Origin of the sequence: Azohydromonas australica DSM 1124, from assembly GCF_000430725.1 — a bacterium.
Lineage (GTDB): Bacteria > Pseudomonadota > Gammaproteobacteria > Burkholderiales > Burkholderiaceae_C > Azohydromonas > Azohydromonas australica.
In genome coordinates, this window is sequence record NZ_KE387204.1 from 112,340 (window position 1) to 193,230 (window position 80,891).

At 70.0% G+C, this 80,891-nt stretch carries 76 protein-coding genes and 5 pseudogenes (1 of these 81 cut by a window edge); 23 read left to right on the forward strand and 58 right to left on the reverse strand.

Annotated features, from left to right (window positions below; all coding sequences use genetic code 11):
* On the forward strand, nucleotides 1-1,530 hold the 3' portion of the coding sequence (locus H537_RS56565; protein WP_051243104.1) for a methyl-accepting chemotaxis protein. It extends 57 nt beyond the left edge of the window; the window shows 1,530 of its 1,587 coding nt (coding positions 58-1,587); the start codon falls outside the window, past its left edge; it ends in the stop codon at nucleotides 1,528-1,530.
* Between the two features lie 66 nt (nucleotides 1,531-1,596).
* Here the strand turns inward: H537_RS56565 and H537_RS0122370 are convergent, their stop codons facing one another.
* Nucleotides 1,597-2,499, reverse strand: a complete 903-nt coding sequence (locus H537_RS0122370) for a LysR substrate-binding domain-containing protein (RefSeq protein WP_156901887.1) — start codon at nucleotides 2,497-2,499, stop codon at nucleotides 1,597-1,599.
* A 125-nt stretch (nucleotides 2,500-2,624) separates the two neighbouring features.
* Between H537_RS0122370 and H537_RS0122375 the strand changes: the two genes are divergently transcribed.
* On the forward strand, nucleotides 2,625-3,878 hold the full coding sequence (locus H537_RS0122375; RefSeq protein ID WP_028999626.1) for an aromatic ring-hydroxylating dioxygenase subunit alpha: 1,254 nt from the start codon (nucleotides 2,625-2,627) through the stop codon (nucleotides 3,876-3,878).
* Complete coding sequence (locus H537_RS0122380) at nucleotides 3,868-4,956, forward strand: FAD-binding oxidoreductase (protein ID WP_051243105.1); 1,089 nt, start codon at nucleotides 3,868-3,870, stop codon at nucleotides 4,954-4,956. Before H537_RS0122375 ends, H537_RS0122380 begins: the two co-directional genes overlap by 11 nt.
* 49 nt (nucleotides 4,957-5,005) lie before the next feature.
* Here H537_RS0122380 and H537_RS0122385 read toward each other — a convergent pair whose 3' ends face one another.
* From H537_RS0122385 to H537_RS0122455, 15 genes and pseudogenes are all read right to left on the reverse strand, one after another.
* Nucleotides 5,006-5,401 (reverse strand): VOC family protein, encoded by a 396-nt coding sequence (locus tag H537_RS0122385; RefSeq protein ID WP_028999628.1) that lies wholly within the window; start codon nucleotides 5,399-5,401, stop codon nucleotides 5,006-5,008.
* Between the two features lie 19 nt (nucleotides 5,402-5,420).
* On the reverse strand, nucleotides 5,421-5,759 hold the full coding sequence (locus tag H537_RS0122390) for a ribbon-helix-helix domain-containing protein (RefSeq protein ID WP_028999629.1): 339 nt from the start codon (nucleotides 5,757-5,759) through the stop codon (nucleotides 5,421-5,423).
* 23 nt (nucleotides 5,760-5,782) lie between these two features.
* Nucleotides 5,783-7,351: a GMC family oxidoreductase gene (locus H537_RS0122395; RefSeq protein WP_028999630.1), complete on the reverse strand. Its 1,569-nt coding sequence runs from the start codon at nucleotides 7,349-7,351 to the stop codon at nucleotides 5,783-5,785.
* 70 nt (nucleotides 7,352-7,421) lie between these two features.
* On the reverse strand, nucleotides 7,422-8,042 hold the full coding sequence (locus H537_RS0122400) for a twin-arginine translocation signal domain-containing protein (protein WP_028999631.1): 621 nt from the start codon (nucleotides 8,040-8,042) through the stop codon (nucleotides 7,422-7,424).
* Nucleotides 8,043-8,361: 319 nt separating this feature from the next.
* On the reverse strand, nucleotides 8,362-9,246 hold the full coding sequence (locus tag H537_RS0122405) for a glycine betaine ABC transporter substrate-binding protein (RefSeq protein ID WP_028999632.1): 885 nt from the start codon (nucleotides 9,244-9,246) through the stop codon (nucleotides 8,362-8,364).
* Between the two features lie 42 nt (nucleotides 9,247-9,288).
* A complete protein-coding gene (locus H537_RS0122410) occupies nucleotides 9,289-10,185 on the reverse strand; it encodes an ABC transporter permease (protein ID WP_028999633.1) in 897 nt (298 codons plus the stop codon).
* Nucleotides 10,182-11,472 (reverse strand): annotated as a pseudogene (locus H537_RS44820) (quaternary amine ABC transporter ATP-binding protein). Before H537_RS44820 ends, H537_RS0122410 begins: the two are co-directional and overlap by 4 nt.
* Nucleotides 11,473-11,579: 107 nt before the next feature.
* Nucleotides 11,580-13,079: an aldehyde dehydrogenase gene (locus H537_RS0122420; protein WP_028999634.1), complete on the reverse strand. Its 1,500-nt coding sequence runs from the start codon at nucleotides 13,077-13,079 to the stop codon at nucleotides 11,580-11,582.
* Between the two features lie 1,029 nt (nucleotides 13,080-14,108).
* Nucleotides 14,109-15,077 carry a porin gene (locus H537_RS0122425; RefSeq protein ID WP_028999635.1) on the reverse strand — a complete coding sequence of 323 codons (969 nt, stop codon included), beginning with the start codon at nucleotides 15,075-15,077 and terminating at the stop codon, nucleotides 14,109-14,111.
* A gap of 351 nt (nucleotides 15,078-15,428) precedes the next feature.
* Nucleotides 15,429-16,688, reverse strand: a complete 1,260-nt coding sequence (glyA, locus tag H537_RS0122430; protein ID WP_028999636.1) for a serine hydroxymethyltransferase — start codon at nucleotides 16,686-16,688, stop codon at nucleotides 15,429-15,431.
* A gap of 123 nt (nucleotides 16,689-16,811) precedes the next feature.
* Nucleotides 16,812-17,810, reverse strand: a complete 999-nt coding sequence (locus tag H537_RS0122435; protein ID WP_043459638.1) for a GlxA family transcriptional regulator — start codon at nucleotides 17,808-17,810, stop codon at nucleotides 16,812-16,814.
* A gap of 43 nt (nucleotides 17,811-17,853) precedes the next feature.
* Nucleotides 17,854-18,756 (reverse strand): dihydrodipicolinate synthase family protein, encoded by a 903-nt coding sequence (locus H537_RS0122440; RefSeq protein WP_028999638.1) that lies wholly within the window; start codon nucleotides 18,754-18,756, stop codon nucleotides 17,854-17,856.
* Nucleotides 18,757-18,832: 76 nt separating this feature from the next.
* Complete coding sequence (locus H537_RS0122445; RefSeq protein WP_028999639.1) at nucleotides 18,833-20,152, reverse strand: NAD(P)/FAD-dependent oxidoreductase; 1,320 nt, start codon at nucleotides 20,150-20,152, stop codon at nucleotides 18,833-18,835.
* A gap of 52 nt (nucleotides 20,153-20,204) precedes the next feature.
* A complete protein-coding gene (locus tag H537_RS0122450) occupies nucleotides 20,205-20,939 on the reverse strand; it encodes a GntR family transcriptional regulator (RefSeq protein ID WP_028999640.1) in 735 nt (244 codons plus the stop codon).
* A 453-nt stretch (nucleotides 20,940-21,392) separates the two neighbouring features.
* A complete protein-coding gene (locus H537_RS0122455; RefSeq protein ID WP_043459640.1) occupies nucleotides 21,393-22,139 on the reverse strand; it encodes a GntR family transcriptional regulator in 747 nt (248 codons plus the stop codon).
* A gap of 139 nt (nucleotides 22,140-22,278) precedes the next feature.
* Between H537_RS0122455 and H537_RS0122460 the strand changes: the two genes are divergently transcribed.
* The 4 genes from H537_RS0122460 to H537_RS0122475 are packed head-to-tail and all read left to right on the forward strand — an operon-like array spanning nucleotide 22,279 to nucleotide 26,503.
* Nucleotides 22,279-23,655, forward strand: a complete 1,377-nt coding sequence (locus H537_RS0122460) for an ethanolamine ammonia-lyase subunit EutB (RefSeq protein WP_043459773.1) — start codon at nucleotides 22,279-22,281, stop codon at nucleotides 23,653-23,655.
* A 13-nt stretch (nucleotides 23,656-23,668) separates the two neighbouring features.
* On the forward strand, nucleotides 23,669-24,523 hold the full coding sequence (gene eutC / locus H537_RS44825) for an ethanolamine ammonia-lyase subunit EutC (protein WP_084150876.1): 855 nt from the start codon (nucleotides 23,669-23,671) through the stop codon (nucleotides 24,521-24,523).
* 40 nt (nucleotides 24,524-24,563) lie between these two features.
* Nucleotides 24,564-25,826, forward strand: coding sequence for a cytochrome P450 (locus H537_RS0122470; protein ID WP_028999643.1), 1,263 nt, complete (start codon nucleotides 24,564-24,566; stop codon nucleotides 25,824-25,826).
* 38 nt (nucleotides 25,827-25,864) lie between these two features.
* Entirely contained in the window at nucleotides 25,865-26,503 is a 639-nt protein-coding gene (locus H537_RS0122475) for an HAD family hydrolase (protein WP_028999644.1), read from the forward strand.
* A gap of 19 nt (nucleotides 26,504-26,522) precedes the next feature.
* On the opposite strand, the gene H537_RS0122480 is transcribed toward H537_RS0122475, so the two are convergent.
* The 5 genes from H537_RS0122480 to H537_RS44835 all read right to left on the reverse strand — a co-directional run bounded on the left by H537_RS0122480 (nucleotide 26,523) and on the right by H537_RS44835 (nucleotide 31,083).
* Entirely contained in the window at nucleotides 26,523-27,722 is a 1,200-nt protein-coding gene (locus tag H537_RS0122480) for a CaiB/BaiF CoA transferase family protein (protein WP_028999645.1), read from the reverse strand.
* A 13-nt stretch (nucleotides 27,723-27,735) separates the two neighbouring features.
* Complete coding sequence (locus H537_RS0122485) at nucleotides 27,736-28,386, reverse strand: ABC-type transport auxiliary lipoprotein family protein (protein ID WP_028999646.1); 651 nt, start codon at nucleotides 28,384-28,386, stop codon at nucleotides 27,736-27,738.
* 131 nt (nucleotides 28,387-28,517) lie between these two features.
* A complete protein-coding gene (locus H537_RS49595) occupies nucleotides 28,518-29,510 on the reverse strand; it encodes an MlaD family protein (RefSeq protein ID WP_051243106.1) in 993 nt (330 codons plus the stop codon).
* Complete coding sequence (locus tag H537_RS0122495) at nucleotides 29,507-30,304, reverse strand: ABC transporter ATP-binding protein (RefSeq protein WP_043459642.1); 798 nt, start codon at nucleotides 30,302-30,304, stop codon at nucleotides 29,507-29,509. The genes H537_RS49595 and H537_RS0122495 overlap by 4 nt, the downstream gene beginning before the upstream one ends.
* 5 nt (nucleotides 30,305-30,309) lie before the next feature.
* Complete coding sequence (locus H537_RS44835) at nucleotides 30,310-31,083, reverse strand: MlaE family ABC transporter permease (protein WP_051243107.1); 774 nt, start codon at nucleotides 31,081-31,083, stop codon at nucleotides 30,310-30,312.
* A gap of 313 nt (nucleotides 31,084-31,396) precedes the next feature.
* On the opposite strand from H537_RS44835, the gene H537_RS44840 reads away from it, so the two are divergent.
* From H537_RS44840 to H537_RS0122515, 3 genes are read left to right on the forward strand one after another with little or no spacing between them, the layout of a single operon-like run.
* Nucleotides 31,397-32,029 (forward strand): patatin-like phospholipase domain-containing protein, encoded by a 633-nt coding sequence (locus H537_RS44840; RefSeq protein ID WP_051243108.1) that lies wholly within the window; start codon nucleotides 31,397-31,399, stop codon nucleotides 32,027-32,029.
* A gap of 30 nt (nucleotides 32,030-32,059) precedes the next feature.
* Nucleotides 32,060-32,869 (forward strand): tetratricopeptide repeat-containing protein, encoded by an 810-nt coding sequence (locus H537_RS0122510; RefSeq protein WP_028999648.1) that lies wholly within the window; start codon nucleotides 32,060-32,062, stop codon nucleotides 32,867-32,869.
* Nucleotides 32,870-32,872: 3 nt separating this feature from the next.
* The gene (locus tag H537_RS0122515; RefSeq protein ID WP_028999649.1) at nucleotides 32,873-33,895 is read left to right on the forward strand and encodes a hypothetical protein; all 1,023 of its coding nucleotides are present in this window, start codon (nucleotides 32,873-32,875) and stop codon (nucleotides 33,893-33,895) included.
* A 12-nt stretch (nucleotides 33,896-33,907) separates the two neighbouring features.
* On the opposite strand, the gene H537_RS0122520 is transcribed toward H537_RS0122515, so the two are convergent.
* Both H537_RS0122520 and H537_RS0122525 read right to left on the reverse strand, forming a co-directional pair.
* Entirely contained in the window at nucleotides 33,908-34,744 is an 837-nt protein-coding gene (locus H537_RS0122520) for a hypothetical protein (protein WP_028999650.1), read from the reverse strand.
* 13 nt (nucleotides 34,745-34,757) lie between these two features.
* On the reverse strand, nucleotides 34,758-35,768 hold the full coding sequence (locus H537_RS0122525) for a tRNA dihydrouridine synthase (protein ID WP_028999651.1): 1,011 nt from the start codon (nucleotides 35,766-35,768) through the stop codon (nucleotides 34,758-34,760).
* Between the two features lie 108 nt (nucleotides 35,769-35,876).
* Here H537_RS0122525 and H537_RS0122530 point away from each other — a divergent pair, with 108 nt between their 5' ends.
* From H537_RS0122530 to H537_RS0122540, 3 genes are all read left to right on the forward strand, one after another.
* Nucleotides 35,877-37,115 carry an MFS transporter gene (locus tag H537_RS0122530; RefSeq protein ID WP_051243109.1) on the forward strand — a complete coding sequence of 413 codons (1,239 nt, stop codon included), beginning with the start codon at nucleotides 35,877-35,879 and terminating at the stop codon, nucleotides 37,113-37,115.
* 21 nt (nucleotides 37,116-37,136) lie between these two features.
* Nucleotides 37,137-37,772: a LysE family transporter gene (locus tag H537_RS0122535; RefSeq protein ID WP_028999653.1), complete on the forward strand. Its 636-nt coding sequence runs from the start codon at nucleotides 37,137-37,139 to the stop codon at nucleotides 37,770-37,772.
* Between the two features lie 118 nt (nucleotides 37,773-37,890).
* A complete protein-coding gene (locus H537_RS0122540) occupies nucleotides 37,891-38,577 on the forward strand; it encodes a type 1 glutamine amidotransferase domain-containing protein (RefSeq protein ID WP_028999654.1) in 687 nt (228 codons plus the stop codon).
* A gap of 9 nt (nucleotides 38,578-38,586) precedes the next feature.
* Here H537_RS0122540 and putA read toward each other — a convergent pair whose 3' ends face one another.
* Nucleotides 38,587-42,336: a trifunctional transcriptional regulator/proline dehydrogenase/L-glutamate gamma-semialdehyde dehydrogenase gene (putA, locus tag H537_RS44845; protein ID WP_051243110.1), complete on the reverse strand. Its 3,750-nt coding sequence runs from the start codon at nucleotides 42,334-42,336 to the stop codon at nucleotides 38,587-38,589.
* Nucleotides 42,337-42,469: 133 nt separating this feature from the next.
* Here putA and H537_RS0122550 point away from each other — a divergent pair, with 133 nt between their 5' ends.
* Nucleotides 42,470-43,063 (forward strand): MarC family protein, encoded by a 594-nt coding sequence (locus H537_RS0122550; protein ID WP_028999655.1) that lies wholly within the window; start codon nucleotides 42,470-42,472, stop codon nucleotides 43,061-43,063.
* A 30-nt stretch (nucleotides 43,064-43,093) separates the two neighbouring features.
* Complete coding sequence (locus H537_RS0122555; RefSeq protein ID WP_028999656.1) at nucleotides 43,094-43,786, forward strand: extensin-like domain-containing protein; 693 nt, start codon at nucleotides 43,094-43,096, stop codon at nucleotides 43,784-43,786.
* A 104-nt stretch (nucleotides 43,787-43,890) separates the two neighbouring features.
* On the opposite strand, the gene H537_RS0122560 is transcribed toward H537_RS0122555, so the two are convergent.
* The 14 genes from H537_RS0122560 to H537_RS0122625 form a co-directional block, all read right to left on the reverse strand.
* Nucleotides 43,891-45,012: a porin gene (locus tag H537_RS0122560; protein ID WP_051243111.1), complete on the reverse strand. Its 1,122-nt coding sequence runs from the start codon at nucleotides 45,010-45,012 to the stop codon at nucleotides 43,891-43,893.
* A gap of 454 nt (nucleotides 45,013-45,466) precedes the next feature.
* The gene (locus H537_RS44850) at nucleotides 45,467-46,327 is read right to left on the reverse strand and encodes an MBL fold metallo-hydrolase (RefSeq protein ID WP_051243112.1); all 861 of its coding nucleotides are present in this window, start codon (nucleotides 46,325-46,327) and stop codon (nucleotides 45,467-45,469) included.
* 217 nt (nucleotides 46,328-46,544) lie between these two features.
* Nucleotides 46,545-47,369, reverse strand: coding sequence for a quinoprotein dehydrogenase-associated SoxYZ-like carrier (locus H537_RS0122570; RefSeq protein WP_156901888.1), 825 nt, complete (start codon nucleotides 47,367-47,369; stop codon nucleotides 46,545-46,547).
* Nucleotides 47,370-47,398: 29 nt separating this feature from the next.
* Nucleotides 47,399-48,388, reverse strand: coding sequence for a quinoprotein relay system zinc metallohydrolase 2 (locus H537_RS44855; RefSeq protein ID WP_084150879.1), 990 nt, complete (start codon nucleotides 48,386-48,388; stop codon nucleotides 47,399-47,401).
* A 4-nt stretch (nucleotides 48,389-48,392) separates the two neighbouring features.
* Nucleotides 48,393-48,929 (reverse strand): SRPBCC family protein, encoded by a 537-nt coding sequence (locus tag H537_RS0122580; RefSeq protein ID WP_028999659.1) that lies wholly within the window; start codon nucleotides 48,927-48,929, stop codon nucleotides 48,393-48,395.
* A 38-nt stretch (nucleotides 48,930-48,967) separates the two neighbouring features.
* A complete protein-coding gene (locus tag H537_RS0122585) occupies nucleotides 48,968-49,936 on the reverse strand; it encodes a YncE family protein (RefSeq protein WP_051243114.1) in 969 nt (322 codons plus the stop codon).
* Entirely contained in the window at nucleotides 49,923-50,603 is a 681-nt protein-coding gene (locus H537_RS0122590) for an HAD family hydrolase (protein ID WP_028999661.1), read from the reverse strand. The genes H537_RS0122585 and H537_RS0122590 overlap by 14 nt, the downstream gene beginning before the upstream one ends.
* 4 nt (nucleotides 50,604-50,607) lie before the next feature.
* Nucleotides 50,608-50,997, reverse strand: a complete 390-nt coding sequence (locus H537_RS0122595) for a 4a-hydroxytetrahydrobiopterin dehydratase (protein ID WP_028999662.1) — start codon at nucleotides 50,995-50,997, stop codon at nucleotides 50,608-50,610.
* Between the two features lie 130 nt (nucleotides 50,998-51,127).
* Nucleotides 51,128-51,661, reverse strand: coding sequence for a formaldehyde-activating enzyme (fae, locus tag H537_RS0122600; protein ID WP_028999663.1), 534 nt, complete (start codon nucleotides 51,659-51,661; stop codon nucleotides 51,128-51,130).
* Between the two features lie 40 nt (nucleotides 51,662-51,701).
* Nucleotides 51,702-52,514 (reverse strand): formylmethanofuran dehydrogenase subunit C, encoded by an 813-nt coding sequence (locus tag H537_RS0122605; protein WP_028999664.1) that lies wholly within the window; start codon nucleotides 52,512-52,514, stop codon nucleotides 51,702-51,704.
* Nucleotides 52,511-53,431: a formylmethanofuran--tetrahydromethanopterin N-formyltransferase gene (gene fhcD / locus H537_RS0122610; protein ID WP_028999665.1), complete on the reverse strand. Its 921-nt coding sequence runs from the start codon at nucleotides 53,429-53,431 to the stop codon at nucleotides 52,511-52,513. The genes H537_RS0122605 and fhcD overlap by 4 nt, the downstream gene beginning before the upstream one ends.
* On the reverse strand, nucleotides 53,428-55,119 hold the full coding sequence (locus H537_RS0122615) for a formylmethanofuran dehydrogenase subunit A (protein WP_028999666.1): 1,692 nt from the start codon (nucleotides 55,117-55,119) through the stop codon (nucleotides 53,428-53,430). Before H537_RS0122615 ends, fhcD begins: the two co-directional genes overlap by 4 nt.
* A 46-nt stretch (nucleotides 55,120-55,165) precedes the next feature.
* Entirely contained in the window at nucleotides 55,166-56,440 is a 1,275-nt protein-coding gene (locus H537_RS44860) for a molybdopterin-binding domain-containing protein (protein WP_051243115.1), read from the reverse strand.
* A gap of 279 nt (nucleotides 56,441-56,719) precedes the next feature.
* A complete protein-coding gene (locus H537_RS0122625) occupies nucleotides 56,720-57,460 on the reverse strand; it encodes a HisA/HisF-related TIM barrel protein (protein WP_043459645.1) in 741 nt (246 codons plus the stop codon).
* Between H537_RS0122625 and H537_RS44865 the strand changes: the two genes are divergently transcribed.
* The 4 genes from H537_RS44865 to H537_RS0122645 all read left to right on the forward strand — a co-directional run bounded on the left by H537_RS44865 (nucleotide 57,459) and on the right by H537_RS0122645 (nucleotide 61,634).
* A complete protein-coding gene (locus H537_RS44865; protein WP_043459647.1) occupies nucleotides 57,459-58,427 on the forward strand; it encodes an ATP-grasp domain-containing protein in 969 nt (322 codons plus the stop codon). The two genes, H537_RS0122625 and H537_RS44865, sit on opposite strands and share 2 nt — an antisense overlap.
* Nucleotides 58,417-59,478, forward strand: a complete 1,062-nt coding sequence (locus tag H537_RS0122635; protein WP_028999667.1) for a hydantoinase/oxoprolinase family protein — start codon at nucleotides 58,417-58,419, stop codon at nucleotides 59,476-59,478. Before H537_RS44865 ends, H537_RS0122635 begins: the two co-directional genes overlap by 11 nt.
* A 1-nt stretch (nucleotide 59,479) precedes the next feature.
* Nucleotides 59,480-60,082: an amino acid kinase family protein gene (locus tag H537_RS0122640; RefSeq protein ID WP_028999668.1), complete on the forward strand. Its 603-nt coding sequence runs from the start codon at nucleotides 59,480-59,482 to the stop codon at nucleotides 60,080-60,082.
* A gap of 175 nt (nucleotides 60,083-60,257) precedes the next feature.
* Nucleotides 60,258-61,634 (forward strand): hypothetical protein, encoded by a 1,377-nt coding sequence (locus tag H537_RS0122645; RefSeq protein ID WP_028999669.1) that lies wholly within the window; start codon nucleotides 60,258-60,260, stop codon nucleotides 61,632-61,634.
* 27 nt (nucleotides 61,635-61,661) lie between these two features.
* Here H537_RS0122645 and H537_RS0122650 read toward each other — a convergent pair whose 3' ends face one another.
* On the reverse strand, nucleotides 61,662-62,834 hold the full coding sequence (locus H537_RS0122650) for a YbfB/YjiJ family MFS transporter (protein WP_028999670.1): 1,173 nt from the start codon (nucleotides 62,832-62,834) through the stop codon (nucleotides 61,662-61,664).
* A gap of 122 nt (nucleotides 62,835-62,956) precedes the next feature.
* Here H537_RS0122650 and H537_RS44870 point away from each other — a divergent pair, with 122 nt between their 5' ends.
* The 3 genes from H537_RS44870 to H537_RS49600 all read left to right on the forward strand — a co-directional run bounded on the left by H537_RS44870 (nucleotide 62,957) and on the right by H537_RS49600 (nucleotide 64,988).
* Nucleotides 62,957-63,868 carry a LysR family transcriptional regulator gene (locus H537_RS44870; protein WP_043459649.1) on the forward strand — a complete coding sequence of 304 codons (912 nt, stop codon included), beginning with the start codon at nucleotides 62,957-62,959 and terminating at the stop codon, nucleotides 63,866-63,868.
* A gap of 253 nt (nucleotides 63,869-64,121) precedes the next feature.
* Nucleotides 64,122-64,310: a hypothetical protein gene (locus tag H537_RS53320; RefSeq protein WP_156901889.1), complete on the forward strand. Its 189-nt coding sequence runs from the start codon at nucleotides 64,122-64,124 to the stop codon at nucleotides 64,308-64,310.
* A 9-nt stretch (nucleotides 64,311-64,319) separates the two neighbouring features.
* Nucleotides 64,320-64,988, forward strand: coding sequence for an arsenate reductase/protein-tyrosine-phosphatase family protein (locus H537_RS49600; RefSeq protein WP_084150882.1), 669 nt, complete (start codon nucleotides 64,320-64,322; stop codon nucleotides 64,986-64,988).
* 55 nt (nucleotides 64,989-65,043) lie between these two features.
* Here the strand turns inward: H537_RS49600 and H537_RS0122670 are convergent, their stop codons facing one another.
* From H537_RS0122670 to H537_RS0122695, 6 genes are all read right to left on the reverse strand, one after another.
* Nucleotides 65,044-65,517 (reverse strand): hypothetical protein, encoded by a 474-nt coding sequence (locus H537_RS0122670; RefSeq protein ID WP_156901890.1) that lies wholly within the window; start codon nucleotides 65,515-65,517, stop codon nucleotides 65,044-65,046.
* A gap of 237 nt (nucleotides 65,518-65,754) precedes the next feature.
* Nucleotides 65,755-66,567, reverse strand: a complete 813-nt coding sequence (locus H537_RS0122675; RefSeq protein ID WP_238446762.1) for a (5-formylfuran-3-yl)methyl phosphate synthase — start codon at nucleotides 66,565-66,567, stop codon at nucleotides 65,755-65,757.
* Nucleotides 66,564-67,136 (reverse strand): DUF447 domain-containing protein, encoded by a 573-nt coding sequence (locus H537_RS0122680; protein ID WP_028999673.1) that lies wholly within the window; start codon nucleotides 67,134-67,136, stop codon nucleotides 66,564-66,566. The genes H537_RS0122675 and H537_RS0122680 overlap by 4 nt, the downstream gene beginning before the upstream one ends.
* Complete coding sequence (locus tag H537_RS0122685) at nucleotides 67,133-68,554, reverse strand: DUF6513 domain-containing protein (RefSeq protein ID WP_028999674.1); 1,422 nt, start codon at nucleotides 68,552-68,554, stop codon at nucleotides 67,133-67,135. Before H537_RS0122685 ends, H537_RS0122680 begins: the two co-directional genes overlap by 4 nt.
* Nucleotides 68,533-69,171: a flavoprotein gene (locus tag H537_RS0122690; protein WP_238446763.1), complete on the reverse strand. Its 639-nt coding sequence runs from the start codon at nucleotides 69,169-69,171 to the stop codon at nucleotides 68,533-68,535. Before H537_RS0122690 ends, H537_RS0122685 begins: the two co-directional genes overlap by 22 nt.
* On the reverse strand, nucleotides 69,149-71,170 hold the full coding sequence (locus H537_RS0122695; protein WP_028999676.1) for a sigma-54-dependent Fis family transcriptional regulator: 2,022 nt from the start codon (nucleotides 71,168-71,170) through the stop codon (nucleotides 69,149-69,151). The genes H537_RS0122690 and H537_RS0122695 overlap by 23 nt, the downstream gene beginning before the upstream one ends.
* 231 nt (nucleotides 71,171-71,401) lie before the next feature.
* Here H537_RS0122695 and H537_RS0122700 point away from each other — a divergent pair, with 231 nt between their 5' ends.
* Nucleotides 71,402-71,896, forward strand: a complete 495-nt coding sequence (locus H537_RS0122700; protein WP_084150885.1) for a dihydroneopterin aldolase — start codon at nucleotides 71,402-71,404, stop codon at nucleotides 71,894-71,896.
* Nucleotides 71,897-72,026: 130 nt separating this feature from the next.
* On the opposite strand, the pseudogene H537_RS55875 reads toward H537_RS0122700, so the two are convergent.
* The 13 genes and pseudogenes from H537_RS55875 to H537_RS44895 all read right to left on the reverse strand — a co-directional run.
* Nucleotides 72,027-72,182 (reverse strand): annotated as a pseudogene (locus tag H537_RS55875) (formaldehyde-activating enzyme); the annotation flags it as partial.
* A gap of 16 nt (nucleotides 72,183-72,198) precedes the next feature.
* A pseudogene (tnpC, locus tag H537_RS51460) lies at nucleotides 72,199-73,620 on the reverse strand (IS66 family transposase); the annotation flags it as partial.
* Between the two features lie 77 nt (nucleotides 73,621-73,697).
* The gene (gene tnpB / locus H537_RS0122720; RefSeq protein WP_084150887.1) at nucleotides 73,698-74,057 is read right to left on the reverse strand and encodes an IS66 family insertion sequence element accessory protein TnpB; all 360 of its coding nucleotides are present in this window, start codon (nucleotides 74,055-74,057) and stop codon (nucleotides 73,698-73,700) included.
* Complete coding sequence (gene tnpA, locus H537_RS0122725; RefSeq protein WP_028999682.1) at nucleotides 74,033-74,455, reverse strand: IS66-like element accessory protein TnpA; 423 nt, start codon at nucleotides 74,453-74,455, stop codon at nucleotides 74,033-74,035. The genes tnpB and tnpA overlap by 25 nt, the downstream gene beginning before the upstream one ends.
* A gap of 55 nt (nucleotides 74,456-74,510) precedes the next feature.
* A complete protein-coding gene (locus tag H537_RS44880; RefSeq protein ID WP_051243118.1) occupies nucleotides 74,511-74,849 on the reverse strand; it encodes a DUF447 domain-containing protein in 339 nt (112 codons plus the stop codon).
* Nucleotides 74,846-75,451 (reverse strand): DUF6513 domain-containing protein, encoded by a 606-nt coding sequence (locus H537_RS0122735; protein WP_028999683.1) that lies wholly within the window; start codon nucleotides 75,449-75,451, stop codon nucleotides 74,846-74,848. Before H537_RS0122735 ends, H537_RS44880 begins: the two co-directional genes overlap by 4 nt.
* Entirely contained in the window at nucleotides 75,448-75,684 is a 237-nt protein-coding gene (locus tag H537_RS55880; RefSeq protein ID WP_238446764.1) for a hypothetical protein, read from the reverse strand. The genes H537_RS0122735 and H537_RS55880 overlap by 4 nt, the downstream gene beginning before the upstream one ends.
* 287 nt (nucleotides 75,685-75,971) lie before the next feature.
* Nucleotides 75,972-77,927: a sigma-54-dependent Fis family transcriptional regulator gene (locus H537_RS0122745; RefSeq protein WP_028999684.1), complete on the reverse strand. Its 1,956-nt coding sequence runs from the start codon at nucleotides 77,925-77,927 to the stop codon at nucleotides 75,972-75,974.
* A 344-nt stretch (nucleotides 77,928-78,271) separates the two neighbouring features.
* Nucleotides 78,272-78,787: pseudogene (locus H537_RS50385) on the reverse strand (NAD(P)(+) transhydrogenase (Re/Si-specific) subunit beta); the annotation flags it as partial.
* Between the two features lie 21 nt (nucleotides 78,788-78,808).
* A pseudogene (locus H537_RS44890) lies at nucleotides 78,809-79,828 on the reverse strand (NAD(P)(+) transhydrogenase (Re/Si-specific) subunit beta); the annotation flags it as partial.
* Nucleotides 79,825-80,028: a hypothetical protein gene (locus H537_RS0122755; protein WP_028999685.1), complete on the reverse strand. Its 204-nt coding sequence runs from the start codon at nucleotides 80,026-80,028 to the stop codon at nucleotides 79,825-79,827. The gene H537_RS0122755 and the pseudogene H537_RS44890, both read right to left, overlap by 4 nt.
* On the reverse strand, nucleotides 80,025-80,378 hold the full coding sequence (locus tag H537_RS0122760) for an NAD(P) transhydrogenase subunit alpha part 2 (protein ID WP_028999686.1): 354 nt from the start codon (nucleotides 80,376-80,378) through the stop codon (nucleotides 80,025-80,027). The genes H537_RS0122755 and H537_RS0122760 overlap by 4 nt, the downstream gene beginning before the upstream one ends.
* 3 nt (nucleotides 80,379-80,381) lie before the next feature.
* A partial coding sequence (locus H537_RS44895; protein WP_502527948.1) for a Rossmann-fold NAD(P)-binding domain-containing protein occupies nucleotides 80,382-80,891 on the reverse strand: 510 nt, incomplete at its 5' end.

Genomic DNA, 80,891 nt, shown 5'->3' on the forward strand with positions numbered 1-80,891 from the left:
TCGGCGCGCCTGTACGTGGGCTTCGGCGTCGCGCTCGCGCTGTTGGCGGCGGTGGGCACCCTGAACTGGTTTCAAACCAGCCTGCTGTCCGAACGCACGCGGATATTGGTCGAGGAGGACGCGCGCCGCGCCTCGCTCGCCAACGACATGCAGATCGCGGTGCAGGACATGGTGATCGTGCTGGGCAAGCTCGTCCTGATCGAGAACCTGGACGAGATCGAAAACCTGCGTGGCAGCTTCAAGGCCACGGTGGAACGCTACTTCCAGGTCAAGGACGCGCTGGCGAAGCTGCCGGTGCGCAGCGAGAGCGGCGGCTGGCAGGAGGCGTTCGAGACCATGACCTCCTTCGAGGAAAGCGCGCTGCCGCTGTTCAAGCAGGTGGCCGACATGGCCGGGGACACCAAGCCCGGCCTGCTGCAGTACGTCTACTCCTCCCAGGTGTCGAACCCGCAGAAGAACTGGATGGAGAGCCTGGGTGACCTCCGCAAGCTGATGGGCGAGACGATGGCCGCGGCCTCGGCGCAGTCCCGGGAGGACGCGCGGCAATCGCAGTGGCTGACCGCAGGCATCGTCGTGATCGCGCTGGCCGGCGGCCTGCTGTCGGCATTGCTCATCTCGCACAGCATCACCCGCCCGCTGCACCGCGCGGTAGACGTGGCGAAGACGGTCGCGCAGGGTGACCTGTCGGCCAATGTCCGGACCGGGCAGCGGGACGAGATCGGCCTGCTGCTGAACTCGTTGGCCGAGATGCAGGACGCCCTGCGCCACGTGGTGGGCGACATTCGCCTGTGCGCCGACAGCATCCAGGTCGCCAGCAGCGAGGTCGCCTCGGGCAAGGCCGACCTGTCCCAGCGCACCGAGATCACGGCCGGCAACCTGCAGCAGACCGCGTCGTCGCTGGAGGAGCTGACGGGCGCGGTGCGGCAGAGCGCGGACTCGGCGGCGACCGCGAACCAGCTCGCGCTGTCGGCGTCCCAGGCGGCGCAGCGCGGCGGCGAGGTCGTGCAGCAGGTCATCGCCAACATGGCCGACATCTCGACCTCCAGCCGCCGCATCGGCGACATCATCGGCGTCATCGACGGCATCGCGTTCCAGACCAACCTGCTGGCGCTGAACGCCGCGGTCGAGGCGGCGCGCGCCGGCGAGCAGGGCCGCGGCTTCGCGGTGGTGGCCGGCGAGGTGCGCAACCTCGCGCAGCGCGCCGCGTCGGCGGCCCGCGAGATCAAGTCGCTGATCGGCGAAAGCGTACAACGCGTCGAGTCCGGCACGAAGCTGGTCCAGGAAGCCGGCGGCACGATGCAGGACATGATGTCGGCGGTGCAGCGGGTCGCCGACGTGATCGACGAGATCTCGACCGCCACGGTCGAGCAGAGCCAGGGCATCGAGCAGGTGAACGGCGCGGTGGTGGAGCTGGACCGGATGACGCAGCAGAACGCGGCGCTGGTCGAGCAGAGCACGGCCTCCGCGGAACTGCTGAGCGAGCAGGCCGGCCGCCTCAACAAGCTGGTCAGCGCCTTCCACCTCGGCTGAAGCGGCGGCGTCCATTGCCGGCCCTTGCGGTCCGCCTGGCCCGGCCGGGCGGGACCGCCGCCGCCCTCACTTGCACAGGCTCCCCGCCAGCCACTCGACGAAGATGTCCCGCAGGGGATGCGGCTTGCGCCGCGTGGGCACCACCACGTTGTACCGGCCCTCGGCGGTGATGACGGCGTCGCCCAGGCGCACCAGCGAGCCGTCCTCCAGGTAGCTCTGCACGAGCACGCCCCAGCCGAGCGCAACACCATGCCCGGCCCGCGCCGCTTGCAGCACTTCGGTGTAGTGGCTGAAGCGCAGCTTGGGCTGCGGGCTGGCCGCGGCGATGCCCGCGCGGCCGAGCCAGTCCTGCCACGAGTACCAGGAGCGGTCCGGCACGTCCTGCTCGATCAGCTCGAGCTCGCCGTCGCGGAACATCGTCCCGGGCTCGCCCACCCGCAACGCATGCTCGGCCGAGCACACGGGAAACACCTCGTCGGCACGCGAGGCGACGACCTCGCCGTCGTCGAAGGGCGGCACGCCGAAGCGCACGAGCACGTCCACCTCGCCGCTGTTGAGATTGATGCGCGAGTCCTGTGACACCAGCCGGATCTGCGCCGCGGGATAACGCTTGCGGAACTCCCCCATGCGCGGCAGCAGCCAGAACGTGGTGAACGCCAGCGTCGCCCCGATCGTGACCGTCTCCTGGCGCTTGGTGGACCGCACCATCTCCACGCTTTGAGCGATGTTCGCGAAGCTCATCGCCAGCGATGAAGCCAGCAGCTCGCACGGGGGCGTCGGCTCGATGCTGCGGTGCTTGCGCGCGAACAGCGGGGTGTCCAGCTCTTCCTCCAGCAGTGCGACCTGGCGGCTCACCGCCGCCTGCGTGACGCCCAGCTCCACGGCCGCCGCGGTGAAGCTGCGATGGCGCGCGGCAGCCTCCAGCACGAGCAGGGCGTTCAGCGACGGAAAGTTCTTGCGAATGGGCACCGGACCTCCTCAATGGTCATCCTTGCATTACCAAAAGTCATCCTGGACATAAATCAAAATGGCGTTGAACAAGGATATAGCGGCTTCTATCATGACTTCAGATTAGTCAAAAGGAGCATACGCCCATGTCCATTCCCGCCCTCCCGTCCATCGCCTCGCTGCTGTCCTCGCGCCGCCCGCACCATTCGCTGCCCGCGGGGCTCTACACGCGCCAGGACGTGTTCGAGGCCGACCTGAAGGTCTTCTTCCAGAGCCACTGGATCCTGGCCGGCCTGGAGTGCGAGATTCCCGAGCCGGGCGACACGCAGGTGCTGGACATCGGGACGTCGAGCGTCATCCTCCTGCGCGACGACGACATGCAGGTGCGCGCCTTCCACAACGTCTGCCGCCACCGCGGCGCGCGCATCCTGAACGCGGGGCAGGGCGTGGTTTCCAAGCTCGTGTGCCCCTACCACCAGTGGACCTACGAGACCTCGGGCCAGCTGATCCACGCGCCGCACATGGGCGTGGACTTCGACAAGTCCTGCCGCAGCCTCAAACCGGTGGCGCTGCGCTCGGTCGGTGGACTCCTCTACGTCTGCCTTTCCGACAACCCGCCCAAGGACATCGCGTTCCTGCAGGACGTGATGGAGGAGCGGCTGGCGCCCTACGGCCTGCGTAACGCCAAGGTGGCGCACCAGGTGGACGTGATCGAGAAAAGCAACTGGAAGCTCACGCTGGAGAACAACCGGGAGTGCTACCACTGCGTGGGCAGCCATCCGGAGCTGTGCGTCACCTTCATCGACCTGGACTTCGGCTTCGACCTCGAATCCATGAGCGAAGAGGACCGCGAGCGCGCCGCGCAACACATGGCCGAGCACAGCGCCCGCGAGCGCCGTTGGGAGGCCGAAGGCTTCAAGTCCTCCACCGTGGAGCGCGTGACCGACTGCGAAACCAACTTCCGCACGCAGCGCCTGGCCATTGCCGGCGGCGGCGAGTCGCAAACTCCGGACGGCACGGCGGCATGCGCCAAGCTGCTGGGCAGCATGACCCGCAAGGACCTGGGCGACACGCACCTGTGGGGCCACAACTGCTGGAACCACTTCATGGGCGACCACGCGATGTCGGCCATGGTCATCCCGCTCAGCGCGGACACCACGCTGGTGCGCACCAAGTGGCTGGTGCACAAGGACGCCGTGGAGGGCAAGGACTACGACCTGGACAAGCTCACCAGCGTGTGGATCGCCACCACCGACCAGGACGCCGACCTGGTGGCGCGCTCGCACGCCGGCGTGCAGGACCCGAGCTACGAGCCGGGCCCGTACTCGAAGTTCACCGAGAAGCAGCTCGACAACTTCGCCTCCTGGTATGTCAAGCGGATGCAGGCCCATGGCTACTGAGCTCACGCTGCCGATGTCCTGCGACGAGGGCGTCTACTGGAACCGCGAGGCTGACCAGGAACTGGTGTGCATCGACGTCCGCCAGGAGACGCACGACGTCAAGACCTTCACCTTCCGCGCCCGGGACGACCGCTACTTCAGCTTCGACGCGGGCCAGTACTTCCTGTTCGAGCTGGAGATCGACGGGGAGATGGTGAGCCGCTGCTACAGCCTCGCGTCGTCGGCGCTGACGCCGCGCTCGATCTCCATCACCGTCAAGCGGGTGGAGGGCGGCAAGGTCTCGAACTGGCTGCACGACCACCTCAAGCCGGGCAGCGCGGTGCGGGGCACCGGCCCCTCGGGTACCTTCACGCTGCCCGGGCCGGCCGAAGGACCCTACCTGCTGGTGTCGGGCGGGTCGGGCATCACGCCGGTGATGTCGATGGTGCGCGCCCTGGCCGACGCGCGGCGCCATCCGGACATCGTGTTCCTGCACGCGGCGCGCACCCCGGCGGACCTCGTGTTCCGGGACGAGCTGCTATACCGCGCCAAGGTCACGCCGAACTTCCGGCTGCTGTTCCTGCCCGAGAGGGCGGGCGGCGAGCCGGGGTACGCCGGCGTCACCGGGCGCGTCAGCGAGGCCTTCCTGAAGGTCGCGGTGCCCGACCTGGCCGAGAGGACGGTGATGTGCTGCGGCCCCGCGCCGTTCATGGGCGCGGTGCGCCAGCTGTCCCTGGCGCTGGGCGTGAAGCCGGAGCGCTACTTCGAGGAAAGCTTCGACGCCGCCGTGATCGACGAGGACGACGTGCCGCTGCCGCCCGCCGCGGAGGCCGCGAGCACCTTCAAAGTCAAGTTCGCCAAGCAGGACAAGGTGATCGAGGTGGGCGCCGAGCAGTCCGTGCTCGCCGCCGCGCGCAAGTCCGGCGTGCGGCTGCCCTCGTCGTGCAGCAACGGCCTGTGCGGCACCTGCAAGTCGAAGCTGGTCTCCGGCTCGGTGGACATGAAGCACAACGGCGGCATCCGGCAGCGCGAGGTGGATGCGGGCTTCTTCCTGCCCTGCTGCTCCAAGCCGCTCAGCGACCTGGTGGTCGATCGCTGAACCCGCCCGGGCGCCGCAAGCTCATGCGCGGCGCCCGGGCGGCAAGGCGTCAGCGGTAATGCCCGTGGCGCTCCAGCACCTCGATCTTGTAGCCGTCGGGGTCCTGGATGAAGAAGAAGCGGGCCAGCAATTCATCGCCGACTTTGAATTCCTTGATGGGCAGCGGCGAGAAACCCGCCTTCACCAGCTCGGCATGCTTTTGCGCCACGCTGTCCACGGCCACGGCGACGTGGCCGTAACCGTCGCCGTGGGAATACGCTTCCTCGCAGCCCTTGTTGTAGGTCAGCTCGATTTCGAAATCATTCTCGGCATTGCGCAGGTACACCAGCGAGAATTCCGGAAAATCCAGCCGGTGCGCGGGCTCCAGCTTGAGCACCTGACGGTAGAAATCGAGCGACGCGTCCAGGTCGCGCACGCGGATCATGGTGTGGATGAGTTTGGCCATATCAGGTTGGAGCCTTGTTTCAGTGCGTGTTCCGCAGGGCAGGACGGCTGGGTGTGGGCGGGCTGCTGCCTTCGAGTTTCTCGCCTTCCACCTGGTCCAGCTTGCGTCGAAGGTAGCGCAGGCAGGTCACCCGCAGGAAGGACGAGAAATTCAGCACGTCGCCGCGATGGCGCATGATTTCATCGTGAAATTGCACGATGAGCGCATTGGTGGTGATGCCTTCTTCCGCAGCCAGCGCCGCCAGCGTGTCCCACATGAAGTTTTCCATGCGTATGCTGGTCGATACGCCATGGATGCGCACCGTGCGGGTACGGGATTCGTAAAGAATCGGGTCGGCCGCAACGAAGAATTCGCACATTCTTGTCTCCAGGATAATTTGTTTTACAGCGCGCGCTGCGACATTTGCGACGCAATATATTCTGCCTGCCGGATGGCCAGCGTCACGATGGTGAGGGTCGGATTTTCCGCACCGCCGGTGGTGAACTGGCTGCCGTCGCTGATGAAAAGGTTCTGCACGTCGTGCGTCTGGCCCCACTTGTTGCACACGCCGTCGGTGGGGCGCGCGCTCATGCGGCAGGTGCCCAGGTTGTGGGTGGACGGGTAGGGCGGCGTGCGGAAGGTGCGTATTGCGCCGGCGGCCTGGTAGATGCGCTCGCCCTGCGTGAAGGCATGGTTGCGCATGGCGACGTCGTTCGGGTGGTCGTCGTAGTGCACGTTGGGCACCGGGTTGCCCCACTTGTCTTTCACGCTGGTGTTGAGCGTCACGCGGTTGGTGTCGCGCGGCATGTCCTCGCCCACCAGCCACATGCCGGCGAGCTGGGTGTAGCGCTCCATCCACCAGGCGAACTCCGGTCCCCAGCCGCCCGGGTTCAGGAAGGCTGCCATGAAGGGCAGGCCCAGCGAGAGCGTTTCCATTTCATAGCCGCCCGCGAAGCCGCGGCGCGTGTCGTGGCCCGCCTCGTCGCGCACGATGCCCGCCATCGTAGTGCCGCGGAACATGTGCACCGGGTCCTTGAAGGCGGCGTACACCGAGCCCGTCATGTGCCGCATGTAGTTGCGGCCGACCTGGCCGGAGGAGTTGGCCAGCCCGTCGGGGAACTTGTTCGAGGCCGACAGCAGCAGCAGGCGCGGCGTCTCGATGGAGTTGCCCGCCACGCAGACCACGCGGGCCTTCTGGCGCTGCTCCTTGCCGGCCTTGTCGAAATACACCACGCCGGTGACCTTGCCGGCCGCGTCGTGCTCGATGCGGGTGACGTGGGACTCGGGGCGCAGCTCGAAGTTGCCCGTCGCCTCGGCCTTGGGAATCTCGGTGTACAGCGTGGACCACTTGGCGCCGCTCTTGCAGCCCTGGAAGCAGAAGCCCAGCTGCATGCAGCGTCCGCGGACGTCGCGCGGCTGGCTGTTGATGGCCATGTTCCCGGTGTGCACCTCCTTGTAGCCCAGCCGGGTAGCGCCGTTGTAGAGCACCTTGAAGTTGTTGTTGCCCGGCAGGCCCGGGATGCCGTGGGTGCGCGTCACGCCCATCTTGTCCTCGGCGCGCGTGTAGTACGGCTCCAGCTCCTTGAGCGTGAGGGGCCAGTCCAGCAGGTTGGCGTCCTTGATGCCGCCGTACTCGCTGCGGACGCGGAACTCGTGCTCCTGGAAGCGCAAGGACGCGCCGGCCCAGTGCGTGGTGGTGCCGCCGACGGTCTTGCAGATCCAGGCCGGCAGGCCCGCGAAGTCCTTGGCGACGCGCCAGCTGCCGGAGGTGGTGCGCGGGTCCAGCCAAGCCAGCTGGCTGAAGGACTTCCACTCGTCGTTGATGAAGCTGGCGTTCGACTGCTGGGCGCCGGCCTCCAGCACGACCACCTTGATGCCCTTCTGGCACAGCTCGTTGGCCAGGGTGCCGCCACCGGCGCCCGAGCCGATGACGACGACCACCGAGTCGTCCGCGAGATCGAATACAGCCATGAATGTCTCCAGACCAGGCGTGCCGTGGCCGCCTGTGTGTGTTTTCGAACAGCGACCGCCGCCTGCGCGCTCAGCCCATGTAGGGCTTGGGGCTGGCTTCAAGCGGGGGGGCGGGCAGCCACTTCAGGTCCTGGAAGCCGCGGGTGATGTAGCCGCCCTTCTCCCACGCCGAGCCCGGATAGCCGAAGGCGGCGAAGGCCATGTCGTTGTCGTAGAGGGAGGTGACGCACTTGCCGCGCACCGTGTTGAAGAAGGCCTGGCCCTCCATGGCCTTGACGGCCTCGGTACGCCGCGCCACGGAGGCCTTGGCGAAGCTGCCGCCTGCCAAGTGGTCCAGGGTGGCGGTGCCGTCGCTCAACAGCTTGGCCAGCGCCGGGTCGTCGCCGGCCATGGCATCCAGGTCCTTGGCCAGCAGGGCATAGACGGCGTCGGGCAGCTTCGCATGCGGATACAGCACGCGCCCCATCAGCAGCAGCGTGCGGCCCTGCGCCTCGCTCAACGTCTTGAGCTCCACGGCCCAGGACGTGGACGGGGCAAGCAAGGCCAGCGGGCTGCCCGCAGCCAGGGTGCCCATCAGGATGCCGGAGCCCTTGAGCAGGCTGCGTCGCGTCAGGGGCAGGGGCAGCCTGGGGACCTCGCCGCTGGGCTCGTCACAGCCGCCGGACAAGGGTGCGATGGGAACGACCTTCATGAGCGCGTCTCCTTCGAGGCGGCTCTGCGTGCCGCCTTTCGTCGTTGGTGCCCGCACTGTAGGAACCGGCCCACCGCGCCGGGGCATAGCCCTCTACCTACAGGGAAAGCACTGAGAAACGCCCGGCCCGGCGCCTGCGTGCTGGCTGTAGCCCGCGGCAAAGGCATTCCAACGTTCCGACGGCGTGCCCGTTAGAGGCCGGCTCGAATTCAATTTCTGTCGCAGTCCAAATGAAAAAGCGCGCCGAAGCGCGCCTTTACACAAGCTGTTCAAGATCCACGGCGTCAGGCGTTCCTGGGCGCTGCGGCGGAAACACAGCTCACTGCGGCAACCAGGCCTTCAGCTTCTCCGGATGCGCCTCCACGAACTTCTTGGCCGCCGTCTCGTAGTTGTTCGTGCTGTAGCCCTCATGCTCGATGGCTTCGACGTCCGCCAGGTCCAGCTTGAAATTCTTGATGAAGGCATGCACTTGCGGGAACTTGGTCGCGAACTGCTTGGAGCCGAAGGCATGAATTTGCTCCTCGCCACCCATGCTGCCCTTGGGATCCTTCAGGTAGCGCATGTTCCATTTCTGGAACATCCAGTGCGGGCTCCAGACCGTGGCGACAAACCACTGCTTGCCCGGATAGGCTCGGGAAACCGTGGCCAGCATGCCGGCCTCGCTGGCCGACTGGAGCTTGTAGCCCGCCGCATCGAGCTTGTATTCCTTGACCGTCTTCTCGGCCGCCCGCATCACGCCGCTGCCGGGCTCGATACCCTGGATCGTCCCATTCATCTTGCTTTTCACCTCGGGCTTGGCCAGGTCGGCAATCGACGACACCTCGGACTCGGGAATATAGGAGGGCACGGCCCAGCCGTTCTTGCCGCCCGAGTAAATGATGCCGATATCGTCCAGGTCGCTCTTGTGCTTCTGGTAATAGGCGTCATGGGTCACCGGCAGCCAGCCGCCCAGCAGCACATCCAGGTTGCCGCGGGCCACGCCCTGGAACTGGATGGCAATGTCGGCATTGACCAGTTGCACCGGCTGCTTGAGCTTGGTTTCCAGCACGTATTTGGCGACATTGGCCACGGCCATCACGTCCGCCCAGTTGTTGTAGCCCATTTTCAAGGGCTCAGCGGCCATGGCGCTGCCGGTGGCGGCACCCAATGCAAATACCGACAAGGTCAGTCCGGCGATGCGCGACTTGAAAAACTTGCTGTTCATGGAAACCTCTCCTTCAGTTGGCGAGCTGCAAAAGCCCGTGGTTCAAGTCCGGAATGCGCGGCTCAGGCCGCTCTTGGCTTTGGACGCCGTGGAATTGCCGTTGGCCTTGGACTTCTTGGGCTTCTTCACCCCGAAGCTCTCGGTCAGCCGGTCGAGGACGATGGCCAGCAGCACCACGCCCAGGCCGCCTTCGAAACCGATGCCCACATCCAGCCGCTGAATACCGCTGATCACATATTCACCCAGCCCGCCGGCGCCAATCATCGACGCGACCACGACCATGGAGAGCGCCATCATGATGGTCTGGTTCACGCCGGCCATGATGGAGGGCAGGGCGTTGGGCAGCTGGATTTTCCAGAGCAGTTGAAGGTCCGTGCTGCCAAACGAGCGGCCGGCTTCCATCAATTCTGGACGAACCTGGGCGATACCCAGCGTCGTGAGGCGCACGACGGGCGGCATGGCGAACACGATGGTGGCCAGCACCGCCGGCACCCGGCCCAGGCCGAAGAGAATCACCGCCGGAATCAGGTAGACGAAGGCGGGCATCGTCTGCATGAAATCCAGCAGTGACCGCAGGACCAGGCCAACGCGTTCACTTCTCGCACCCCAAATACCCAGCGGAACACCGACGGCGAGGCTGAGCACGGTGGCCGCAATCACCAGCGCCAGCGTGGAAACGGTCTGGGTCCACAGGCCCATGTAATTGATGGTACCCAGGGCCAGGCCCACGAAAATGGCAAAACCCACACCGCGCCGCCATACCGCCAGGCCCACGAAAAGCACCAGCATGGCAACGAAGGGAACGGCGGTCAGCCCGTCTTCGAGCAGCTTGACCACGGTATCGAGCGCGGCCGAGAAAGCATTGAACGCGCCGCTGAATTCTGAGAACAGCAGGTTGACCAGCTGTTCCGCGGATTGTCCGATGATTGAGGAGTTCATGCCATTCTCCGTTCCATGACCTGCTTGAGAATCGTGCGACAGGACACCACGCCCGCGAGCCGCCCGGTGGCGTCCGTCACGGGAACGTCGTGTTCCTGGTTCAAGGCGATTTCGGCGAGCTGGTGCAAATCAGCCTCCAGCGAAACCGCGGTGGTATTGCGCAGGAACGCGTCCTGAATCGAAGCGTGCCCGGCCTTGTGGATCGATGCCCGGGAAACGCAGCCTTGATAATGGCCCGTCTCATCGCAGACATAAGCGTATTCCACACCCTTGTCGATGAGCTGATTCAAATAACGCTCGGCGGATGCCCCCGGGTTGCAGGTGATCAGGTTTGCATCAGCCCCCGTCAGCATGCTCGATGCCTTGAGAAAACGGGACACATCGACGTTGCGGAAGAAATCCCGCACGAATTCGTCTGCCGGCGATTGAATCAGCTCGGCTGGCGTGCCGACCTGGATCAGGCAACCGTCCTTCATGATCCCGATCCGCCCGCCAATCTTGATCGCCTCGTCGATGTCGTGCGAAATGAAGACGATGGTGCGCTGCTCTTCCTTTTGCAGCCTCAGCAGCTCGTTCTGCATTTCGGAGCGAATCAGCGGGTCCAGCGCCGAGAAAGCCTCGTCCATCAGCAAGACCGCCGGGTTCACGGCCAGCGCCCGCGCCAGCCCCACGCGCTGCTGCATGCCGCCCGAGAGCTCGCTGGGGTGCAGCTTGGCGTAAGGAGCCGAGGCCCACGCGCGCCAGGGCAGCTTGGGCCACGCCGTAGCGCTCCGCCTTCTTGACGCCGGCGACTTCCAAGCCGTAGGCCACGTTGTCCAGCAGGTTGCGGTTCGGCAGCAGCGCAAACGACTGGAACACCATCGCCATTTTCTGGCGGCGCACGGCCTGCAATTCCGACGCTGACATCGGCGCGATATCCCGGCCCTCCAGGACCACCTGGCCGGCAGTCGGCTCGATCAGCCGGTTCAAAAGCCGGACCAGGGTCGATTTACCGGAACCGGACAGCCCCATGACGACGAAAATCTCGCCCGCCTTGACGGACAGGCTCACGTCCTGGACCGCGACCATGTTGCCGGTCTGCTGGAAAATATCGTCGCGGCCAAGTCCCTGCTTCATCAACTGCAGCGCACGCTCGGGTTTGGGCCCGAAGATTTTCGACAGGTTCCTGACCTGCAGCAGCTCCGTACCGGTGGCCGCGACGGCCCGGGCTGCGGTTGACGTGGCCGCTGCCTTGAGTGCACCCGGATGTACCGCGGCGTCTTGAGTGAATGTCAGCGTCGTAGTCATTACCAAACCTCAACTTCCAAGTCTTTGGCTGCCGTTTTGAATTGCAGCCCGGAGCCGGCGAAGGCGCAGGAATCGGGCTTGCGCCTTCGCCCCACCTGTATGGCGAATCAGATGTCGCCTGCCTCGCTGTCGCTGAGATCCAGCCAGATGGTCTTCAACTGGGTGTACTGGTCGTGCGCGTGCACCGACTTGTCCCGGCCGCCGAAACCCGATTGCTTGTAGCCGCCAAACGGGGTGGTGGAATCGCCTTCGCCGAAGGAATTCACGGTGACCGTGCCGGCCTTGATCGCGCGCGCCGCCCGCAAGGCACGTGTGCCGTTGGCGGTGAATACCGAGGCGGTGAGACCATATTCAGTGTCGTTGGCCATGGCTACGGCCTGCTGCAGGCTGTCCACTGTCAGCACGGACAGAATCGGCCCGAAAATCTCCTCGCGCGCATGCCGCACGCCGTTGTGCTCCACTTCGACGATGGTCGGGTGCACGTAGCGCTCGTCACTGGTCACGCCGCCGTAGAGCACCTTTTCGCCCTGGTCCAGGAACGATTTGACCTTGGAGAAATGCGCGGGGGAAACCAGCGGCCCAATACGGTGCGCAGGGTCCATCGGATCACCCACGCGCCAGGCATCGGCCAGCTGGAAAACCTTTTTCAGCAGCGGTTCCTTGATGACCTTGTGGACGATGAGCCGCGAAATGGCGGAGCAGTTCTGCCCCATGTTCCAGAAGGCGCCGTTCACGATATGGGTAGCCACGGCATCGAGATCGGCCACGTCGTCCATCACGATGCAAGGGTTCTTGCCGCCCAGCTCCAGCACCACTTCCTTGAGATTGCTCTCCGCGGCGTATTTCAGGAAGCGACGCCCTGTCACGGTGGAGCCGGTGAACGACACGGCGTCAATATCCATGTGGCGGCCGATGGGCTCGCCGACGCCGGAACCGGAGCCGGTCAGCACGTTGAGAATGCCGGGCGGCACGCCTGCTTCCAGCGCCAACTCCGCCACCCGCAGCGCGGTCAGGGAGGTTTCCGCCGCGGGCTTGATCACCAGCGCATTACCGGCCGCCAGCGCCGGGCCGATTTTCCAGGCCAGCATCAGCAGCGGGAAATTCCAGGGCAGCACCAGGCCCACCACGCCCATGGGCTCCCGCACGATCATGGCCATGTGGCTGTCCGACGCCGGGGCCACCTGGTCGTAAATCTTGTCGATGGCCTCGGCGTGCCAGCGCAGGCAGTGGATGGTTTCAGGAACGTCCACCGTCTGACAGTCGAAAATGGTCTTGCCGCTATCCAGGCTTTCCATCACCGCCAGTTCCTGGACATTCGCTTCGAGCAGGTCGGCCAAGCGCAGCAGCACTTTCTTGCGGCTGGCCGGATGCAGCTTGGACCAGCGGCCGTCTTCCAGGGCGGCGCGCGCATGCGAGACGGCAATATCCACGTCCTCCGCTGAGCAGGCCGGCAGATTCGCCAGCACTTCGCCCGTGGCCGGGTTGGTGGTCGAAAAGGTCGCCCCGGATGCCGCGGCATAAGGCTCGCCATTGACGATGGCCTTGCTCGGCAGCCTTAACTGCTTGGCCAGCTGTTGGTACTCGGTTTTGCTCAGCAATTCAGACATGTCAATTTTCCTGTTGCGTCAGATAAGGAAAGCAAGGGGCGCCTCGACGGCGTCTTGCAAATAGGGTCACTTCGCATTCCCCGGACCTCGGCCCGAAGGGCTACGGCAGCGGGGCCGCAGGCCGGGCTCGTTCGTTCGCGCTGGCCGGCTCCATGGCGTGCCCCGCTTCTGCCTGCGCCTGCGGTTCGACATTTGCACTACTGACTGTCTACAAATAGTAGACGAGAGGGCAAATTTTTTTACTGGGGTTTGTCCTAGGCGCATCGCCGGCGGACGGGGAATGCTGCTATCGCACGAGGCTGGCGTCGCAGGGACGGTGCCGGCAAGGACCCGGCAACAACGATAGGCGAGGCGCCGTCGCCCGTGATGTCGCCTGCGACACGCCCGAAGCGGATTGCGACAGCGTGCGCGGCCTTGCGGCCCAGGCCCCGCGCGCACTTGGCAGCGGGAAGGGCGGCGGCCACGAGCGGCTGGACGCAGTGTGGAGACATGGGCTGCGTTCTCGTTTGAAAGATGCCCGGCGTTCGCAAGCACCGTGCCAGTCCTGCCTTGGCGCGCCATTGACGCGTCATCGACGCCCAACGGATGGGCCTTCCAGCGCTGCATCACGTCCAACGGTGGCTCCACCGCGCCCGAACTGTCCCAAGCCGGCACGGGCATGCCGTGTCGGCATGCAATTCATGTTGCTTTATCAACCACCATGCGATTGGTGCCCGTCCACAGGCCATCGTCTGAGCCTGCACATCGCCAACCCAAGTGGCGAACCGGACCGCGCCGAAGTCTCAATCAAGTGCATGCGGCCCTTTATTGGGGCCTGACGCGAGCGCCGTGCGCCGCCAAGGTGCACGGCCGGCCACGGGTCGATGCGGCCCTGCCGCGCGCTGAGTTTCGGGCCGGTGGAGGGACCATGCAAACGCGCACGCTAGGCAGTGCCTAGCGTGCGCGTACAAGTTGACCGTGTAACGGTCCCGGCTTCTGCGCGGGTCGCTGCTGCCCCGGCCGCGGGCCGGGGCGAAGGCCGCTTCGGACTCAGAAGGTGTGGGTGATGCCCACGCCGTAGGTGTTGGCCGAGTCGCTCACGAACTTCTTGTGCGCCACGTCGCCGTAGACTGTCGTGCGCTTCGACAGCGCGTAGTAGGCGCCGCCGCCCAGCACCTTCACGGCCTTGACGCCGTCGACGTCGACCTGGCCCCAGCCACCCTTGAACGTGGCGGCACCCAGGGTGTACTGGACGCCGGCCGTCAGCGCCTTCGCCTTGGAAGCGCCCGCCTTGCTGACGTTGTAGGCGGCCATCACGGCCACGGAAGAAACGGTGACCTTGGCGCCCACGAAATTGTCGGTATCGCCCGCGCTGTTGCGGCTGTGCGCCCCGATGGCGGCCAGGTTTTCGCTGTTGTAGGTCACGGCCGTGCCCAGCGGCCGGCGCACGTCGCCTACTGCCTTTTCAGGCGATCCGCTCAAATGCAGCGCAAAACCGCCGAACGTAGGCGAATCGTAAAAGATGCCGTTGTTCAGGCGGCCATATTCCGGCGTGCCGCTGTTGCCGCGCGGATCGGAAGAAAAGTTGTAGTGCCAGGTATCCCAAGCCGGCGAAGCGACCCGGTTGAAGTTGTACCAGGGGTCGAATTGCCAATCCAGGCTGTTGATGGCGTCCAGGCGGCGGCCGAATTTGACCGTGCCGAAGCGGCCTTTCAAACCCACCGTCGATTCGTCGTGCCAGAACGGCTTCGTGGCGCTCTCCAGCGCGCCCGTGCCGGTGTCGAAGCGGGTGCTGAGCCTGAAGATGGCGGACAGCCCGTCGCCCAGGTCTTCCGCGCCGCTGAAGGCGACGAAGCTGCGCTGGATGGGGCCCACGTTCCACACGTGGCTGGTGTCCCGGTAGACGCCCACGTCCAGGAATCCCGAGATCTTGACCTCGGACTGGGCCTGGGCGGCCGGTACGCCCAGCACCAGAGCGGCCGAGGCGAGCAACAGGCTGCCGCGCGTATTTGTTTTCATGAGGTACTTCCCTTCAGGCAGGTTTTGGCGGACGGCATGTCCGCCGGTTGGAGAAACCGGAAAATCTCGGGTCGCCACGATTTGCGCACGCATCGACATCCGCCCACGGCAGCATTCATCCGGCTCCGGGAAAAGCTGCCCGAAAGGTGGCTTATCAGTTATTCAATGAATGGAAGCCCAATGCCGTCTGACCCTGGAATATCAAGGGGCCAGCACGGCAGGATTTAGCCAATCTTTCTGATCAAAGCGGGAAAAGTCTCTCGTCATGCCTGTGAGGGCGGGCGTGACGAGGTTTGTTTCAGTCGCGACGCCACAGCGGAATCAGTGTTCAAGCACCTGGCGTGACACGCTTCAGCCGTACACCGGGAAGTCGCGCGTCAGGTTGCCGACCTGGGCCCGCACGTCGGCCAGCGTGGCGGGGTCGTTCGGACGGTCCAGCAGGTCCGCGATCAGGTGGCCCACCTTGCGCGCTTCCTCTTCCTTGAAGCCGCGGGTCGTCATGGCGGGCGAGCCCAGGCGGATGCCGCTGGTGACCATCGGCTTCTCCGGATCGTTCGGGATGGCGTTCTTGTTGACGGTGATGTGCGCCTCGCCCAGCAGCGCCTCGGCCGCCTTGCCTGTGAAGCCCTTGGCGCGCAGGTCCACCAGCATCACGTGGCTCTCGGTGCGGCCGCTCACGATGCGCAGCCCACGCTCGACCAGCGTCTCGGCCAGCGCCGCCGCGTTCTTCACGACCTGCCGCTGGTAGCGCTGGAACTCGGGCTCCAGCGCCTCCTTGAAGGCCACCGCCTTGGCGGCGATGACGTGCATCAGCGGCCCGCCCTGCAGCCCCGGGAACACGGCGCTGTTGATGGCCTTCTCGTGCTCCGGGCGCATCAGGATGATGCCGCCGCGCGGCCCGCGCAGGCTCTTGTGCGTGGTGCTGGTGACGATGTCGGCGTGCGGGATCGGGTTCGGGTACTCGCCCGCGGCGATCAGGCCCGCATAGTGCGCCATGTCCACCATCAGCAGCGCGCCCACGTCCTTGGCGACGCGCGCGAAGCGCTCGAAGTCGATGCGCAACGCATACGCCGAGGCGCCGGCGATGATGATCTTCGGGCGGCTCTCGTGCGCCTTGCGCTCCATGGCGTCGTAGTCGATCTCTTCCTGCTCATCGAGGCCGTAGCTCACCACGTTGAACCACTTGCCGCTCATGTTCAGCGCCATGCCGTGGCTGAGGTGCCCGCCCTCGGCGAGGTTCATGCCCATGAAGGTGTCGCCCGGCTTCATGAGCGCCATGAACACGGCCTCGTTGGCCTGGGCGCCGGAATGGGGCTGCACGTTGGCCGCCCAGCCATGCTGGTCGGCGCCGAAGAGCAGCTTGACCCGCTCCAGCGCGAGCTGCTCGGCCAAGTCCACGTACTCGCAGCCGCCGTAGTAGCGGCGGCCCGGATAGCCCTCGGCATACTTGTTCGTGAGCTGGCTGCCCTGCGCCGCCATCACGGCCGGCGAGGTGTAGTTCTCGCTGGCGATCAGCTCGATGTGCTGCTCCTGGCGCTGGTGCTCCTGCTGGACGACGGTCCACAGATCCGGGTCGACGGCTTTGAGGGTCTGCTTGCTGTAGCTGAACATGGAGAAATCCAGAGGTCGGTTGCGGAAGAGCCCATCTTCCCGGCACGAGGTTCAGAGTGCGGCGCGGACTGCGTCGCCCGCCATGCGATTCATGACATCGCCTCAATCGAGGCAGAAAAGGGTTCAGCGCGCGACCACGCGCCCCACCTGGCGGACTTCGCGCGGGCTCATGCCAAGCTCCTTGCGCACGAAGCGCGAGAAGCTGGCCCCGTCGTGGAAGCCGCATTCGAACGAGACCTCGGTGACTTCGAGGTCCGTGTTCTGCAGCAGCCAGCGCGCGCGCTCCAGGCGCAGTCGGGTGCGGTACTCCGCGGGGCTCAGGCCCACGTCGCGCTGGAAGCGGCGCTCCAGCTGCCGGCGGCCGATGCCCAGCGGCTCGCACAGCTCGTCGATGGGCGCGGGCGACTGCAGTTGTTGCTCCAGCAACAACATGGCCTTATGCACCATCGTGTCCGTGGAGCGCACGGACATCACTTCCTCGGGCTGCAGCGTGCGCGAGGGCAGCGGCTGCTCCTCGATCATGATGCGCAGCGCCTTGACGGCGCTGGCGCGCCCGATGGAGCGCTCGATGAGGTGCGCCGCCAGGTGCACGACGCTGGTGCCGCCGGCGCAGGTGAGGCGGTCCCGGTCGGCGACGAACATCTGGTTCGACACGATGCGGCACTCCGGGAACTCGGCCACGAATTCCTCGCGGTGGAACCAGCTCACGCTGGCCAGGTAGCCGTCGAGCAGGCCGGCACGCGCCAGCACGAACGAGCCGGTGCACAGGCCGACCAGCTTCACCCCCGCTGCCGCGGCCTCGCGCAGGAAGGCCGTGAGGCGGGGCTGCACCCGCTGGCCGCCATGCAGCAGGCCGCCCACCACGACCAGGTAGTCGTAGTCCTGGGGCGACTCCAGCGGTGCATTGGGCACCACGCTGGCGCCGCAGCTGGACGTGATGGGGCCGTCCGAGGTGTCCAGGATCGTCCAGCGGGCGAGCAGCTGGCGGCTCCGGTCACCCTCATCGGCGGCGAGCCGCAGGGCATCGACGAAGCCCGCGAACGCCGTCAAGGTGAAGCGGGGCGCAAGCAGGAAGCCGACGCGCAGCTTCGGTTCGGTTTTTTCTCGTGCGTGCGATTTCATGAGGGACAGCTCCCATGCCCAGCCACCCGGCCGGAATACTGGCTCAGACGCCCTTGGCGATGTGTGCCACGTTGCGCTTCAGGGTGGCGACGATCTGCTGAAGCTCATTCTTTTCCGCCTCGTCCAGTCCCTGCAGCGGCGCACGCACGCCACCGGGCCGCAGGCCGCTCAGCGCGCAGCCGTGCTTGATGGACTGCACGAATTTGCCGCCTTCGAGGAAATCCATCAGCGGCATCATTTCGGACATGATGCGGCGGCCCTTGTCGAAATTCTTCTCGACCACGCAGGCCTCGTACAGCGCGACGTGCTCGTGCGGAATGAAATTCGAACCCGCGCACACCCAGCTGCGCGCGCCCCAGGCGAAGAATTCCAGCGCCTGGTCGTCCCAGCCGCAGGACAGCGCGATGTGCGGGTAATGGCGCGCCAGCTTGTGCACGCGCCCCATGTCGCCCGAGCTTTCCTTGATGGCCACGAAATTCTTCGAGCCGGCGATGGCGGCGAAGAATTCATCGCCCATGCTCACGCCCATGCGGGCGGGGTAGTTGTAAAGCATGATGGGCAGATTGGCCGCGCGATCGACGGCCAGGGCGTGGGCCGCATTTTCACGCTCGGTCGGCAGCGCGTAGGGCGGGGAACCCACGAGCAGCGCATCGGCCTGGATTTCCTTGGCCGCCTTGGCATATTCGACCGAATCCTCGGTGCGGACGGCGCCGGTGCCGACGATCAGCGGCAGGCGGCCGTTGATGACGTCCTTGGCGTGGGCCGCGAGCTCGAATCGCTCCTGCGCGGTGTGCGCATAGTATTCGCCCGTCGATCCGCCGATGATGATGCCGTGGACCTTGGCCTCGATCAGGTATTCGAGCACTTCGGCGAATGCCGCCTTGTCGATGCTCCCATCGTCGCGCAGGGGCGTGATGGCTGGGGTGTAGATGCCTTCAAACTTCATCATGATTTCTCCATCGGTACGGGAACGGTATTCCCAGGCAAATGAGGCGGGCCTGTTCAGCTTTTTCCAGCCGTTTTCAGCTTTCCTTGCCGGCGCGGTGCTGTCCCCACATCAGGTTCAGGTTCACCCCGAGCGAGAGCAAGGGTTCCGGGGGATTCCGGTTGGGGCCGGGCGAGGACAAGAGAAACTCGATCAGATCGTTGCGCTCGCCTGCCAGCCAGTCCGCCAGCAACGTGCCGGTGACCGTGCCGCGCGTGACACCCAACCCGTTGCAGCACAGCGCGCCATAGACGTTGGGCGCCAGCAGTCCAAACTGGGACAGGTGATTGCGCGCCAAGCTCAGCGCGCCGCCCCAGGTGTATTCGAAATCCACGCCCTGCAGCATCGGGAAGCGGCGCTCGAACGATTCGCGGTGCCGCTTCACGAAACGCTCCAAATACTTCGGCTGGCTGCGGCCGTCCGGATTGAAGCTGAAGCTGTTGCGCACCAGGATGCGGTTGTCCACCGTGCGGCGCAGCGTGGTGCCGAACGGGTCCGCGGGAATGACGCCCCAATAAGGCTTGCCGCCGAGGCGGGCCTGTTCGTCCGCGGTCAGCGGCCGGGTCAGGCTGGCATAGGTGAATACCGGCAGCATGCTGCCCTTGAGAAAACCGAAGCTCATGCCGAAGGCGTTGTTGGTCAACACCAGCTTGTCGGCAATGATTTTTCCGTTGCGATGGCCGAGCACGGTCTTGTCGCCATATTCGACCTCGGTGATGGGCGTGCGCTCGTAAAGCGTCACGTTCTTGGGCAGACTGTCGGCCAGGCCTTTCACGAGCGCGGCGGGCTGGATCAGCAGGGTGCCCGGCGTGAACAGGGCCTTCTTGTAGAAATGCGTGCCGATGTGCTCGGGGAGCTGCTTTTCCTCGACCATCTCGTAAGCTTGGCCGAGCTTGTCCAGGCCTCGCCGGTAAGCGTCGAGCACGGCGACGCCCCGCTCCTCGATGGCCGCCTGGTATTTGCCGGCAGGCCGCATCTGGCAGTCGATGCGGTGCTGCTCGACCAAGTCCTTCAATATCCCCTGGCCCGTCAAGTTCAGCTTCAGGCTGGTCTTGGCGGTGGCAATGTCCCCGATGTAATCATCGGCGCCGATGTCGTGGGGAAGGTCGATCGCGAAACCGGCATTCCGGCCTGACGAACCGTAGCCAACCTGCTGTGCCTCGATGAGCACGATTTCCTCATCGGGGAAATTCAGCGCCAGTTGCCGGGCCGCGGCCAGGCCGGTGAAACCCGCGCCGACCACCACCCAGCGGGCCTTACGGGTGCCGGAATGGGAAGGCCGTGGCTGCCGCGCCGGGCTCAAATGGAACCAGCCGCAGGAAGCGTCGTCGGCGGGGAGGGAGCTTACTTTGGTCATTTTGGCAACCCGAATCTGCAGCGCGGTTGAAGCGAAAATCTGAGGGCGACCGTCAATAGGCGATCTGCACATGGACGCCTTCCGGCGTGGAATACTCGGCCAATCGATGCCGCGACAGCTCGAAATGCGTGCGCACCGCCTCGCCCGCCGCGTCCGAATCGTGGCGCTCGATGGCCTCGATGATGCGGTCATGCTGCTCCACCGCCAATTCCAGGTCCTGCTGCATGTCGGGCGTGGTCGGGTGGCGGTAGAAAATCTTGCCGAGCCGAGCATGGTCCAGCTGCAAGCGGCGCAGGCTCGCCATCAAATAGGCGTTGTGCGCCATCTTCCCGATTTCGTGGTGGAAGCTGTCGTTGTAGAGCACGCGCTGGGCAACGTCGTTGTTCTCGATCGCGGCGCGAAAGCGTGCCTGAATGCGCTTCAATTCCCTGATCTCGGAAAGCGTGGCATTGGCGGCCGCCAGCTGCGTCGTGGCGATGTAGATGAGCGGCGCCGCCAGGAAAAAGCTCCTCAGCGACTGGAAATTCATCGAGGAAACCCGGGCGGCCCGGTTCGCCTCCAGCTCGATATAGCCCTCGGCCGCCATCTGCCGCAGAAGCTCGCGCACCGGCGGCCTCGAAAGACCGAATTCCTCACCCAGGGACTGCTCGTCCACCACGGCGCCCGGCGCCAACTCCATGCTCGTGATGCGCTGCCGCAGCGTCTCGCCCAGCAGCGTCTTCCGATCCACGGGAACGGCCACGCTCAGCGAAGCGTCGCCCACAGCCTGTACCTTCATGGAACCCATGTCCGACGGCATCACGATTTCCAATGTCTACGATTTGTAGACACAGTGTAGGTCACTCGTAGACGGGCTGTCCATAGGGTTTGCATGGACGGTGGTTGGAGGTGAGCCGCGGCCGGGACAGGCGACCAGTCGCCGAGCGCATCGGGCGCGGCCGTGGTGGCCGCAAGGCGGACTCCGCCCGCAGAACTCAGGTGGAGAGGAGCAAAGAGAGAGGAGAAGGCTCAGCGCCGCGCGCGGGGCCAGGCACCAGGGCAATGGCCGCGTACGGTCTCAGCCGTGCGGCGCCGGTCGCAGGGCGATGAGCTGTGCCCCTGGAGAGGGAGTCAGGTCAGGAAACCGGACCTCGCGCCTGCCTTGGACGCGAGACGCGGAATGAGGGCGCGCAACGCATGCATGCGCGCGTTGCGCCGGCCAAGCCGCCTCCCGGCGGCGCCCAGGCCGGCGGCCTTCAGCTCAGAAGCTCAGCGGAACCTCGACCCCTTCAGGAGCGGCGTATTCGGCCATGCGGTGCCGCGACAGCTCGAAATGCGCGCGCACCAGGCGCCCGGCGGCTTCGGCATCGTGGCGCTCGATGGCCTCGATGATCTGGTCGTGCTGCTCCACCGCCTTGTCCAGGTTCTCCGCCATGTCCTGGGTGGTGGGATGGCGGTAGAAGATTTTTCCGAGCCGGGCATGGTCGATCAGCAGGCGGCGCAAGCTGGGCATCAAATAGGCGTTCTGCGCCATTTTCCCGATCTGCAGATGAAACTCGTCGTTGTAGATCACACGGCCTTCGACGTCGTTTTGCTCGATCGCGGCACGGAAACGCTTCTGGATCAATTTCAATTCGTTGATCTCGGTGCGCGACGCGTTCGCCGCCGCCAGTTGCGTCGTGGCAATGTAGATCAGCGGCGCCGCCAGGAAAAAGCTCCGCAGCGACTGGAAATTCATGGAGGACACGCGCGCCGCCCGGTTGGCCTCCAGCTCGATGTACCCCTCGGCCGCCAACTGCCGCAGCAGCTCACGCACCGGCGGCCTCGAAAGGCCGAATTCCTCGCTCAGCGCCATTTCGTCCACCACGGCACCGGGCGCCATTTCCATGCTGACGATCCGCCGCCGCAGCGTTTCTCCCAAAACCGTTTTACGGTCGCTGGGCACCTCGGCAAAGGCTTGCGAGGTATTTTCCTTTTCCGCTTTCGTTTGAGCCGTGGATGCGGGCATGGCAATCGGTCCTTTCTGCAGCTTTTAGAACTGTAGTTTATTCTTAGACAATATGTCTATCAAGGTTTAACTGGCTATCGCCTTGCGGGGGCGGCGCCTGCAAATCCACATCTTCGCATCGGCGCCCATACTGGCGCGCATGGCCTACTACCAGCGCATCGCCACCGAAAGCTTCACCTTCCCCGACCTGCGCACGCTGCTGGCGCGCGCCAGCCCCGAGCGCTCCGGCGACCGCCTCGCCGGCGTGGCGGCGGCCTCGGCGCGCGAGCGGGTGGCGGCGCAGATGGCGCTGGCCGAGGTGCCGCTCACGCGCTTCCTGGAGGAAGCCGTGGTGCCCTACGAGCAGGACGAGGTCACGCGGCTGATCCTCGACACCCACGACGACGCCGCCTTCGCCCCGGTGCGCCACCTCAGCGTCGGCGGCCTGCGCGACTGGCTGCTCTCCGACGAGGCCACGCCCGAAGTCCTGGCCGCCCTGGCGCCCGGGCTGACGCCGGAGATGGCGGCAGGCGTGTCCAAGCTCATGCGCAACCAGGACCTGGTCCTGGTCGCGCGCAAGTGCCGCGTGGTCACGCGCTTTCGCGGCACGCTGGGCCTGCCGGGCCGGCTGGCGACGCGGCTGCAGCCGAACCACCCCACGGACGACCCGGCCGGCATCGCCGCCGCCATCCTCGACGGGCTGCTGCTGGGCAGCGGCGACGCCGTCATCGGCATCAACCCCGCCGGCGACGACGTGGAGCAGGTCACGGCGCTGCTGCGGCTGCTCGACGCGGTGATCGACCGCCACCAGATTCCCACCCAGTCCTGCGTGCTCACGCACGTGAGCAACACGCTGCAGGCCATCGGGCGCGGCGCGCCGGTGGACCTGGTGTTCCAGTCCATCGGCGGCACCGAGGGCACCAACCGCGCCTTCGGCATCGACCTGGCGCTGCTGGCCGAGGCGCAGGCCGCGGCGCTGGCGCTGGGCCGCGGCCACGGGCAGGTGATGTACTTCGAGACCGGCCAGGGCAGCGCGCTCTCGGCCGGCGCGCACCACGGCTGCGACCAGCAGACGCTGGAGGCTCGCGCTTACGCCGTGGCGCGGCGCTTCGACCCGCTGCTGGTCAACACCGTCGTGGGCTTCATCGGGCCGGAATACCTGTTCGATGCCAAGCAGATCCAGCGCGCGGGGCTGGAGGACCACTGCTGCGGCAAGCTGCTGGGCCTGCCCATGGGCTGCGACGTCTGCTACACGAACCACGCCGAGGCCGACCAGGACGACGCCGACACGCTGCTGACGCTGCTGGGCGTGGCCGGCGTGAACTACGTGATGGGCGTGCCCGGCGCCGACGACGTGATGCTGGGCTACCAGAGCACCTCCTTCCACGACGCGCTGTACCTGCGCCGCGCCCTGGGCCTGCGCCCCGCGCCGGAGTTCGAGGCCTGGCTGCAGCGCATGGGTTTTGCCGATGAGCAGGGCCGGCCCGCCGGGCAGATCCCGGCCGGCTTCGCGCAGGCGCTGCTGCCCCAGCTCTGAACAGGAGAACGCCATGGCGCAGGACGACGCTCCCGACTCCGCCCCGCCGCCGGCCGCTGGCGCCGCGCTCCCGACCACCGCCGATGCCGGCGCCACCGGGCTCTGGACCCGGCTGCGCCGCCATACGCCCGCGCGCATCGGCCTGCCACGCAGCGGCGTGAGCCAGTCCACCGCGGCGCAGCTGCAGTTCCAGCTCGCGCACGCCCAGGCGCGCGACGCGGTGCACCAGGCGCTGGACCTCGCCGCGCTGGCGCAAGCACTGCAGCCGCGGGGCCTGCCCCACGTCGCGCTGCACAGCGCCGCGCCCGACCGGGCCACCTACCTGCAGCGGCCAGACCTGGGCCGGCAGCTGGATGCCGACTCGCGCGAACGGCTGCAGGCGCTGGCGCAGACGACCGGCCCGGCCGCGTCCCCGCGCTTCGACCTCGCGCTGGTGCTGGCCGACGGCCTGTCCGCCCAGGCCGTGCAGGCCCATGCCCCGGCGCTGCTGGCGGAGCTGCTGCCGCGGCTGCGCGACGACGCCCAGCCCTGGCGCCTGGCACCGCTCACGCTGGTCGCGCAGGGCCGCGTGGCGCTGGGCGACGAGGTGGGCGAGCGGCTGGACGCCGCGTTGGTGGCGGTGCTCATTGGCGAGCGCCCAGGCCTGAGTGCCCCGGACAGCCTGGGCATCTATCTCACCTGGGCGCCGCGCGTGGGCTGCGTGGACGCGCAGCGCAACTGCATCTCCAACGTGCGCCCGCAGGGCCTCTCGTATGCGCTGGCGGCGCGGCGCCTGGCCTGGCTGCTGCGCGAGGCCCGCGCACGCGGCACCAGTGGCGTGGCGTTGAAAGACGAAAGCGGGACGCAGCAGTTGCAACTGCAGCGCTGAAGGCACCGGCGTCGGAATACGGCTTGCCCCTGCGCCGGCCATGCGACCGATACCCCACGTGGGCAGCCTGGACAGCAGCCTGGCGTTCCTGGCCGATCCCTACCGCTTCATCGGGCGGCATTGCCGTGAGCAGCACACGGAGGTGGTGCAGGCCCGGCTGATGTTGCGCTCCACGTTGTGCTTCACCGGCCCGCGCGCGGCGGAGCTTTTCTACAACGAGGGCCTGTTCCTGCGCGGCGGCGCCGCGCCCGAGCCGCTGCGTGCCACGCTGTTCGGCAAGGGCGGCGTGCAGACGCTCGACGGCTTGCGGCACCGGCGGCGCAAGGCCTACTTCATGCAGGCGCTGGCGCCGGAGCGCGTAGCGGCGCTGGTGCGGCAGGTGGCACACGAGTGGGAGCACGAGCTCGGCCGCTGGGCGCAGCAGGAGCAGGTGCAGCTCTACGCCGCCCTGCACCCCATGCTCACGCGCGCCGTGTGCCACTGGGCCGGCGTGCCGCTGCCGCCCGCACAGGTGTCGCTGCGCACGGCGGAGCTGGCGGCGCTGTTCGACCACGCGGTGGGACCGCCGTTGCGTCACCTGCACGCGCGCGTGGCGCGAGCGGCGCTGGAGTCCTGGCTCGCGCACCTGCTGGCCGAGGCCCGCGCCGGGCGCGTCGAGCTGGCCGAAGACAGCGCGGCGGCGCAGATCGCGCTGCACCGCGACGAGGAGGGCAACGTGCTGCGCCCGCGCATCGCGGCGGTGGAGCTGATCAACCTGCTGCGGCCGGTGGTGGCGGTGTCGGTGTTCATCACCCAGTCCGCGCACGCGCTGCACATGCACCCCGAGTGCCGCGAGCCGCTGAGCGAGAGCCTGCTCGGCGGCGACATGCGCTGGGCGCAGGCTTTCGTGCAGGAGGTGCGGCGCTGGTATCCGTTCTTCCCGGCCATCGCCGCGCGCGTGCGCCACGACTTCGAATGGCAGGGCTACCACTTCACGCGCGGGCGCATGGCGCTGCTGGACCTGTACGGCACCAACCACGATCCGCGCAGCTGGGAGGCGCCCGACGAGTTCCGCCCGCAGCGCTTCCTCACCCGCAAGCCCGGCGCCTACGACTTCGTGCCGCAGGGCGGCGCCGAGCCCCATGCGCACCACCGCTGCCCGGGCGAGGGCGTGGCCATCGCGCTGATGATGCTGTCGCTGGACTGGCTGCTGCACCGCATGCGCTACGAGGTTCCGCCGCAGGACCTGGGCCTGGACATGGGGCGGCTGCCCGCGTTGCCGCGCAGCGGTTTCGTGATCCAGGGCGTGCAGGCGCTGCCGTGAGCGACCCGGCAAACAACACGGCAAGGAGGCCTTGCGCCATGACATCTTTCGATGCGGTCATCTTCGACTGCGACGGCACGCTGGTGGACAGCGAGCCCATCCTGCTGGCCGCCGTCGAGGAGCAGGCGCTGGCGCTGGGCGTCGCGCCCGCGCTGCTGGCGGACCTGCACGACATGAAGGGCCAGAGCATGGCGCTGACGCTGGCCACCATCGGCCAGCGCCGCGGCCGGCCGCTGCCCGAGGACTTCGAGGCCACGGTGCGGGCGCGCATGGCCGAGACCTTCAAGGAGCGGCTGCAGCCCATGCCCGGGGCGCAGGCACTGCTGCGGCGGCTGGCGCTGCCCTTCTGCGTCGCGACCAATGGCCCGCGCGCCAAGACCGAGCTGACGCTGTCGATCACCGGGTTGCTGCCGCTGCTGCGCCCCGACCGCATCTTCAGCGCCTACGACGTGGGCGTCTTCAAGCCCGACCCGGCCCTGTTCCTGCACGCGGCGCGCGCGCTGGGCGTGGCGCCCGAGCGCTGCGCGGTGGTGGAGGACAGCACTTCGGGCGTGCGCGCCGGGCTGGCGGCGGGGATGCAGGTGCACGTGCTGCGCTCGGCCCAGCCGCTGCCGACGGAGCTGCACGCGCAGGTGCGGCACCTGGAGGCGCTGGAGGAGCTGCTGGACGCGAGTTGAGCCGCGGCCGGCTCGGCCTTCAGGCCACCAGCCCCTCGCTGCGCAGCGCCTCGACCTGTTCGGCGGTGTAGCCCAGCCCCTGCAGCAACTCGCCGGTGTGCGCGCCCAGCGCCGGCGGATGCAGCCGCACCGGCAGGCGCTGGCCGTCCAGCGTGAACGGGCACAGCGTGGTCTTCACCGTCTGCCCGGCCTTCTCGCCGTCGGGCACCACCACGTCGGCCAGGCCGCCGGTGGCTTGCAGGTGCAGGTCCTCGTACAGGTCTTCCGGGCGGCGGATCGGCGCGAAGGGCAGCCCGGCCTGCTCGAACAGCGCGGCCAGCTCCGCCGCCGAGCGGTGCGCCAGGCGCTCGCGCAACGTGGCCAACAGCTGGGGCCGCAGCTTCACCCGGTCGTTGTTGGTCGCCAGCGCCGGATCGGCCTTGAGGTCGCCCAGGCCCAGGGCGTCGCACATCAGGCCCCACTGCGCGTCGCTCACCGCGGCCAGGAAGACCTGCTCGCCGTCCTTCACCGTGAACACGTCGTACACCGCCCAGGGGCTTTCGCGCGCAGGCATGGGCCGCGGGGGCCGGCCGCTCAGGGCGTACTGCAGCATGTGCTGGCCCATGAGGAAGACGTTGTTCTCGAACAGCGCCGACTGCACCTCCATGCCGCGTCCGGTGATGCCGCGCTGGATCAGCGCGCCCATCACCCCGATGGCGCCGAACAGGCCGCCCATGATGTCGTTGACGCTGGTGCCCGCGCGCAGCGGGTCGCCGGGCCGGCCGGTCATGTAGGCCAAGCCGCCCATCATCTGCACCACCTCGTCCAGCGCGGTGCGATGCTCGTAGGGGCCGGGCAGGAAGCCCTTGTGGCTGGCGTAGATCAGCCGGTCGTTGGCGGCCGACAGGCTCGCGTAGTCCAGCCCGTACTTCTTCAGCGCCCCGGGCTTGAAGTTCTCCACCACCACGTCGGCGCCCGCGGCCAGGCGGCGCGCCACCTCGGCGCCCTCGGGGCGGCGCAGGTCGATGCCGATGCTCTTCTTGTTGCGGTTGAACAGCGGGAAGAAGCCCGCGCCGGCGCCCAGCAGGCGCCGCGTGCCTTCTCCCTCCACCGGCTCGACCTTGATCACCTCCGCGCCCAGGTCGGCCAGCACCAGGCCGCAGGCCGGGCCCATCACCATGTGCGTCAGCTCGACGACGCGCAGGCCCCTCAGGGGCAGGGGGGCGTTGGCGTCGTCCATGCCGCTGCCGTCTTCACCGCCCCGCCGCCACCGGCGTGCCACCGCCGGCCGCCACCACCGGCGCCACGTCCCCCGCCACCCGCCGCAGCAGCTCGCCCAGCACCGCGGCATGGGCCTGCGGCGTGTCGGCGCTGGCCTGCAGGGTGTAGCGGCGCTCGGTGCGCTGGCGCAGCGTGCCGTTGGCGTCCTGCAGCACGGCGCGCACCTCGGTGAAGAGCTCGCGGCGGTCGCGGCGGTAGTCCAGCGGCGCGAACTCCAGCCGCAGCGTTTGCGCCCGCGGCTCCACGCCGCCGGCGGTGCACTCGCCTTCGCACAGCGTCCAGCCCGGCAACTGCGCACGCAGCGCGGCGGTCAGCTCGCGCGTGAGCGCCACCTCGATGCGCTCGGCCCAGAACACGCCCGGCCAGTCGTCCACCACCGTCTCGCCCACACGGAAGCGCACGCGCCGCGCCAGCAGGTACTCCGGCAGCACCGGGCGGCGAACGACCAGCACCGGGGCCGCGCTCGCCGCCGCGTCAGGCGGCACGGCCGCCACGCTGGCGCCCGCCGTGCCGGCCGCTCCCGGCGCGCCCAAGCTCGGCAGCACCAGCAGCGTGGCGGAGGGCGGGGCGCTGGCGCAGCCGGCGAGCAGGCCACTCAGGAGGAGGGCGGCGGTGGCGGCCATCGAGGGCCAGCGGGTTTGGCGTGCCTCGACCCTTGCCCTTGCCCCTCTCCCGCTTTGCGGGCAAGGGGAGGCTGACGGGTTGGGCGCTTCGCGGCTCACGGCGTCGTGGCTCTGGGCGTGAAGCTCGGTGTTCATTGGCGGCGGCGGCCGAAGATGACCGCGTTGGGTTGTTCCTCGATCAGCTCGCTGAACTCGCGCAGCCCGCGCGCGGCCTGCGACAGGTCGCGCACCGCGGCGTCGAGGTCGCTGCGCAGCGGGGCGCCCGGCTCGGCCAGCTCGCTGACACGGCCCATCGCCTGCTGCGCCGCCTCGGCTGCGGCGCGCGCGCCGGCCAGCGTGGCCTTCAGCTCGGGCTGCGCGGCGTCCACCGTCTGGCGGCTGGCTTCGAGCAGCTTGTTGACGTTGGCCAGGCTCGTGGCGGCCCCCACGCGCAGCTCCTCCATCGCCGCGGTGGCCGCGCCCAGCGTGCGCTGGCCCTCGCCGGCCAGGCCGTTGACCTGCTTGGTCACGCTGTCCAGCGCCTGGCGCGCGCTCACCACCGTGTCGCGCGTCTCGGCCAGCGTGTCGTTGAGCGTGTTGAGCGTGCTGCGCACGTCCTCGATCGTCTCGCGCAACGGCAGCTGCGCCACCTGGTCGAACAGCGCGTCGAAGCGGTCGCGCACGGCCGGGATCTCCGGGTAGCGGCCGCCGCTGGCCTGCGGCGGCGGCGGGGCCTCCTCCACGAAGTCCAGGTCCACCAGCTTCTGGCCGGTGACGAAGCTCTGCGCCACCAGCCGCGCGCGCAGGCCCCGCTGCACCAGCGTGGGCAGCGGCGGCGCGGCGGCGGCGCCGTCCGCGTTGCCGAAGCGCACGCTGTCCGGGTTGAGCCGGATGCGCACCGGGATGCGCGCCTCCAGCGAGCGGTCGTTGACCTCGATGCCGATGTCCTCCACCTGGCCCACGGGCACGCCGCGGAAGGTCACGGGCGCGCCCACGTACAAGCCGGCCACGCCGCCCTGGAAATGGATCAGGGCCAGCGTCTGCTTGCGGAAGAGGCTGTTGCCGCTGAGCCAGAGCACCGTGGTGACGACCAGCGCCAGCGCACCCAGCGCGAAGGCGCCGACGAGCAAGGCGTGTTTCTTCATGGGTTCATGTCCCGTTGGGGAGGTTCCTCGCGGCGCAGGAAGGCGCGCACGGTCGGATGGGTGGCGGCGTCGTCGCGCAGCGCACGCGGGCTGCCATGCGCGATGGGCTGGCGGCTCTCGTCGTCCAGGTAGATGCCGTCGTCGGCGATGGCCAGCAGGCTGGGCAACTCGTGGCTGACCATCACCACCGCCGCGCCGGTGCGCTCGCGGATGTCCAGCACCAGGTCGTCCAGGCGCCGCGCGCTGATCGGGTCCAGGCCCGCCGAGGGCTCGTCCAGGAACAGCAGCGGCGGCTCCGCGGCGATGGCGCGCGCCAGGCCCGCGCGCTTCTTCATGCCGCCCGACAGCCGCTCGGGCAGGAAGGCGGCGGAGCTGTCCAGGCCCACCCAGCCCAGCACCTCCATCGCGCGCTCGCGCCGCGCAGCGGGGTCCAGCTCGGTGAGCTGCTCCAGCGGCAGCATCACGTTCTCCAGCACCGTCATCGAGCTCCACAGCGCCGCGCTCTGGAACAGCATCCCGCAGCGCGCGCGCAGCCGGGCCCGCGTGGCGGGGTCGCTGGCCCAGTAGTCCTGGCCCTGGTGCAGCACCCGGCCGGAAGCCGGCGGCAGCAGGCCGATCATGTGGCGCAGCAGCGTGCTCTTGCCCACACCCGAGCCGCCCATGACGGCGAAGATGGTGCGCGGCGCCACCGTGAAGCTGATGCCGCGCTGGATCAGCCGGGTGCCGAAGCGCATCTCCAGGTCCTGCACCTCCACCACCGGCTGCGGCTGTTGCGAATGCGGTTGCTGCGCCATCGTGCTCACAGCCCCAGCGCGTTGGCGAGGATCGCGAAGAGCGAGTCCACCACGATCACGCCCACGATGCTGGCCACCACGGCCTGCGTGGTGGCCTGGCCCACGCCGGCGGCGTTGCGCTTGGCGTGCAGCCCGTAGTAGCAGCCCACGATGCCGATGAGCGCACCGAAGGCCACCGACTTCACCAGGCCCAGCCCCAGGTGGTTCCAGCCCAGCACGATGGCAGTGCGGTCCAGGTAAGCCTGCGGCGCGAGCTGCAGCATGCCCCCGCCCACCATCACCCCGCCCAGCAGCCCGGCCAGGCAGCCGTAGATGTAGAGCAGCGGCAGCAGGATCAGCAGCGACAGCACCCGCGGCAGCACCAGGTAGGGCACCGGGTCGATGCCCAGCACCTCGTAGGCGTCGATCTCCTCGTTGGCCTGCATGGTCGCGAGCTCGGCGGCGAAGGCCGCGCCGGTGCGCCCGCACATCACCACCGCGGTGATCACGGCCGCCATCTCGCGCGCCACGGCAATGCCCACCAGGTCCGCCACGTAGATGCCCGCGCCGAACTTCACCAGCTGCACCGCGCCCACGAAGGCCAGGATCGAGCCCACCAGCAGGTTCACCACCGTGACGATGGGCAGCGCCCGCGCGCTGCTGTCGGTGGACACGCGCGCCAAGTCGCGTGCGCTCAGCCGGGTGCGCCCGCGCACCAGCGCGACGGCGGCCAGCAGCACCTGGCCCAGGAACGTGACGGGGCGAAGCAGGCTGGCAAGGGAAAGGTGGGGAAGGTGCATCGGGGCCGGCGCGGCACGACAGCGGCCGCGCGGGGCATGTTACAGACAACTACAAGCGGGTCTTCGCGCCTCCGCGCCCATGAAACCGGCGCAGGCATGAGCGGGACGCATGGCAAATGGCTTGCCCGGATGGCCGCTTCACTTTCCGGGCTGCGCGGCGGCCCGGAGCTGCTCACCGGGCTGCTGGTGGTGATCCAAGCGGCTGGGCACCGGCAGCCCCTGGCCCATCGGCAACAACCCGCGCTGGCGCTACTTCGAGAGCGATGCGGGCACGGGCCGCCTGGCCAACACGGACTACCCGCTGTGGAAAGTCGTGCGCGCCTCCACCGCGGCGCCCTCGTTCTTCGATCCGGAATCGCTGGAGATCCTGGCGCCCAAGGACGGCAAGGCCGTGGGCGGCGAGTTCGTGGACGGCGGCGTGAGCCCCTTCAACAACCCCTCGCCGCAGACGCTGATGTACGCCACGCTCAACGTCTACCGCGTGGACTGGCCCACCGGCGCGGACCGTCTGCTGCTGGTGTCGGTGGGCACCGGCGCGGCCGACCCGGCGGTGGCCGCGCCCAAGCTGGCCGCGGAGAACGCCATCAAGTCGCTGCTGTCGCTGATGCAGGACTGCGCCGACCTGCAGCAGACGCTGCTGCAGTGGATGTCGGCCAGCCCCACCGCGCGCGTCATCGACCGCGAGGTCGGCAACCTGCAGCACGACATCCTCGGCGGCACGCCGCTCATCAGCTACCTGCGCTACGACGTGGACCTGCGCGCTGCGGCGGTGCAGGCGCTGGACCCCGCGCTCACCGACGTCCGGGCCATCACCTCGCTCAGCGAGATGGACGCGCCCGACAACATGGACCTGCTGCACCGCCTGGGCCGCCTGGGCCGCCTGGCCGGCGAGCGCGACCTGCGGGCGGAGGACTTCCCCTCCGTGTTCGACCTGGCGCGGGCCTGAGGCCCAGGGCTCGGGGAGGAGGGCAGCGCCATGCGCTATTTCGTCATCCGGGGCTTTGGCCGCAAGAAGGACTCGCAGGGCCGCGAGATCGACTTCGACCGCGTGGACCGCGAGCTGATCAGGCCCGCGCTGGCGCTGTGCAACTTCGAGGGCGGCACCACGCAGACCGAGGACGGCGCGGGCAACATCCGCGCCGACATGTTCGCCCTCATCCTGGAGGCGGACGTGGTGGTGTGCGACATCACGGTGCACAACGCCAACGTTTTCTACGAGCTGGGCGTGCGCCACGCGCTGCGCAAGAAGCACACGGTGCTGATCAAGGGCAGCCCCTCGGCCGACACCACTCCCTTCGACCTCTCCACCGACCGCTACCGGAGCTACACGGTGGACGACCCGAAGCAGGCGCTGCAGGCGCTGGTGCGCGCGGTCCAGGCCGGGCAGCTCGCCGGGCGCGAGACCGACAGCTTCCCCGGCGCGCGTGACACCTGGGAGCGGGTGCGCGAGGGCCTGCCGCAGGAGCTGGAAGCCAACCTGGCGCTGGCCAACGTCTACGAGCGGCTGTACCGCCAGCAGCGGAAGCCGGCGCTGCTGGAGTCATCGAACCAGGCGGTGCAGCGCACGCTGGGCTGTCCGGACCTGCGCGCGGGCGAGCGCGCGGAGGCCACGGCACTGCGGGCGCGCAACCTCAAAACGCTGTGGCGGCGCCAGTTCGAGGGCCTGCCCACGCTGCAGCAGCGGCGCGCGGCAGCGCTGAGCGTCCATGCCCGCGACGCCTACGCGGCCTACCTGGAAGCGTTCCAGCTCGACCTCAACAGCTTCTTCCCCGGCGTGGCGACCTAACAGATGGGCCACGTGCTGCTGGAGCTCTCGGACAGCCCGCGCTTTGCCAGCTTGTCCCTGGGGCTGCACCGCGAGACCAACACGCGGCGATTCGTGGAGGACCTGCAGCGCGACCTGCCGTTGCTGGAGCGGGTGGCGGGCGTGTCCGTCGAGCGCGAGGTCGCGGTACGGGGCAGGGACCTGGCGTGGGCGCGCATCAGCCAAGCCGACATGCTGTTCCTTACGCACGACGAGCAGGCGCTGGCGGCGGACCCGCAGATCGCGGTGGACGCCTACCGCGGCGTGCTGGCGGACCGCGAGGGCTTCTACTGGGAGGCCGCGCGCGGGCAGCTGGCGCTGTTCGAGCAGCTGGGCATCCGCGCCGAGGCGGCGCGCGCGGTGATGCAGGCCTTCGATGCCGACGGCGAGAAGCCCGAAGGCAAGCCGCTGCGCCTGGTGCTCTTCGCCGGCCACGTGGTGGACGCGCCCGATGCGCCCACGCCGCGCTTTCCGGCCACGGCGGCGGCCGAGCAGCGCGCGCGGGAGCTGGTCGAGGCGCAGCTCCAGGCGCTGCAGTCCGGGGATGCGCGGCGGCTGGTGCTGTGCTCGGCCGCGCCGGGCGCGGACATCCTGGCGCTAAAGGCCTGCGCGCGGCTGGACATCGAGACGCGGCTGTGCCTGCCCATGGACGCCAGGGCTCTGCTGGCGCAGGCCGAGGCCTTCGCGCGCCATCCCGCGTGGCGCGAGCGCCTGCTGGCACAGGTGAAGGCGCACGGCAACGGCCGCCTGCTGGTGCTGCAGCACGAGGCCGAGCTGCCGACGTGGCTGCGGTTGCACAGCCGCCAGCACAGCTGGGAGCGTGGCAACCGCTGGATGCTCAACCTGGCGCAGTGCTGGGGCGCACAGCAGGTGACGCTGCTGGCGCTGTGGGACGGCAACGCGCAGGACCCTTCCACCGGCGGCACCGCGCAGCTGGTGCGCATGGCGCGGCAGTCGGACGCGATAGCGACGCAGGTGATCGACTGCGGAGAGCTCGCAGCGGGCTGAGCCCCGCCGCGCTCAGCCCAGCAAGCCCTGCGCGTCGTCCTCATCGGCCGCCAGCGGCGTGGCGCGCGCCAACGCCATCCACAGGTCGAAGCGCATGCGGCCCGCGCGCGGCGGGGCTGGGCGCGCGCATTCCAGCCCGGCGGCGGTGGCGATCAGCACACCGCACTCGGCCGGCACGTCCTCCGGCCCGCCGATGCCCTCGGCCAGCACGTACCAGCACTCCGACGCCATGCCCAGGTAGGCGGCGCGCTTCTCGGGCTTGCGCAGGTCGGACAGCAGGTCGCCGCGCCGCACCTTGATCTCGTGCACCAGCGGCTGCAGGTAGGCCTCCACGCTCGTGTAGCGGATGGAGAACACGTCCGGCCGCGCCTGCACCCAGCGTTGCCGCCCGGGCGCCGCCGCGCCTTCGGGCGGCTCGTCGCCGAAGCCCAGCCCCGGCGGCAGCGCTTCGGTGGAGGGCAGCAGCGCTGCGGCGCCCTCCGGCCCGGACGGCGCCACTGCCACGGCCTGCGTAGGCGAGACCATCGCCACCTGCGCCCGCAGCTTGAGCTCCGTGTAGACGATGCGCCCGCTGCGCTGCAGGTGCCGCGCCACGCGCTGCACCAGCGCCTCGTGCGCGTCGAAGGCGTGGCGGTTGCGCTGCCGGCCCGCCGCCAGCGCGGCCACGCCGGCGTCCGTGACGCGCAGCCGCTCGCGCCCGTCCTCCGCCAGCCGCTCCAGCAGCCCCAGCGCCAGCAGCTCCACCTCCAGCAGGTCCTGGCACGGCCAGCCCGCCGAGCGCCACAGCGCGTGCAGGCGGCGCAGGTGGAAGCGCGTCAGCGCGATGTCCGGCGGCGTGGAAGCGTCCATGGGCAGCACGGGCTCAGGCCGGAACCTCGTCCGACGGTTGCAGCGCCTGGGCCCAGGCGCGGCGCGCCGGCTTCGGCAGGTCTAGGCGCGCGGCCTCCTCGCCGAACACGGCCGCCGCCACGGCACGCGGGTCGTTGAGCGTGCGCACCACGTCGTAGGTGGACTGCGCCTCGGGGTAGGTGCGGCGCAGGTAGTTCAGCCACTGCTTGAGCCGCCCGGCGCGGTGGCGCGGCTCCACGCGGCGCGAGACGTGCAGCCAGAAATCCAGCATCAGCGGCAGCAGCGCGCTCCAGGCAATGCCGGCACCGCCGCGGATCGCCAGCGCCAGCCCGGGGTCGCTGACCATGCCGCGGCCCAGCATCAGCGACTCGCAGCCCGAGGCCTGGCGGCAGCGGCGGGCGTCCTCCACGGTCCAGATCTCGCCGTTGGCGACCATGGGCAGCCGCACCGCGGCGCGCAGGTCCGCCACCCGCTCCCAGTAGGCCGGCGGCTTGTAGCCGTGCACCTTGGTGCGCGCATGCACCACCAGTTCGTCAGCGCCGGCGGCCTCGATGGCCCGGGCGCAGTCCTCGGCCAGGCGGTCGTCGTTGAAGCCCAGCCGCATCTTGGCCGACACCGGCATGCCTGCCGGCACCGCGCGGCGCACGGCTGAGACGATGCGGAACACGCTCTCGGGCTCCTGCAGCAGCATCGCGCCGCCGCCGTGGCGGTTGACGACCTTGGCCGGGCAGCCGAAGTTCAGGTCGATGCCCGCCGGCCCCAGCGAGGCCAGCCGCGCGGCGTTCTCCGCCAGGCACACCTCGTCGGAGCCCAGCAGCTGCGCCCGCACCGGCGTGCCCGCCCGCGTGCGCCCGCCCTGCAGCAGCTCGGGCACCACGCGCGTGAAGGCGCGCTCGGGCAGCAGCGTGCCGGTGACGCGGATGAATTCGGAGACGCAGCGGTCGATGCCGCCCACGCGCGTGAGCGTCTCGCGCAGGGGATGGTCCAGGAGCCCCTCCATGGGGGCGAGAAGCAGCAGGCTCATGAGGGGGCGCATGGTAAGGGCGCGCCGTCCCACCCTGTGGCAGGCCGGGCGATTGCCGCCGGCCCTGGCAGCCATGCCGGCATGCCTTCCGCGCAATCCTCACGCCCCATGTCGTCCCCGCCCTCGAACGCCGTGCCGCGCCCCGGCGCCGCTGCCGCCGCTCCCTCTGTTTCCACGCTCTCCATCGCCACGCTGGCCCTGGCCGCCTTCGGCAGCGGCGTGTCGCTGCGCGTCAACGACGCGCTGCTGCCGCGCCTGTCGGGCGAGTTCAACGTCACGCTGGCGCAGGCGGCGCAGGTGGTGAGCTTCTTCGCCATCGCCTACGGCTTCGCACAGCTCTTCTTCGGCCCGATGGGCGAGCGCCACGGCAAGTACCGCGTGGTCGGCTGGGGCTGCGCCGGCTGCGCGCTGGCCTCGGCGCTGTGCGGCGTGGCGCCGGACTTCACCTGGCTGCGCGCGCTGCGGGCGCTGGCCGGGATCACGGCAGCGGCGATCATCCCGCTGTCCATGGCCTGGATCGGCGACGTGGTGCCCTACGAGAAGCGCCAGCCGGTGCTGGCGCGCTTCCTGATCGGGCAGATCCTGGGCCTCTCGGCCGGCGTGTGGCTGGGCGGCTTCGCGGCGGACCACCTCGGCTGGCGCGTGCCGTACTTCATCCTGGCGCTGCTGTTCGGCACCGTGGCCGCGGTGCTGTTCATCGTCGAGCGCGGCCTGCCCGAGCAGGCGCGCACCCGGCGCGCGGGCGATGGCGGATCGGCGCTGGCGCGCATCGTGGACGACTTCCGCCACGTGCTGTCGCAGCGCTGGGCCCGGGTGATCCTGGCCAGCGTCTTCCTGGAGGCGCTCACGCTGTACGGGCCCTTCGCCTTCATCCCCGCGCACCTGCACGAGCGCTTCGGCCTGAGCCTGTCGGCCGCGGGCTCGGTGCTGATGCTGTTCGGCTTCGGCGGCTTCGGCTTCGCGCTGGCTTCGGGGCGGCTGGTGCAGCGGCTGGGCGAGGTGGGGCTGGCGCGCTGGGGCGGCAGCGTGATGGCGGCCTCGATGGCGCTGGTGGCCTTCACGCCGCACTGGGCACTGGCGCTGCCGGGCTGCCTGGGCATGGGGCTGGGCTTCTACATGCTGCACAACACGCTGCAGGTCAACGCCACGCAGATGGCACCGCAGCGCCGCGGCCCGGCGGTGTCGGCCTTCGCGTCGCTGTTCTTCCTGGGCCAGTCCGCCGGCGTGGTGGCCGCGGGCGCGGCCATCGCGCAATGGGGTTCCACGGCCACCATCGCGCTCGGGGCGGCGGGGGTGCTGGTGGTGGCGCTGGGGTTCGGAAGGCTGAGGGCGCGGCGGGAGGCTTGACAGAGCCTCTACCATTTCGAAATGGATCTATCAGTTTGGATTGCTTTTTTCGCCGCCTCCTGGGCCATCAGCATCTCGCCGGGCGCGGGGGCGGTGGCCGCGATGAGCGCGGGGCTGACGCACGGCTTCCGGCGCGGCTACGTCATGACGCTGGGCCTGGTGCTCGGGATCTGGACGCAGGTGCTCGTGGTCGGCCTGGGGTTGGGCGCGCTGATCGCCACCTCGGCGCTGGCCTTCGCGGTCGTGAAGTGGGCGGGCGTGGCCTACCTGATGTGGCTGGGCCTGCGCCAGTGGCGCGCGCCGGCCACGGCGCTGGTGGGCGAGGACGCGCAGGCGGCCGCGGCGGCCGTGCCCTGGCACCAGCTGGTGCTGCGCGGCTGGATGGTCAACGCGGTCAATCCCAAGGGCACCGTGTTCCTGCTGGCCGTGGTGCCGCAGTTCCTGGACCTGGCCCGGCCGCTGCCCGGCCAGTACCTGGTGATCGCCGCCACGCTGGCCTTCACGGACCTGGTGGTCATGGGCTGCTACACGGCGCTGGCGTCACGGCTGCTGCGCCTGCTGCGCTCGGCGCGCCAGATGCAGGCGCTCAACCGCGTCTTCGGCGCGCTGTTCATGTTCGTCGCCATGCTGCTGGCGACGTTCAAGCGGGCGGGCTGATAGAACGACTCGGGACGCCGGTTGTCCCGGCCGCGACGCCAGCCTGACGCACGGCACACCCGTTGCCATCCCGGTCTCCACCGCCGCCCCGGCGGCGCACACATACGGAGACCCTGGCATGCGCATCCTGATCGTCCTCACCTCCCACGACCGCCTCGGTGACACCGGCAAGAAGACCGGCTTCTGGTTGGAAGAATTCGCCGCCCCGTACTACGTGTTCAAGGACGCCGGCGCCCAGCTCACGCTGGCCTCGCCCCAGGGCGGCCAGCCGCCGCTGGACCCCAAGAGCGACGAGGCCGACGCCCAGACGCCGGCCACCGAGCGGTTCAAGCAGGACCCCGAAGGGCAGGCCGCGCTGGCCAGCACGAGGAAGCTGGCCGAGGTGTCGGCGCAGGACTTCGACGCCGTGTTCTATCCCGGCGGTCACGGCCCGCTGTGGGACCTGGCCGAGAGCCGCGACTCCGCAGCGCTGATCGAAGCCTTCCTGGCCGCCGGCAAGCCGGTGGCCGCCGTCTGCCACGCGCCGGGCGTGCTGCGCCACGTGCGCAACCCGGACGGCAGCCCGCTGGTGAAGGACAAGCGCGTCACGGGCTTCACCAACAGCGAGGAGGAGGCCGTCGGCCTGACCCAGGTGGTGCCCTTCCTGGTGGAGGACATGCTCAAGCAGGCCGGCGGGCGCTTCTCCAAGGGTGCGGACTGGCAGTCCAACGTGGAGGTGGACGGGCTGCTCGTCACGGGGCAGAACCCGGCGTCGTCGGAAGAGGGGGCGCGCGAGCTGCTGGAGCTGCTGAAGGCCAAGGGTTGAGACCCCGCCTCACCCCATGGCCATCAACCCCGCATTCCCTCCCGCCGCCGCCGTGTTGACGCACAGGCTGCGCTCCACCATCAGCCGCTCCGGCGGCAGCAGCGCGGGGTCGCGCTCGCCTTTGGCGCAGGCCACCAGCGGCACGATCGGCCCGTCGCGCTGCGACAGCGCCAGGCTCAGCTCCAGCACCCGGCCCGGCGCGTCCTGCGCCGCGGCAAGGTCGATGTCTTCCCCTAGCGGGTTGGCTGAGAGCTTCACGCGCTCGCGCACCACCGCCGGCAGCGCAGCGTGCAGCGCGCGCGCCGCGGCCGAATCGGCCCACAGCACCCGGCCTCCGGTCGCCAGCACCAGCGCCAGCAGGAACAGCAAATCGCCCCGGTCGCCCGCCTGGCACAGCACGCGCCGGCGCGGCAGCAGCGCGTAGCGGTTGCGCTCGCCCGTGGGCCCGGGCAGCAGCACGTCCAGGCCGGCCGGGCTCTGCGCGAGCAGCGCGTCACAGGCGGCCACCAGCGCGGCGTCTTCCGGCAGCGCCTCCTGCAGCCAGCCGCGCAGGACGCGCAGCGCCGGCAGGCGGGGCTCCCCGCCACCGTTGCCGGACGGCGCCACCGCCGCCACGGGCGTCCCGATCGCCAGCAGCGCCGGCGCATGCCGCTCACACAGGCGGCGCACCAGCAGCGGCCCGCCGGCCTTGGGGCCGGTGCCCGACAGGCCCTCGCCGCCGAAGGGCTGCACGCCTACCACCGCGCCGATCATGTTGCGGTTGACGTACTGGTTGCCCGCCCGGGCGCGCGCCGTGACCAGCGCGATGGTCTCGTCGATGCGCGTGTGCAGCCCCAGCGTCAGCGCGTAGCCCGTGGCCTCGATGCGCTGCAGCAGCCCGTCGAGCTCCCCGCGCCGCCAGCGCAGCACATGCAGCACCGGCCCGAAGACTTCTCCCGGCAACTGCGACAGCGACTCCAGCTCCACCACCGTCGGCGCCACGAAGCTGCCGTGCTCCCGCAGTTCCTCGGACAAGGGCTGCCGCGTCACGCGCAGCCCCAGGGCCTGCATGTGCAGCACGTGCTTCTCGACGGTGTCGCGCGCCGTGTCGTCGATGACCGGGCCCACGTCGGTGGCCAGCGCATCGGGCCGGCCCACGCACAGCTCGGCCAGCGCGCCCTGCAGCATGCGCAGCACCGGCTCGGCGATCTCCTGCTGCAGGCACAGCACGCGCAGCGCCGAACAGCGCTGCCCGGCGCTGTCGAAGGCGCTGGCAAGCACGTCGGGGACGAGCTGCTCGGCCAGCGCGGAGGAGTCGGCGATCAGCGCATTGAGCCCGCCCGTCTCGGCCACCAGCAGCGGCGGCACGCCCCGCGCATCCAGGCGCAACGCCAGCTCGGCCTGCAGCCGCCGCGCCACGGCCGTCGAGCCGGTGAAGAGCACGCCACGCACGCGTGCGTCGCGCGCCAGCCGCAGGCCCACCGACTCGCCCGGCCCGGGCAGCAGCTGCAGCACCGCGCCGGGCACGCCCGCGGCGTGCAGCAGCCGCACCGCCTCGGCCGCCACCAGCGGCGTCTGCCGCGCCGGCTTGGCGACCACGGCGTTGCCCGCGGCCAGCGCCGCCGCGAGCTGGCCGGTGAAGATGGCCAGCGGGAAATTCCACGGGCTGATGCAGGCCACCGGGCCCAGCGGCCGGCTGCCTGCATCCAAGGCGGTGCGCGCCTGCAGCGCGGCGTAGCGCAGCGCGTCCACCGCCTCGCGCACCTCGCCCACCGCCGCGGGCACCGTCTTGCCGGCCTCGCGCACGATCAGGCCGACGAGGGTCTGCAGCTGGTCCTCCAGCGCATCGGCGCCGCGCTCCAGCAGCGCGGCGCGCTCGGCCGGCGGCGTGGCGCCCCAGGCCGGCTGCACCGCGGCGGCGGCGGACAGGGCGTCCTCCATCTCGTCCGCCCGTGCCTCGCGCACGGTGCCCACGCGGTCGGACCGGTCGGCCGGGTTGAGCACCGGCTGCGGGAGGTCACCCGGGCGCGGCAGGCCCGCCACCAGCGGCACGGCCGTCCACGCCTGCCGCGCGCCGTGCAGCAGCGCCGCTGACAGCGAAGCCAGCCGGTGCTCATTGGCCAGGTCGATGCCCGCGGAGTTGGGGCGCAGTGCGCCGAACAGCGCGCGCGGAAGCGGGATGGCCGGATGCGGCAACCCCAGCGTGCCCTCGGCCCGCGCCGCGCGCTCCACCTGCGCCACCGGGTCTTCCACCAGCGCCTCGACCGGGATCGAGGCATCGGCGATGCGGTTGACGAAGCTGGTGTTGGCGCCGTTCTCCAGCAGCCGCCGCACCAGGTAGGCCAGCAGCGTCTCGTGCGTACCCACGGGCGCATAGATGCGGCAGGGCAGTCCCAGGCCGCCCTCAATGGGCGGCGCCACCACCATCTCGTACAGCGGCTCGCCCATGCCGTGCAGGCACTGGAACTCGTAGCGCCCGGGCGTCCAGGCGCCGGCCAGGTGCTGGATGGCGGCCACCGTGTGCGCGTTGTGGGTGGCGAACTGCGGATAGACGGCATCGGGCGCCGCCAGCAGCCGGCGCGCGCAGGCGAGGTAGGCCACGTCGGTGTGCGCCTTGCGGGTGTAGACGGCGTAGTCCTCCAGGCCGTCGATCTGTGCGCGCTTGATCTCGCTGTCCCAGTACGCGCCCTTGACCAGCCGCAGCATCAGGCGGCGCCGGCTGCGGCGCGCGAGGTCGATGCAGAAGTCCAGCACGTGCGGGCAGCGCTTCTGGTAGGCCTGCACTGCCAGGCCGAGGCCGCTCCAGCCCGCGAGCATGTGCTCGCCGCACAGCCGCTGCAGCAGGTCCAGCGACAGCTCCAGCCGGTCCGCCTCCTCGGCGTCGATGCTCAGCCCGATGCCGTGGTGCCGCGCCAGCAGCGCCAGCTGCAGCAGCCGCGGGTACAGCTCGGCCATCACCCGGCCGTGCTGCGAGCGCGTGTAGCGCGGGTGCAGCGCCGACAGCTTGATGGAGATGCCCGGCCCCGCGTGCAGGTCGCGCCCGGCCAGCGCGATGCCCAGGGCGTGGATGGCGTGCTCGTAGGCCGAGAGGTAGCGCTGCGCGTCCTCCGCCGTCAGTGCGGCCTCGCCCAGCATGTCGAAGGAATACGTGAAACCCTGGGACTCGCGCTTGCGGGCGCGGGCGAGGGCCTCGCCGATGGTCTGGCCGCAGACGAACTGCTCGCCCAGCAGCCGCATCGCCAAGTCCACGCCCTTGCGCAGCAGCGGCTCGCCGCTGCGCGCGAGCACGCGCGAGAGGGCGCTGCCCAGCCCGGCCTCGGCCTGCTGCGTGGCCGCCATGCGCCCGCCCAGCAGCAGTCCCCAGGTGGCGGCGTTGACGAACAGCGAGCCGCTGCGCCCCAGGTGCGCGCCCCAGTCGCCGTCGCCGAGCTTGTCGCGGATGAGCGCGTCGCGCGTGGCGTCGTCGGGGATGCGCAGCAGCGCCTCGGCCAGGCACATCAGCGCCACGCCCTCCTGGGAGGCCAGAGAGAACTCGCGCATGAGCCCCTGCACCAGGCCCTCGCGCCCGGCGGTGAGCCCGGCGCCGCGCTCGCGCAGCCGCCGCGCCAGCGAGGCGGCCAGCGCCAGCACCGACACGGCCTGCCCCGGCGGCAGCCGGGCGGATTCGAGCAGCATCGCCACGGCCTCGGGCTCCGGCCGGCGGCACGCGGCCGTGATGGCCGAGCGCAGCACCGACTGCGGCAGCAGCTCACCGGCAAAGTCCAGGAATGGCAGCGTCATGGCGAGACTCCTTGCCGCGCAGCACACCAGGGCGGCGGGCGGGCCATCGTAGGATGCGCGCCCCGCGGCCGGGTTCCGGCGGGGCCTTTGCCGCGCCGGGCTGCGGCTACCCAACCTTTCAAAGACTTAAGCCTTGGAACACACCTTCGTTTCCGCCCTGGTCCTGCTGCTGCTGGTGCTGGACCCGCTGGGCAGCCTGCCGGTGTTCATCAGCGTGATGCGCGGCGTGGACCCGCGCCGGCGCACGCGCGTGGTGCTGCGCGAGTCGGCCATCGCCTTCGGCGTGCTGCTGGGCTTCATGTTCAGCGGCCAGGCCTTCCTGCGGCTGATGCACCTGTCGGAGCGCTCGCTGGAGGTGGCCGGCGGCGTGATCCTGCTGGTGATCGCGATGCGCATGATCTTCGCGTCGGCCCAGCACCTGTACGCCGGCGAGGCGCGCGAGCCCTTCATCTTCCCGCTGGCGGTGCCGCTGATGGCCGGCCCCTCGGCCATGGCGACGGTGCTGCTGCTGGCCTCGCGCGCGCCGGACCGCATGCCCGACTGGGTGGGCGCGCTCACGGTGGCGATGGCGGTGTGCGCGCTGGTGCTGTGGGCCAGCGAACGGCTGCGTCGGCTGCTGGGCGACTCGGTGGTCACGGCGCTAGAAAAGCTCATGGGGCTGGTGCTCACCGCCATCGCCGTGGAAATGATCCTGGCCGGGCTCAAGCGCTACTTCCTCGACACCTGAGCCGGCACCGGCCTTGCCGTGCCGCGCGGCATGGCCGCCTTCTTCCGCGCTGCGGCGCTGCTCGTGCTGCTGCTGATCGTGCCCACGCCGCCCGACCGCGGCGGCATCCCGCCGCGCTGGAATCCCTGGGCGCCCCTGCGCATCGCCGACGCGCCCAACGTGCTCACGCCGCTGAAGCTCGCCCGCCTCGGGCGCGACGGCGCGCTGTGCCGCGCGGTGCTGGCCCAGGCACCGCTGCAGTCCACGCCGGTACCGGACCGCGAGGTCGGCCCGGGCTGCCGCCTGGCCGACGCGGTGCGCATCACCCGCACCCGCTTCGCCGTGGACTCGCCCTTCCTGCTCACCTGCCGCGCCGCCGTCTCGCTGGCGCTGTGGGAGCGGCACACCGTGCAGCCGGCTGCGCTGCAGCTGCTGGGCGCGCCGGTGTTGCGGCTGCAGCACCTGGGCAGCCTGGCCTGCCGCGACATCGCCGCGCGCCCCGGGCGGCGCAGCCGCCATGCCCAGGCCGATGCGCTGGACGTGGCGGGCTTCACGCTGGGCGACGGCCGCCGCGTCACGGTGCTGCGCGACTGGGGCGACGCCGAGGCCCCGGCCGGGCGCTTCCTGCGCACGCTGCACCGCGGCGCCTGCCGCAGCTTCGACGGCGTGCTGGGCCCCGACTACAACGCCGCGCACCGCGACCACCTGCACCTGGAACTCGGCGGCGGGCGCTACTGCCGCTGAAGGGCGCAGGGCCACCGACGCCCGGGCCACCGCGCGCGGCCATGAAAAAAGGCGGCACCTTGCGGTGCCGCCCCAACTGGAGATTCTTCGAAACGGGAGGCGGATCAGAAGTCGTGCTTGACGCCGACGCCGAAGACCGCGGTCTTCTCGTTCTGAACCAGCCCACGCAGGCCCGGCGTGACCATGATGTTGGTCAGGTTGGTGGCGCCGGCTTCGGTATCGGCATACGCGATCTGTGCGTACAGCGTCGTGCGCTTGGACAGGGCGTAGTCGTTGCTCAGCACCAGAGTCTTGGTCTTGTCCGCGCTGAAGTTCTTGTCCTTGGCCAGGTAGTAAGCCAGGGTCGTGGTGTTGGCACCCCACGAGAAATCGCCGCCCACGCCCCAGGCATCAACTTCGGTCGTGGGCCGGAGGGCACCCAGGTTCAGCACGTTGCCATCGCTCTTGTTCTTCAGGTAGAGCGCCTTGATCTTGAAGGCACCCAACGGCACCGCGCCGCCCAGGCCGTACTGCTTGGTCTCGCCAGCACCGCTGTTGGCTTTGATCTGCTGGTACGAAGCCGACACCGTGACCGGGCCCGTGTAGGAGCCGCCGATTACCACGGTGCTGCCGTCGCTCTTGCTGGTGGTCTGCTCGCCGAAGGCGTAGGCGACACCCACGTTCACCGGGCCGAAGCTGCCGGTGTAGGAAATCGCGTTGCCCAGGAACACGCCCAGGTCATTGGCGCCAGCACCGCCGCCGGCAGGGGCCCCATTGGGGTTCTGGTTGAAGGCATACGGGTAGAGCATGCTGAATTGCTCCTTGAACCCGCGCGGGTCGGTGCCCAGGTGCGCCAGGATGGCCGGCGAGTACTGGCGGCCCAGGGCCACCGCACCCCAGCTGCCCTTGAGGCCGACGTTGGCTTGGCGACGGAAGAGGCCGCCCGTGGTGGTGCCGTTGTCGGCGTTGATGTGGCTTTCCAGGTTGAAGAAGCCGCTCAGGCCGTTGCCCAGGTCTTCAGTGCCGCGCAGACCCCAGATGCTGGGCAGGATGCCGCCGTTGTAGAGCTCGGTGAGGCTGCCGGCGTTGGCCGTGGCGGGCCCGGCGACAGGCACGGTCTTGGTGCTGTGCTGCACACCCAGGTCCACACGGCCGTACAGCGTCACGTTCGATTGGGCCTGCGCCACGGGGGCCAGTACGGCGATGGCGGCGCCAATCAGGCTGAGCTTCAGGACGGTCTTTTTCATGGAGGGTCTCCTCGTAGTGGAATGCATGGGCGCGGCCGGCCGCTGCGCCGCGGCCGCACCGGCACCGGGCACGCCACGCAGCTTGCGTGTGCCGGCCCGGCGTCTCGGCGAGAGGCAGTGTCGGCGGCGCCCTGTTCCTCCGCCGTCCAGGGTTTCCACCGGCTTGGCGCGCGCACAGTTGCTTCAGCTTGAAGCGATGTGGCGGCTGGTAGCAGCACTCCGGGCCCGCGGCGGCCCGCACGGTGCCGGGCCGCGGGCTCATGCCGTCGCTTGCGCCCTCAACCACGCCGGCGCCGGCCGCCGCATCAGGGTTGGCACGTAGGCACGCCCACGCCGACCCAGACCACCGGTTGCGGAAAGCGCACGTTCAACCCAGTAAATCACAGGGACAATTTGTGGTTGCCAGCCAACACCGGCCGCCCCGCCAGACCCAGTACACGGGACGCCGCCCGGCTCAGCGCGGCGCGGCGGGCTCCGCGGCGCCCAGCCAGCGCAGCTCGGCCGCCAGGTACTGGCGCTGCACGTTGCGCCGGTGGAACGCGTCGTAGCGCGCCCAGTGCCGCCAGGCCGGCAGCTCGACGCGGCGCTGCACCTCCAGCAGGTCGGCGCCGGCGTCCAGCAGCGCCTGCACCTCGGTGTCCAGCGCCGCGAGGTAGGCGCCGGCCGCCTCGATCAGCGCCGGCGCCGCGCCGGCTTCGCCGTAGCCGGGCACCAGCGTGCGCAGCCCTTCGTGCCGCGCCAGCTGCCGCAGCGCGGCGCGCCAGGGCGCGGCCTCGCGCCCGGGGTCCAGCTCGGGAATGCGCCCGGCGGGCACCAGCGCGCCGGCGAAGCCCGCGCCGCTGCGCGCGTCCAGCACCACCAGGTCGCCCGCAGTGTGGCCGGGGCGGTGCAGCAGCTCGATGCGGCGCCCGCCCAGCTCCAGCGCCAGGTCGCCGCTGATGCGCCGCTGCGGCAGCACCAGCCGCGTGCCGCGCATCACGGCCTCGCCCAGGTCGGCGCGCAGCCGGCGCAGGCACTCGTTGCAGCGCTGAGCCATGAGCTCGGCCGTGGCGGCGTGCGCCAGCACCGGGACGCCGGCTTCCTCGAAGGCGGTGCCGCCCATCAGGAACTCCGGCCGCGCCTGCGTGACGATGGCCAGCACCGGCCGGCGGCCGGTGAGCCGCCGTGCCTGGTCCAGCGCCCAGCGCGCCAGCCGGTACGAGCCGCCGGTCTGCACCATCACCGGCCCGGCGGGCGTGGCGATGAGGCCGAGGTTGCCCACCGCGTCCTGGTTCGTCGGCTCGGGGCCTTCCAGGCTGCCCGGCAGCACGAACACGCCCGGCGCCACTTCGCGCGGCGCCCCGTAGCGCGCGGGCGGCGGACGGGAGATGGAAGCGGCGGAGGCAGTGGCAGCGCCATCGTCGGCCGCCGCCCGCGCCGCGCCGGGCAGCGCCAGCGCGGCCAGTGCAAGGAAGCGACGGCGGCGGCCGCGCTCGGGTTCGCGCGCGGCGAGATCCAGGGAGGAGGTCGAGAGAACCAGGATCGCGCTCCCTTCAGGCCGCGAGCTGCAGCCGCTGCTCGAAGTGGCGGCCCTCGGTGTCGTCCACGCGCGCCAGCAGCTCGCCGCCTCGCGGCTCGGCCCGGAGCCAGAAGCGCAGGTGCGGGTTCTCGCTGAGCGAGAAGTCCACCTGCGCCGACAGCAACCGCTGTCCGGCGTAGGCCAGCTCGATGTTCCGCACGTACTGCGCCTTGGTGAAGAGTCGCGTGGCCTGGTCCATCACCAGCCCGGAGTCGTTGGGGTGGCTGACCATGAGCTGCGCGCGCAGCGGCTGCCCGGGCGGCGCGTCCTCCTGCACCGCCAGCCGCATGCGGCCCAGCGCGGCGCGCGCGGCCTCGGCGTCCTTGCCCGGCGGCGCTGAGCAGCCGCCGGAGGCCTTGACGAAGCGCTTGCTCATCACGAGGCGCCCGTCGTCGAGCTCGGCGATGGCGCGCACGAAGCCGTACTCGTCGATGCGCACCCGCGTCTCCAGGTCGGCGCGTCCGCTGGCGGGGCCGAAATCCACCATCGCCGCCAGCGGCGAGGGGTTGTTGTCGATGACCAGCACCAGGCGGCGCACGCGGGCGCCCTGGCCCTGGGCGAAGCCCGCGCGCACGCCGATGGGCACCACGGCGGCGTCCTCGGCGCGCACGGGCGCCTGCAGCGACAGCAGCGCCTCGTCCTCGACGATGGGGCGGCGCGCGAACAGCGCCTCGCGCTGCTGCAGCCAGCGCGGGTTGTTCTCCAGCTCCTCGGCCGAGCGCAACTGCGCCCGCGTGGCGGCCGGCGCGGCCAGCAGCAGGCCCAGCACGTGGCGCCGGTGTAGGGATGACAGCTTCATGGCGACCTCCTGGGAGGTTGGGGGCCTCGTCAGCGCGCCCACTCCAGCTCGGCGTAGGCGGTGGTGAGGTTGCGGCGGTGGAAGTCCTCCGCCAGTTGCCATTGTCCGGGCAAGCGGGTGGCCTCCAGAGTTTCGGTCAAGCTCAGGCCTTTTCCCAGCGCGGCCTCGACCTCGCGGCGCAGGTCCGCCAGGTAGCCGGCCGTGGGCGCCAGGCCGGCCGGCCAGTCGTCCATGACCCGGCCGTGGCCCGGCACGGCGCGGCGCACGCCGCCCTCGCGGGCGAGCGCTTGGAGCACCTGCTGCCAGCCGACGAGCTTGCCGTCGAGCACGGGCAGGTGGCCGTCGAAGGCCAGGTCGCCCAGCCACAGCGTGCCGGAAGCGGTGTCCAGCACGGTCAAGTCCGCGTCGGTGTGGGCGGTGGGCCAGGCGCGCAGCGCCAGGGTGCGTCCGCCCAGGTCCAGCTCCATCTGGTCGGCCACCGCCATCGTGGGCGGCGGGATGCGCTGCGGCACTTCGGCCGCCCCCTCGCGCTCCAGCGCGCGCAGGTAGTAGGGCCCGCGCGCGGCCAGCGCCGACGCGAGCTTCAGGTGTCCCACGATCTGCGGCGGCCGGCCGCCGTTGGCGGTGGCGAAGGCGCCGTTGCCCATGACGTGGTCCGGGTGCACGTGGGTATTGACCAGGAAGCACACCGGCAGCGCGCTCACCGAGCGCAGCGCCGCCAGCAGCTCGCGCCCGTGCTGCAGGCTGCCGCCGCTGTCGATCACCGCCGCGCAGCGGCTGCCGAGCACGAAGCCGGTGTTGGCCACCTGGGCGTGCGCCGCGTCCCAGACGGCGTGGCGGCCGAGGAGGAGGTAGACGCCAGGAGCGAGGGTTTGCAGGGCGCTCGCCGGCGCCGCAGCCCCCGCTGCAGCCGTGGCAGGCGCCGCGCCGGAGCCGGTGGCGCCGGGCAGCGGCGCGCAGGCTGCCGTCAGCAGCGCGGCACCCGCAGCCACCCAGCCGGCGAGCAGGCGCGCGCGCATGGCCTCAGCGCCCTTCCGCCATCTTCTTGAGGTTGGCCAGCCCCGACTGGTACACGCCCGTGACGGCCTTGAGCGCCGCCTCGTCGTTTTTGTCCGCCGGGGGATCGTTGCCGGGGAAGGCGCGGTAGAAGGCGCCGCGCCACTCCACCACCGACTTGCTGTCGCCCTCGGGGCTGACCTGGATCGTGGAGGTGTAGTTGCTCACCGGCAGCGCGCCGCCGTCCTTGGCGCGGTAGCTGTACTTGCGGCCTTCGTCGCTGTAGCTCTCCAGCGTCTCGACGATCTCGCCGCCGCCCTTGAGCGCGATGGTGCGCACCGAGCCCACCGTGTTGCCCTGCGACGCCGGGCTGGCCGCCACGGCCGGGTGCCACTGCTGCAGCGCGTCGAAGTTCTTCAGCTTGTCCCACACCGCCGCGGCCGGGGCCTCGATGGTGACTTTCTCGACGACCTTCTGCCGCGTCGGGCCGTGGGCCTGGGCGCCGCCGGCCAGGGCCGCGGCCAGGCCCAGGGCGAGCAGGGGTCGGAACGATCTGTGGTGCACGGGCATGTCTCCTTGTGTGTGCGTCGTTGGTTTGGGAATCAGGGCCCCGTCGCCACGAAGGCGCCGAAGCCGCGGGGATTCGATCCGGTGCGGATGCGCGCGCGCTCCTTGCCGCTGGCCACGTCCAGTATCGAGAGCTCGTCGTCCATCCAGTTGACGACCAGCAGCTCCTCGCCCTGCACCGCCACGCCCTCGGGATGGCCGAAGCCCTCCAGGCGCAGCTGCAGTTCGTAGCTCTGCGCGTCCAGCACGCTCACCGTGTCCTCGTGCTGGTTGGTGACGAACAGCCGCGCGCCGTCGGCCGAGAGCGCCGCGCCGTAGGGGGCGCGGCCCAGCGGCACGCGCTTGGTCTCGCGCAGCGCCGCCAGGTCCACCACGCTCATGTCGTCGCCCTGCACGTTGAGCGCCAGCAGCCGCCCGCGCGGCTCGTCCAGCAGCAGCGCGAAGGGGTGCTTGCCCACGACCACGCGCGCCTTCACGCGCCGCGCGGGCAGGTCCACCACGGCCACCACGTCGTCGTCGCGCTCGGCGACGTAGGCGGTGGCGCCGTCGGCCGACACCGCCACGCCCGACGGGGTGCGCCCGAGGGCGATCTCGCCCACGCGCTCCAGGCTGCGGGTGTCGAAGCCGATGAGCCGCTGCCCCTGCCAGTCGGCCACCCAGACCTGGCGCCCGTCCGGCGCCGCGGCGATGCCCAGCGGCTGCTCGCCCGCCGCACGCGTGCCCAGCATCCGCGTGCTGCCCAGCTCGATCACCGCCAGCTCGCGGCTGTCGGGGTTGGTGATGAAGACGCGGTCCCCGGCCACCGCCACGCCCGCGGGCGAGCGCCCCACCGGCACCGTGGCCACCACGCGGCGCTGCGCGATGTCCACCACGCTCACGTCGTGGCTGCCCTGGTTGGTGATGTAGGCGAAGGCGGAGGCGGCCTGCGCGGCGTGGGCGCACAGGAGCAGCGCCGTGGCCGCTGCGGCACGGCCCAGCAGCGCGATGGGCTCAGAACGCCACATCCGCCGTCCCCAGCACCGGCCAGCCGCGCTCGCGCGCCACGGCGCGCAGGCGGTCGTCGGGGCGTACCGCCACCGGATCGGTCACCGCCTCCAGCAGCGGCAGGTCGCCCGCGGCGTCGGAGTAGAACCAGCTGCGCTCGAAGTCCTGCAGCGCCAGCCCTTCGGCCGCCAGCCAGCGCCGCACGTGCGTGAGCTTGTGCTCGCGGTGGCAGGGCTCGCCTTCGATGTCGCCGGTGAGCCAGCCGCCCACGCGGCGCGCCTCGGTGGCCAGCACGTGCGGCACGCCGAACAGCCGCGCGAAGGGCTCGGCCACCAGCCGCGTGGTGGCGGTGACGATGGCACAGCGGTCGCCGGCCTCGCGGTGCCGCGCCACCAGCGCCAGCGTGCCGCGCGGCACGCGCCGCGCCACGTGCTCCTCGAACTCGCGGCCCCAGCGCGCGAGCTGCGCCTCGGCCACGGTGCTCACCGGCGCGACCACCGCGCGATGCAGCGCTTCGAGCCCGGCGCGGCCGGCCAGGTAGCTGCGGCAGGACTCCAGGTAGCGCCGCTCGGCGGCGGCCTCCAGGGCCCCGCGCTCCACCAGGAACAGCAGCCACTCGCGCCCGCTGTCGAAGGGGATGAGCGTGTGGTCCAGATCGAACAGCGCCAGGCGCCGGGAAGCTGCCATGGCGTCAGTCGTACTTGAGGTGCTTGAAGCGCGGGTCATCGGGCGTGCCGTCCAGCGGCGACTCCTCGTCCTTGCCCGGCTGCCACATCAGCACCTCCTCGATCTTGTGCGCCAGGGCGAAGTCCTTGTCCGTCACGCCCTTGGCGGCATGGTTCATGAGCTTCACGGTCACGAAGGCGTAGGACACGGTGAGGTCCGGGTGGTGCCAGGCGGCCTCGGCGAGCTGCCCCACCGTGTTGACCACCATCAGCGTGGACTTCCAGCCGCTGGTCTTGTACTTGCGGCGGATCCAGCCGTCCTCGTAGTACCAGGCGGGCAGCTCCTCCTTGAGCCGCGCCTCGATCTCCTCGGGGCTGTAGACCGTGTCGGCCGTGGACTTGCGCCATTTCGTCATCAGATCCCTCCTCGCGCCGCGGCATGGAGCGGGAATCGCACCGTGGACCGCCGCCGCAGCGCGCAGTCTTGCGCCGCGCGCTGCAGACTGCCCAGCCCGGGCATGAACCCCTGTCGCGCGCGTGCCGCACTCAGCTCCAGTCGTCCATGTCGTGCTTGACGGTGTGGCGGTTTGCGATCAGCTCCTGCACCGTGGGCTCGTTGTTGAGCGCGCGCCGGATGGCCAGCTTGGTGGCCTCGTAGTTGGTGCGGTACATGTCCTTCTTGTCGAGCTGCGCGTGCGTGGCGCAGCGCGGGTCGATCCACACCAGGGAGATGATGCAGAGGTCGTTGGCAAGGTCCTTCGGGATCACGCCCTCGATGAGGCAGTCCACCACCGCGTCGGCCGTGGCCGACTGCACCACGCCGCCGAAGAGGTCGATGTTGGCCATGTCCTTGAGCGTGACCTTCGGCACCAGCATCGTGGCCGGGCGCACGAGCTGGTTGCAGGCGCGGATGGCGAACATCGCGGTGTGGCCCTTGCTCTGGGCCATCATGTTGGCGAAGGCCTGTCCCACCGGGCCGTCGGTGCGGCCGATGAGGATCTCCGGCATCGCGTCCGTGTACTGGCCCTCGGCCGCCAGCACCGTGGCTTCGCCGGCGTGGAAGAGGTAGTTCTTGCTCATGGTCCGTTCCCGTCTTCGTTGACTGTTTGCTGAATTCGCTTCACTGCGGCAGCAGGATCTCGCCCCGCCCGCCGGTCGCCACGTCGCCCGCCAGCCGCTGTACGCGCCGCGCAGGCAGCCCGTCGAAGGCGCCGCCGTAGCCGGCCAGCGAGCGCGCCAGCAGCTGCCAGATCACCCCGACCTCATGCCGCGTGGGCACGAAGCTCGGCGTCGCCGCCACGCCGCCGCCCGCGCACAGCAGCGTGCCGCGGCGCATGTGGAAGCCGGGGTGCAAACCCGCGGTGCCGCCCACCGCCACCGTGCCCGCCACCAGGCGCGAGGCGGCGAAGTCGCCCGCGTCGCCGTGCACCAGTACCAGGCCGCGGCGCATGCGGTCGGCCAGCCGCGCGCCGGCGCAGCCGTGCACCAGCAGCACGCCGCCTCGCACGCCCTCCATGCTCCCGGGCAGCGGCGCGGCGGCGAAGTCGCCCACGTCGCCCAGCACCGTGAGCCGGCCGCCCTGCATCTCGCAGCCCGCCAGCAGCCCGGCATGCCCGTCCACCAGGATCTCGCCGCCGCTCATGCCGGTGCCCACCAGGTCGCCCACGCTGCCGCGCACCTCGATGCGCCCGGCCGCGAGCTGCCAGCCGATGCGGTCGCAACGCGCCAGGTCGCCTTCCAGCACCAGCAGGTCCTCGGGGCCGTCGCCGCGCCCGACCTGGAAGAACTCCGCCAGCGGCAGCGACTGCCGGCCCTGCCACAGCGGCAGCGTCTCCACCGCCGCCACGGAGCGGCCCGCCAGCGCCGCCGGCAGCAGGGCGCGCAGGTCCAGGCGCAGGGCGGGCGGCTGCTTGAGGGTGAGGGTCCAGGTCATGCCGCCGCCTCCAGCAGCTTGTGCAGGTGGAAGTGGAACGGGCCCAGCTTGCCGCCGTAGTTGCCCGCCGAGATGCGCAGCAGCCCGCTGCCGGTACCGCGCGCCGTGGCGGCCTGCAGCCCGGCGCGCATGGCAGCGGCCACGTCGGCCTCCGACAGGCCGTCGATGACGATCTCCATCACGCAGTCCTGTCCCGGCTGCAGCTGGCTGCGCGGCGACAGCCCGATCAGCGACGGGCAGAAGGCATCGTTGGTGGAGGCCGACAGCGCCGGGTACTTGCTGCCCACCTTGGAGCCCGAGCGCACCACGCCGCCGGGGAAGGGCATGATCACGTTGGGCACCCGCCGCATCGCCGCCACCGCGGCCTCGGCCGCGCCCAGCGCCGACGGTACGTCGCGCGCGACCAGCAGCAGGTTGCCGCCGCCCACGCCCTTGATCACCGCCGTCGTCTCCTGCGCGACGAACTCGCCGTCCATCACCGGCACGCGCCAGTAGCGCCGGCCGTCGATGACCTTGCTCACCTGCCAGCCGTCGCCGAAGAAGCGCAGGTTCTTGCCCAGCGCGATGGCCTCGCCTTCGTCCAGACCGGCAAAGATGGCCGTGGTGGGGCAGGTCAGCACGCACTGGCCGACACGGCGCTCCACCTGCTTGGCCAGCTCCTTGCCGGACATGGAGAAGATCAGCACCGACACGCCCGGCCGCCCGTCGGGCGTCTCCCCGGCCGCCAGCTCGCGCTCGATGGCCGCCTCGCAGCCGCAGGCGATGACCGAGGTCGCGAAGCCCGTGGCCGCGACGGCCGCGTGCCGGGCCCACTCGGCGTTGTGCGCGGTGATCACCAGCCGCGTGCCCTTCATCGGGAAGGCCTCGGCGAACTCGTCGTCCACCAGCACGCCGTTGACTTCGATGGCCGCCGTCATGCCCCGGCCTCCTCGGCGGCGGTGAAACACGCCGCCGGCAGCAGCCGTCCGCCGTTGCAGCAGGCACACAGCTCGTCGCGGCCGATGGACGCGTGGTCCGGATGGATGCTGCCGTGGTGCCGTGACCAGTTGCGCAGCAGCTTGGTGATGGAGCGGTCGTACTCCGGCGTCACGAAGTGCGTGCCGCCGGTGGGCACGGCCGTGATGCGCCCGGCCTGCGCCACCAGCATCCCGTCCTTGAACACCAGTTCCGGCGTGGTGAACATGGCCTGCGCATCGGGCTGGCGCCGGTACACGGCGACGTCCGCCGCCGCGCCCGCCGCCAGCCGCCCGCGGTCGCGCAGGCCCAGCAGCCGTGCCGGCCCGGCGCGCGTGACGATGGCGATCTCCTGCAGCGTGTACTCGCGCGTCATGTCCTTGAGCGCGGCATGCGCCGCCACCTCCGGGTGCAGCTTGGCCAGCTGCTCATCTCTGAAGCTCTTGTCCATCAGCAGCCGGATCAGGTGCGGGTAGCTGGTGAAGGGGCCGCCGTTGGGATGGTCGGTGGTCAGCACCACGCGCCAGGGGTCCTTGATCAGCAGGAACAGCTCCAGCCCGATGCACCACTGCAGCGCGTTGACGTAGCTCTGCTCGCGGTAGCGGAAGGGCACCACGCCGCAGCCGCCCACGCACTCGATGTCGGCGCCGGTCCACTTGCGCGGATGCGCCAGCGCGGCCGTGGCGAGCTGGCTCATGGTGTCGCCGGAGGCCGTGACGGTCTGGCCGAAGATCACTTGGCCCACGTCGATGGAGACGTTGGCGTTGGCGTTCACCGCCTCCGCCAGCTGCGCCGCCGCCGAGGAGAACTTGTGCGGCCCCTCGGTGCCGTAGCTGTGGAACTGCACGTGCGTGAGGTGCCCGGGCAGGCCTTCCAGCGCGTCGATGGTGGCCAGCGTGGAGGCGATGTTGCCGGCCGTGCCGAGGTTGCTGGCGTGGATGTGCAGCGGGTGCGCCAGCCCCAGCTCGTGCACCGCGCGCGACAGCGTCGTGAGCACCTGCCGCGGCGTGATGCCCCAGTGCGTGTGCGTGCCGTCCACGTCCAGCCGGCGCTGGTTGAACTTGAAGGCCGAGATGCCGCCCGGGTTCACCACCTTCACGCCCATGGCCTTGGAGGCGTCGATGGCCCAGCCCACGTAGTCGCGGATGCGCTCGAAGGGCTGCCCCTCGGCCAGCATCTGCAGCAGCAGCTCCTCGTTGCCCAGCATCACGTAGGCGCCGTGGTCGAGGATGGGCACGTCGCCCATCTCCATGTGCGCGTGGCGCGCGTTGCTCAGCACCATGGCCGGCTCGAAGGCGGCCGTGTAGCCCATCTCGACGTAGCGGTAGCCGGTGGAAAGCGTCCCGGGCGCGCAGGTGCCGCAGGAGTCCAGCTCCAGCGGGTTGACCGGCCTGGGCGCTGGATCCCGGCCGCGGCGGTGGTCCTCGGGCAGCAGCATGCGCGCGAGGTTGACCTTGCCGCCGCCGATGTGCGTGTGCAGGTCGATGCCGCCGGCCATCACCACGCAGCCCGCGACGTCGAACTCCCGCGCCGGCGGACGGTCGCGGTCCGGCGCCACGACGCGGCCGTCGCGCACGTGCAGGTCCTGCACTGCGTCCAGGCCCGAGGCCGGGTCGATGACATGGCCGTTTCTCAGCACGAAATCCGTCATGCGCTCACCTCCGCGCCGTGCGCGGCCTTGTTGTCCTGATCCACGCTCATGCCGTCTCGAAGGCGTTGCCGATGGCTGCCACCGCCGCGGCCACGCTGGGCAGCCCGTCGGGGCGCAGCGCGCGCAGCGGCATCAGCACCGTGCCGTCGGTGCGGAACAGGTGTGCCGCGTGGCCGATGCCGGGCGTGGCCACCGGGATGAACACCACCTCGCGTCCCGCGGGCAGCGGCGTGCCCGGATGGCCCAGCAGCACCAGCGGCAGCCGGCCCTCGGGCGGCGGCTCGGGATGGAAGGCGTTGACCCACAGCAGCGCGTCCACGTCGCCCTGCGCCAGCAGCCGCCGCGCCTCGAAGCGCAGCGGGTCGTGCTCCAGCCCCAGCGGCGAGGCCTGCGTGCGCAGCGGCAGCCCGCTGAGCCAGGTGAACACCTGCTGCACCGTGCCGGCGCCGTCGTTGCCGCCCAGCGGCAGCGAGGCGGCGCGGGTGACGTGGTTGAGCGCGTTGACGGTCTGGTGCAGGCATTCCGCCACCAGCGCGCCCTGCGCCGGCAGCCGGGCCGGCTCCCACACCAGCACCGCGTAGTGCGCCGCGATCAGCGCCTCGGACAGCGCCACCAGCGCCGGGTCCGCGCCCGGCACCGGGCGGTTGGCGCACAGCGCCTGCAGCACCGAGACGGTGGTGAACAGGTCGCCGTTCTGCAGCGGCAGCGCGTCCACCGTCACGCCGGGCAGGCCCTGCAGCGCGGCGTCGGGCTCCAGGCCCAGGTAGACCAGGCGGCGCTGCGGCACGAGCGAGGTGTCGCCGATGCCGCAGCGGCGGAAGAACTCGGGGAAGTTGTCGCCGGGCCGCGTGAAGCACAGCAGCAGGTCGGCGCGGTTGCGCACCTCGGCCAGCGTGGTGGTGAAGCCGCCGCGGTCCTGCAGCGCGCGCGCGGCGGTGAAGAGCGCCTCGCCGTGCAGGTGGTCGCTGACCGCGCCGCTGCGCTCGGCCAGCCGGTACAGCGCGCGGGCGCCGGCCACGTCGGTGGCCAGGCCGCCCAGCAGCGGCAGCCGGCTGCGGCGCAGCAGCGCGGCGGCGGCGGCGGCGGCTTCCTCCAGCGAGGCCGGCGCGCCGTTCACCAGCGGCGTGGCGGCTGGCGCGGGCGAGGCGGCGCGGAACTGCGCCAGGCCGCGCTGGGCACGGGGGCAGTCGCTGCCCAGGAGCTGCAGGCTGCCGTCGGCCTGCGCGGCGACACCGTAGCCGTCGCAAAGCAGGGTGCAGAAAGGGCAGGTCCAGGGGGCTTCGGCGGCCGGGGCGGAGGGGTCGTCGCGGGCGTCATCCATGGCGGCCCGGTCCGCAAGGGGCATGCCACGCGGTCTGCGGGGCGTCAAGGCGGGAGTCCTGCCGGGCTGTTGCCCCGTGGGTGTCCCACTGTGCTGCGGGGTTGGGACACTGTGTTGCGGGGGGTGGGTGAGAGCCGAGGCGTCACCACCGACCGCGCTGCCGACGCCGCCACCCGTCGTCGCCCCATGGCATGGAACGTGTTTCACCTCCCCGCCATGGAGCACCCGCCCGACCCGTCCAACCCGCCCGCGCATCGCGGCGCGCGGCTGGCGCGGGCCTCAGCGCGGGCGCAGCTTCAGGTCATGCAGTGCGCTGGCCACCAGCCAGCCGGCGGCGCCGGCGGCCTGCGCGGCCTTCAGGTCCGCCTCGCCGCGGATGCCGCCGGCGCCGACGAGCCGGGCGTGCGGCGCCTGGGACTGGACGTCGGCCAGGGTCCGCAGGTCCGGCCCGGCGTCCGCGCCCACGCGGTCCAGCGTCATCACGATCAGCTCGCGCGGCCAGTGCCCCGGGCGCTGCCAGGCGCCGGCCGGGTCCATGGGCGCCTCGTGGCGGCGGTCCAGCGACAGCAGGCCCTGCAGCGCCGGGGCGGCGGCGCTGTCGGCCGTGGCGCCGCCGGGCGCCGGGAAGCAGCGCTCGAAGTCGGCGGGGCGCTGGAAGGACTCAGTGCCGAACACCGGGCGCACGCGCGGCGCCGCCTCGCCCAGGGCGTCCAGCACGGCTTGCGCCGCCGGCAGGCCGCTGAAGCCGCCGTCCAGCCACAGCGTCACGCCGGGCAGCGCCTGCAGCAGCGAGGCCAGCAGCGCGGTCTGCGGCGCGCGGCCGGTGAGGCCGTTCAGGTCGGCGACGTAAAGCAGTCCGGAGGCGGTGTGCTCGCACAGCGCGCGGGACACGGCATGCGGCTCGCTGCCGCGGCACAGGGCCGACTCGATGGGGCGGTAGCGCGCGCGCTCGCCGCGCACGGCGCGCACCACGTGGCCGTCGAGCAGGTCGATGACGGGAATGAGGAGTATTGATTCCATGCGAACGCAGCGTGTCTTCGTATACGAGTATCTCAGCGGTGGTGGACTGGTCGGCGGCGAGGACGGCGACGACGAGGAGCTGCTGGAGGAGGGCATCGCCATGCGCGATGCGCTGCTGGAAGACCTTGCGGACGTGCCCTGGCTGCGCGTGAGCGCCGCCACTGGCAGCGGGCCGGTGCCGGCCATGGCCGGCGTGCACTGGGCGCGGCCGCGCGAGCAGGAATCCCCGCACGACTTCGTGCTGCGCCAGGCCGCGTCGCACGACCTGAGCTGGATCGTCGCGCCCGAGACCGGCGGGCTGCTGGGGTGCATGCGCAAGCTGGTGGGTCCGATGCGCTGGATCGGCTGCGACAGCGTCGCCATCCGCGTGGCCAGCAGCAAGCTCGCCACGCTGGAGCACCTGGCGCGCCACGGCCTGCCCACGCCGCTGGACGCCTGCAGCGCCCGCGAAGCTACGCGCTGGGTGGTCAAGCCCGATGACGGCGCCGGCGCCCTGCACACCCGCGTGCATGACGCCCTGGCCGACGCCAAGGCCGACCTGCGCCAGCGCCAGCGCATGAACGCCAGCGCCACGCTGGAGCCCTGGGTCGAGGGCGAGGCCATGAGCCTGTCGCTGCTGTGCGGCCGCCAGCGCACCGAGCTGCTGAGCGTCAACCGCCAGCAGCTGCGCCTGGCCGCCGACGGGGCGGTGCACTTCAGCGGCGTGTGCCACGGCGCCATCGGCCTGGACGACGCGCGCGCCGCGCTGCTGCAGCGCCTGGCGCGCGACGTGGCGCTGGCGCTGCCGGGGCTGCGGGGGTGCGTGGGCATCGACCTGGTCTGGCACCCGGTGCGCGGGCCGGTGCTCATCGAGGTCAACCCGCGGCTGACCAGCGCCTTCGTGGGCCTGTCGCAGCGCCTGGGCCGGCGCCTGGCGCTGGAGGCGCTGGAGCCCTTCGCACGCCTGGAGGTGCTGCATGCGGCCTGAATCGGGCGTGATCGGCTGGGACATCGGCGGCGCGCACGTCAAGGCCGCCTGGATCGACAACGGCCGGCTGCGCGACGCCGCCCAGTGGGCCTGCCCGCTGTGGGAAGGCCTGGACCGGCTCGATGCCGTGCTGGCGCAGGCGCGCGCGCGCTGGCCGGACATGCACCGCGCGCAGCACGCCGTGACCATGACCGGCGAGATGGCCGACCTGTTCGCCACCCGCGCCGAGGGCGTGCGCCGCATCGCCGAGCACATGGCGCTGCAGCCGGGCATCGGGCTGCACTTCTGGGCCGGCGAACAGGGCTTCGTCGCGGCCGGCCAGGTAGCGGCGCAATGGGAAGCCATCGCCTCGGCCAACTGGCTCGCCACCGCGCAGCTGGCGGCACGGCGCGTGGTGCAGGGGCTGCTGGTGGACATCGGCAGCACCACTTGCGACCTGATCCCGCTGCGCCACGGCCGGCCTGCGGCGCAGGGCCGCAGCGACGCGCAGCGCCTGGCCAGCGGCGAGCTGGTCTACCAGGGCGCCACGCGCACGCCGCTGTGCGCGCTGGCGCGGCGCATCGACTTCGAGGGCCGGCCGCACAACGTGATGAACGAGCTCTTCGCCACCACGGCGGACGTGTACCGGCTGCTGGGCGAGCTCGACGCCGCGCACGACCAGCATCCGGCGGCCGACCACGGACCCAAGGACGCCCTGGGCACGCGGCGGCGCCTGGCGCGCATGGTGGGCCGCGACGCGCAGGAAGCCGGGGACGAGGCCTGGCTGGACTTCGCGCGCGCCTGGCGCGCCGAGCAGCTCAACGAGATCGGGCGCAACCTCGACCGCGTGCTGGCCGCCGCCGGGCTGCCGGCCGATGCGCCGCTGGTGGCGGCGGGCTGCGGCGGCTTCCTGGTGGAGAAGCTGGCGGCGGCGCGCCAGCGCCCGTGCCTCTTCTTCGCCTCGCAGGTGGTGAGGCTGGACGCGCGCGCGATGCCGTCGGCGATCCGGCTGGCGCAGGTGTGCGCACCCGCGGTGGCCGTGGGCCTGCTGCTGGAGCAGGAGCGCGGCTGAGATGTGGGTCGTCAAGCTTGGCGGCAGCCTGCAGTCGGACCCGGTGCTGCTGCAGCGCTGGCTGGAGCTGCTCGCCTCGCTGGGCCGCGGGCGCGTGGTCATCGTCCCCGGCGGCGGCCCCTTCGTGGACCAGGTGCGGCAGACGCAGTCCCAGTGGGGCTTCGACGACCTTGCGGCCCACAACATGGCCATCCTGGGCATGGGGCAGAGCGCGCTGCTGCTGCGCGCGCTGCGCCCCACGCTGCAGGTGGCGGTACGCGACGCCGACATCCGCCGCGCGCTGCGTGCGGGCCACACCGCGCTATGGATGCCGCTGGAGCTGCTGCGCGAGCACGCCGACGAGCTCACGAGCTGGGACGTCACCGCCGACAGCCTGGCGCTGTGGCTGGCGATGCGGCTCAACGCCGAGCGGCTGGTGGTGGTCAAGAGCTGCGCGCCGCCGCCCTTGGCCTCGCTGCGGGAGCTGGTGGACACGGGCGTGCTCGACACCCGCTTCGCCGCCATGGCCGCCGGCGCGGGCTGCGCCGTGGACGTGGTGGGCAAAACCGCAGTAGACGAGATGCAGGCCCAGTTGGTGGGCGGCTGCCGGCACTCGCCGGCCTGAAATGCCGCTGGTTTGAAGCCCGAAACGGTTTCAAACTTGAAGAAACGACTTGTCACATTGCGAATGCCCGGGCAGGATCGCGCCTTTGCTGTGCCCGGTTCGGCCGGGTCGCGTCCCGGTGCCTTGTGCGGACGCACCGGATCCGTCGTCATTCCAAGAACAAAGTTCGCTCGCCATGGACGCCGCCACCCTTGCCCTGCTCATTGCGACCCCGGTCCTTGGCGTTGCCGTTTTCCGCCTTTCCCGCAAGACGGACCAGGTCCTGACGCAGCTGCATGAGCTGAAGGCCCTGCTGTCCGAACCCGGCGGCCCCTCGCATGTGCCGACCGAGGCGCGCGAGCCGGCCGCTGCCCCCACCCGCCCGGCGCAGGACATCAGCGCCGAGGAGCTGCAGCCCACGCAGCTCTACTTCTGCACCAGCGACGGCAAGATGGTGCTGGGCGTCAAGAAGCTCGAAATCCAGCGGCTGGCCCGCTTCACGCGCAGCGCCATCCGCAGCTCGGAGAGCAAGCTGGCCGCCATCAAGGCCGTGCTGCAGGCCTCGCCGGCGGTGCTCACGCACGCGGGCATCGCGGAAGGCCAGCTGATGGAGGTGGTGCTCAACGGCCCGGTGGCGGCCAGCCGCAACGGCGACACGCTGCAGGTCATGCTGCGCGGCGCCGGCGGCAAGGTGATCGAGCAGTCGCGCGTGCGCAACCTGTCGCCGCTGGCCCCGCTGCCGGCCTCGGCCGTGGCGGCCACGGCCACGGCGCTGGCGGGGCAGCACTACCTGGACGGCATCCACACCATGCTGGTGGAGCTGGGCAAGGGCCTGACGGAGGTGCGCGAGCCGCAGAGCGCGGAGCTCAAGGCCACCCTGGGCGAAGCCGCGAGCTTCCTGCTCGACAAGGTGCTGGGCGCCGTGCGGCGCGGCCACCTGCCGCCGGCGCTGGTGACCGAGATGGAGGCCATCGAAAACCGCCTGGTCAAGGTGCAGGAGGAGCTGGTGCAGCTGCACCGGGCGCTCAACCAGCACACCAAGCACATCCACTGCGCCGGCGAGTTCGACCCGGACGAGATGTTCAAGGCCCTGTCCGACCACGTGAAGGCCGTGGACGCGACGCGCAAGCAGTTCGTGTGGACCGTGCAGGCACGGCTGGCGTGCCTGCAGTTCGAGGCCCTGTTCTCGCAGGATGCGCAGGCGCTGCAGCGCCGCAGCGCCGCCATCGTGCAGGCCACGCGGACGCCGGAGCTGGGCAGCGAGTTCGAGCAGCAGCGGCAAGCCCTGGTCGAGAAGCTTGAAAGCCTGGACGACGCGCTCTCCGACGACAAGACACTGGGGCACCGCAAGGCCGCCATGAAGGTCTTCGCCCAGCACGCGTTCGAGAACACCCGCACGCAGCTCGCGGAGGTGGGCAAGGTACTGGTGGAGTCGGTGTCGCGGGGGGCCACGGTGCTCAAGCCCATACGGCTGGCGATCCGGCTGGACAAGGGCCGTGTCGAAGGCTTCGAACTGGTGCCGCGCCACGTGGACCCGGCGCCGGTGCTGGAGCCCAGCGCCGCGGCGGCCTGAGGCGCGGCGCCGCGGCGCCGGCCGCGTTCAGGCCCCGCGCTGTGCCGGTTGGCGATGCAGCCAGATGGCGGTGCCGAGCAGCAGCAGGGCCGCCAGGACCAGCGTGGGACCGATGCCGTTGCCGCCCGCCAGGTGGGAGACGCCCAGCGCCGCCAGCGGGCCGGCGATCTGGCCGGTGGCGAAGGCGGCAACCATGCGCGACAGCAGCGGCGCGGGATCGTGGGGGGCTCGGGCACGGGCGAGCTGCAATCCGGCCATGGTCGCCACCATGAAGGTGCCGCCCACCGCCAGCGCCGCCAGCGCGATGGACAGCCCGGAGCGGCTGAGCAGCGGCAGCAGCACGCCCAGCGCCATCAGCGCATGGCAGCCGGCCCAGAGGTCCAGCAGCCTGAAGCGCTTGAGCAGCCGCCCGGCCACCAGCGTCGAGAGCGCCGCGGCGAGGCCAAAAGCCGGCCAGGCCAGGCCGAAGCGGCCCGGGTCGTCCACCAGTTCGCGCGCCATGGCCGGCAGGTACGTGGCGGGCAGGATGTAGCCGAAGCCGAAGCTGCCGTAGGCGAACACCAGTCCAGCCGTCCCGGGCGGCACCCGGCCCGCCGGCCGTGCCTGGGCGGGCACCGCGGCGGGGCGCGGCTCGCTCCCGGGTTTCCAGGCCCAGGCCACCGCCGCCACGGCCGGCAGGGCCAGCAGGCCCAGCTCCAGCCACAGCGCCGCGGCGCCGTCCGCCGCGCGCCACCAGCTCAGGCCACCGGCGGCGACGATGCCCAGCCCCACGCCGGCGTAGACCCAGCCGTTCCATTCCGGCCGGCCGCCGCGCGCCAGCGCCGCGATGGCCCAGGCGCTCACACCCACCATCACCCAGGCGCTGAGCACGCCGGCCGCGCCGCGCAGCAGCAGCCAGGCCGCGAAGCCCTGCAGCAGCGCGGCGCCGGCCGTCACCAGCGCCGTCCCGGCCAGGCTGCCCAGCACCAGCCGCCGCGGCCGGCCCGCCAGCCGCGCGGCCGTGAGCGCGCCCAGCAGGTAGCCGGCGTAGTTGACCGCCGCCAGCGCCGCGCCCTGCGCGCTGCCGATGGCGCCTTCGCGCTGCATCAGCGGCAGCAGCGGCGTGAAGGCGAAGCGCCCGATGCCCATGGCCACCGCCAGCGCCAGCGCGCCGGCCAGGCACACCGGCCAGAGCGCCGGGCTTGTGGTCGAAGCCGGCATCGCGGCGGCCGGCTCAGGGGCTCGCGTGGGAAGCGGGGAAGGAGAGGCGGAATCCATGTCGGCCATTGGAGCCGCTCCGTTCCATCTGCACAAATGAATTATCGAGAACTACCATTCTCTGCATGAGAAGCCTGGACCTGGAATCGCTGGAGATCTTTCGCACAGTGGTGCGCGAAGGCGGCGTGGTGCGCGCCGCCGCACAGCTCAACCGGGTGCAGAGCAACGTGACCACACGCATCAAGCAGCTGGAGGAGCGACTGGGCGTGGCGCTGTTCCGGCGCCAGGGCCGCTCGCTGGTGCTGTCCGCGGAGGGAGAGGGGCTGCTGGTACACGCCGAGAGGCTGCTGCGGCTGGCCGATGAGGTCGAGACGGCACTGCGCACGGGGCCGGCGCGGGGACCGCTGCGGCTTGGCTCGCTGGAGAGCACGGCGGGCAGCCGGCTGCCGTCGGTCCTGTCGCGCTACCACCGGCTGCACCCGGGCGTGGTCATCGAGCTGTCCACCGGCACCACCGGCGCGCTGCTGCGCAAAGTGGCGGACTACCGGCTGGAAGCGGCCTTCGTGAGCGAGCCCTTCAGCGCGCCGGGGCTCAACGCGCGGCCGGTGTTCGACGAGGAGCTGGTGCTGGTCACGGCCCGCGACCACCCACCGGTGGCGCACGCGGCGGACCTGGCGCGCGGCACCCTCCTGGCCTTCAGCCAGGGCTGCTCCTACCGCAAGCGGCTGGAGGACTGGTTCGGCAGTGCCGACCTGTTGCCTGAGCGCGTGCTGGAGTTCGCGAGCTACCCGGCCATCATTGCCTGCGTGGCGGCGGGCACGGGCTGCGCCATCGTGCCGCGCTCGGTGCTGGAGTCGCTACGCGCCTCGGACGACGTGGCGATGCACGAACTGCCCGAGGCCGTGCGGCGCAACCGCACGCACCTGGTGTGGCACGGCGACGCCTCACCGGCGCTTCGGCGGCTGATGGCGGTGCTGGAGGAAGCCGGGGCCGGCAGCATCCCGGGCCGCCCGGTAGAAGCGTCCACGCCGCCATGACCTGCGCTTCCGCACATTTTTCGGCATCGAATCCTGTCAATAAGCTTTCGAATATGGGACGCCCGTGCTTCAAATGCGGCGCCTGCCGCGCCAATTTCCGAGCCGGTTTTTACCGGGCCCAGACCGATGCCCATCACGAGGGCCGCGTTCCGCTTGTGCTGGCGGTTACCGACACGCCGCACTTCATGGCCATGCGCGGCATGGAGCAGTGGAAGTCGCGCGGCGTGGCGCCGCGGGGCGATATAGGGGAGCGGTGGAGCACTTCATCGATGAACAGCGCTCCGGCACCTGCCGGGAGTTCATCCTAGTGAACGCGCGCCGCGACAAGGTGCGCCAGCAACAGGGCCTGGCGCCGCTCGGTGCCGAAGCGCTGGCCTGGCAGGAAATCCCGCCCAGAGATCCGCATGCCACAATCCGGTTCATTGCAGCGACATTTCATTGACCTGGAAATATGGCTCCAGCATCCAGACAAGATTTCCAGGACCCCGAAGGGGCCGGCCAGCGCTTGACGGCACTGCTGCGGCGCAATTTCGGCGGTTTCAAGGGGCTGGTTCGCCTGCTGCTGGCCAACGTGGACTATTTGACAGGATCGGCCGTGAAATTTACACGACCCGATTTATCCCAAGTGGATAGGCTCGTTTTCGTGTGCTTGGCCAATCTCATGCGCAGCGCCTTCGCACAGGCGGTGGCACAGCAGGCGGGCCTGCCGGCCGCCTCCTTCGGGCTGTGTGCCGTCAGCGGCCAAGCGCCGGTGGCCATGGTGCAGAGAGTGGCCTTCGAGATGGGCGTGAACCTGGACAACCACCACAGCCTGGACATGCCGCTGTTCGAGCCCTCCGCCGGCGACCTGTACCTGGTGATGGAGTTGCGCCATGCCCACTACCTGGTGCGCCAGGGTTATCCGGCCGAACGCGTGGCGCTGCTGGGCTACTGGTCGCGGCCGCAGCGGCTGCATCTCCACGATCCGCACCGCAAGGGGCCGTCCTACCTGCGCACTTGCTTCACGCTGATTCAGTCATCGGTGCTCAACATCAGCCGGGAATTGAAAGCGGCGCAGGCAGCGCGGCATCAGGCAGCGGAATCCGCGAGAAACGCGGTGGCGCGCGGTACGGTAGCCTGAAATACCGTGGCCCGGGCGAGTCAATTAGGTTCGACGGCCGTATACCCTGGATGAATCAGCTGCCGGCACGGGAAAGCTGCCAGTTCCAGCGCTCGTCGGGAACGATTCGCAAGTCGTGATATTTGCCGCCGGCAAAATCCAGCACCGATTCGACGACAGCCTTTTCACGTTCATGCGCCGGTGGCTCCGGATTCAGCGGGCCTTGGCCTTCATATTTCAAGCCCAGAGAATACTGGCCCGGCGGGATGCGCACCATCAGGTTTTCGCCATTTCTGATGACGGCGACTTCCTTGCCGTCGATGGTCAGCGTCGTGGGCGTGGCCCAACCCTTGAAACGGGCCTCGCGAATGACGTGCACGGTGGCCAGCGCCGCACTGGCGGACACCTCGGGCGTCCAGTGGACTCTTTCAGGCGGTACGGGTTGGCTCAATACCACGACGGGGACATGCCGCCCTGCCAGCACCTGCAGTCCCATCGCCCAGACGGCAACGGAGAAAAACTGCACGAAGCGGGCATTAAGCGTCTTCATGGTTTCCTTGCGTCAAGGCGGCCGGCCATCCTCAAAACTTGTAACCATATTACCCGCCACCCATAGGCGCGCGGATGCAATGGAAATAGCGGCGGCACCGACTCCCGTGATCCGGGAGCCAGCTTGTCCGCCTGATATGAATGGTGGGGCATTCCCCATGACGCCGTCGCGAAGGCCGTCACGATTTCCCGATCGGTAACGGCCGTTTACCGGGACGCGGGACGCTTGTGGTGGCGCTCAGCGGCGCGGGTCTGCAAAGGCCTGTACCAGGGCGTGCACGCGCTGAGGTTGCAGCGCCGCACCGCGCCCGCCCTCGCACAGCGCGCCCCTGAAGCCGGCGTAATCCGGCGCCAGCTCGCGCAGCAGCCCGGCCTGGGCCAGCTGCAGCGAACCGGCCACGCCTGCGAGCCGGCCGGCGCCCTGCACGCGGGTGATGAAGTGGCGCACCGTGGCCGCGTCCAGACGATCGAAGAGGCTGCCCTCGCGCTTGTCGGCGGTGTCCAGCATCAGCGCCGGAAAGGGCAGCCAGCACGCCAGCGCCAGCAGCGCCTCGTCCAGCCCGTCGTCGCCGAGGAACACCGGCACCACGGTCGCCGGGCTGCCGGCCAGCGCCGCCAGCAGCGCGGTGGCGCCATCGCCGCGCGGAATGCCGACCTTCACCACGTCCACGCCGCAGGCGGCCGTGGCGCGCACGCGCTCCAGCGCCGCGTCGCGCGCGTCCAGCGGCCAGTCGCCAACTGTGGCGCTCACAGGATGCGCGTGCCCCGCGGCGCGCAGCGCCTGCACCACCTCGTGCACCACATGCAGCGGCAGCGCGCCCAGCGCGCCGGTACCGGGCTCTTTCAGGTCGATGAGGTCGGCGCCCCCTGCCACCGCGGCCAGCGCCTCCGGCACGTCGCGCACGCTCACCAGCAGCTGTACACGCCCGTCGGCGGCGCGCCGCAGGCCGCCGAAAGCAGTGCCCGCGGGCGAAGGACGGGAGCGCGGCGCCGCCGCGGGCGCCGGCGCGTCGTCGGCAGCCTCCAGGGAGGGCTGCGGAGCCATCGTCATGCAGCCTCCTTCGTCCGGTGCGTCGCCACGGCGTGCTGCAGCCAGCTCCAGGCCTCGTGCTCCTCGGGTCCGGCGGTCTTGTCGATGGCGATCTGCAGGTAGCGCATCTCGCTTTCCACCTTCTCGCGCGGCAGCAGGTGCAGCCGGCTCACCAGCACCGCGCCTTCCACCACTGCGGCCTGGGCGCGGTTGAGGCCGATGAACTCGCCGTGCGTCTCCTCGTGCACACGCGCCATGCGCAGCACGGGCCGCTGCGGATCGTCCTGCGCCCGGATCAGCCGCAGCTCCAGGTGGCGCAGCGCGCACTCCAGCCGCACGCCCGGGATGACGCGCGCCGGCAGCGTGGGCCAGTCGCGCCGGCCCGTGACGCAGCCGGCGATCACGCGCGTGTCCACCAGCACGTTGAGCACCGCACAACCCGAGCCCAGGATGTTCATGAGGGTCGAGGAGGGCTTGAAGGGCATCAGCACCACCTCGGCACCCTGGTAGCGCACGCCCAGCGGGGCATGGTGCGAGCGCCCATCGGGCGACAGCGTGCTGACCACTACTTCAAAGATCTGGTCGTTCATGGCGTTTCGTCCTTCCCGCGCAACGTGGAACCCGGCGCACACCAAGCGTCCAGGTTTTCCTCGCGCCGCGGAACCGCGCAGCCCCAGCTCAGGGGCTGGTCCTGCACGTAGCGCTTGCCCAGCTGCCACGCGACCTCGGCGCGTGCCAGCTCCACGCCCATGTAGAAGGCGTGGGCGGCGTCGTTCTCAAGCTTGAGTTGAGGCCACAACTCGAAGGCCTCCCGCGCCAGCCGGTGGCCGTCGCGGTTGTAGACGTGGATGCCGTCTTCCGCCACCTGCACGCGGAAGTTGGGGTCGCGCACGCCGGCGGCGGTCTGGCGGATCTCCTCGGCCGTGTCCGGGAACGGGCGCTTCGCATGCACCGTCAGCAGCTCGTCCGTGAAGCCCTTGGCCAGGCTCCGGTTTTCGTGCGCGGCGTGCATCAGGCGCCGGGCCACGTCGGCCTCGCGCACTGCGCGCCGCGCATGCGTGCTGACCTGCGTGGTCAGGATCGCGCGCGCCTGCAGCTCCTCGCACATGCCCAGCAGCAGCGCGTTCATGCCGGCGGTGTCGGCCTCGGTCAGCTCGGTGACGTTGCCCACGCCGACCAGGATGTCCACGTCCGGGAAGCGGTCGCGCAGGCGCTGGTAGCGGCAGATGGAGCGGGTGAAGCCGAAGGGCAGCGGATCCAGGATCGAGTCGGCCAGGAAGGCACGCCCACGCCCGCGCAGCGTCTCGATCGCCTGCGCCAGCGACTCCTCGTCCTGCGGCGTCCGCGGGATCAGCACCGGCGTGCTCGCCACCTCGTCGGCCACCCACAGCGTGTCGAGGTTGAGGCTGAGCAGGTAGTCGGCCCCGGCGCGCCCGCCGCGCAGCAGCTCGGCCGTGTCCAGCGAGTCGACGCTGACCTTGAAGCCTTCCGCCTTGAGCGCCTTGACGCTGTCCTCCAGGTGCGGGAAGGGCGTGGCGGGCAGGCCGCCGAGGTCGATCACATCGGCGCCGTCAGCCACGTAGGCACGGGCGCGCTCGACGATGCCGGCCACGTCCAGCCGGGGCGCGTCCACGATCTCCGCGAAGATGTCCACGCGGTAGCGGGACAGGTCCGCCGGCTTGGCTTGCCGGTTGAAGAAGGCGGGCAGGTCCTTGAGCTCCTCGGGGCCGCGCTGCACCGGGATGCCGAAATGGGCTTCGAGCGCCTGCACGTCGCCGCGGCAGCGCCCGGGCAGCAGCAGCCGGTCGGCCGGCCGCGGCGCCTCGCCCTCGACGGACGAGACCAGCGGCGCGCCGACGCGGCGGCGCACCATGTCCGCGGTCATGAGCCCGGCGACCTGCAGCCCGATGTCGCGCACTTCCCAGGTGAAGGGGGCGTCCATGCCGGCCAGCACGCGCTGCAGCGCCGGCTGCGCCAGGTGACCCGTCAGGAAGACGATGTGTTCCATTCCAGGGACAGTTCCCGCAGCCGCCGTGACAGGGCCGCTTCCAGCTCGGCAGGCGAGCACACCACGCGGCAGTGGTCGATGGCGCGCAGCCGCTCCACGTTGTCCAGCTCGATGCGGCGCGGATGCAGCGTCACCCACTCGTGCGGTGCCTTGGTGATGACGGTGGGCTCGGTGTCGCACGCGAACACGATGCCCGGGATGCCCAGCTTGCCCGCCTGCGCGAACATGTTCGTGGGCAGCGTGTCGGAGATGCCGAAGGCGCACTTGGCCACCGTGTTGCTCGTGGCCGGCGCCACGATCACCGTGTGGTAGACGTCCGAGTACAGCATGCCCACCGGCACGGAGCTGGCGCTCTTGTCGCGGAAGACCTTGAAGCGCCCCTTGAGCGACTCCAGCGTGAAGCCGTACTGCGGCAGCACTTCCTCCGCTGCGGCCGAGAGGAACAGGTCCACCGCCGGCAGCCGCGCCGCCAGCGCCATGGCTTCTTCGAGGTAGTGGCCCGAGCCGGTGACGGCAAAGGCGAAGCGCGAGCGCGGTGGACCGTCGGGGGCGTCCAGCGCCTCCAGCGCGGCCTCGGTTTCGAGCACGTCCTGTTCAGGCGCGTTGGGAGACTGCAATCTGGAGCTTGTGGAGCTTGCGGTAGAGGGTGTTTCGGCTGACATCGAGCGCCTTGGCGACATTGCTCACGTTCCAGCGGTGCTGCTCCAGGAGCTGCAGCAGCACCTGTCGCTCATGCGACTGGATCAGGTTGAGGCCCTGCGGGGCCGGGGTTTCGGCCGGCACCATGCCCGAAGCCAGTAGCGAAACCGATGCCAGCGCCGCCGCGGGCGCATCCGCCACCGCCGGGGCCGGCACGGCCGCCGGGCTCGGGCGCAGCGAGGGCAGGTGCTCCAGCCCCACCGGCGCGCCGTCGGCCAGCGCCACAGCCGCGCGCAGCACGTGGCGCAGCTGGCGCACGTTGCCGGGCCAGCGGTGGCCCATCAGCAGCTGCTCGGCCTCGGGGCGCAGCACCACCGGGCCGCCGTTCTCCTCCTGCAGGATGCGCTGGATCAGCTCGCGCTTGTCGCTGCGCTCGCGCAGCGCCGGAATGCCCAGCTCGATGCCGGCCAGGCGGTAGTACAGGTCCTCGCGGAAGCGCCCCTGCGCCACCAGCTCCAGCAGGTTGCGGTGGCTGGCGCTGATGAGCTGGAAGTCGACCGGGTGCGTCTCCTCCGTGCCCAGCGGCGTGACGCGGCGCTCGTCGAGCACGCGCAGCAGCCGCGCCTGCAGCTCAAGCGGCATGTCGCCGATCTCGTCCAGGAACAGCGTGCCGCCGTCGGCCTGCAGGATCTTGCCGCGCCGCCCGTTGCGCTGCGCCCCGGTGAAGGCGCCGGCCCGGTAGCCGAACAGCTCGGACTCGATCAGGCTCTCCGGCAGGCTGGCGCAGTTCACCGCCACGAAGCTGCCCGCGGCATGCGGGCTGCGCTCGTGCAGCGCGCGCGCGAACACCTCCTTGCCCGCGCCGGTTTCGCCGCGCAGCAGCAGCGGCGTGCCGCGCGCCAGCACGCGCGCGCCGGTGTGCAGCTGCTGCACGAGCTGCGGGTCGGCCAGCCCGGTGACCGGCACCGCGCGGACCGCCCGCGCGGCCGGGGCCAGCGCGGACGACAGCCCGCGCGCGCCTGCCTGCAATGGAGACTGCGGCTGCGCCTCCGCCACCGGGCAGCGTGCCACGGCGAAGAAGCGGTGCGCGCCGTTGGCGCGGTACACCGCCACCGGGTGGAAGGAGGCGGCGCGGTTGCGCTCCAGCAGGTCGTCCAGCGTGGTCTGGAACACCTCCTCCAGCCGCCGCCCGCACAGCGCCTGCGGGTGGTCCACGCCGAGCTGGAACAGCGCGCTGCGGTTGGCGGCGCGGATCACGCCCTCGCCATCCACCGCCAGGCGGCCTTCGTGCAGCGTGTGCACGAGCTCGGGCCGGGTGTGGAAATGCAGCGGGTGGCTGTCGCGGTAGCGCTGGTCGATGAGGCGGTTCTCGATCATGCGGGCCGTCATGCCCAGCAGCACCAGCACGTGCTGCTGCTGCAGCGCCGAGCGGCTGGTGACGTCCAGTACCGCCACCATGCGGCCCTCGGGGTCGTGCACCGGCACGGCCGAGCAGGTCAGCGAGGTCAGCCGGGTGAAGAAGTGGTCTTCCTGGCGCACCGACACCGGCTCGGCCAGCGCCAGGCAGGTGCCCATGCCGTTGGTGCCGGCATAAGCCTCGTTCCACAGCGCGCCCACGGTGAAGCCCACCGGCTCCAGCTCCTGCGCGAACTCGGGCGAGGACACCAGGTGAAGGATCACGCCCTCGCCGTCGGTCAGCACCACGGCGGTCTCGGTGTCGGCGAGCTGCTGGTAGAGCGTGCTCATTTCCAGCCGCGCCGCCTCGATCACGTCGCCCAGGCGCCGGCAGCGCAGCGCCAGCGCGTTGCGGTCGAGCATGGGCGGGTGCGGTTCGCCGTCCGGATCCAGGCGGTATTCGTTGACGCAGCGCGTCCACGACTGCGCCACCTGCTCGTGCAGCCCCGAGCGCATGCCCCCCAGCACCGCGCCCAGCACGCGTTGGCCATGTCCCACCGACGCCAACAGGCCTTGTGTCATATGTGAACTCCTACTGAAGAGGGCGCCCGTTGGGGGGAGCCCACTCGCGGCGCATTGTCGGCCGGCACCCCCGGGTCAGCGCTGTCGGGAATTGCCCGCAATCCGTCAGGTTATTGCGTCATTCCGTGACACGGCCCGGGCTCCCTGCTTGCCGGACCGGAAGAAGCCCGGCCGGGACTGGCGCGCAACTTGCGGAAAGCCGCCGTCCGAACCACGCCTGGAGGCCTGCCGATGTCCGCCCTCATGCCCTTGCCACCCTTGCCACGCCACGAGTCCAGCGGCACCGCGCTGGACCTGATCTTCATCGAGGGGCTGACCATCCCCACCGTGATCGGCATCCACCACAGCGAGCTGCACGACCCGCAGCCGGTGCGCGTGGACCTCGCCGCCGGGCTGCCGCGCAGCGGCGCCTGCGACAGCGACCGCATCGGCGACACCATCGACTACGGCGTGCTGCGCGAGCGGCTGCACCGGCTCTTCGCCGAGCACCGGGTGCAGCTGCTGGAGGCGCTGGCCGAGGAGATCGCGCGCATCACGGTGTGCGAGTTCGGCGCGCACTGGGTGCGGGTGACGCTGGCCAAGCCGCGCAAGTTCGAGGACCTGCAGGCCGTGGGCGTGGCCATCGAGCGCCGGGCGGACGATTTCAATGGCGCCGCGTCGCGGGCGCGGGCGCCGGCCCGGGTGCTGTCGCTGATCGGCGAGGGCATGGTGCCCGGGAAGAAGTGAAGCCAACGAAATGAGGAAGCGGCCCCGAGGGGCCGCTTTTCTTTTGGGGTGGCGGCCCGCGGTGCCGCGGCACCGCGGGCCTTCCGCAATCGCCTGCCGGTGGGCAGGCGCTGCAGCTCGGTAGCCTTCCTCAGCCCTGGGCCTGGAAGGGGTGAGCGGAGGTGGCCTTCTTGGACACGACGTCCTGCGCGCTGGGCTCGTTGCGCACGGCGCGGGCGATGGACTCGCGCACGGCCTGGTAGTTGTAGTCCTGGATCTTCTTGTCGTCCTCGGCCTGCCAGTGGACCTCGGGACGGGGGCACCGAACCGTCTTGCAGGTTGCGCGTGAGTGCCTCCCAATTGTTGAGGCTGTAATCGATGGCGTTAGCTGTAGTCCCACCGTCAGGCACGAGCTTGCGCTGCAGCTTCAACCACTTGTGCAGTTCATCCCATAGAGGGCACGCCAGAGCCTGGCGCATTGCCAGTCGCTCTTCAGGCGCCAAGCTGCCCAGTCTTCCCTCCACGTGGTAGATGCGCGCGAAATACTCGAGAGCCCCCTGAGCCACATTGCTGGCGCCGGCCTTGACCAATTCCTCGAACCGCCTACGCGCATGCGCTGCACAAGCTGCGGCTTGGCGATCGGGGTAGACCTTGGGGTCGAGCACCGGGTCGTAGCCCACGTACCGGTCACTGACCAGCGTGCCTTGCCATGCTCTTGGCTTGTCGCCATCCGGCCCGGCTGGCGGGTCGGCCGCGCCGTCCAAGAACGCCAGCGGGTACTGCCCGCCACGCCCCAGGCAGAAGTCGTAGACCACGCCGCGCAGCGCATCGAGCGCCCCGCGGGCATAGGCCCAGATGTACGTCTTCTTGGTCTTGCCCGCGCCGGGGTCGAGCATCGCCACCGGCGTCTCGTCGGCATGCAGCACGGCGCAGCTCAGCACGAAGCGCTTGTGCAGCTCGAACAGCGGCTCCACTGCCGCGCCACCCTGGCCGGACCATGACGCCAGCGTCGAGCGCGGCGTGTGCACCCGTGAGCGTGCGTTGATGCTCTCTTGCCGGTAGTACGGCAAGTGGTCCACGAAGCGGCTGATCATCGTGTGCGCCACCAGGCCGCTGGCGGCCATCCCGCCGTCAATGATCTCCGGCTCGGCCGGCTCCTGTACCAGGCGCTCACAGCAGCGGCACGCCCACTTGCCATAGATGTGGCGGTGCACGAAGAACTCGGCCGGCACGATGTCGAGCTTCTCGCTGATGTCCTCGCCCACGCGCGTCATCGGCTGGCCGCAACCCGGTGTCGGGCAGTGGGTGTCCTCGGGCTCGTGGCGGTGCTCCACGCGGCGCAGGTGCTCGGGCAGCGGCTGGCGGCGCGGACGCCGCGGCGGCGGCTTCGGTGACTCCGGCGGCTCGGGCCTCGCCGCGCGCAAGGCCGCCAGCTGGGCTTCGAGGCTGGCCTCGTCCTCCACCATCGTGTCTTCAAACATCTGACGCTGCTGGGCGTCCATCGCCTCGGTCTTGGCGCCGAAGCGCCAGCGCTTGAGGCGCGCGAGCTCGAAGTTGACCTTCTCCAGCTTGGCGTCACGCCAGACGATGTCGCGCGCCTGGCGCTGGATCTGCTCGTCCTTGAGCACGAGCTCGCGGGCCTGCTGCTCGATGTGCTGCAGCATCTGCTGCGCGAGCCGGCCAAGAGCCTCGGGCGTGAGGCCCTGGAGATCCTTGGCGTTGACGTCGCGCATGCCAGGCATCATGCCGCCACACAGCAGGGCAATCCATTGGCGGATGTGCCGTTGTCAACGCGCGGCAGCCTGATGCTGCCAGCGGCCGGTCACACGCAGGTGATCACGCTCATCTCGGGCAGGCGCTGCCAGGGCAGCCCCAGCACCAGGGCATCGAACTGGGCCTGCGTCAGCGCCAGGCTCTGGGTAACGTCGGCAGCGCGCGGCCAGTCGAAGCGCCCACGGTTGAGCCGGCGCGCCGCACACCACACCCCGAAGCCGTCGTGAACAAGCAGCTTGACGCGGTTGCTTCGGGCATTCGCAAAGAGGTAACCGTGATGGGCGCGTGCCTCGCCATGAACCATCACGACGTAGGCCATGAGCCTCTCGGCACCGGCACGCATGTCCACCGGCTGCGGGCACAGCCAGAGGCTGTCGATGCGGATCACCGCAGCACCTCGCGCAGCCATGCCGCGCACTGGGCCGCAGCCTGCGTTGGCCAGCGCACGTTCACCGTCACGGCGCCGCGGCGCAGCTCTATGTGGATCTCCTGAGGCACGTCAGGCGTGGGCATGGGCACTGCGGCTGCCGCGGCCGGCACCGGCGCAGGCAACTCCACGGGGATAAACACCGGCTTGGTGACCGAGGCCGCCGGGGCCTCGATGGCAGGGGCTGCCGACGCCGGGGCGTGGGCCACCGCTGTTGCTGACATGCCGCGGCCGCGGCGCCACTGGTGTACCAGGTTGGCATTGAGCCCATGGGCCTGGGCCACGGCTGCCACCGACGCACCAGGTTCATTGCAGGCCGCCAGCACGGTTGCCTTGAGCTCGGCGCCATGGCGGCGCCGGGGATTGTTCCTTGAGTACATAGACGTCCATCAATCGGTTTGATGGACAGCATCGTTGGCGTCTCGCTTCAGCTACTCAAGATGGGAGAACTGGACGCTTACGATTGTCCTGCTGCTCCTTCAGGCGCAGTTCCACGTGCGACAGCGCGCATTCCAGCCGCACGCCAGGGACACGCTCGGCCGACCGCGTGGGCCAGTCGCACCGGCCCGTGACGCAGCCGGCGATCACACGCGTGTCCGCCAGCACGTTGAGCACAGCGCAGCCCGAGTCCAGGATGTTCAGGAGCGTGGAGGAAGGCTTGAAAGGCATCAGTACCACTTCGGCGCCCTGATAGCGCACGCCCAGCGGGGCATGGTGCGGCTGCCCATCGGAGGACAGCGTGCTGACCACCACTTCGAAAATCTGGTCGTTCATGGCCCCCCCTCCTTCCCGCGCAACGTGGAGCGGGACATACACCAGGCGTCCAGGTTGTCCTCGCGCCGCTGCACCGCGCAGTCCCGACGCAGCAGCTGGTCCTGCACGCGCAGATGCCATGCGACTTCAGCCCGCGTGCGTTCCACGCCCGTGTAGAGGACACGGACGGCGTAGGCCTCGGGCTTGATCTGTGGCCACAGCTCAATGCCTTCCCCCACCCGCCGGTGGCTGTCGTGGTCGTAGCCGGGGGTGCCTTCAACCGCCACCTGCATGCAGAAGCTGGCGTTGCACGCGTCGTCGGCAGTCAGCACAATCTCGTCAGACCCGTCCGAGGACGGGCACTTGGCATGCACCGTCAGCGGCTCGCGGGTGAGGTCTATCGCCAAGCTCTGGCTGCCGTGCGTGGCATGCACCAGGTCTCGTGTTACGTCTACGTCGCACACCGCGCTTACGCGGCGGCGCACCACGTCGGCGGTCAGGAACCCGGCGAACTGCAGGCCGACGTAGTGCACATCCCAGGTGAAGGGGGCGTCCATGCCCGTCAGCACGCGCTGCGGCGGCACTTGTGGCAAGTGGCTTGTCAGGAAGACGATGTGTCTCATTCCAGGGAAAGTTCCTGCAGCCGCCGTGACAGCTCCGCTTCCAGCTCCTCGGGAGAACACACCATGCGGCAGCGATCGATGGCGCGAAGCCGTTCCACGTGTTCCAGCTCGATGCGACGCGGGCGCAGCGTCACCCAGTCGTGCGGCGCCTTGTTGATGACGGAGGGCTCGGTGTTGTGAGAGAACAAGATGCGCGGGACGTCCGGCTTGCCGGCCCGCGCGAAGGCGAACATGTTTTTGAGCAGCGTTGTCGGAACGGCCGAAGGCGCACTTGCCGACAGTGCTGGAAGACGACGGCGCGACGATCACCGCGTGAAAGGCGTCCGAGTACAGCATCCCGATCGGAACCGAGCTGGCGCTCTTGTCGCCGAACTGGGACAGCACTTCCCTGACCTCAGCAGAGAGAGGAAAAACCGCCACAGGCGGCCGCGCCGCCAGCGTCATGGCTTCGTCAAGATAGGGGCCCGAGCCGGTGGCAGCAAAGACGAAGCTTGAACGCATTGAACGCACCTGTGCGCAGTCAGTCGTGCTGGGAAACGGGAATCTGTAGTTTGTGGAGCTTGCGGTAGAGTGTGTTGCGACTGACATCAAGCGCCTTGGCGACGTTGCTGACGTTCCAGCGATGCTGCTCCAGGAGCTGTAGCAATACCTGCCGCTCGTGCGTCTGGACCAGATTCAAGCCGCTCGGTTCAGGGACAGGAGCAGGCAGCAGGACAGGCAGAGACATCACGTGAGCTGATTGCCGCTGCGCTGGCTCGTAGCGAAGCATGGACAAATGCTCCAAGTCCACCCGCTCGCCATCGGCCAATGCCACAGCTGCACGCAGGACATGGCGCAACTGGCGAACGTTGCCTGGCCACGGGTGATTCATCAACAGCCGCTCGGCACGTGCTGTCAGCTGCGCTGGAGCTTTGTTTTCCTCTTGGAGCACGCGCAGAATCAACTCCTGTTTGTCGGCACGGTCCCGCAAAGGTGGCAAGTGCAATTCGATGCCAGCCAGGCGATAGTAGAGATCTTCACGAAACCGGCCTTCCTCCACCAGCTCAAGCAGGTTGCGGTGGCTCGCACTGAGCAATTGAAAGTCCACCGCCTGGGTCTCCTCCGACCCCAAGGGCGTAACGCGGCGCTCGTCCAGCACGCGCAGCAACCGGGCCTGCAGATCCAGCGGCATGTCACCGATCTCGTCGAGAAACAGCGTCCCGCCGTCGGCCTGCAGGACCTTGCCGCGACGTCCACTGCGCTGAGCGCCGGTGAATGCACCGGCGCGGTACCCGAACAATTCCGCCTCGATCAGGCTCTCGGGAATGCTGGCGCAGTTGACGGCTACGAAAGTACCCTCGGAACGGGGGCTGGCTGCATGTACCGCCCGTGCGAAGACCTCCTTTCCGGAACCCGTCTCGCCGCGCAGCAATACCGGTGTCCCACGGGCGACCACCCGGCACGCGGTGCGCATATGAGAATCCAGCAGCGGGTCTCCCTGCGACGCCGCGTCACGCGGCAAGCTCGTCTGCGCAGATATCAGCTTTCGCGCATCACTCGAAGACGCCTTGGTAGGCGGCCGACGTGTCAACGCGAAGAAACGGTGAGCACCATTGACCCGGTAGGTCACCACCGGGTGATACGAGGCCGCACTGCAGCGCTCCAGGAGATCCTCAAGCGTTGTCTGGAACACCTCGTCCAAGCCGCGCCCGCACAGCACTCTTGGAGACTCCATGCCGAGCTGGAACAAGGCGCTGCGATTGGCGGCCACGATGCGTCCGTCGGCGTGCACCGCTAGCCGACCTTCGTGCAGCGTGTGCACGAACTCGGGCCGGCTGTGGAAATGCAGCTGGTGGCTGTCCGGAAACTGCCGATCAATGAGGCGATTCTCGATCATGCGTGCCGTCATGCCCAGCAACACCAGCACATGTTGCTGCTGCAGCGCCGAGCGGCTGGTGACGTCCAGCACCGCTATGACATTGCCTTCGGGGTCGTGCACGGGCACTGCGGAGCACGTCAGCGATGTGAACCTGGTGAAGAAGTGGTCTTCCCGACGCACGGCTACTGGCTCAGCCATCGCTAGGCAGGTTCCCATGCCGTTGGTGCCTGCGACGGCTTCACTCCAGACTGCTCCTACTGCGAGCCCTACCGGTTCGATCTCCCGGGCAAACTCTGGCGAGGAAACCAGGTGCAGGATCACGCCTTCGCCATCGGTGATTACGACGGCCGTCTCGGTATCGGCGAGCTGCTGGTACAGCGTGCTCATCTCATGGCGCGCACTGTCAATGACGGCAGCCAAGCGCACACGGCGTGCCTCGACTGCGGCTTGGTCGAGCATGAGCGGGTGAGGCGCACTCTCCGGATCAAGCCGGTGGTCGTTGACGCAGCGCATCCACGAGTCCGCAACCGGGCCTTGCAAGCCTGCACGCGTCCCACGCCGCACGACGTCAAGGACGCGCTCGCTGTGCCTGCCCGATACAAGCTCGGCATGGTCCATGTCAGTATTTCCTTGAGTGTCGTGCAGCGAACGCAGAGTTACTTGGATGCACGCATTGTGTTGCTGGACCTCTTGCTCACCAGTGCCACGGCGCATCGTGTCTGCAGCGGACTAGGCGGTCAAAGGCCACAAACGCAACGCCAAGCCTGGACAGCAACTTGTGATCGCCTGCCAGACTCCATATACAGGGGTCCCTGCGCGAATGCCTTTCCCCGGAGAACACTGGAGCCATGCGCACTACCAAACAACGATGATGCCGGGCGCCACCGTGGCACACCCGCGTCAGGAAGCGGCCTGGAACGGATGCGCCATCGCGCCCTTCTTGGACACGACGCAACCAACCAGCCCGCGTAACCGGCGGCCATCGATCGCTTGTTCACGATCACGGTCTTGGCCTTGTAGGCCTCCAGGATCGGCATGCCGTGGATCGGGTTGCCCTTCTGGAGTGCTGCCGGGTTCACCACGTCGTTGGCGCCCAGGATGATGGCCACGTCGGCCTGGCCGAACTCGCCGTTGATGTCCTCCATCTCGAAGACCTGGTCGTAGGGCACCTCGGCTTCGGCCAGCAGCACGTTCATGTGCCCGGGCATGCGCCCGGCCACCGGGTGGATGGCGTACTTCACCGTGATGCCCTTGTGCGTGAGCTTCTCGGCCAGCTCCTTCACCGCGTGCTGCGCGCGGGCGACCGCCAGGCCGTAGCCCGGGACGATCACCACCGTCTCGGCGTTGCCCAGGATGAAGGCCGCGTCGTTGGCGCTGCCGCTCTTGACCGATCGCTGCTCCGTGCTTCCTTGCGTGGCTGCCGCGGCGTCCCCGCCGAAGCCGCCCAGGATCACGTTGAAGAACGAGCGGTTCATGGCCTACACCCCCTCCTTCACCGCGTGCTGCGCGCGCGCCACGGCCAGGCCGTAGCCCGGGACGATCACCACCGTCTCCGCGTTGCCCAGGATGAAGGCCGCGTCGTCGGCGCTGCCGCTCTTGACGCTGCGCTGCTCCGGCCTGCCTTGCGCCGCGGCCGCGGCGTCACCGCCGAAGCCGCCCAGGATCACGTTGAAGAACGAGCGGTTCATGGCCTTGCACATGATGTAGCTCAGGATCGCCCCGGAGCTGCCGACCAGGCTGCCGGCAATGATCAGCATCGAGTTGTTGAGGCTGAAGCCGATGCCCGCGGCGGCCCAGCCCGAGTAGCTGTTGAGCATCGACACCACCACCGGCATGTCGGCGCCGCCGATGGGGATGATGATCAAGACGCCCAGCATGAAGGACAGCGCCAGCATCAGGAAGAATGCGCTCCAGCTTTCGGTAAACATGAACACCAAGCCCAGCGCGATGGTCGAGATGCCCAGCACGAGATTGAGCATGTGCTGCCCCGGGAACACCACCGGCGCGCCCTTGAACAGCCGGAATTTATATTTGCCCGAGAGCTTGCCAAAGGCGATGACGGAGCCGCTGAAGGTGATGGCGCCGATGGCCGCCCCCAGGAACAGCTCCAGCCGGTTGCCCGCCGGGATCAACCGACCCTTGGCCGTGATGCCGAAGGCCCAGGGCTCGGCCACCGCCGCCACGGCGATGAACACCGCCGCCATGCCGATCATCGAGTGCATGAAGGCCACGAGCTCGGGCATCTTGGTCATCTGCACGCGCCGGGCCATCACGGTGCCGGCGCTGCCGCCCACCAGCAGCCCGATGAGCACCCACACCAGCCCGGAAGCGCCGGCAGTGCCCAGGTCCTCGGCCAGCTTCAGGATCAGCGCCGCGGTGGTCACCACCGCGATGCCCATGCCCGTCATGCCGAAGACGTTGCCGCGGATGGACGTGGTCGGGTGGGAGAGGCCCTTCAAGGCCTGGATGAAGCAGACGCTGGCCACCAGGTACAGAAGCGTTACAAGGTTCATGCTCATTGCAGCGACTCCGCGTCCTGTTGCATTCCTTGCGGAACATCCGGGATGGACTTGAAGCCCTCGGTGACCGCCAAAACCAGAAACGTTCCAATGGACAGCGCTGTACCAACAGCCCAATGAGCCGCCAAACCAACCGCCAGCCCCATCGTCACAGCCGCCATCAGCGACAAACAGGCATAGCCCCAATCAATGTCAGTCATGACGCGACCTCCTGTCGCTGCGCTTGTGCAGGCTGGGCATTTGCATCAGCCACTACAGCTTTGCGTTCCTTCTTCCTGAACATCTCCAGCATGCGCCGCGTCACCAGAAATCCGCCGAAGACGTTCACCGCCGCCAGCGCTACGGCCAGCACGCCCATGGTCTTGCCCAGACCCGTTTCAGTGAGCGCGGCCGCCAGCATCGCGCCCACGATGACGATGGCGGAGATGGCGTTGGTCACGGCCATCAGCGGCGTGTGCAGCGCGGGCGTCACCGTCCACACCACGTGGTAGCCCACGTAGATCGCCAGCACGAAGATGATGAGATTGATGATGGTGTGTGAGACTTCCACGGCTCAGCTCCTCTTGACTTGACTGTCCTGCGTCATCAGGCACGCGGCCACGATGTCGTCGTCCATGGGCACGTTGACGCTGGCCGCATCCTTGGGCAGCACCAGCTTCAGGAAGTCCAGCACGTTGCGCGCGTAGAGCGCGCTGGCGTCCGCCGCCACGAGCGCTGGCAGGTTGGTCTCGCCCACGATCGTCACGCCGTGCGCCTGCACGATCTGCCCCGGCACCGTCAGCGCACAGTTGCCGCCGTTGGCCGCCGCCAGGTCCACGACCACGGAGCCGGGCTTCATGGACTGCACCATCTCCGCCGACACCAGCTTCGGCGCCGGGCGTCCGGGAATGAGCGCGGTGGAGATCACCACATCGGCCAGCGCTACGCGCTTGGCGACCTCGGCGCGCTGGCGCGAGAGCCAGCTCTCGGGCATCGGCCGCGCGTAGCCGCCCACGCCTTCTGCCGCTTCCTTCTCCTCCGCCGTCTCGTAGGGCACGTCGATGAACTTGGCGCCCAGCGACTC

What these genes read in the sequence shown, in the direction of transcription:
- H537_RS0122375 (WP_028999626.1), top strand. Translation starts at nt 2,625, where the DNA reads ATGTCCATTCCCGCCCTCCCGTCCATCGCCTCGCTGCTGTCCTCGCGC.
- H537_RS0122380 (WP_051243105.1), top strand. Translation starts at nt 3,868, where the DNA reads ATGGCTACTGAGCTCACGCTGCCGATGTCCTGCGACGAGGGCGTCTAC.
- H537_RS0122385 (WP_028999628.1), bottom strand. Translation starts at nt 5,401, where the DNA reads ATGGCCAAACTCATCCACACCATGATCCGCGTGCGCGACCTGGACGCG.
- H537_RS0122390 (WP_028999629.1), bottom strand. Translation starts at nt 5,759, where the DNA reads ATGTGCGAATTCTTCGTTGCGGCCGACCCGATTCTTTACGAATCCCGT.
- H537_RS0122395 (WP_028999630.1), bottom strand. Translation starts at nt 7,351, where the DNA reads ATGGCTGTATTCGATCTCGCGGACGACTCGGTGGTCGTCGTCATCGGC.
- H537_RS0122400 (WP_028999631.1), bottom strand. Translation starts at nt 8,042, where the DNA reads ATGAAGGTCGTTCCCATCGCACCCTTGTCCGGCGGCTGTGACGAGCCC.
- H537_RS0122405 (WP_028999632.1), bottom strand. Translation starts at nt 9,246, where the DNA reads ATGAACAGCAAGTTTTTCAAGTCGCGCATCGCCGGACTGACCTTGTCG.
- H537_RS0122410 (WP_028999633.1), bottom strand. Translation starts at nt 10,185, where the DNA reads ATGAACTCCTCAATCATCGGACAATCCGCGGAACAGCTGGTCAACCTG.
- H537_RS0122420 (WP_028999634.1), bottom strand. Translation starts at nt 13,079, where the DNA reads ATGTCTGAATTGCTGAGCAAAACCGAGTACCAACAGCTGGCCAAGCAG.
- H537_RS0122425 (WP_028999635.1), bottom strand. Translation starts at nt 15,077, where the DNA reads ATGAAAACAAATACGCGCGGCAGCCTGTTGCTCGCCTCGGCCGCTCTG.
- glyA (WP_028999636.1), bottom strand. Translation starts at nt 16,688, where the DNA reads ATGTTCAGCTACAGCAAGCAGACCCTCAAAGCCGTCGACCCGGATCTG.
- H537_RS0122435 (WP_043459638.1), bottom strand. Translation starts at nt 17,810, where the DNA reads ATGAAATCGCACGCACGAGAAAAAACCGAACCGAAGCTGCGCGTCGGC.
- H537_RS0122440 (WP_028999638.1), bottom strand. Translation starts at nt 18,756, where the DNA reads ATGAAGTTTGAAGGCATCTACACCCCAGCCATCACGCCCCTGCGCGAC.
- H537_RS0122445 (WP_028999639.1), bottom strand. Translation starts at nt 20,152, where the DNA reads ATGACCAAAGTAAGCTCCCTCCCCGCCGACGACGCTTCCTGCGGCTGG.
- H537_RS0122450 (WP_028999640.1), bottom strand. Translation starts at nt 20,939, where the DNA reads ATGGGTTCCATGAAGGTACAGGCTGTGGGCGACGCTTCGCTGAGCGTG.
- H537_RS0122455 (WP_043459640.1), bottom strand. Translation starts at nt 22,139, where the DNA reads ATGCCCGCATCCACGGCTCAAACGAAAGCGGAAAAGGAAAATACCTCG.
- H537_RS0122460 (WP_043459773.1), top strand. Translation starts at nt 22,279, where the DNA reads ATGGCCTACTACCAGCGCATCGCCACCGAAAGCTTCACCTTCCCCGAC.
- eutC (WP_084150876.1), top strand. Translation starts at nt 23,669, where the DNA reads ATGGCGCAGGACGACGCTCCCGACTCCGCCCCGCCGCCGGCCGCTGGC.
- H537_RS0122470 (WP_028999643.1), top strand. Translation starts at nt 24,564, where the DNA reads ATGCGACCGATACCCCACGTGGGCAGCCTGGACAGCAGCCTGGCGTTC.
- H537_RS0122475 (WP_028999644.1), top strand. Translation starts at nt 25,865, where the DNA reads ATGACATCTTTCGATGCGGTCATCTTCGACTGCGACGGCACGCTGGTG.
- H537_RS0122480 (WP_028999645.1), bottom strand. Translation starts at nt 27,722, where the DNA reads ATGGACGACGCCAACGCCCCCCTGCCCCTGAGGGGCCTGCGCGTCGTC.
- H537_RS0122485 (WP_028999646.1), bottom strand. Translation starts at nt 28,386, where the DNA reads ATGGCCGCCACCGCCGCCCTCCTCCTGAGTGGCCTGCTCGCCGGCTGC.
- H537_RS49595 (WP_051243106.1), bottom strand. Translation starts at nt 29,510, where the DNA reads ATGAAGAAACACGCCTTGCTCGTCGGCGCCTTCGCGCTGGGTGCGCTG.
- H537_RS0122495 (WP_043459642.1), bottom strand. Translation starts at nt 30,304, where the DNA reads ATGGCGCAGCAACCGCATTCGCAACAGCCGCAGCCGGTGGTGGAGGTG.
- H537_RS44835 (WP_051243107.1), bottom strand. Translation starts at nt 31,083, where the DNA reads ATGCACCTTCCCCACCTTTCCCTTGCCAGCCTGCTTCGCCCCGTCACG.
- H537_RS0122510 (WP_028999648.1), top strand. Translation starts at nt 32,060, where the DNA reads ATGCGCTATTTCGTCATCCGGGGCTTTGGCCGCAAGAAGGACTCGCAG.
- H537_RS0122515 (WP_028999649.1), top strand. Translation starts at nt 32,873, where the DNA reads ATGGGCCACGTGCTGCTGGAGCTCTCGGACAGCCCGCGCTTTGCCAGC.
- H537_RS0122520 (WP_028999650.1), bottom strand. Translation starts at nt 34,744, where the DNA reads ATGGACGCTTCCACGCCGCCGGACATCGCGCTGACGCGCTTCCACCTG.
- H537_RS0122525 (WP_028999651.1), bottom strand. Translation starts at nt 35,768, where the DNA reads ATGAGCCTGCTGCTTCTCGCCCCCATGGAGGGGCTCCTGGACCATCCC.
- H537_RS0122530 (WP_051243109.1), top strand. Translation starts at nt 35,877, where the DNA reads ATGTCGTCCCCGCCCTCGAACGCCGTGCCGCGCCCCGGCGCCGCTGCC.
- H537_RS0122535 (WP_028999653.1), top strand. Translation starts at nt 37,137, where the DNA reads ATGGATCTATCAGTTTGGATTGCTTTTTTCGCCGCCTCCTGGGCCATC.
- H537_RS0122540 (WP_028999654.1), top strand. Translation starts at nt 37,891, where the DNA reads ATGCGCATCCTGATCGTCCTCACCTCCCACGACCGCCTCGGTGACACC.
- putA (WP_051243110.1), bottom strand. Translation starts at nt 42,336, where the DNA reads ATGACGCTGCCATTCCTGGACTTTGCCGGTGAGCTGCTGCCGCAGTCG.
- H537_RS0122555 (WP_028999656.1), top strand. Translation starts at nt 43,094, where the DNA reads ATGGCCGCCTTCTTCCGCGCTGCGGCGCTGCTCGTGCTGCTGCTGATC.
- H537_RS0122560 (WP_051243111.1), bottom strand. Translation starts at nt 45,012, where the DNA reads ATGAAAAAGACCGTCCTGAAGCTCAGCCTGATTGGCGCCGCCATCGCC.
- H537_RS0122570 (WP_156901888.1), bottom strand. Translation starts at nt 47,369, where the DNA reads ATGAAGCTGTCATCCCTACACCGGCGCCACGTGCTGGGCCTGCTGCTG.
- H537_RS44855 (WP_084150879.1), bottom strand. Translation starts at nt 48,388, where the DNA reads ATGCGCGCGCGCCTGCTCGCCGGCTGGGTGGCTGCGGGTGCCGCGCTG.
- H537_RS0122585 (WP_051243114.1), bottom strand. Translation starts at nt 49,936, where the DNA reads ATGTGGCGTTCTGAGCCCATCGCGCTGCTGGGCCGTGCCGCAGCGGCC.
- H537_RS0122590 (WP_028999661.1), bottom strand. Translation starts at nt 50,603, where the DNA reads ATGGCAGCTTCCCGGCGCCTGGCGCTGTTCGATCTGGACCACACGCTC.
- H537_RS0122595 (WP_028999662.1), bottom strand. Translation starts at nt 50,997, where the DNA reads ATGACGAAATGGCGCAAGTCCACGGCCGACACGGTCTACAGCCCCGAG.
- fae (WP_028999663.1), bottom strand. Translation starts at nt 51,661, where the DNA reads ATGAGCAAGAACTACCTCTTCCACGCCGGCGAAGCCACGGTGCTGGCG.
- H537_RS0122605 (WP_028999664.1), bottom strand. Translation starts at nt 52,514, where the DNA reads ATGACCTGGACCCTCACCCTCAAGCAGCCGCCCGCCCTGCGCCTGGAC.
- fhcD (WP_028999665.1), bottom strand. Translation starts at nt 53,431, where the DNA reads ATGACGGCGGCCATCGAAGTCAACGGCGTGCTGGTGGACGACGAGTTC.
- H537_RS0122615 (WP_028999666.1), bottom strand. Translation starts at nt 55,119, where the DNA reads ATGACGGATTTCGTGCTGAGAAACGGCCATGTCATCGACCCGGCCTCG.
- H537_RS44860 (WP_051243115.1), bottom strand. Translation starts at nt 56,440, where the DNA reads ATGGATGACGCCCGCGACGACCCCTCCGCCCCGGCCGCCGAAGCCCCC.
- H537_RS44865 (WP_043459647.1), top strand. Translation starts at nt 57,459, where the DNA reads ATGCGAACGCAGCGTGTCTTCGTATACGAGTATCTCAGCGGTGGTGGA.
- H537_RS0122625 (WP_043459645.1), bottom strand. Translation starts at nt 57,460, where the DNA reads ATGGAATCAATACTCCTCATTCCCGTCATCGACCTGCTCGACGGCCAC.
- H537_RS0122635 (WP_028999667.1), top strand. Translation starts at nt 58,417, where the DNA reads ATGCGGCCTGAATCGGGCGTGATCGGCTGGGACATCGGCGGCGCGCAC.
- H537_RS0122640 (WP_028999668.1), top strand. Translation starts at nt 59,480, where the DNA reads ATGTGGGTCGTCAAGCTTGGCGGCAGCCTGCAGTCGGACCCGGTGCTG.
- H537_RS0122645 (WP_028999669.1), top strand. Translation starts at nt 60,258, where the DNA reads ATGGACGCCGCCACCCTTGCCCTGCTCATTGCGACCCCGGTCCTTGGC.
- H537_RS0122650 (WP_028999670.1), bottom strand. Translation starts at nt 62,834, where the DNA reads ATGCCGGCTTCGACCACAAGCCCGGCGCTCTGGCCGGTGTGCCTGGCC.
- H537_RS44870 (WP_043459649.1), top strand. Translation starts at nt 62,957, where the DNA reads ATGAGAAGCCTGGACCTGGAATCGCTGGAGATCTTTCGCACAGTGGTG.
- H537_RS49600 (WP_084150882.1), top strand. Translation starts at nt 64,320, where the DNA reads ATGGCTCCAGCATCCAGACAAGATTTCCAGGACCCCGAAGGGGCCGGC.
- H537_RS0122670 (WP_156901890.1), bottom strand. Translation starts at nt 65,517, where the DNA reads ATGAAGACGCTTAATGCCCGCTTCGTGCAGTTTTTCTCCGTTGCCGTC.
- H537_RS0122675 (WP_238446762.1), bottom strand. Translation starts at nt 66,567, where the DNA reads ATGACGATGGCTCCGCAGCCCTCCCTGGAGGCTGCCGACGACGCGCCG.
- H537_RS0122680 (WP_028999673.1), bottom strand. Translation starts at nt 67,136, where the DNA reads ATGAACGACCAGATCTTTGAAGTAGTGGTCAGCACGCTGTCGCCCGAT.
- H537_RS0122685 (WP_028999674.1), bottom strand. Translation starts at nt 68,554, where the DNA reads ATGGAACACATCGTCTTCCTGACGGGTCACCTGGCGCAGCCGGCGCTG.
- H537_RS0122695 (WP_028999676.1), bottom strand. Translation starts at nt 71,170, where the DNA reads ATGACACAAGGCCTGTTGGCGTCGGTGGGACATGGCCAACGCGTGCTG.
- H537_RS0122700 (WP_084150885.1), top strand. Translation starts at nt 71,402, where the DNA reads ATGTCCGCCCTCATGCCCTTGCCACCCTTGCCACGCCACGAGTCCAGC.
- tnpB (WP_084150887.1), bottom strand. Translation starts at nt 74,057, where the DNA reads ATGGCTGCGCGAGGTGCTGCGGTGATCCGCATCGACAGCCTCTGGCTG.
- tnpA (WP_028999682.1), bottom strand. Translation starts at nt 74,455, where the DNA reads ATGTACTCAAGGAACAATCCCCGGCGCCGCCATGGCGCCGAGCTCAAG.
- H537_RS44880 (WP_051243118.1), bottom strand. Translation starts at nt 74,849, where the DNA reads ATGAACGACCAGATTTTCGAAGTGGTGGTCAGCACGCTGTCCTCCGAT.
- H537_RS0122735 (WP_028999683.1), bottom strand. Translation starts at nt 75,451, where the DNA reads ATGAGACACATCGTCTTCCTGACAAGCCACTTGCCACAAGTGCCGCCG.
- H537_RS55880 (WP_238446764.1), bottom strand. Translation starts at nt 75,684, where the DNA reads ATGTTCGCCTTCGCGCGGGCCGGCAAGCCGGACGTCCCGCGCATCTTG.
- H537_RS0122745 (WP_028999684.1), bottom strand. Translation starts at nt 77,927, where the DNA reads ATGGACCATGCCGAGCTTGTATCGGGCAGGCACAGCGAGCGCGTCCTT.
- H537_RS0122755 (WP_028999685.1), bottom strand. Translation starts at nt 80,028, where the DNA reads ATGACTGACATTGATTGGGGCTATGCCTGTTTGTCGCTGATGGCGGCT.